104 protein-coding genes (2 of these 104 running past the window's edge) are annotated in these 113,376 nt (G+C 66.4%); 63 read left to right on the forward strand and 41 right to left on the reverse strand.

The genetic code is table 11. The features are described 5' to 3' along the window. The 3 genes in view from rfbB to rfbC are tightly spaced (at most 46 nt apart) and all read left to right on the forward strand, a layout consistent with a single transcriptional unit that may run on beyond the window. Positions 1–843 carry the 3' portion of a dTDP-glucose 4,6-dehydratase gene (gene rfbB, locus BM115_RS11750; protein WP_092293864.1) on the forward strand. Its footprint begins 222 nt before the window's first position, so the window shows 843 of its 1,065 coding nt (coding positions 223–1,065); the start codon falls outside the window, past its left edge; its stop codon occupies positions 841–843. After that, positions 833–1,768 carry a dTDP-4-dehydrorhamnose reductase gene (gene rfbD / locus BM115_RS11755; RefSeq protein WP_092293866.1) on the forward strand — a complete coding sequence of 312 codons (936 nt, stop codon included), beginning with the start codon at positions 833–835 and terminating at the stop codon, positions 1,766–1,768. The genes rfbB and rfbD overlap by 11 nt, the downstream gene beginning before the upstream one ends. A 46-nt stretch (positions 1,769–1,814) precedes the next feature. Next, positions 1,815–2,366 (forward strand): dTDP-4-dehydrorhamnose 3,5-epimerase, encoded by a 552-nt coding sequence (rfbC, locus tag BM115_RS11760; protein ID WP_092293868.1) that lies wholly within the window; start codon positions 1,815–1,817, stop codon positions 2,364–2,366. Positions 2,367–2,384: 18 nt separating this feature from the next. Here rfbC and BM115_RS11765 read toward each other — a convergent pair whose 3' ends face one another. After that, complete coding sequence (locus tag BM115_RS11765) at positions 2,385–2,864, reverse strand: MarR family winged helix-turn-helix transcriptional regulator (RefSeq protein WP_092293870.1); 480 nt, start codon at positions 2,862–2,864, stop codon at positions 2,385–2,387. A gap of 133 nt (positions 2,865–2,997) precedes the next feature. On the opposite strand from BM115_RS11765, the gene BM115_RS11770 reads away from it, so the two are divergent. From BM115_RS11770 to BM115_RS11805, 8 genes are all read left to right on the forward strand, one after another. Next, complete coding sequence (locus tag BM115_RS11770) at positions 2,998–4,050, forward strand: cupin domain-containing protein (RefSeq protein WP_092293872.1); 1,053 nt, start codon at positions 2,998–3,000, stop codon at positions 4,048–4,050. Positions 4,051–4,088: 38 nt separating this feature from the next. Then, entirely contained in the window at positions 4,089–4,946 is an 858-nt protein-coding gene (locus BM115_RS11775; RefSeq protein WP_092293874.1) for a fumarylacetoacetate hydrolase family protein, read from the forward strand. Between the two features lie 14 nt (positions 4,947–4,960). Beyond that, positions 4,961–6,133 (forward strand): FAD-dependent monooxygenase, encoded by a 1,173-nt coding sequence (locus tag BM115_RS11780; protein WP_092293876.1) that lies wholly within the window; start codon positions 4,961–4,963, stop codon positions 6,131–6,133. Positions 6,134–6,190: 57 nt separating this feature from the next. After that, positions 6,191–7,555, forward strand: a complete 1,365-nt coding sequence (locus BM115_RS11785) for an MFS transporter (protein WP_092293878.1) — start codon at positions 6,191–6,193, stop codon at positions 7,553–7,555. Between the two features lie 48 nt (positions 7,556–7,603). Further along, positions 7,604–8,695 carry a porin gene (locus BM115_RS11790; protein WP_092293880.1) on the forward strand — a complete coding sequence of 364 codons (1,092 nt, stop codon included), beginning with the start codon at positions 7,604–7,606 and terminating at the stop codon, positions 8,693–8,695. A gap of 78 nt (positions 8,696–8,773) precedes the next feature. Further along, positions 8,774–9,262, forward strand: a complete 489-nt coding sequence (locus tag BM115_RS11795; RefSeq protein ID WP_092293882.1) for a VOC family protein — start codon at positions 8,774–8,776, stop codon at positions 9,260–9,262. A 42-nt stretch (positions 9,263–9,304) separates the two neighbouring features. After that, complete coding sequence (locus BM115_RS11800) at positions 9,305–9,754, forward strand: helix-turn-helix transcriptional regulator (protein WP_092293884.1); 450 nt, start codon at positions 9,305–9,307, stop codon at positions 9,752–9,754. 36 nt (positions 9,755–9,790) lie between these two features. After that, positions 9,791–10,201 carry a VOC family protein gene (locus BM115_RS11805; protein ID WP_092293886.1) on the forward strand — a complete coding sequence of 137 codons (411 nt, stop codon included), beginning with the start codon at positions 9,791–9,793 and terminating at the stop codon, positions 10,199–10,201. A gap of 22 nt (positions 10,202–10,223) precedes the next feature. On the opposite strand, the gene BM115_RS11810 is transcribed toward BM115_RS11805, so the two are convergent. Together BM115_RS11810 and BM115_RS11815 are read right to left on the reverse strand one after the other, a co-directional pair. Beyond that, positions 10,224–10,676, reverse strand: a complete 453-nt coding sequence (locus tag BM115_RS11810) for a DUF2501 domain-containing protein (RefSeq protein WP_092293888.1) — start codon at positions 10,674–10,676, stop codon at positions 10,224–10,226. Between the two features lie 96 nt (positions 10,677–10,772). Further along, a complete protein-coding gene (locus tag BM115_RS11815; protein ID WP_092293890.1) occupies positions 10,773–11,702 on the reverse strand; it encodes a LysR family transcriptional regulator in 930 nt (309 codons plus the stop codon). A 141-nt stretch (positions 11,703–11,843) separates the two neighbouring features. Between BM115_RS11815 and BM115_RS11820 the strand changes: the two genes are divergently transcribed. After that, entirely contained in the window at positions 11,844–13,133 is a 1,290-nt protein-coding gene (locus tag BM115_RS11820) for an MFS transporter (RefSeq protein ID WP_092293893.1), read from the forward strand. Positions 13,134–13,153: 20 nt separating this feature from the next. Next, the gene (locus BM115_RS11825) at positions 13,154–13,903 is read left to right on the forward strand and encodes a creatininase family protein (protein WP_092293895.1); all 750 of its coding nucleotides are present in this window, start codon (positions 13,154–13,156) and stop codon (positions 13,901–13,903) included. 47 nt (positions 13,904–13,950) lie between these two features. Here BM115_RS11825 and BM115_RS11830 read toward each other — a convergent pair whose 3' ends face one another. From BM115_RS11830 to BM115_RS11855, 6 genes are all read right to left on the reverse strand, one after another. Next, positions 13,951–16,410, reverse strand: coding sequence for a penicillin acylase family protein (locus tag BM115_RS11830; protein ID WP_092293897.1), 2,460 nt, complete (start codon positions 16,408–16,410; stop codon positions 13,951–13,953). 111 nt (positions 16,411–16,521) lie between these two features. Then, positions 16,522–18,117, reverse strand: coding sequence for a flavodoxin domain-containing protein (locus BM115_RS11835; protein WP_092293900.1), 1,596 nt, complete (start codon positions 18,115–18,117; stop codon positions 16,522–16,524). After that, positions 18,114–19,136, reverse strand: coding sequence for an FAD:protein FMN transferase (locus tag BM115_RS11840; RefSeq protein ID WP_092293902.1), 1,023 nt, complete (start codon positions 19,134–19,136; stop codon positions 18,114–18,116). Before BM115_RS11840 ends, BM115_RS11835 begins: the two co-directional genes overlap by 4 nt. 9 nt (positions 19,137–19,145) lie before the next feature. Then, complete coding sequence (locus tag BM115_RS11845) at positions 19,146–19,979, reverse strand: DUF4198 domain-containing protein (protein WP_092293905.1); 834 nt, start codon at positions 19,977–19,979, stop codon at positions 19,146–19,148. 53 nt (positions 19,980–20,032) lie between these two features. Then, complete coding sequence (locus tag BM115_RS11850) at positions 20,033–20,554, reverse strand: DUF2271 domain-containing protein (RefSeq protein ID WP_092293907.1); 522 nt, start codon at positions 20,552–20,554, stop codon at positions 20,033–20,035. Positions 20,555–20,588: 34 nt separating this feature from the next. After that, positions 20,589–21,242 (reverse strand): PepSY-associated TM helix domain-containing protein, encoded by a 654-nt coding sequence (locus BM115_RS11855; RefSeq protein WP_092293909.1) that lies wholly within the window; start codon positions 21,240–21,242, stop codon positions 20,589–20,591. Between the two features lie 291 nt (positions 21,243–21,533). Between BM115_RS11855 and BM115_RS11860 the strand changes: the two genes are divergently transcribed. After that, positions 21,534–23,093: a methyl-accepting chemotaxis protein gene (locus tag BM115_RS11860; protein ID WP_092293911.1), complete on the forward strand. Its 1,560-nt coding sequence runs from the start codon at positions 21,534–21,536 to the stop codon at positions 23,091–23,093. A gap of 125 nt (positions 23,094–23,218) precedes the next feature. Beyond that, positions 23,219–24,031, forward strand: a complete 813-nt coding sequence (locus BM115_RS11865; protein ID WP_369823413.1) for a helix-turn-helix transcriptional regulator — start codon at positions 23,219–23,221, stop codon at positions 24,029–24,031. Positions 24,032–24,050: 19 nt separating this feature from the next. Here the strand turns inward: BM115_RS11865 and BM115_RS11870 are convergent, their stop codons facing one another. The 5 genes from BM115_RS11870 to BM115_RS11890 form a co-directional block, all read right to left on the reverse strand. Further along, entirely contained in the window at positions 24,051–24,536 is a 486-nt protein-coding gene (locus tag BM115_RS11870; protein WP_092293914.1) for a RidA family protein, read from the reverse strand. Then, positions 24,533–25,399: a PhzF family phenazine biosynthesis protein gene (locus BM115_RS11875; RefSeq protein WP_092293916.1), complete on the reverse strand. Its 867-nt coding sequence runs from the start codon at positions 25,397–25,399 to the stop codon at positions 24,533–24,535. The genes BM115_RS11870 and BM115_RS11875 overlap by 4 nt, the downstream gene beginning before the upstream one ends. Continuing rightward, positions 25,392–26,375, reverse strand: a complete 984-nt coding sequence (locus tag BM115_RS11880; RefSeq protein WP_092293918.1) for a Bug family tripartite tricarboxylate transporter substrate binding protein — start codon at positions 26,373–26,375, stop codon at positions 25,392–25,394. The genes BM115_RS11875 and BM115_RS11880 overlap by 8 nt, the downstream gene beginning before the upstream one ends. A gap of 125 nt (positions 26,376–26,500) precedes the next feature. Further along, the gene (locus tag BM115_RS11885; RefSeq protein WP_255370784.1) at positions 26,501–27,145 is read right to left on the reverse strand and encodes a response regulator transcription factor; all 645 of its coding nucleotides are present in this window, start codon (positions 27,143–27,145) and stop codon (positions 26,501–26,503) included. A 22-nt stretch (positions 27,146–27,167) separates the two neighbouring features. Beyond that, on the reverse strand, positions 27,168–30,515 hold the full coding sequence (locus BM115_RS11890; RefSeq protein ID WP_092293922.1) for a hybrid sensor histidine kinase/response regulator: 3,348 nt from the start codon (positions 30,513–30,515) through the stop codon (positions 27,168–27,170). A 168-nt stretch (positions 30,516–30,683) separates the two neighbouring features. Between BM115_RS11890 and urtA the strand changes: the two genes are divergently transcribed. Genes urtA through BM115_RS11925 form a run of 7 tightly spaced genes read left to right on the forward strand, consistent with a single transcriptional unit; the run spans position 30,684 to position 37,173 of the window. Next, positions 30,684–31,964, forward strand: coding sequence for an urea ABC transporter substrate-binding protein (urtA, locus tag BM115_RS11895; protein WP_092293924.1), 1,281 nt, complete (start codon positions 30,684–30,686; stop codon positions 31,962–31,964). Positions 31,965–31,998: 34 nt separating this feature from the next. Further along, positions 31,999–32,913 (forward strand): urea ABC transporter permease subunit UrtB, encoded by a 915-nt coding sequence (gene urtB, locus BM115_RS11900; RefSeq protein ID WP_092293926.1) that lies wholly within the window; start codon positions 31,999–32,001, stop codon positions 32,911–32,913. Between the two features lie 19 nt (positions 32,914–32,932). Beyond that, a complete protein-coding gene (gene urtC / locus BM115_RS11905; RefSeq protein ID WP_218158027.1) occupies positions 32,933–34,060 on the forward strand; it encodes an urea ABC transporter permease subunit UrtC in 1,128 nt (375 codons plus the stop codon). Positions 34,061–34,072: 12 nt separating this feature from the next. Then, a complete protein-coding gene (gene urtD, locus BM115_RS11910) occupies positions 34,073–34,816 on the forward strand; it encodes an urea ABC transporter ATP-binding protein UrtD (protein WP_092293928.1) in 744 nt (247 codons plus the stop codon). Positions 34,817–34,846: 30 nt separating this feature from the next. Then, positions 34,847–35,536: an urea ABC transporter ATP-binding subunit UrtE gene (gene urtE, locus BM115_RS11915; protein ID WP_092293930.1), complete on the forward strand. Its 690-nt coding sequence runs from the start codon at positions 34,847–34,849 to the stop codon at positions 35,534–35,536. A 52-nt stretch (positions 35,537–35,588) separates the two neighbouring features. Continuing rightward, positions 35,589–36,821: a formamidase gene (gene fmdA / locus BM115_RS11920; protein WP_092293932.1), complete on the forward strand. Its 1,233-nt coding sequence runs from the start codon at positions 35,589–35,591 to the stop codon at positions 36,819–36,821. Positions 36,822–36,858: 37 nt separating this feature from the next. Continuing rightward, entirely contained in the window at positions 36,859–37,173 is a 315-nt protein-coding gene (locus BM115_RS11925; protein ID WP_092293934.1) for a zinc ribbon domain-containing protein, read from the forward strand. 81 nt (positions 37,174–37,254) lie between these two features. On the opposite strand, the gene BM115_RS11930 is transcribed toward BM115_RS11925, so the two are convergent. Beyond that, positions 37,255–37,851, reverse strand: a complete 597-nt coding sequence (locus BM115_RS11930) for a helix-turn-helix domain-containing protein (RefSeq protein WP_092293936.1) — start codon at positions 37,849–37,851, stop codon at positions 37,255–37,257. Positions 37,852–37,997: 146 nt separating this feature from the next. Between BM115_RS11930 and BM115_RS11935 the strand changes: the two genes are divergently transcribed. The 4 genes from BM115_RS11935 (at position 37,998) to BM115_RS11950 (ending at position 40,997) form a co-directional block, all read left to right on the forward strand. Continuing rightward, entirely contained in the window at positions 37,998–38,996 is a 999-nt protein-coding gene (locus BM115_RS11935; protein ID WP_092293938.1) for a Bug family tripartite tricarboxylate transporter substrate binding protein, read from the forward strand. 52 nt (positions 38,997–39,048) lie between these two features. Next, positions 39,049–39,825, forward strand: a complete 777-nt coding sequence (locus tag BM115_RS11940; protein WP_092293940.1) for an aldolase — start codon at positions 39,049–39,051, stop codon at positions 39,823–39,825. A 216-nt stretch (positions 39,826–40,041) separates the two neighbouring features. Continuing rightward, on the forward strand, positions 40,042–40,383 hold the full coding sequence (locus tag BM115_RS11945; protein ID WP_092293942.1) for a YciI family protein: 342 nt from the start codon (positions 40,042–40,044) through the stop codon (positions 40,381–40,383). A 77-nt stretch (positions 40,384–40,460) separates the two neighbouring features. Further along, a complete protein-coding gene (locus BM115_RS11950; protein WP_092293944.1) occupies positions 40,461–40,997 on the forward strand; it encodes a dihydrofolate reductase family protein in 537 nt (178 codons plus the stop codon). A 21-nt stretch (positions 40,998–41,018) separates the two neighbouring features. Here BM115_RS11950 and BM115_RS11955 read toward each other — a convergent pair whose 3' ends face one another. From BM115_RS11955 to BM115_RS11970, 4 genes are all read right to left on the reverse strand, one after another. Further along, the gene (locus BM115_RS11955; protein ID WP_092293946.1) at positions 41,019–41,825 is read right to left on the reverse strand and encodes a fatty acid hydroxylase; all 807 of its coding nucleotides are present in this window, start codon (positions 41,823–41,825) and stop codon (positions 41,019–41,021) included. 129 nt (positions 41,826–41,954) lie between these two features. Beyond that, positions 41,955–43,334, reverse strand: a complete 1,380-nt coding sequence (locus BM115_RS11960; protein ID WP_092293948.1) for an MFS transporter — start codon at positions 43,332–43,334, stop codon at positions 41,955–41,957. 139 nt (positions 43,335–43,473) lie between these two features. Further along, positions 43,474–44,745 (reverse strand): iron-containing alcohol dehydrogenase, encoded by a 1,272-nt coding sequence (locus BM115_RS11965; protein ID WP_092293950.1) that lies wholly within the window; start codon positions 44,743–44,745, stop codon positions 43,474–43,476. Next, positions 44,742–45,458, reverse strand: coding sequence for an alpha/beta fold hydrolase (locus BM115_RS11970; RefSeq protein ID WP_255370785.1), 717 nt, complete (start codon positions 45,456–45,458; stop codon positions 44,742–44,744). The genes BM115_RS11965 and BM115_RS11970 overlap by 4 nt, the downstream gene beginning before the upstream one ends. 182 nt (positions 45,459–45,640) lie before the next feature. Here BM115_RS11970 and BM115_RS11975 point away from each other — a divergent pair, with 182 nt between their 5' ends. Continuing rightward, positions 45,641–46,354 (forward strand): GntR family transcriptional regulator, encoded by a 714-nt coding sequence (locus BM115_RS11975; RefSeq protein ID WP_092294381.1) that lies wholly within the window; start codon positions 45,641–45,643, stop codon positions 46,352–46,354. A gap of 24 nt (positions 46,355–46,378) precedes the next feature. On the opposite strand, the gene BM115_RS11980 is transcribed toward BM115_RS11975, so the two are convergent. Then, on the reverse strand, positions 46,379–47,938 hold the full coding sequence (locus tag BM115_RS11980) for a M20/M25/M40 family metallo-hydrolase (RefSeq protein ID WP_092293953.1): 1,560 nt from the start codon (positions 47,936–47,938) through the stop codon (positions 46,379–46,381). Positions 47,939–48,006: 68 nt separating this feature from the next. After that, on the reverse strand, positions 48,007–49,029 hold the full coding sequence (locus BM115_RS11985) for a DUF1338 domain-containing protein (RefSeq protein WP_092293955.1): 1,023 nt from the start codon (positions 49,027–49,029) through the stop codon (positions 48,007–48,009). Between the two features lie 150 nt (positions 49,030–49,179). Between BM115_RS11985 and BM115_RS11990 the strand changes: the two genes are divergently transcribed. After that, entirely contained in the window at positions 49,180–50,088 is a 909-nt protein-coding gene (locus tag BM115_RS11990; protein ID WP_092293957.1) for a LysR substrate-binding domain-containing protein, read from the forward strand. 30 nt (positions 50,089–50,118) lie between these two features. Here the strand turns inward: BM115_RS11990 and BM115_RS11995 are convergent, their stop codons facing one another. From BM115_RS11995 to BM115_RS12010, 4 genes are read right to left on the reverse strand one after another with little or no spacing between them, the layout of a single operon-like run. Next, the gene (locus BM115_RS11995; RefSeq protein WP_092293959.1) at positions 50,119–50,994 is read right to left on the reverse strand and encodes a YkgJ family cysteine cluster protein; all 876 of its coding nucleotides are present in this window, start codon (positions 50,992–50,994) and stop codon (positions 50,119–50,121) included. After that, a complete protein-coding gene (locus BM115_RS12000; protein WP_092293961.1) occupies positions 50,988–51,770 on the reverse strand; it encodes a MetQ/NlpA family ABC transporter substrate-binding protein in 783 nt (260 codons plus the stop codon). Before BM115_RS12000 ends, BM115_RS11995 begins: the two co-directional genes overlap by 7 nt. Beyond that, positions 51,763–52,788 carry a formylglycine-generating enzyme family protein gene (locus tag BM115_RS12005; protein ID WP_092293963.1) on the reverse strand — a complete coding sequence of 342 codons (1,026 nt, stop codon included), beginning with the start codon at positions 52,786–52,788 and terminating at the stop codon, positions 51,763–51,765. Before BM115_RS12005 ends, BM115_RS12000 begins: the two co-directional genes overlap by 8 nt. A 13-nt stretch (positions 52,789–52,801) precedes the next feature. Beyond that, positions 52,802–54,787 (reverse strand): arylsulfatase, encoded by a 1,986-nt coding sequence (locus BM115_RS12010; protein WP_092293965.1) that lies wholly within the window; start codon positions 54,785–54,787, stop codon positions 52,802–52,804. 363 nt (positions 54,788–55,150) lie between these two features. Between BM115_RS12010 and BM115_RS12015 the strand changes: the two genes are divergently transcribed. The 4 genes from BM115_RS12015 to BM115_RS12030 all read left to right on the forward strand — a co-directional run bounded on the left by BM115_RS12015 (position 55,151) and on the right by BM115_RS12030 (position 60,166). Next, positions 55,151–56,053 carry an amidohydrolase family protein gene (locus BM115_RS12015; RefSeq protein WP_092293967.1) on the forward strand — a complete coding sequence of 301 codons (903 nt, stop codon included), beginning with the start codon at positions 55,151–55,153 and terminating at the stop codon, positions 56,051–56,053. A 20-nt stretch (positions 56,054–56,073) separates the two neighbouring features. Further along, positions 56,074–56,988, forward strand: a complete 915-nt coding sequence (locus BM115_RS12020; protein WP_092293969.1) for an amidohydrolase family protein — start codon at positions 56,074–56,076, stop codon at positions 56,986–56,988. A 129-nt stretch (positions 56,989–57,117) separates the two neighbouring features. Then, complete coding sequence (locus BM115_RS12025; RefSeq protein ID WP_092293971.1) at positions 57,118–58,539, forward strand: UbiD family decarboxylase; 1,422 nt, start codon at positions 57,118–57,120, stop codon at positions 58,537–58,539. A gap of 235 nt (positions 58,540–58,774) precedes the next feature. Further along, positions 58,775–60,166, forward strand: coding sequence for a nucleobase:cation symporter-2 family protein (locus BM115_RS12030; RefSeq protein ID WP_092293972.1), 1,392 nt, complete (start codon positions 58,775–58,777; stop codon positions 60,164–60,166). Positions 60,167–60,181: 15 nt separating this feature from the next. On the opposite strand, the gene BM115_RS12035 is transcribed toward BM115_RS12030, so the two are convergent. Further along, the gene (locus BM115_RS12035; RefSeq protein ID WP_092293974.1) at positions 60,182–61,099 is read right to left on the reverse strand and encodes a LysR family transcriptional regulator; all 918 of its coding nucleotides are present in this window, start codon (positions 61,097–61,099) and stop codon (positions 60,182–60,184) included. Positions 61,100–61,243: 144 nt separating this feature from the next. Between BM115_RS12035 and BM115_RS12040 the strand changes: the two genes are divergently transcribed. The 6 genes from BM115_RS12040 to BM115_RS12065 all read left to right on the forward strand — a co-directional run bounded on the left by BM115_RS12040 (position 61,244) and on the right by BM115_RS12065 (position 68,149). Beyond that, positions 61,244–62,113, forward strand: coding sequence for an FAD binding domain-containing protein (locus tag BM115_RS12040; RefSeq protein ID WP_092293976.1), 870 nt, complete (start codon positions 61,244–61,246; stop codon positions 62,111–62,113). Next, positions 62,113–62,604, forward strand: a complete 492-nt coding sequence (locus tag BM115_RS12045) for a (2Fe-2S)-binding protein (protein ID WP_092293978.1) — start codon at positions 62,113–62,115, stop codon at positions 62,602–62,604. Before BM115_RS12040 ends, BM115_RS12045 begins: the two co-directional genes overlap by 1 nt. Beyond that, positions 62,601–64,883: a xanthine dehydrogenase family protein molybdopterin-binding subunit gene (locus BM115_RS12050; protein WP_092293980.1), complete on the forward strand. Its 2,283-nt coding sequence runs from the start codon at positions 62,601–62,603 to the stop codon at positions 64,881–64,883. Before BM115_RS12045 ends, BM115_RS12050 begins: the two co-directional genes overlap by 4 nt. Continuing rightward, positions 64,880–65,506: a UbiX family flavin prenyltransferase gene (locus BM115_RS12055; RefSeq protein WP_092293982.1), complete on the forward strand. Its 627-nt coding sequence runs from the start codon at positions 64,880–64,882 to the stop codon at positions 65,504–65,506. Before BM115_RS12050 ends, BM115_RS12055 begins: the two co-directional genes overlap by 4 nt. Further along, complete coding sequence (locus BM115_RS12060; protein ID WP_092293984.1) at positions 65,503–66,582, forward strand: CobW family GTP-binding protein; 1,080 nt, start codon at positions 65,503–65,505, stop codon at positions 66,580–66,582. The genes BM115_RS12055 and BM115_RS12060 overlap by 4 nt, the downstream gene beginning before the upstream one ends. 322 nt (positions 66,583–66,904) lie before the next feature. Next, the gene (locus BM115_RS12065) at positions 66,905–68,149 is read left to right on the forward strand and encodes a glucosidase family protein (RefSeq protein WP_143093878.1); all 1,245 of its coding nucleotides are present in this window, start codon (positions 66,905–66,907) and stop codon (positions 68,147–68,149) included. Between the two features lie 73 nt (positions 68,150–68,222). On the opposite strand, the gene BM115_RS12070 is transcribed toward BM115_RS12065, so the two are convergent. The 8 genes from BM115_RS12070 to wecB form a co-directional block, all read right to left on the reverse strand. Next, on the reverse strand, positions 68,223–69,023 hold the full coding sequence (locus BM115_RS12070) for a hypothetical protein (protein ID WP_092293988.1): 801 nt from the start codon (positions 69,021–69,023) through the stop codon (positions 68,223–68,225). A gap of 2 nt (positions 69,024–69,025) precedes the next feature. Continuing rightward, positions 69,026–69,865 carry a YaiO family outer membrane beta-barrel protein gene (locus BM115_RS12075; RefSeq protein WP_092293990.1) on the reverse strand — a complete coding sequence of 280 codons (840 nt, stop codon included), beginning with the start codon at positions 69,863–69,865 and terminating at the stop codon, positions 69,026–69,028. Between the two features lie 151 nt (positions 69,866–70,016). Then, a complete protein-coding gene (locus BM115_RS12080; RefSeq protein ID WP_255370786.1) occupies positions 70,017–71,021 on the reverse strand; it encodes a prenyltransferase/squalene oxidase repeat-containing protein in 1,005 nt (334 codons plus the stop codon). After that, on the reverse strand, positions 71,018–72,115 hold the full coding sequence (locus BM115_RS12085) for a bactofilin family protein (protein WP_092293992.1): 1,098 nt from the start codon (positions 72,113–72,115) through the stop codon (positions 71,018–71,020). The genes BM115_RS12080 and BM115_RS12085 overlap by 4 nt, the downstream gene beginning before the upstream one ends. A gap of 2 nt (positions 72,116–72,117) precedes the next feature. Next, positions 72,118–73,695 (reverse strand): glycosyltransferase family 2 protein, encoded by a 1,578-nt coding sequence (locus tag BM115_RS12090; RefSeq protein ID WP_092293994.1) that lies wholly within the window; start codon positions 73,693–73,695, stop codon positions 72,118–72,120. Between the two features lie 64 nt (positions 73,696–73,759). Continuing rightward, on the reverse strand, positions 73,760–75,538 hold the full coding sequence (locus BM115_RS12095; protein ID WP_177219900.1) for a polysaccharide deacetylase family protein: 1,779 nt from the start codon (positions 75,536–75,538) through the stop codon (positions 73,760–73,762). A gap of 145 nt (positions 75,539–75,683) precedes the next feature. Continuing rightward, complete coding sequence (locus tag BM115_RS12100) at positions 75,684–76,019, reverse strand: hypothetical protein (RefSeq protein ID WP_092293998.1); 336 nt, start codon at positions 76,017–76,019, stop codon at positions 75,684–75,686. A gap of 79 nt (positions 76,020–76,098) precedes the next feature. Continuing rightward, a complete protein-coding gene (gene wecB / locus BM115_RS12105; protein WP_092294000.1) occupies positions 76,099–77,283 on the reverse strand; it encodes a non-hydrolyzing UDP-N-acetylglucosamine 2-epimerase in 1,185 nt (394 codons plus the stop codon). A gap of 811 nt (positions 77,284–78,094) precedes the next feature. On the opposite strand from wecB, the gene BM115_RS12110 reads away from it, so the two are divergent. The 10 genes from BM115_RS12110 (at position 78,095) to metC (ending at position 87,101) form a co-directional block, all read left to right on the forward strand. Then, positions 78,095–79,084 carry a Bug family tripartite tricarboxylate transporter substrate binding protein gene (locus BM115_RS12110; RefSeq protein WP_092294002.1) on the forward strand — a complete coding sequence of 330 codons (990 nt, stop codon included), beginning with the start codon at positions 78,095–78,097 and terminating at the stop codon, positions 79,082–79,084. Between the two features lie 12 nt (positions 79,085–79,096). Next, complete coding sequence (locus tag BM115_RS12115; protein ID WP_092294004.1) at positions 79,097–80,377, forward strand: LLM class flavin-dependent oxidoreductase; 1,281 nt, start codon at positions 79,097–79,099, stop codon at positions 80,375–80,377. Between the two features lie 159 nt (positions 80,378–80,536). Further along, positions 80,537–81,532: a tripartite tricarboxylate transporter substrate binding protein gene (locus tag BM115_RS12120; RefSeq protein ID WP_092294006.1), complete on the forward strand. Its 996-nt coding sequence runs from the start codon at positions 80,537–80,539 to the stop codon at positions 81,530–81,532. Positions 81,533–81,633: 101 nt separating this feature from the next. Then, the gene (locus BM115_RS12125) at positions 81,634–82,458 is read left to right on the forward strand and encodes a transporter substrate-binding domain-containing protein (protein ID WP_092294008.1); all 825 of its coding nucleotides are present in this window, start codon (positions 81,634–81,636) and stop codon (positions 82,456–82,458) included. A gap of 11 nt (positions 82,459–82,469) precedes the next feature. Continuing rightward, on the forward strand, positions 82,470–83,348 hold the full coding sequence (locus BM115_RS12130) for a transporter substrate-binding domain-containing protein (protein WP_092294010.1): 879 nt from the start codon (positions 82,470–82,472) through the stop codon (positions 83,346–83,348). Continuing rightward, complete coding sequence (locus tag BM115_RS27275) at positions 83,345–83,503, forward strand: hypothetical protein (RefSeq protein ID WP_177219901.1); 159 nt, start codon at positions 83,345–83,347, stop codon at positions 83,501–83,503. Before BM115_RS12130 ends, BM115_RS27275 begins: the two co-directional genes overlap by 4 nt. Further along, the gene (locus tag BM115_RS12135) at positions 83,500–84,246 is read left to right on the forward strand and encodes an amino acid ABC transporter permease (RefSeq protein WP_092294012.1); all 747 of its coding nucleotides are present in this window, start codon (positions 83,500–83,502) and stop codon (positions 84,244–84,246) included. The genes BM115_RS27275 and BM115_RS12135 overlap by 4 nt, the downstream gene beginning before the upstream one ends. Further along, positions 84,236–85,048, forward strand: coding sequence for an amino acid ABC transporter permease (locus BM115_RS12140; RefSeq protein ID WP_092294014.1), 813 nt, complete (start codon positions 84,236–84,238; stop codon positions 85,046–85,048). The genes BM115_RS12135 and BM115_RS12140 overlap by 11 nt, the downstream gene beginning before the upstream one ends. Beyond that, the gene (locus BM115_RS12145; RefSeq protein WP_092294016.1) at positions 85,035–85,889 is read left to right on the forward strand and encodes an amino acid ABC transporter ATP-binding protein; all 855 of its coding nucleotides are present in this window, start codon (positions 85,035–85,037) and stop codon (positions 85,887–85,889) included. Before BM115_RS12140 ends, BM115_RS12145 begins: the two co-directional genes overlap by 14 nt. Positions 85,890–85,901: 12 nt before the next feature. Continuing rightward, positions 85,902–87,101 (forward strand): cystathionine beta-lyase, encoded by a 1,200-nt coding sequence (gene metC, locus BM115_RS12150; protein WP_092294018.1) that lies wholly within the window; start codon positions 85,902–85,904, stop codon positions 87,099–87,101. Positions 87,102–87,203: 102 nt separating this feature from the next. Here metC and BM115_RS12155 read toward each other — a convergent pair whose 3' ends face one another. Further along, positions 87,204–89,441: a rhodanese-like domain-containing protein gene (locus BM115_RS12155; RefSeq protein WP_092294020.1), complete on the reverse strand. Its 2,238-nt coding sequence runs from the start codon at positions 89,439–89,441 to the stop codon at positions 87,204–87,206. A gap of 324 nt (positions 89,442–89,765) precedes the next feature. On the opposite strand from BM115_RS12155, the gene BM115_RS12160 reads away from it, so the two are divergent. The 11 genes from BM115_RS12160 to BM115_RS12210 all read left to right on the forward strand — a co-directional run bounded on the left by BM115_RS12160 (position 89,766) and on the right by BM115_RS12210 (position 100,168). Next, a complete protein-coding gene (locus tag BM115_RS12160) occupies positions 89,766–90,491 on the forward strand; it encodes a GntR family transcriptional regulator (RefSeq protein WP_092294021.1) in 726 nt (241 codons plus the stop codon). Beyond that, a complete protein-coding gene (locus tag BM115_RS12165) occupies positions 90,488–91,228 on the forward strand; it encodes an ABC transporter ATP-binding protein (protein WP_092294023.1) in 741 nt (246 codons plus the stop codon). Before BM115_RS12160 ends, BM115_RS12165 begins: the two co-directional genes overlap by 4 nt. Positions 91,229–91,239: 11 nt before the next feature. Then, complete coding sequence (locus BM115_RS12170) at positions 91,240–92,049, forward strand: ABC transporter permease (protein ID WP_255370787.1); 810 nt, start codon at positions 91,240–91,242, stop codon at positions 92,047–92,049. A gap of 9 nt (positions 92,050–92,058) precedes the next feature. Beyond that, positions 92,059–93,084: an ABC transporter substrate-binding protein gene (locus BM115_RS12175; RefSeq protein WP_092294027.1), complete on the forward strand. Its 1,026-nt coding sequence runs from the start codon at positions 92,059–92,061 to the stop codon at positions 93,082–93,084. A 72-nt stretch (positions 93,085–93,156) separates the two neighbouring features. Further along, entirely contained in the window at positions 93,157–94,164 is a 1,008-nt protein-coding gene (locus BM115_RS12180; protein ID WP_177219907.1) for a zinc-binding dehydrogenase, read from the forward strand. Between the two features lie 56 nt (positions 94,165–94,220). Beyond that, a complete protein-coding gene (locus BM115_RS12185; protein WP_092294031.1) occupies positions 94,221–94,643 on the forward strand; it encodes a PaaI family thioesterase in 423 nt (140 codons plus the stop codon). Positions 94,644–94,649: 6 nt separating this feature from the next. Further along, the gene (locus BM115_RS12190) at positions 94,650–96,176 is read left to right on the forward strand and encodes a class I adenylate-forming enzyme family protein (RefSeq protein ID WP_092294033.1); all 1,527 of its coding nucleotides are present in this window, start codon (positions 94,650–94,652) and stop codon (positions 96,174–96,176) included. 30 nt (positions 96,177–96,206) lie between these two features. Beyond that, complete coding sequence (locus BM115_RS12195; protein WP_255370788.1) at positions 96,207–97,298, forward strand: ABC transporter substrate-binding protein; 1,092 nt, start codon at positions 96,207–96,209, stop codon at positions 97,296–97,298. Continuing rightward, positions 97,295–98,638, forward strand: coding sequence for an acyl-CoA thioester hydrolase/BAAT C-terminal domain-containing protein (locus tag BM115_RS12200; RefSeq protein WP_092294037.1), 1,344 nt, complete (start codon positions 97,295–97,297; stop codon positions 98,636–98,638). The genes BM115_RS12195 and BM115_RS12200 overlap by 4 nt, the downstream gene beginning before the upstream one ends. Further along, positions 98,635–99,393, forward strand: coding sequence for an ABC transporter ATP-binding protein (locus BM115_RS12205; RefSeq protein WP_092294039.1), 759 nt, complete (start codon positions 98,635–98,637; stop codon positions 99,391–99,393). Before BM115_RS12200 ends, BM115_RS12205 begins: the two co-directional genes overlap by 4 nt. Next, the gene (locus BM115_RS12210; RefSeq protein WP_092294041.1) at positions 99,383–100,168 is read left to right on the forward strand and encodes an ABC transporter permease; all 786 of its coding nucleotides are present in this window, start codon (positions 99,383–99,385) and stop codon (positions 100,166–100,168) included. The genes BM115_RS12205 and BM115_RS12210 overlap by 11 nt, the downstream gene beginning before the upstream one ends. 189 nt (positions 100,169–100,357) lie before the next feature. Here the strand turns inward: BM115_RS12210 and BM115_RS12215 are convergent, their stop codons facing one another. After that, on the reverse strand, positions 100,358–104,233 hold the full coding sequence (locus BM115_RS12215) for an autotransporter domain-containing protein (protein ID WP_143093879.1): 3,876 nt from the start codon (positions 104,231–104,233) through the stop codon (positions 100,358–100,360). 491 nt (positions 104,234–104,724) lie between these two features. Here BM115_RS12215 and BM115_RS12220 point away from each other — a divergent pair, with 491 nt between their 5' ends. After that, positions 104,725–105,384 carry a carbonic anhydrase gene (locus BM115_RS12220; protein WP_092294045.1) on the forward strand — a complete coding sequence of 220 codons (660 nt, stop codon included), beginning with the start codon at positions 104,725–104,727 and terminating at the stop codon, positions 105,382–105,384. 416 nt (positions 105,385–105,800) lie between these two features. Here the strand turns inward: BM115_RS12220 and BM115_RS12225 are convergent, their stop codons facing one another. After that, entirely contained in the window at positions 105,801–106,145 is a 345-nt protein-coding gene (locus BM115_RS12225) for a hypothetical protein (protein WP_143093880.1), read from the reverse strand. A 132-nt stretch (positions 106,146–106,277) separates the two neighbouring features. Further along, the gene (locus BM115_RS12230; RefSeq protein WP_092294049.1) at positions 106,278–106,844 is read right to left on the reverse strand and encodes a TetR/AcrR family transcriptional regulator; all 567 of its coding nucleotides are present in this window, start codon (positions 106,842–106,844) and stop codon (positions 106,278–106,280) included. Positions 106,845–106,962: 118 nt separating this feature from the next. Between BM115_RS12230 and BM115_RS12235 the strand changes: the two genes are divergently transcribed. Continuing rightward, a complete protein-coding gene (locus tag BM115_RS12235; protein WP_092294051.1) occupies positions 106,963–107,607 on the forward strand; it encodes a glutathione S-transferase in 645 nt (214 codons plus the stop codon). Between the two features lie 191 nt (positions 107,608–107,798). Here BM115_RS12235 and BM115_RS12240 read toward each other — a convergent pair whose 3' ends face one another. Continuing rightward, positions 107,799–108,743 carry a LysR family transcriptional regulator gene (locus tag BM115_RS12240; RefSeq protein WP_255370789.1) on the reverse strand — a complete coding sequence of 315 codons (945 nt, stop codon included), beginning with the start codon at positions 108,741–108,743 and terminating at the stop codon, positions 107,799–107,801. Positions 108,744–108,862: 119 nt separating this feature from the next. Between BM115_RS12240 and BM115_RS12245 the strand changes: the two genes are divergently transcribed. Then, positions 108,863–109,846 carry a tripartite tricarboxylate transporter substrate binding protein gene (locus tag BM115_RS12245; RefSeq protein ID WP_092294053.1) on the forward strand — a complete coding sequence of 328 codons (984 nt, stop codon included), beginning with the start codon at positions 108,863–108,865 and terminating at the stop codon, positions 109,844–109,846. Positions 109,847–109,848: 2 nt separating this feature from the next. Continuing rightward, positions 109,849–111,474, forward strand: coding sequence for a gamma-glutamyltransferase (gene ggt, locus BM115_RS12250; RefSeq protein ID WP_092294055.1), 1,626 nt, complete (start codon positions 109,849–109,851; stop codon positions 111,472–111,474). A gap of 15 nt (positions 111,475–111,489) precedes the next feature. On the opposite strand, the gene BM115_RS12255 is transcribed toward ggt, so the two are convergent. Next, positions 111,490–112,680, reverse strand: a complete 1,191-nt coding sequence (locus BM115_RS12255; RefSeq protein WP_092294057.1) for a M24 family metallopeptidase — start codon at positions 112,678–112,680, stop codon at positions 111,490–111,492. 8 nt (positions 112,681–112,688) lie between these two features. After that, positions 112,689–113,376, reverse strand: the 3' portion of a protein-coding gene (locus BM115_RS12260; protein WP_092294058.1) for a Bug family tripartite tricarboxylate transporter substrate binding protein. It continues 281 nt past the right edge of the window; 688 of the gene's 969 nt are visible here — the last part of the coding sequence; its start codon lies off the right edge, out of view; the stop codon is at positions 112,689–112,691.

The raw sequence follows: 113,376 nt of genomic DNA on the forward strand, positions 1-113,376 counted from the left end.
CGGCCCCAGGCCGTGGTGCACTTCGCGGCGGAGAGCCACGTGGACCGCTCCATCGCCGACCCGGGCGCCTTCATCCAGACCAATGTGGTCGGCACCTTCACGCTGCTGGAAGCCGCCCGGGCCTATTGGGGGCGCCTGAATGCGGCCGATGCCGACCACTTCCGCTTCCTGCACGTCTCCACCGACGAGGTGTTCGGCTCGCTCGGCGCCGAAGACCCGCCGTTCTCGGAGACCACGGCCTACCAGCCCAATAGCCCCTACTCGGCCTCCAAGGCGGCGTCGGACCACCTCGTCCGGTCCTACCACCACACCTACGGGCTGCCGGTGCTGACCACCAACTGCTCGAACAACTACGGCCCCTACCACTTCCCCGAGAAGCTGATCCCGCTGATGATCACCAACGCGCTGTCCGGCAAGGCGCTGCCGGTCTACGGCGACGGCCTCAACGTGCGCGACTGGCTCTACGTGGGTGACCACTGCACCGCCATCCGCACGGTACTGGCGCGCGGCAAGGTCGGCGAGACCTACAACATCGGCGGCTGGAACGAGAAGACCAACCTGGACGTGGTGCACACGCTCTGCGACCTGCTCGACGCGCTGCGCCCGAAGGCGAGCGGCTCCTACCGCCAGCAGATCACCTTTATCGGCGACCGCCCCGGCCACGACCGCCGCTACGCCATCGACGCCCGCAAGCTGGAGCGCGAACTGGGCTGGCGGCCCGCCGAGACCTTCGAGACCGGCCTGCGCAAGACCGTGCAGTGGTATCTGGACAACCCCGGCTGGGTCAAGGACGTGACCTCTGGCGAGTACCGCAACTGGGTGGCGAGGCAATATGCCGCCTGACGCCCCCAATGATCGGGAGATCCCCACCCTGCTGGTCACCGGCAGCAACGGCCAGGTCGGCTTCGAGCTGCGCCGCAGCCTGGCGCCGCTGGGCCGCGTGGTGGCGCTGGACCGCGCCGGCTGCGACCTGTCGGACCTCGACCAACTCCGGCGCGTGGTGCGCGAAGTCCGCCCCGACGTGATCGTCAACGCCGCCGCCTACACCGCCGTGGACCGGGCGGAGGCGGAGACCGAGCGCGACACCGCCTTCCTGATCAACGGCAAGGCCGTCGGCGTGCTGGCGGAAGCGGCCCGCGCGCACGGCAGCCTGCTGGTGCACTACTCGACCGACTATGTGTTCGATGGGGCAAAAGCCAGTGCTTACTATATAGAGAGCGACCCGACCGGCCCGCTGTCGGTCTACGGCCGGAGCAAGCTCGCCGGGGAGCAGGCCATCGCTGCCGTGGACGCGCCGGCGCTGATCCTGCGGACCTGCTGGGTGGCCGGTGCGCATGGCGCCAATTTCGCCCGCACCATGCTGCGGCTCGGCGCCGAGCGCGACAGCCTGCGCGTGGTGGCGGACCAGTTCGGCGCCCCGACCACCGCCGCGCTCGTCGCCGATGTCACCGCTCAGGTCGTGGCCCGCCACTGGCTGGCCGGCAACCGCGCGGCGTTCCCGGCCGGCATCTACCATCTGGCCGCCGCCGGGGAAACCAGCTGGCACGGCTACGCCACGGAAGTGATCCGCTACGCCGCCGCGCATGGCTTCCCGCTGAAGGCGGACCCGGCGCGCATCGCCCCCATTCCCGCCACCGACTATCCGCTGCCGGCGCCGCGCCCGGCAAATTCGCGCCTCGATACCAGCAAGCTGCGCCGCACGTTCGGCATCCACCTGCCCGACTGGCAGGACGGGCTGCACCTGCTGCTGGACCAACTGCGCCCGTAAGCCTTTCCGCCTGTGAGCCTTTCCGCCTGTCAGCCTGGAGCCCCCCATGACCATGAACGTGACCCGAACCGATATTCCCGACGTGCTGGTCATCGAACCAAAAGTGTTCGGCGACGATCGCGGTTTCTTCTACGAGAGCTTCAACGGCCCCGAGTTCGAGGCCCTGACCGGGGTGAAGACCAACTTCGTCCAGGACAACCATTCGCGCTCGGCACGCAACGTCCTGCGGGGGCTGCACTACCAGGTGCGCCATCCGCAGGGCAAGCTGGTACGCGTGGTGATGGGGGAGGTATTCGATGTGGCGGTGGACCTGCGCCGCAGCTCGCCCACCTTCGGCAAGTGGGTGGGCGTGACGCTCTCGGCCACCAACAAGCGCCAGCTCTGGGTGCCCGAAGGCTTCGCGCACGGCTTCGTGGTCACCTCGGACTATGCCGAGTTCCTCTACAAGACCACGGACACCTGGTACCCCGAGCACGAGCGCTCCCTGCTCTGGCGCGACAGCACGCTCCACATCGACTGGCCGCTCCAGGGCGAGCCATTGCTCGCGGCGAAGGACGCGGGCGGCAAGGCGCTGCGGGAGGCGGAGGTTTTTGCCTAGGGCTGCGCCCCGTGGCGGTCAGTCGCGTCGGCCCGGCGCCGAGACCGGCACGCGGCTGACTTCGTTGTTCGCATCGACCAGCCGCTTCAGCATCTTGATGAACGCCTGCTGTTCGGTCTTGTTCAGGCCGGTCAGCATGCGCTCCTGCGCGCGTTCCGTGGCCGGGTACATCTGGTCCAGCAGCGCCTCGCCCTCCGCCGTCAGGTAGAGCAGCTTGGTGCGGCGGTCCGTACCGGTCGAGCGCGATATCAGCCCCTTGATCTCCAGCCGTTCCACCACGCCTGAAATTGTGTTCCGGTCGAAGCCGATCGCCTGTGCCACGCGAAGCTGGTCGATGCCCGGATGGGCGCGGATAGCCGCCAGGGCACCGTACTGCACCGGGGTGGTGTCGTAATCCGCTGTTTCCTCGAGAAATACCGTGGTCGCGATCTGCTGCAGCCGCCGGATCAGATGCCCCGGCTTGTTGTACAGGATCGCTTCGAGGTCGTGGGCTGTCATGGCGTGCGCGGGCGGTTTGAATCGAGCCACATGGTACCTCAGGTTAACCCCAGTACTGATCGTCATAATTGTGACTATCATATCGGTGATTGATTGACGGGCGGTGACAGCCCCCAACACCGAGGATCTGGACATGCATGAGACAACGGCGCTTTCGGCCGCCCTTTCGGCCACTTATCGAAACCAGTTGGCCAGTGCGGGCCTGACGCCGCTCTGGGAGCATCTCTCCGGCGCGCTCCCGCACGGCCGGCCGGCGGGGCTGACCCGGGCCAACCACTGGCGTTACCGGGACATCCGCCCCTTGCTGCTGCAGGCTGGTGAGCAGGTGCCGGTGGAGAAGGCCGAACGGCGCGTGCTGGTGCTGAGCGATCCCGGCCGGGGGCCCACCGCCATGCAGGCGACCGGCGGCATCTATGCCGGCATCCAGTTGATCCTGCCCGGCGAGACGGCGCCGACCCACCGGCACTCACCTAGCGCCGCGCGCGTCGTGATCGAAGGCAACGGCGGCTTCACTGTCGTGAATGGCCAGCGTTGCGAGATGGAGCGCGGCGACGTCATCCTCACGCCATCCGGCCAGTGGCATGACCACGGTCATCACGGCACCGGACCCTTCACGTGGCTCGATGTGCTCGACCTGCCGGTTTTCACCGCCGTGGAAGCCTCCTACGCGGAGGCCGCCACGCCGGGCTGCAACGTCGGGGACGCCCTGGCGTCGCTCCAGAGCCGCCTGCTACGCGATGGCCTGGCCGTGCCCGCCGCGCTGCGCCGGCCGAATCCCTATCCGATGCTGCGCTTTCCTTGGCAACGCACGCGGGCCGCGCTGCTTGACCTCGCCCGCCATGCGCCGGCGGGCGCGCCCATCGAAGTCGCCTATGTCAATCCGGAAACGGGTGACAGTTGCCTGCCGATCATGGGCTTTACCGCGATGCAGCTGCCCGCCGGCCGCACGCTATCGCCGGTGCCGCGCTCGCCCGGCGCCGTGTTCCATGTGATCGAAGGCGACGGCGAAACCACCGTGGACGGCAAGTCGTTCTCGTGGAGCGCCGGCGACACCTTCACCGCGCCGGCGTTCGCTGACCTGGCCCATCGCGCCGGCATCCACAGCGGTCCGAGCTTCCTGCTGCGGATCGACGACGAACCCCTGCATCGCAAGCTCGGCTTCTTCCAGGAACGGAAGTTCGCCTGAGCCGTACCCATCCAAGTATTGGAATTATCGGAGTCACCATGCGCATCTGCCGCTTCAACCATGACAAGCTCGGCCTCGTCCAGGGCGACGAGATCCTCGACATCAGTGCCGCCCTCGAAGTGCTGCCCACCCACCGCTGGCCCGTACCGCAGGGCGATCCGCTGATCGCGGCGCTGCCCCAGGTCATGCAGGTGGCACGCGACCTGGCGCCCAGCGCGAAGCGCCTGCCGCTGGCCGCCGTCACACTGAACAGCCCGGTCAGCTACGCCAGCAAGTTGCCCGCCGCGCCGGTCAACTACCTCAAGCACATGGCGGAGGCGCAGGGCGACCCGGCCACCTTCCACGCCCATCACCTCAAGCGCATCGAGGAAGTCGGCCTCTTCCTCAAGGCCAGCAGCTCGCTGGTGGGCCCCGGCGACGGCGTGGCGCTGCGCCACCTGGACCGCCGCAACGACCATGAACTGGAACTGGCGGTCGTCATCGGCAAGACGGCGGATCGCGTGCCGGTGGCATCGGCGCTCGACTACGTGGCCGGCTACGCCATCGGCCTGGACATGACCGTGCGCGGCCCCGAGGAGCGCTCGCTGCGCAAGTCGATCGACACGTACTCGGTGCTCGGCCCATGGCTGACCACCGCCGACGAGGTACCCGACCCGGCCAGCCTCGATATCGAACTGCACGTGAATGGCGAACTCCGCCAGCGCGCCAATACGCGCGACCTCGTCATCGGCATTCCGCAGCTGATTTCCTGGGCCTCCAGCTACTACACGCTGCTGCCGGGCGACGTGCTCTTCACCGGCACCCCGGACGGCGTGGGCCCCGTGGTGCCGGGCGACGTGATTAGCGCGCGCATCGACAAGGTCGGCCAGATGGACGTGCGCGTGCGCGCCGGCTGAAGACAGGAATAGTGATGAGCGATATCAAGACAGTTTCCACATTGGTCGTGGGCGGTGGCATTGGCGGACTGGCCGCCGCGCTGGCCCTGGCCCGGCAGGGCCAGCAGGTCCACGTGATCGAGCGGGCCGATGCGTTCGCCGAAGTCGGCGCGGGGCTTCAGCTTGCGCCCAACGCCTCGCGCGCGCTGGACCGGCTGGGCGTGCTGGACAACGTGCGCAAGACAGCGGTCTTCCCGCAGCGGCTGGTCTGGATGGACGCCCTGAGCGGCACCCAGGTGACCGCCATGGATCTGGGCGAGCCGTTCCAGTCGCGCTACGGCTACCCGTACATCGTCATGCATCGCAGCGATCTGCTGGACGCGCTGCTCAACGCCTGCCGCGCGCATGCGCGAATCTCGCTGGAAACGAGCCGGCATGTGGTGGAAGTGGCCGACCATGGCGACATGGCGGAGGCACGCTGCACCGACGGCTCGGTCTACCGCTGCGGCCTGCTGATCGGCGCAGATGGCTTGCGCTCCGCCGTGCGCGGCATGCTGGCCGGCCCGGGGGAGCCGGTCTGCTCCCACTACGTGGCCTATCGCGGCACGATCCCGGTGGCGCGCATGTCCTCCCACGCCGGCAGCGACAACGTGATGATGTGGACCGGCCCGGACATGCATCTGGTCCAGTACCCGGTGCGACGCGGCGAGCTGTACAACCAGGTGGCCGTCTTCCGCAGCGACCGCTACAGCCCGGACCACGACGACTGGGGCACGCAGGACGAGATGTCCGCCCGCTTCGCGGACGCCTGCACCGAGGTGAAGGACGCGCTGACCATGATCGCTACCAATCGTCGCTGGCCGCTCTTTGACCGCGCGCCGACCCAGCAATGGACCCGTGGCCGCATCGCGCTGCTCGGGGACGCCGCCCATCCGATGCTGCAATACCTCGCCCAGGGCGCCGCGCAGGCGTTGGAAGATGCCTGCGCGCTGGCGGATGCGTTCGCCACGCATGCAGGCGACACCCCTGCCGCGCTCGACACCTATGCCGGCGTGCGCCGCGCCCGCACCGCGCGGGTCCAGCATACGGCGCGGATCTTCGGCGACATCATCCACATGGAACGCGTGGGCGCCGCCGTGCGCAATACGCTGCTGGCCGGCCGGCAGGCCGACGACTACACACCGGTGAACTGGCTCTACGCCGCCTAGGCGTGGCAACGAACGGCCTGCCCAGACAGGCCGACGCAATATAACGGGAGACAAACCATGCAAACCCATACCGCCCAAGGTGCGTCCAGACTGGATGCCTTGATTCTCGATCGCGACATGTCGTGGTTCCAGATCGCTGCCGTGGCGATCTGCGTGGCCATCAACATGCTCGATGGCTTCGACGTGCTGGCGCTGGCGCTGACCGCGCCGTCCATTGCCCGCGACTGGGGCCTCAAGCCGACCGAACTCGGCGTGCTGTTCAGCGCGAGCCTCGCCGGCATGGCCATCGGCTCGCTGACCATCGCGCCGGTGGCCGACCGGGCCGGACGACGTCCCACGGTGCTCGCCTGTCTGGTGCTGCTCAGCCTGGGCATGATCGCCTCGGCGTTCGCCCAAGACGTGACCCAGTTGGGCCTGCTGCGCTTCGTCACGGGGCTGGGCATCGGCGGGGTGCTCCCGAGCATCAACACGCTGGTTGCCGAGTACTCGTCGGCACGGCGGCGCGACCTCAACATCAGCATGATGACGGTGGGCTACTCGGTGGGGGCCACGCTGGGCGGCCTGGCCTCGGTGTACCTCGTCACCCATCACGGCTGGCGCTCGGTCTTCCTCGCGGGCGGCGTGCTGTCGATCGCCATGTTCCCGGTGGCGCTGGCCATGCTGCCCGAGTCGCTCGATTTCCTGGCGGCGCGCCGCCCGGCCGGGGCGCTGGACAGGATCAACCGCATCCTGGGCCGGCTCGGGCAGGCCGCGCTGGACGCCCTGCCGCCCCAGCGCGCGGCGGCAGCGCAGCGTGGCTTCGGCGAGTTGCTGCGCGGCACGCAACGCCGCAGCACGGTCATCGCCTCGGCCGCCTTCATGCTGGTGATGCTGACGTTCTACTTCCTGTTGAGCTGGACGCCCAAGATGCTGGTCGACATGGGGCTCACCGTGGAGAGCGGCATCTCGGGCTCGGTGGTGATGAACCTCTCGGGCGTGGTCGGCGGCGTGGCGCTGGGCTGGCTGACCGCCCGCTACGGCCTCAAACGCATGGCGATTGCCTATTTCAGCCTGTGCTTTGCCTGTGTGGTGGTCTTCACGCGGATCCCGCCCAGCACGGCCAACCTGATCGCCATGGCCGCGCTGATCGGCTTCTTCATGAACGGCGCCGTGGTCTGCCTCTATGCGCTGGCCCCACGCGTGTTCCCGCCCGAAGTCCGCGCCACCGGCACGGGCCTGGCACTGGGCTTCGGCCGGCTCGGCGGCACCCTCGGCCCGTATCTGGCGGGCCTGCTGATCGCTGCCGGCTGGTCGCGCACGGCGTACTCGGCCGCGCTGGCCGCGCCAATGCTGCTGGCGGGTGTGCTGTTCGCCGCGGCACTGGCTGGCGAGGCCCGCGCCGCGCGGCGCGCCACGCCTTCGATGCCCTCGTCGGCCCGCTGATCCGTAGCACCTCAGTCGTACCCCATAACAACAATCCGGGAGATATCCATGTTTCGTCATGCCGCCATGGCAGGCGCGCTCGCGCTCGCCTCGTCCGCAATCTGCGCGCAATCGGTCATGCTGTACGGCGTCGTCGATACCGGCGTCGAGTTCGTCAACCGCATCGGCAGTGCGCACGACAACGTCGTGCGGATGCCCAACCTGTCCGGCACGGTGCCGTCCCGCTGGGGCCTGCGCGGCACGGAGGACCTCGGCGGCGGGCTGAAGTCGCAGTTCGTGCTCGAGTCCGGCTTCGCGCCCGACAGTGGCGTCAGCAACCAGGGCGGCCGGCTGTTTGGCCGACAGGCATGGGTCGGGCTATCGGGGCAGTGGGGCCAGCTCTCGCTCGGCCGCCAGTACACGATGCTGTTCTGGTCGACCCTCGACTCCGACATCCTCGGCCCCAACACCTTTAGCTCGGGCTCGCTAGACAGCTACATCCCCAACGCCCGCACCGACAACGCTGTGGGTTACAAGGGCACGTTCGGCGGCTTCACGGTCGGCGGCACATACAGCGTTGGCCGCGACAGCGTCAACGCCGGCCCGAGCCCGTCCGGCACCAACTGCGCGGGCGAGAACCCGGCCGACAGCCGGCAGTGCCGCGAATGGTCGGCGATGCTGCGCTACGAAACTGCCCGGTGGAGCGCCAATGTGACTTACGATTCCCTGCGCGGCGGGCCCGGCGCGTTCGCCGGCCTGACCAGCAGCGCGCTGCATGACGACCGGCTGACGGTGAACGGCTACGCCATGATCGGCAAGGCGAAGGTCGGCGCCGGCTGGATCCGTCGCGACAACCGCGCTAGCATCACGCCGCGCAGCGACCTGTACTTCGGCGGCCTGTCCTATCCCGTCACGCCAGCCTTCAGCGTGGACGCCGAGGCGTTCCACCTGCGCTTTCACGACAGCAGCAACAAGGCCTGGCTGTTCGCGGCGCGCGCCAACTACGCCTTCTCCAAGCGCACCATGGTCTACGGCACGGTCGGCTATATCGATAACCGCGGCACACTGAACTACTCCGTCAGTTCAGCGGCGGTGGGCGCCAATCCCACCCCGGGAGGCAACCAGCTCGGCGCCATGCTGGGGATGAAGACGGTCTTTTGACGCATAGAATAGGACGTGGCCAACTTCGCCTGTCCTGCGGCGCGACCCGAAGTGTTGGTCCAACTTCAGGAGACCCGCATGAGCAGCAAGAACACCATTTGCCTGTGGTACAACCGCGACGCGCTCGATGCCGCCAATTTCTATGCCAAGACCTTCCCCGACAGCGCGGTGGGCGCCGTCCACCGCTCGCCGGGCGACTATCCGGACGGCAAGGAGGGCGATGTGCTCACCGTCGAGTTCACCGTCGCCGGCATTCCCTGCGTCGGCCTGAACGGCGGCCCGCACTTCCAGCACAACGAGTCCTTCTCCTTCCAGATCGCCACGGACGACCAGGCCGAAACCGACCGCCTGTGGAACGCCATCGTCGGCAATGGCGGGCAGGAGAGCGCCTGTGGCTGGTGCAAGGACAAATGGGGCCTGTCGTGGCAGATCTCGCCGCGCGTGCTGGTCGAGGCCGTCACCAGCCCGGACAAGGCGCTGGCCAAACGGGCGTTTAACGCGATGATGACGATGAAGAAGATCGACATCGCCAAGATCGAGGCGGCCATCCGCGGGGACGGCAAGTGATGCCGGGTTGAATCCCCCCGGCGGGCATGGCAGCATGGCCCGATGCCCGTCGCCGCCAATATTCCCTCCGATACCACTCTCCGGGACCTCGCCCGCCTGCGCCGCGTGCGTGATCGCATCGACCGCGAGTATGCCCAGCCGCTGGACGTCGAGGCGCTCGCGCAGGGTGTCCACATGTCGGCGGGCCACCTCAGCCGCCAGTTCCGGCTGGCCTATGGCGAATCCGTCTATGCCTACCTGATGACGCGGCGCATCGAACGCGCGATGGCGCTGCTGCGCCGGGGCGACCTCAGCGTCACCGAGGTCTGCTTCGAGGTGGGATGTTCATCGCTGGGCACCTTCAGCACCCGGTTCACCGAACTGGTCGGGGTCTCGCCGAGCCGCTACCGGCGCGAGGCCGCCGGCGAGACCGAGGGCATGCCGCCCTGCGTCGCCCGGCAGGTCACGCGACCGATCAGGAATCGAGAAGCGCCGAAAAAGCAGCCGGCCTAGACTGCCTGGACCCCAACACGGAAACGGAAACCCCTCATGGACCTCAGCATTCACTCGGCCTTCCTGCCCCACACCGACCCGGAAACCTCGCTGGCCTTCTACCGGGACGCGCTCGACTTCGAAATCCGCAAGGACGTCGCCTTCGGCGGCAACCGCTGGATCACGGTCGGCCCGAAGGGCAAACCCGAGACCTCGATCGTCCTGTTTCCGCCCAACGCCACGCCGGGCGTCACCGACGACGAAAAGCGCACCATCGCCGAAATGATGGCCAAGGGCACCTACGCCATGCTGCTGCTTGGCGCGACGGACCTCGACGCCGCCTTCCAGCGCCTGCAGGACTGGGACGCCGAGATCGTCCAGGAACCGACCGACCAGCCCTACGGCGTGCGCGACCTGGGCGTGCGCGACCCGGCCGGCAACATGATCCGCATCCAGCAGCTGAAGTAAGACCGGGCGGGCCCGCCCCGCCTCACAGCATCGACTTGCCCTGCGCGAGGATCTTGTCGCAGACCTGCTTCTTGACCTCGGCCTTCATGGCGGCCGTGTTGCTGAGGTCGAGTTGCCGGCCGTTGCTGGTGGAAAGCACGCCGCGCGAGCCGTCGCTGTAGCCGGCGTCCTTGGTGCCGCCCGGCACGGAGCCCAGCAGCTTGTCCTTCACCGCCGAAGTTGCCGAGTCGGCGTTGAGGTAGTTGTTCTTCATGCAATATTCGATCACCCCGGCGGCGTTGCCGGCGCTGCCGGCGGTGAGCGATGACATCGACATCCCGCTGATGTCGCCGATCGCCCCGGTGGGGGCCGACTTCATCATGTCGCCGAGCTGCGCGTGGGCCACGCCCGAGAGGGCGGAGAGCGCGACGCAGCACGCGGGAAGGGTCAGCCACGCGGCGCGGCGCAGCGTAGCGGGGACGGAAATTTTGGCCATGCGAGACTCCTTGTCCGGTCATGCCGGGAGTGGCCTCACCACTATATGCCGCCGTCCGCCGGATCCGATCTGAACGTTTTTGAGATCCCGTGTGGCTTATGCGTCATGCGACGCATGTCCCCGGAACATCGACATCCCATCCGTGATCTGCGCCAGTAGCGCCAGCGCCGCGCCCGGCAGCGGCCGGCCGGCCTTGACCAGCACCCGGGCCTGCGTGCCCCGGAACAGCGGATGGTCGATGGGCACCACGGCCAGTTGCCCGGCCGCGATCTCCCGGTAGGCCGCGAACTCGCCGATCAGCGTCATGAAGTTCTCGTACGCCACGATCTGCTTGAGCGCCGGCAGCGAGTTGGTGGTCAGCGTGGCGTGGATCGAGATGTTCTCGGCGAACTCCAGCATCTTGGCCGCATGGCCGATGCCGAACGACGGCGGCATCAGCGCCAGCGGGTAGGCCTGCATGTCGGCGATGCTCGCCGGGCCACCACGCAGCGCCAGCGGGTGATCGCGCCGCACCAGCAGCACCACCGGCTGGGCCACGCTGGCGCGGTATTCCACGCGCGGGTGCGGCGGTGGGTTGTAGGCCAGGCCGATATGGGCGCGGCTCTCGGCCACCTCGTTCAGCACGTCGTCCACGGGCAGGCTGACCATGTGGATCTCGAGCTTCGGATAGCGCGCGCAGAACGGCGCCAGCACCTCGTTGACCAGCGCATCGGCAAACCCCTCGCTGATGACCAGCCGCACCTCGCCCTGCTGGAGCCCCTGCAAGGCGTGGAGCTGATCCTCCAGCTTCTCCTGGTGCGAGCGATAGCCGCGCCAGAACTCGAGCAGATGCGCCGCCGCCTCCGTGGGCCGCAGCCCGCGCGGCTGGCGCTCGAACAGCGTCGACCCCAGTTCGTCCTCCAGCAGCCGGATCTGCCGGGTGATAACCGACGGTGACGTGTTGAGGTGCTCCGCCGCACCCCGGATCGTCCCGTGCGCCATCACCTCCCGGAAGTACCGCAACCGCTGCTGATTGATCTCGCGCATCTCGCCGTATCCCTTGCGTTGCCTGAGGGGCAACGATACGTGAACTTTGTTGCTGTTGGTAGGTGGGCGCGCCGCTGCCACTATCGAGAGACCCCACGCAGGGCACCCGTAGAGAGAACAGAGACAGACTGGAGACAAGCAATGCTAGCCATCCCCCAAGAAAGTGCAGTCGACGACACGTCCGCGCTGTACAGCAAGATCAACTGGCGATTGCTGCCCTTTCTGCTGATCTGCTACCTGTTCGCCTACCTGGACCGCGTCAATATCGGCTTCGCCAAGCTCCAGATGCAGAGCGACCTCGGCTTCTCGGACGCGGCCTACGGCGTGGGCGCGGGCATCTTCTTCATCGGCTACGTGCTGTTCGAGATCCCGAGCAACCTGATGCTGCCGCGCATTGGCGCGCGCAAGACCTTCAGCCGCATCCTGGTGCTGTGGGGCATTACCTCGGCCTGCATGCTGTTCGTGCGCGATGTGCCGATGTTCTACGCCATGCGCTTCCTGCTCGGCATCTTCGAAGCAGGCTTCGCACCGGGGATGATCTATTACCTGTCGTGCTGGTACGGGCCGCAGCGCATGGCGCGGGCCATCGCCATCGTCTTCCTGGCCGGGCCGATCGGCGGCATTCTCGGCGCGCCGGCCTCGGCGTGGCTGATGACCTCGCTCGCCGGCGCCGGCAACCTCGCCGGCTGGCAATGGATGTTCCTGGTGGAGGGCCTGCCCTGCGTGGTGCTGGGCCTGCTGGCGCTGAAGCTGGTGCCGAACAAGCCGTCCGAGGCCACCTGGCTGACCGATCAGGAGCGCCGCATGCTGGAGGCCGATCTCGGCCATGTCGGCGCCGCCCACAGCCACTCGTTCCGGGCCGTGGCGCGCGACAAGCGCATCTATGTGCTGGCCTTCGCCTACTTCTGCATCATCGCGGCGATCTACGCCATCAGCTTCTGGCTGCCCACCTTGATCAAGGCGCAGGGCGTGACGGATACCGTGCAGCTCGGCTGGTACGCGGCGGTGCCCTATATCGGCGCGGCCTTCGGGATGTATTACATGGGCCGGCGCTCGGACCGCAAGAACGAGCGGCGCTTCCACTGCGCGGTGCCCGCGCTGGCCGGCGGCGTGCTGCTGGCGGCCTCGACGCTGGCGGATGGCCACCTGTTCCTGACGCTGGCGCTGCTGACGCTGGGCACCACGGCGCTGTGGATGACCTACACGGTCTTCTGGGCGATTCCGCCCGCCTATCTCAAGGGGCCGGCGGCCGCGGGCGGCATCGCGCTGATCAACACCATCGGGCTGTCCGGCGGCTTCTGGGGTCCGGCCATCATCGGCTGGGCGAAGACCGCCACCGGCAACCTGCACCTCGGCGTGCTGGTCATGGCTTCGCTGCCTGTCCTTGCCGCCCTGATCGTCATCACCAACAAGCTGCCGGCCCACCGGTAGCCACCCATAAGAGGATTCCCATGCAACTGCACATGTCCACCTGGGCCGAAATCGAATCGTTCCTCCAGCGCAGCCGCACGATCGTCGTGCCGATCGGCTCCAACGAGCAGCACGGCCCGACCGGCCTGCTGGGCACCGACTGGCTGTGTCCCGAGATCATCGCGCGGGAGGCGGAGAAATCGGCCGACATCCTGATCGCCCCGACCTTCAATATCGGCATGGCCCAGCATCACCTGGCCTTCGCGGGCACGATCTCGCTGCGCCCGTCGACGTTCATCGCCGCGATTGGCGACTGGGTACGCTCCCTCGCCCTGCACGGTTTCGAGAAGATCCTGTTCCTGAACGGGCACGGCGGGAATGTGGCCTCGATCGAGGCGGCGTTCTCGGAGCTGTACGCGGAAGCCAGCTTCGCGCGGCGCCCGGCCGGCTTCGCGCTGAAACTCGCCAACTGGTGGGATCTGGAAGGCGTGGGCGAACTGGCGCGCGACCAGTTCCCGACCGGGCATGGCGCGCACGCCACGCCCTCCGAGATCGCCATCACGCAATGGGCCTTCCCGGAGTCGGTGAAGACGGCGGACTACGCGCCGCCCATCGCCCCGTCCGGCCCGATCCGCGATGCGCTGGACTTCCGCGCCCGCTTCCCTGACGGCCGGCTGGGCTCCAACCCGGGGCTGGCCACGCGCGAACGGGGCCGCGCGCTGGTCGAACTCGCAGCGCAGAGCCTGGCACGCGAGCTGGCGGCATTCAGCCAGGAACGGCCGCCGGCCTGAGGTTGTCGTCAGGTTGGCCCGAGGTTGCCCCTCGGGCAGCCCGCCGCTCAGCGCGGCACCAGTTCCACGCGCTCGGTGGTCGCCTTTTCCACCGCCTTGCGCGTGTAGACCAGCGGGAAGTATTCCCCCTTGGCCCACAGCGGCGCCAGATCGCGGTAGTGGGGGCTGGCCGGATTGCCCGACTGCCCCGGCGTGTTCACCGCGCGCGAGGCGTCCCAGTTGCCCACGTCCAGCACCATCCGGAACGAGGCCCCGGCGGTCAGCTGGAAGTCATTGTTGCGATAGCTGGTGTTCATCGGCGTGAACGACGATCCACCGATCGGCCCCGCGTTCACGTCGTACTGCTGGCGCTGGGCGGGGTCGAGAAGGGCGTTGAGCGGATGGTTGAACACGGCGGTGTGCAGCTTGCCCCACTGCCACGCCGCCGGGTCCGGCCCGAGCGCCTTCTCCACCTCGGCCATGGCCGATTTCAGTGTGGCGAACATGATCTCGTTGCGGCGCTCGACGGTCATCCAGGTGTCGGGCTGCTCCATCACCGCGATCACCCGGGTGGCATCGCCCGCGCCCACCAGCTTGGCCGCCTCCGGCGACAGCGCCCCGCGCACGATGGCCGTGCGCAGGTGCTTGCTGAACCAGACCTCGAACAGCGCCGCCGCCGCGCTGTTGGCGCGTTCGTTGCCGTCCCAGTTGCGCAGCAGGTCCAGCCCGCGCTGGACCTGCGCGTCCGGGCTGTTGAGCGGCTTGAGCAGCGCCACCACGCGCTGGGCCGGCAGGGACACCGTGTCGTTCTGCCACGCCATCGAGTCCGCCACCGAACTGCGCGACTTGGCCCCCACCACCGCCTTGAGCCGCTGGGCGCGCGAACTGTCGCTCCACTCATAGCCCACGCCGATCTTCGCGGCCGGATGGTTGGCCGGGATGTTGTTCTCGTTGGCGGTGACCACGTAGCCCGGCGTCGGGTTATACGCCCACGGCAGTTCGTCCATGTTGCGATAGCCGGCCCACTCGTAGCGGCCATCGCCGGGCACCGGCGTCAGGCCGTCCCAGTTGGGCCGGTTCACGGTCAACCCGCCCGGAATCCAGCCGATATTGCCCGAGGTGTCCGCGTAGACCTGATTCTCGCCCGGCGCACCCCAGCGGTTCATCGCCGCACGGAACTGGTCCCAGTTGCGCGCGCGCATGTAGTCCATCGACCCGAAATACGGCGCCATGCCGTAGTCCAGCCACGCGGCGCGCAGCACCCAGGCGCGCTGGGTCTTGGCGTCGGCGTAGAGCACCGGGCCGTGGCGCGTGTAGTCGATGGTCACCGTGCGCGGTGTGGCCTCCCCGCGCACCGCGATCTGCTCGGTGACGGTTTCCATCGGCTCCCAGCGGCCCTTGTAGCGATACTCGCGCGCCTGGCCCGGGTTGGTCTCGTAGACGTAGAGGTCTTCCTGGTCCATGTAGAACCGGGTCAGGCCGAAGGCGATGGTGCCGTTATGGCCGATCGAGATGCCCGGCAGGAACGGCTCGCCGGCGCCGATCACGGACAGGCCCGGCGCGTTCAGGTGGCTGATGTAGCGCAGGCTCGGGGCGCCGTGCGCGCGGTGCGGGTCATTGGCGAGGATCGGCCGGCCCGTGGTGGTGCGGCTGCCGGCGATGACCCAGTTGTTCGAGCCCAGGCTGCGCCCGGTGTCACTCGACGCATCGACCATCGCATAGAGCTGGTCGACCGGCACGTTCCCGGCCCCTGCGGCCGCAGCCTTGCTGGCGCCCGGTGTCCACCACTCCTTCGGAAAGCGCGGCGCGGCCGTGGCCAGCGCGTAGGCCTGTTTCAGCTCGGCCACCGGCAGCGCGCAGGGGTCCAGCCCCTCGGGCAGCTTCGGCTCGACCGGCGGATCGAGTTCGCGGCGCACCCAGTCGGCGCGCACCCCGTTGGCCTTGCCCTCGCAGAACACCGCCGCGCGGTCGATCTCGCCCGTGAAATTGAGCGTCAGGCCGTGGTGGCGAATCCGCACGATGTCTTCGGCACGCCACAGCGCCGGCTTGTAGTTCAGCACGCGGAACTCGGGCGGCAGCAGTGCCGGGTTGGCTTCCGTCTGCGCCACGTAGGCGTTCACGCCGGCCACGAAAGCCTCGGCCACGCGCTTGGCGTCGGAGCCGTAGGCCAGCCACTCCCGGTACATATCGCCCCGGAACAGCACCGCGCGCGCCATGCGGTCGCCTTCGACATAGGCCGGCCCGAAGTCCTTGGCCATCTCGCCCAGCCCGCGTTTGCGCCAGAGGTCGATCTGCCAGAGGCGGTCGCGCGCGGCCATGAAGCCCTGCGCGTAGAAGGCGTCGTAGAGCGTGCCGGCGTAGATGTGGGGCACGCCCCATTTATCGATCAGGATGCTGGCCGGCTTCTCCAGCCCGGGCACCGCGAAGCGGTCGGGGCCGGCGGCGAGGGCGGCGGTGGTCGTGGAGAGCGTGGCAAGACAAGCGAGCGCGACGGCAGCGCGCCGCAGCGGACGGGAATGGTGAAGCATTGTGTCTCCTCTTCGGGGCCTGTTAAATCAGGACCCATGAGGATAGACGAATGTGGCGCCGATGTGGCCGATACGGCGATCGTGCGCTGCCGCAATACAGGCGTTTCAGGTTCAGTAAACGTCCCGACGGTAGCGCCCGTCCTCGGTCATCGCCTGCAGCGCGTCTTCGCCGACGATCTCGACGAGCGCCGCGTGCACGCCACCCGCCATGCCCTGCAGGCTGCCGCAGACATAGATCGCCGCGCCTTCGGCCAGCCACGCGCGGAGGGCGTCGGCCTGCGCCGTCACGGCGTCCTGCACGTAGTGCGGCACGCCGCCATCGCGCGACCACGCGCGGTCGATGCGCTGCAACACACCTTGTTCCTGCCACGCGCGCAGTTCTGCCCCGTGGAAGTCGTCATGGGCGGCGGAGCGCTCGCCAAACAGCAGCCAGTTCCGCCGATGCCCGGCCGCCGCGCGGGCCTTCAGCAGCGCGCGCAGGCCGGCGAGGCCCGTGCCGTTGCCGATCAGGATCAGCGGGCGGTCATCGGCAGGCGGATGGAACGTGCGATTGGCGCGCACGCGCAGCGCGATATGCGCGCCCTCGGGGGCATGGACGGTCAGCCAGCCGGACGCCAGCCCCAACCGGCCATCGTCATGACGGGTCTCGCGTACGAGCAGTTCGAGCCGGCCATCGGCGGGCAGCGAGGCAATCGAGTATTCGCGGTGCGGCAGGGCCGGCAGGGCGTCGATCAGCGCCTGCGGGGCCAGGCCGGCCATGGTGTCGAGATGGGCGTCGGGCAGCGGCAGGCGCGTGGCCAGCGCCTCGGTCAGCGTCATCGGGCGGCTGTCGCAGCGCACCGGGGTGGCGCCATCGAGGGCGAGACGGACCAGCAGCTTCGCCACGATGTCCGGTGGCTGGCAGGGGCCGACTTCGGCGATATCGCCGGCCGTCCACGCCAGGTCGCTCGGATCTTCCGGCACCAGCGCGAGGTGCCAGGCCGGCGCACCGTGACTGCCGGGGTTGAGCAGGCGGCGCTCCACCAGTTGCCAGCGGCCATAGCGCGGGCGCTCCCAGTCGGCAATCTCCGCGCCGCCGCCGAGCGCCGACAGATGGTTCTGCCAGTGGCGCAGCGCGCCGGGGTCACCGTTGTCGACCTCGACCATGTCGAATAGCGGCTGGGCGTGATGGCGCTGCAACCAGCCGGACAGCGTGTGCCCGAAGGCGCAGAAGCGCGCGTAGCTGCTATCGCCCAGCGCGAGAATGCCGTAGCGCAACTGCCGCAGCGACTCCGGCGCGGCGCCGGACACCAGCTTGCGCGTGAAGCCGGAGGCGGTATCGGGCGCATCGCCCTCGCCCGTCGTGCTGACCAGGAACAGCGCCTGCCCGCACGCGGCCAGCCGCGCACCGTCCAGTTCGGCGAAGGACAGCAGTTGCACCGGCACGCCGGCGCCTCGCAGCGCGCGGGCGGTCTGCGTCGCCAGTTGCTCGGCGAAGCCGGTCTGGCTGGCGTAGGCGATCAGCGTGGGGCGCCCGGCGCCGTTGTCATCCGGCACAAGCGCTGCCCGCGCGGCGCGGCGGCGGCGATGCTGGGCGAGGATGGCGGCGCAGAAGCCCGCATAGGCCACCACCACGCCGGCCGCCATCGTCATCCGGCTGGGAGACAGCAAGGCCAGCGCAACGCCGGCGAGGCAAACAACCCAGGGCCACAGGCGAGCGACGGTCATGACAGCATGGCGGCGAATGCCGGCGAGGTGAGTTCATCGAAGCCGCGCGGCGTGCGAACGAGGAAGCGCGCCGCCAGCGCATGGCGCTGCGCGAAGTCCATGCCCGCCTGGGGCCCAAGCACGGTCAGCGCCGTGGACAAGGCATCGGCCAGCATGCAGTCCCGGTGGATCACCGTCACCGAAGCCAGCGCGTGCGCCGCCGGGTAGCCGGTGCGCGGGTCGATGGTGTGGGCAAAGCGTCGGCCGTCCTGCTCGAAGTAGCGGCGATAGTCGCCGGACGTGGCGATGGACAGCCCGAGCAGCGCCACCAGCGTGCGGGCGGCGCCGTGGGCGTTCGCCTCGGGCGATTCCAGTTCCACCCACCACGGCATGCCGTCGGGCTTGAGGCCCTGACCGCGCAGTTCGCCGCCGATCTCGACCAGATGATCGGTGACGCCGCGGGCGTCCAGATGGCGGGAGACTGCATCGACAGCAAACCCCTTGGCGATGGCGCAAAAGTCCAGCGCGAGCCCGCCCGGCTGGCGCGCCCGGCGGTTCGGCACATCAACCTCGATGCGCTGCCAGCCGCAGGGCTGGCGCACGCGCGCCACGTCGTCCGGTGTGGGCGCGGTCTGGCGCGCATGCGCCAGACCTGCGGGGCCGAAGCCCCACAGGTCCACCAGCGGACCGGCGCTCGGATCGTAGGCGCCGCCGCTGTCGCGCGCCACCTGCAGCGCGGCCTGGAGCACCGCGAAGCAATCCTCGGGCAGCGTGACCCAGGCATCGGCGGCAGCGCGGTTGAAGCGGCTCAGGTCCGAGGTCTCGGACCAGTTGCTCATCTGGGCGATGACGTTGGCCAGGACCGCCTCGATCGCCGCCTCGATGCCATCCCCGATGCTTGCATCCTCCCCGCCCGCCTGCACCGCCGACACCGACCACGTGGTACCCATGGTCTGGCCGGCCCACTGCCGCACGCGCCCGCCCGCCGCCGGGGTGGGCGGCGGCGCGGAGAGCGAGGTGGGAATCAGCACGCGCGGCATCGATCGGTCTTACTGGGGCAGCACTTCCACGGTCACCGCGTAGGCCGCGCGGCGGGCCTTGGCCTGCTTGACCGAGGTCTTGTCGTCGCGGACATCGGCTTCCATCCAGTACATGCCCGGGGCCGGCCACTTGATGCTGAACTTGCCGTCCGCGTCGGTGGTGACGCTCAGGTCGTTGAGCTTGTCGCGATAGCGGATGCCGCCCGGCACGATCTCCACCTTCAGGTTGCTGGCGGGCTTGCCGTCCAGCAGCAGGCGGAAGCTGGCCGTATCGCCCGCCACGAGGTCATTCGGGTGGGTGATCGGGGCCAGCTCCAGGCCGCGGCCCGTGGTCGACAGCGCCTGCTTGGACGGCTTGCCGGCGGTCACGAAGGCTTCCACGCGGCCGGCGTTCTCGGTCACCTGCAGGTCCTGCGCGTTGGCCGGCACGTTGCTGGCCAGCGCCTCGGCGGTGCCGCGCCAGCGCTTGGTCTGGCCGCCTTCCTTCCACGAGGCGAACACACCCTGGTTGATCACGGCCACGCGGTAGGTGCCCGGCTGCGTCAGGTGCAGGTCGAAGGTGCTGCGGTACTTGCCGGTGGAGGCGTTCTCGGCCTTCACGGCGGCGCCATCCGGGCCGGTGACGACGAGGTTATCGAGCCGCATCGGCACGTGTTCGAAGTAGAACAGGTCGTTGGAGACGGCGGCGTCCACAGTCACCCAGGCGTCGTTGCCAGACAGCACGGTGGCCGACGGCAGCAGCCACTGGCGGTGGGCGTGGGCGGCCAGCGGGGCCAGGGCGGCTAGCGCCAGCACGGCGGCGCGCATGGCAAGGCGTTGCGGGAAGCGGGCAGGCTTGTTCATCGTCAGGCTCCAGTCAATCCAGTGATTCGGGGTGAGAACGGATGGGGTGCGGGTCAGGGCTTCAGTTCGACGGTGACGCCGCCGAGTTCGTGTTCGCCCTTGGCACGGGCCGTCTGCGCGGATTGCGGCGGCCACGTGAACGGCACGCGCACCAGTTCGCGGCCCCCGACTTCGCGCGCGGCCTCCACCACCAGTTGGTAGTCGCCGGCGGGCAGCTTGCCGAGCGGCGACTTGCCGGCGGAGAACGACACCGCCTGCTCGCCCGGCGCACGCGTGGCGCCGGAGATGCCATCGGCCGGCATCTGCATGTCCCGGCCCGCCTTGCGCCACCACTGGCGCATGTCCTTGAGCCACTTGGTGCCTTCGCCGTCCTTGTTCTTGCCGTCGTACCAGACCGCCAGCGTGGAAACGGGGCTCTGATCGGCGCGCTCCACCCACATCGCCACGTAGGGGCGGTGGTACTCGGCCACGGTGAGGCGGGGAATATCCACCTTGACGTTCAGGTCGGCGGCCATGGCGGGCGCAAGCGGGGCGGCGGCCAGGCCGGTCATGGTCACGGTAAGGAGTCGGCGCATCGGAACTACCTTTTCTGGTTGGATGGAATGCAAATCAGTGAATGAACACGATGGCGAGCAGCAGCGGCACCACCAGCCCCGCCCCCACCAGCGGCCAGGTGGCCATGCGGCCACCGGCGTGCAGCTTCAGCAGGAACAGCCCGGTGAGGCTGAAGACGAGGCACGCGAAGGCGAACACATCGAGGAACAGGCTCCACGCATGGCCCGTGTTGCGGCCCTTGTGCAGATCGTTGAAATAGGAGATCCAGCCGCGCGAGGTGGCTTCGAACTGCACCTCGCCGCTGTCCAGCGCCACGCTGACCCAGGCGTCGCCGCCGGGGCGTGGCAGGGCCACGTAGAGTTCATCGGCGGACCATTCGGCCTCGCGGCCTTCGGCATCCACATGGAGGGATTCCGACAGCCATTGGGCCAGCACGGGCGGCACGGGCGCTTTTTCGTTCTTCTGGGCGGCGCCGGCCGGGGCCGCGCGTCGGAGGGCGGCCAGCACGTCACGCGGTGCGGTTTCGCTGCGGGTGACCACGCTGGGCCGGGCCTCGATCTGGCCGGCATGGTTCAGCGTGAAGCCGGTGATGGCGAACAGCATCATCCCGATCAGGCAGATCGCGGAACTGATCCAGTGCCATTGATGAAGATGCTTGAGCCAAAAGGCGCGGCGCTGCTGGCCGGAGGCCGGCGGGTTGTCTGTCATGCGGGTGAGAAAGGGGGCGCGCGGGGCGCGCGCGGGGGGCGCGGCGGCATGTCGATTAGCCGCAACACCTAGATGGTAATGGTTCTCATTTGTTGAGGCAATCTGACATGACGTAGTCGACACGCTGTCATGGTTACGGTGCGTTACACCCCGTGCGCCTCTTGCATCACCTTACCCTATCAGTGTTTCCCCCCGATCAAGATCCTTGATGACCGCGCCGTTATGGCACCCATAGAGGGCGACAAATCGATCGCCCCGAGCGGGTTCAGACAAGGAAAAGGAGGAAAACGAATGCTGCAAAATCTCAGCCTGAGAAAAAAGCTCATGCTGCCGCTGGTGCTGAGCTGGATCTGCCTGCTGGCCATCACCCTCTGGAATGCCTGGGAAATGCGCGCGCTGCGTTTCGAGGACCGCAAGCTGTCACTCGAACATGTCACCGATGTCGCCAACTCCATCGTCACCGAATACGAAGCGATGGCGCGGGCCGGCAAGCTGCCGGTGGAAGAAGCCCAGAAGCAGGCGCTGGACCGCGTGCGCGCGCTGCGCTTTGGCGCGGACGGCTATTTCACCGTGATGCGTTCGGATCACGTGGTGCTCATGCATGCCATCAAGAAGGAGCTGGATGGCAAGAACATGGGCGACATGAAGGACCCCAACGGGGTCTACCTGTTCCGCGAGATCGCCGCGCTGGGCAAGAACCCGGGCCACGGCTTCGTCGAATACCTCTGGCCCAAGCCGGGCGCCGAGGCCCCCCAGCCCAAGCTGAGCTACGTGCTGAACTTCAAGCCGTGGGACTGGGACTTCATCGCCGGGCTGTACCTCGATGACATCCACGCCGAATTCCGCCGGTCGCTCTGGGAAGCGCTGGGCTGGCTGCTGGGCGTGGGCGCGCTGATGAGCGTGGTGATGGTGCGGGTCTCCATCAGCCTGCAGAAGCAGCTGGGCGGTGAGCCCGCGCTGACGTCGCAGATCGCGGCGCGCATCGCTGAGGGCGACCTCGCCTCGCATGTGCAAACCAAGCCCAACGACCGCGAAAGCGTGCTCTACAACATGCAGCAGATGCAGGCGCGCCTGACCGGGGCCATCGGACAAATCCGAGGCTCGGCCGATTCGATCGCCGGCGCGGCACGCCAGATCGCGGCGGGCAACGTGGATCTGTCGCGCCGCAGCGAGGAGCAGGCCGCCTCGCTCGAGGAAACCGCCGCAAGCATGGAGGAGCTGACGAGCACGGTCCGCCAGAGCGCCGACAACGCCCGGCAGGCGTCGCGGCTGGCCGAAGGCGCCTCGGACATCGCCGTGCGCGGGGGCCAGATCGTGCACCAGGTGGTGGGCACGATGGGCGAGATCAAGGCGGCGTCCGGCAAAGTGGTGGACATCATCGGCGTGATCGAGGGCATCGCCTTCCAGACCAACATCCTGGCGCTGAACGCGGCAGTGGAAGCCGCCCGCGCGGGCGAACAGGGCCGCGGCTTCGCCGTGGTGGCCGGCGAGGTGCGCAGCCTGGCCCAGCGCTCGGCCACGGCGGCGAAGGAGATCAAGGCCCTGATCGACAACTCGGCCCAGCGCGTGGAAGACGGCTCGGTGCTGGTGGAAGGCGCCGGCCGCGCCATGGAAGAGATCGTCGAAGCGGTGAAGCGCGTGACCGACCTGATGGGCGAAATGCGCGCCGCCACCGAAGAACAGACGGGCGGCATCGAGCAGGTGAACCAGGCGGTGTCGCAAATGGACCAGATGGCGCAGCAGAACGCGGCGCTGGTGGAGGAAGCCACGGCCGCAGCGGCGTCGCTGGAAGATCAGGCAGACGCCCTGCACCGGGCCGTGGGGCAGTTCAGGTTGGCAGGGGCAATCTGAAACAGGTGTTTCGACAAGGGTGTTGAAGCCCGCAGGCCGGTCTGGCTGCGGGCTTTTTTTGTGGGTTGTCGTGGAATCGCCGGAACGCCCGGTTCTGGTGAACTGGGAGAGACCGGGAACAGCGTATGATCGACGGCATGCTGCCGATGGCTGCCGAAGCGCCCCCGATGACCAACGATCCTCACCTGTCTCCCAAGCTGCATCTGACTGCGAAGCATGGATTCGCGCTGCATGACAGCCGCCAGCCCGTTTTTCACCGGGGATGGCATATCCACGACTGCGGCATGCTGCTGTGGCCGCGCATGGGGAGACTCAAGACGACATGGAACGATGTGTCCGGCGAGCCGGACTCGCCGCATGCCGTTTCGCTGGTGCGCGGCACCGCAGTGCTGCTGCCGGCGTCGATCTCGCATCTGACGGCATCCGAGCGCGGGCGCCAACAGCATGGGGAGCTATACCTGCCGCCCGACCGCCTGCCCGCCGGTCGACCGTTTGGCGCCATGCATCTGGACGCCGCGACCATCGCAATGCTCGAGGCGCTGCTGGCGCCGGGGATCTCGGCGACGAGCGCTTCCTGGCTGGTGCGCGCCATCGTGGAGCAACTGATGAGCAGCCGGCCGCTGGCGATACCCGAAGAGCCGGCATCCGTGGCACTGCGCATGGTCCGGCGCTTCCATCAGGCGCTCGAACGCGACCTGCCCTTGCCTTCGATCGATACCGTGGCCAGCGAGCTGGGCGTCTCGATCCGGCATTTGCAGCGCGCTTGCCAGATCGAGTTCGGCGTGACGCCCGTGGCACTCAGGCGTCGCATCCTGGCTACGCATGCACGCGCCCTGATCGCGCAAGGTCAATCCGTCGCCAGCGTCAGCCTGGACCTCGGCTTTTCATCCAGCGGACATCTGCACCGCTTGCTGCGCGAGGCCGCCGATCCGTCATAGGCGCGGCGGACTGGCGACCTCATCCCGCCATCACGACAGCATCGATCTCGATCTCCGTCCACGCCCCATCCGGCAGGCTCGACACACCCAGCGCGCTGCGAGCGGGCAGGGGCTGATCGGGGAATGCCGTACGCAGGACGGCCGAGGCCGCATCGAGCACGGCCGGATGATGGGTGAAGTCTGACGCCGCGCGGATGAAGCCGCGCAGGCGGACGATCTGGATGACGCGTGACAACTCGCCGTCGCAAGCCACCCGAAGCGCCGCCAGCGCGTTCAGCATCGATACTTCGGCAGCACGGCGGGCGGGTTCCACATCGGCTTCGCTCTGGCATTGGCCTGCCATGGCCACGCCTTGCTGCCGGCATACCTGCCCGGCGATCGACACCCAACGCGATGGCCCCACCTCCACCGCGCGATACGGCGCATAGCTACCACGCGGACTGGACACCGCGGGCATGGCAAATCCTGCGGCAGCAAGCAAGGCTTCGGGAGAACTGACCGTCATGCGTCGCTCCATGCCACGCCGCCACTGAGCCAGCAGCCGTCGGGCTCGCCTGAGTCCCCATGGCGTGGAGCCACGAGGATTTCCGAAGGGCTGCCCATGGCATCGCCCTGCCGGACTGCGATGGACGACACCGTTCGACCCTGACCACGCAGTGGGTCCGCCTGGTTCAGATACCCCCACAACGCCGCGGCAGCGATGCCGGTGGCGGCGTCTTCGGGATAGCCCGACGACTTCGGAAACTGCCGCGCATGGACGACGGGCTGCCCGTCCGCTTTAGGCGCCCCGAACGCATAGGGATAGAGGCCAGTCGAGCCGATCGACGCGCATAGCGGCTCCATGGTCGAGAAATCCGGCTGCAAGCCGTCGAGCATCGCCACGGATGGCAGGCAGACAAGCGTCTTCACGCGGCTGGTCGCGGCATTGATGGCCGCATAGCTGCCGGCAGGCAGGCCGAGCTGCATGGCCACGCGGTCCGACGCCCCGGCATCCAGCACCTCGGTACGCACTGCCGGCTGCGAAATCCAGACGCGCTGCGATGCGTCGTCCCAATACGCCAGCACGATGCCACTCAGCGTTTCGATGCGCGCCGTCGGCGTGGTCCAACGCCCCCACTGGCGCAGCGCCCACAGCGTGCCCACCGTGGCATGACCACACATCTCCATCTCGTGCTGCGGCACGAAGAAGCGAAAGCGCCAGTCGCAGCCGATCTCGCTCGGCAATACGAACGCCGACTCGTGTCCATGCGTTGCGGCAACGCTTTGCATTGCCGGCGCGCTCATGCCACGCGCGTCGGCGACCAACGGCACCGGATTGCCGCCTTGCCCATCGCGCACGAACACCCGGATCAGATTGACGTCACTCACCTATGGCTCCCACGGACTTGGCAATCTTGCCCCAGTATGGGATGTCCTGCTGGACGGCAGCCTGCAGCGCGGACGGCGTCCCGGGGCGCGCGGTCACGCCCTTGCCGGCAAGATCCTCAGCGACCGCCTTGTCGGCGAGCACCTTGTTCAACGCGGCATTGAAGCGATCGACGATCGCAGCGGGCGTCCCCTTCGGAAAGGCGATGCCGTACCACAGCTGCTGCTCGAAGCCGGGCACACCCTGGCTGGCGAACGTCGGAACTTCCGGCAACAACGGCGTGGAGGCCGTCACAGCAATGGCGGCAACCTTCCCAGCCTTGATGTAGGGCGCCAATCCGACCGGGTTGTCGAACATGATCTGCACCTGACCGCCAATCAGATCGGTGTAGGCCGGTGCCGCGCCACGATACGGGACGTGGACCATCGGCACACCAACGAACTTCTGGAACTGTTCGCCCATCAGGTGCGACACGGTGCCAACGCCTACCGACGCAAAGCTGTGCTGCGACTTGTCCGCCTTCAACCGGGCGACGAGCGTCCGGGCATCGGCCACGCGCATGGCGTTGTGGACGGCCAGCACATAAGGCGATGTGCCGATGAAGCCCGCATAGGCGAAGTCCTTCGCCGGGTTGTAGGCCAGCTTCGGATAGAGCGCGACGCTTACCGCATGCGTGCTCGTCGTGACCACGCCCACCGTGTAGCCATCGGCGGCGGCCCGCGCCACGAACCCCGAACCGATCGTGCCGCCAGCCCCGCTGCGATTGTCGATCACGACAGGCTGCCCGAGTTCGCGCTGCAGCAGCGGCTGGATCGAGCGAACCACGAGGTCGGTACCGCCACCAGCCGGGAATGGCACCACCATGGTGATGGGCTTCGCCGGCCAGGTTTCCGCATGGGCGGCGACGGAACACGCTGCGACAGCGCCCGCCAGCAGGGCGCACCGGGCCCTGCGCGTTGATATGGACAGGATGGACATGTGCACTCCCCTCGTTGGAATGCATGCAGTCTAGAAACGCGTCGACCCGCCCTCAAACCGGAATGCGACGTTCAGCGATCCGAAATGCGCTCGCGGCAGATCCAGCGTCCAAAGCGCCCGACAGATCAATCGGCCGGTGCCGGTGCATGCCCCCTGGCGCGTGCTGCGCTGGCTGCCACGGCGGCAGTGCGCGTTTCCACGCCGAGCTTCTCGAAGATGTGCTCCAGGTGCTTGTTGACGGTTCGCGGGCTCATGCCGAGGATGTCGGCGATATCGCGGTTGGTCTTGCCACGGGCTACCCACGACATGACTTCGGCCTCACGCCGCGTGAGTGCCGCCGTGGACGCGAGCATGTCGGCGCTGCCTTCCGCTTCGCCATGGCCGCGCAGGATGGCCTCGCGCAGCGCGCGCGCCTGCCGCGCCTTGCCGACGTGGGACCGCACGCGGGCCACCACCTCGGCGATGGCCACCGGCTTGGTGACGTAGTCGCACGCGCCTACCTCGAAGCCCCGTACGATGTGCACCGTATCGCCCAGGCCGGTCATGAAGATGACGGGGAGGTCTGCGTGGCGGTCCATCAACGCGGCACAGGTGGAAAAACCGTCCATCCCGGGCATATCCACGTCCAGCAGCACGGCATCCGGGGAAAAGTGGGCCAGCGCGCCGAGCGCAGCGTTGCCGCTGGCGGCGGTATGCACCAGCATGGCTTCGCCGCCCAGCGCGCGGGTCAGGAAGCTGCGCGCGTCGGCGTTGTCGTCCACCACGAGCACACGTGTTTCGGATGCAGAAGATTCAGGTTCGGGATGCACGGAGCGCCTCGCCAAGTCGATCATTCAATGCAGCGCCATCGGTACGCGCCAGCGTCAGCATCTTGCGCGCCCACGCACCGATGCCGCCGCCGCTGGCGGCAAGTTCCGCCAGTTGCGCCTCCAGCGCGCGCAGCCGGCCGGTGGCGCCCAGTTGCAGCATCTCGCGCAGCAGCTCGGCGTGGGGCGGCGCCTCGGGCTCGGCGGGCTGGGCGGGCAGCGTCAGCGCGTGCCGGACCATGTCGATCAGCTCCGATTCGCGCACCGGCTTGCTGACGAAGCCGAGGTAGCCATGCTGAAGCCTGGCCTCCTCGGTGTTCTCGTGAGCGTTGGCGGAGACGATGACCACTTGCGGCGCGCCCGGCTCCGCGCGGATCTCACGGCACAGGTCCCAACCCGATGCATCCGGCAGGTTCAGGTCCAGCAGCACCAGGTGCGGATGCCACGCCCGCAGTTGCGGGAGCACAGCGGCGCCCTCCCCGACTTCCTGCACCGCCAGCCCCAACGGTGACAGGAAGCCGCGCAGCACCGCCCGGTGCGACTGCCGGTCATCGACGATCAACACCCTTGCATTCGCCGGCAGCGGCGCCTCCGGGACCCTCCGTGGCCGTGTTACCGGTACGGACAGTGCGGGTAGATAGAGCCGCACCGAGAACTCGCTGCCCATGCCCGGTGCACTGCGCACCCTGACCTCGCCGCCCATCAGGTCCACCAGCAGCCGCACGATGGCGAGTCCCAGTCCGATGCCCTCTCGGTCGTCATGGGCCGTGGCGCGCTCGAACGGATCGAAGATGCGCACCTGGTCTTCCGGCGCGATGCCGGGCCCCGTGTCGCTGACCGTGATCGTCGCCAGTTCACGCTGATGGCGTACCGCCAGCGTGACCGCGCCGTGCTCCGTGAATTTGATGGCATTGCTGACCAGGTTGATGACAATCTGCCGCAATCGCTTGGAATCGCCATGCACATGGGCCGGCAAGGCGCCGGATACGCGATAGTGAAACGTCAGCCCGCGTGCCGCGGCCAACGGGCGGAACATGCGTACCAGGTCGTCGAACACGCCCTCCAGCGCCACGGCGTCGTGCTCGAGCCGCAGTTTGCCGGCCTCGATCCGTGACAGCTCCAGCAGGCCATCGACCAGGCTGGACAGGTGTTCGCCGGCGCGGCCGATGGTCTGCACATCCTCGCGGCATGCCGCCGGCAACGCCGGTGCCCGCAGCAGCAGCTGCGAGTATCCCAGGATGGAGTTGAGCCCCGCGCGCATCTCATGGCTCATGCCGGTGATGAACCGGCTCTTGGCGGCATTGGCCTGCTCCGCGACTTCCTTGGCATGCTGAAGCGCCGCATCGGTACGGCGGTGCGCATCGATCTCCTTTTGCAGCAGCCCGTTCTGGCGTTCCGATTCTTCCTGGGCGACGGTCCGGCTTTCGTTGGCCAGCACCAGCCACCAGGAAGCGACCGCGGCAAACAGCACCAGCCCGGCACCAATCTTGAGAAACAGGTCGGTGCGCGGCGCGGCGCTGTGCACCAATGGGCCCGATAGCTGCTCCTGCGTATAGAGCAGCCACAGCAACGTGCCGAACGCGAACACCATCCCAGCCAACACAAGACTGAACTGACCGATGCGGCGTGCCATCACCAGCGGCGTGCCGGCGGGCAGCACGCGCGTGAGCGCGAAGGCGATCTGCTCCTGCGCGCTGGCCCCCGGCTTGCACCGGTCGCCGCAGCGCGCATCCAGCGTGCAGCACAGCGAGCAAATCGGGCCGCGATAGGCCGGGCACGCGGCCACGTCCTCCTGCTCGAACGGGTTACGGCAGATCGCGCAACGGATGACCGCGTGCCGCGCGCCGAAGTGGACCGGTGCCCGCGCGATGAAATAGCGGCTCTGCGTGAGGTAGGCAATCGCCGGCGGCAACAGGACCGCCAGCGCGAGACCCACCCCTACCGAGGCGGGACGCAGCGTGTCGCCGAACACGCCGAGATGCACCAGCATCGACAACGCCGAGGCCAGCACCATGGCGCCGAAGCCTGCCGGATTGATGTCGAACAGGTAGGCGCGGCGGAATTCGATATCGCGCGGCGACAGTCGAAGCGGCTTGCTGATGACAAGGTCGCCAAAGATGGCGCCGACCCACGCCACCGCCAGGTGGGCGTAGAGCGCCAGCACTTGCTCCAATGCCTCGAACACGCCCATCGCCATCAGCATGACCGCGATCAGCACGTTGAACGCGAGCCATACCACGCGGCCCGGATGGCTGTGCGTGAGCCGTGCGAACACGTTCGACCACGCCAGCGAGCCCGCGTAGGCATTGGTAATGTTGATCTTGGTCTGGGAGACCAGCACCAGCAGTCCTGTCAGGAGCACGGCCACCCAGCCGGGCCAACCGTTGCCGAGCCCGAGTGCGAAGCCTGCCAGGTACATCTGCGTCGGTTCCAGCGCGTGGGCGATCGGCAATTCCGCCTGCAGTACGACGAAGGCGAGAAACGCTCCGCCAACCATCTTGGCCGCACCAAGGATGATCCAGCCCGGTCCGGCCGCAATCAACGCCCCCCACCATCGCACGCGGTTGTCCCGCGTGAGCGGCGGCATGAAGCGCAGGAAGTCCACTTGTTCGCCGATCTGCGCGATCAGTGCGGCGGCCACCGTGGCGGCGGCGCCGAACGCTTCCCATGAGAAACCGTCGCCATCGGCCAGGCGCCCGTTGAGCGAGAGAAACTCGGTATAGCGCTGCGGCTCGCGCCACAGGATCAGCCCATAGGGCAGGATCAGCAGCACAAGCCACAGCGGCTGGGTCCAGAGCTGGATACGCGACAGCAGCGTCACGCCATGGGTGACCAGCGGGATGACCACGATGGCGGACAGCAGGTAGCCGATGGACCTCGGCAGACCGAACAGCAGCTCGAATGCCTGCGCCATGATGGCCGCCTCGAGCGCGAAAAAGATAAAGGTGAAGCTGGCGTAGATCAGCGAGGTGACGGTGGAGCCAAGGTAGCCGAACCCCGCACCCCGTGCCAGCAGGTCCATGTCCACGCCATGACGCGCGGCGTAGTAGGAGATCGGCAGGCCGGTCAGGAAGATGACAAGGCTGACCACGCCGATGGCCCACATCGCGTTGGTGAAGCCATAGCTGAGCGTGATGGCGGCACCGATGGCTTCCAGCGCGAGGAACGCGACTGCACCAAAAGCGGTATTTCCGACCCGAAACGCGCTCCATTTTCGGAACGACCTTGGTGCAAACCGCAGCGCGTAGTCCTCAAGGGTCTCGTCGGCCACCCAGCGGTTGTAGTCGCGCCGGATCTTGCTGATGCGCTGGACGGGCTGGGGGACGCTCGACATGGAGAGGGGTGCATGGTCGCACTGGCAATGGGTCGTGCGCTGCGGATGCAAGAGATGTGCCGTGCGCCAGTGGCCGGCCCGACTACGTTGAATGACGTATGGCTGGGCGTCCCCCACCCGCAGCATGATCGCTCCGCAGCATTCCTCTTCCCCAACGGAGCGTCGATCATGCGTGACAACGAAAGCGATAACGAACAGAACGGGTCCCCGCCTTCCCAATCCCGCCGCCGGCTGATGCAGGGCCTTGCCGCCCTGCCCGCGCTGCCGCTGGCCGGCATGGCCGCGCAGGCCCACGGTGCCAATCTGCCTACCGGCACCGTGAATACCACCCGGCTCGCCGTCACCGATACCGAGGTCACCGTCGGCCAGCTGCATTCGGCCACCGGCACCATGGCGATCTCGGAAACCGGGTCGATCCAGGCCGAACAGCTCGCCATCGACCAGATCAACGCCGCTGGCGGCATCCTCGGCCGCAAGATCAAGGTCATCAAGGAAGACGGTGCCTCGGACTGGCCGACCTTCGCCGAGAAGTCCCGCAAGCTGCTGGTCAACGACCGTGTGGCGGCCGTGTTCGGCTGCTGGACCTCCGCCTCGCGGAAGGCCGTGCTGCCCGTCTTCGAGAAAGAGAATGGCCTGCTCTACTACCCGACGTTCTACGAGGGCCTCGAGCAGTCCAAGAACGTGATCTATACCGGACAGGAAGCGACCCAGCAGATCATCTGGGGCCTCGACTGGGCCGCCAAGCAGAAGAACGCCAAGAGCTTCTTCCTGATTGGCTCCGACTACATCTGGCCGCGGACATCCAACAAGATCGCGCGCAAACACATCGAAAACTTCCTCAAGCTCAAGGTCGTGGGCGAGGAGTACTACCCGCTCGGCCACACCAATTTCAACTCGCTGATCAACAAGATCAAGGTCGCCAAGCCCGACTGCATCTACGCGATCGTCGTGGGCGGCTCGAACGTTGCCTTCTACAAGCAGCTCAAGGCGGCCGGAATTACCGCCGACAAGCAGTTCCTGCTGACCATCTCGGTCACCGAGGACGAAGTGCTCGGCATCGGCGGCGAGAACATCGCAGGCTACTACGCGGCCATGAAGTACTTCCAGTCGCTCGACAACCCCAACAACAAGCAGTTTGTCGATGCATTCAAGAGCAAGTTCGGCAGCAAGTCCGTGATCGGCGATGTCACGCAGGCCGCCTACTTGGGCCCCTGGCTGTGGAAGGCCGCGGTGGAGAAGGCCGGCAGCTTCGATATCGACAAGGTCGTCGCGGCCTCGCCGGGCATCGAATTGAAGTCCGCCCCCGAGGGTTACGTCAAGGTGGATACGAATCATCACCTGTGGAGCAAGACGCGCGTCGGGCTGGCGCAGCTCGATGGCCAGTTCAAGGTGGTGGCCGAGTCGCCGCAACTGATTCCGCCCAATCCGTTCCCGAAGGGCTATCAGTAAGCCCGCCGCCCCATCGATCCACGGAGTAAGAGTCATGAACGTGTCGGACATGCTGAACATCGGCCTGATGCAGGGCTTTGCAGGGCTGAGCCTGTTCTCGGTGCTGCTCCTGATGGCGCTCGGGCTGGCCATCATCTTCGGCCAGATGGGCGTCATCAACATGGCGCACGGCGAGTTCATGACCATCGGCGCCTATGTCATCTTCCTGGCCTCCACCACGGTGGAGCGCCTGGCGCCGACGTGGATGCCCTACTACTTTCCCATCGCCATCTGCGCCGCGTTCGCCATCGCGTTCGGCGCGGGTTGGCTGGCCGAATGGGCGCTGATCCGGCATCTCTACAAGCGGCCCCTCGATACGCTGCTCGCCACCTGGGGCCTGTCGCTCGGCATGCAGCAGGCGTTCCGCTCCACCTTCGGCCCCAAGGAAGTCAGCCCCACGCTGCCCGACTGGCTGATGGGTTCATGGTCACCCGCACCCGGGCTCGACATCCCCATCAACGGTCTGTTCGTGATGGCGCTCACGCTCTGTGTAGCGGGGCTTGTCTGGCTCGCGCTGTACCGCTCGCGCTGGGGGCTGCGCGTACGCGCCACCACGCTGAACCGGCCGATGGCGAATGCAGCCGGCATCAATACCCGGCGCACCGACCGCCTGACGTTTGCCATCGGCTGCGGCATCGCGGGCGTGGCCGGCGCGGCATTCACGACGATCGGCTCCACGGGCCCCACCAGCGGCGCGCTGTACATCGTCGATTCGTTCCTTGTGGTCACGTTCGGCGGGGCAGCGAGCCTCGCCGGCACGGTGGCGTCGGCGTTCGGCATCGCGCAGATGCAGTCCATCACCGAGTTCTTCATGACCGGGTCGATGGCACGGGTGCTGACCCTGCTGCTGATCGTGACCATCCTGATGATTCGTCCGCAGGGCCTGTTCGCCCCGGCGGTACGGCGCTGACATGCCAGGAGCACAAACGATGTCCAACTCTTCCCGACTGCAACGGCTGCGCGGCATAGGCGGCGCATGGGCCGGCTACGCGCTGCTGGCGCTCGTGCTGGTGGTGATCATGCCGCTTGCGCTGGATGTGTTCCGCCTGAACCTGATCGGCAAGTACCTGAGCTACGCCTTCGTGGCCGTGGGGCTGGTGATGCTGTGGGGCTACGGCGGCGTCCTGAGCCTGGGCCAGGGCGTGTTTTTCGGCCTCGGCGGCTATGCCATGGCGATGTTCCTCAAGCTGGAGGCATCGGATGCCAAAAGTACCGCCATCCAGTCCACGCCGGGCATTCCCGACTTCATGGACTGGAACCAGCTCACGGCGCTGCCATGGTGGTGGGAGCCGTTCCGCCATCTGCCGGTCGCGCTGATCGGGGTGGTGGTGGTGCCGGCCCTGCTGGCACTCCTCATCAGCGTGGCGATGTTCCGGCGGCGCGTGGGTGGCGTCTACTTCGCCATCATCACGCAGGCGGTGGCGCTCATTCTGTCAGTGCTGATCATCGGGCAACAGGGCTATACCGGCGGCGTGAACGGCATCACCGACCTCAAGACGCTGCTCGGCTGGGATATCCGCACCGACAGCGCTCGGCTGATTCTCTACTTCGTCACCGTGGCGCTGCTGTTCGGGGCCATCGCACTGTGCCGTTGGATCCAGCGCAGCAAGCTCGGCGTGCTGCTGCTGGCGATGCGCGACAAGGAAGACCGCGTGCGGTTCTCGGGCTACGACGTGTCGATGTTCAAGGTGTTCGTGTTTTGCCTGGCGGCCGCGCTGGCGGCCATCGGCGGCGCCATGTTCACCTTGCAAGTCGGGTTCATGTCGCCGTCGTTCGTCGGCATCGTACCGTCCATCGAGATGGTGATCTTCGCCGCGGTGGGCGGCCGCATGAGCCTGGTGGGTGCGGTGTGGGGCACGCTGCTGGTGAATGCCGGCAAGACCTACTTCTCGGAGAGCTTTCCGGATCTGTGGCTGTTCCTGATGGCGGCGCTGTTCATCGGCGTGGTGGTGGCGTTTCCCGACGGGCTGGCAGGGCTCTACGCCAAGTACATCGGCCGTCGCCGCCGCACCACCGAGCCGCCCAAGCCGGAAACCCTGCCGGCCAAGACGGCCTGACCGGGAGACATCATGAGCAATACCGACTTCATGCTGGCGGTTGAGGACTTGACCGTGTCGTTCGACGGCTTCAAGGCCATCGACAACCTCACGCTATACGTGGACCGCGACGAGCTCCGCGTGATCATCGGCCCGAACGGCGCCGGCAAGACCACGCTGCTCGACTTGATCTGCGGCAAGACGCGCGCCGGCGGCGGCAGCGTCAAGTTTCGCAATCGCGAGATGACGGGCCTGCCCGAATACCAGATCGTACGCGCCGGGGTCGGGCGCAAGTTTCAGACGCCCTCGATCTACGAGAACCTCACGGTGTTCCAGAACCTGGCCGTCTCGTTCCCCCGCGGCCGCAGCGTGCTGGGCGCACTGACCTTTCGCACCACCGAGGCGGAACGCCAGCGCGTGGCCGAGGTGGCTGCGGAGATCGCGCTCGACGATGTCCTGGAGCGCGAGGCGGCGCAGCTCTCGCACGGCCAGAAGCAATGGCTGGAGATCGGCATGTTGCTGATGCAGGACCCGAAACTGCTGATGCTGGATGAGCCGATCGCAGGCATGAGTGTACGCGAGCGCGAATTGACCGCCGACCTGCTCAAGCGCATCAGCAAGGGCCGCGCGGTGATCGTGATCGAGCACGACATGGACTTCGTGCAGCGTATTGCCGACAAGGTCACCGTGATGCACCAGGGCCGCATCCTGGCCGAAGGCTCGATGGCCCAGGTGCAGAACGACCCCCGCGTGATCGACGTCTACCTCGGCCACTGACGCGGCCAACTCGCCAAAGGAGAATCCCGCATGCTTTCCGTGGACAACGTGGTGGTGAACTATGGCCAGAGCGAGGCGCTGCATGGTGTGTCTTTCTCCGCAGCGCAAGGCGAAACCGTGGCCATCATGGGCCGCAACGGCATGGGCAAGACCACGCTGTTCAAGGCGATGATCGGCATGCTCCCGGTACGCTCGGGCCAGGTTACCGTGGATGGCCGCGACGTGGCGCACGACGAAAGCTATCGTCGCGTGCGCGCCGGCCTCGGGTATGTGCCGCAGGGCCGCATGATCTTCTCGCACCTGACCGTGGAGGAGAACATCCTCACCGGCATGGAGCAAAGCCGCGTGCGGCGGATTCCGGACGAGATCTTCGCGATGTTCCCGGTGCTGTTCGACATGCGGCGCCGCAAGGGCGGCAACCTGTCCGGTGGCCAGCAACAGCAGCTTGCCATCGCCCGCGCGCTGGTGAGCAACCCGAAGGTGCTGCTGCTGGATGAGCCCACCGAGGGCATTCAGCCTTCGATCATCAAGGACATCGCGCGCGCGCTGAACGAGATTCGGCGCACGCGCGACATCACTATCGTGTTCTCCGAACAGGTGCTGAGCTTCGCGATGGACGTGGCCGATCGGCTGCTGGTCATCGAAGGCGGCCGCTTCGTGCACGAGACCCAGCGCCACAGCACGGATGTGGCGCACATCCGGCAACTGCTGTCGGTCTGAACGCAATCCCGCATCTTCACCGCATCTTCCCCGCTACCAGGAGGCAAACGTCATGACGGATACCCTGATCAAGGTCGATCTGGCCGAATCGCCGTACGAGAACCCCAACGTCCACAACCGCTGGCATCCGGATATCCCGATGGCCTGCTGGGTCAAGCCCGGCGAGGATTTCATCCTGGAGACCTACGACTGGACCGGCGGCTTCATCAAGAACAACGACTCGGCCGACGATGTGCGTGACATCGATCTCTCCATCGTCCATTTCCTGACCGGCCCGGTGGGCGTGGAAGGCGCGGAGCCGGGCGACCTCCTCGTGGTGGATCTGCTCGACATCGGCGCGAAGCCTGACAGCCAGTGGGGCTTCAACGGATTCTTCTCGAAGCAGAACGGCGGCGGCTTCCTGACCGATCATTTCCCGCAGGCGCAGAAGTCGATCTGGGATTTCCACGGCCTGTACACCTCGTCGCGGCATATCCCCGGTGTGAACTTCGCCGGGCTGATCCATCCGGGGCTGATTGGCTGCCTGCCGGACCCGGCCATGCTCGAGACATGGAACAAGCGGGAGATGGACTTTATCGCCACGCAACCGGACCGCGTGCCACCGCTGGCGAATCCGCCCTTCGCGGCGACGGCGCACATGGGCAAGCTGCAGGGCGATGCGCGCGACCAGGCCGCCGCCACGGGGGCACGCACGGTGCCACCGCGTGAGCATGGCGGCAACTGCGACATCAAGGACCTCTCACGCGGCGCCAAGGTGTACTTCCCGGTCTATGTGGATGGTGCCGGGCTTTCCGTGGGCGACCTGCATTTCTCGCAGGGCGACGGCGAGATCACGTTCTGCGGCGCGATCGAGATGGCGGGCTGGGTGCATATGCGCGTGTCGCTGATCAAGGGCGGCATGGCCAAGTACGGCATCCGCAATCCGATCTTCAAGCCGAGCCCCATCACGCCGAACTACAACGACTACCTGATCTTTGAAGGGATCTCTGTCGACGAAGCGGGCAAGCAGCACTATCTGGACGTACAGGTCGCCTACCGGCAGGCGTGCCTGAATGCGATCGAGTACATGACCAAGTTCGGATACTCGCGGGCGCAGGCGTACTCCATCCTCGGAACCGCCCCGGTGCAGGGGCATATCAGTGGCGTGGTGGACATTCCCAATGCCTGCGCCACACTGTGGTTGCCCACCCAGATCTTCGACTTCGACATCCGTCCCAGCGCCAGCGGGCCGACGCGGATGATCGCGGGGGACGTGGATCTGCCACTGTCGCCAGACGTGGTCTAAGCCGGCACCATGTTGCAACCCACCCAGCGGAGCGGCGATGCCTACCTATGACTACCGGTGTAAGGACTGCGGCGAGTTTGCATTGATCCGGCCGATGGCCCGGCGCGATGCGCCTGCCATGTGCCCCGCCTGCGGCATGGGTGCGGAACGGGCACTCGTGGCCGCGCCGGCGCTCGCCAGCATGGCGGCGTCGGCGCGGGCCGCCCATGCGGTCAACGAACGCAGCGCGGCTGCGCCGAAGGAATCATCGCGGCATGGATCCGGTTGCGGGTGCTGCGCGCAGCCGAAGCTCGCCGGCCGGCCCGACGTGGCCAAGAGCACCAGCGGCAGGCCGTGGATGATCTCGCACTGAGCAGCACAGGGACTGACCCCAGCGCGGCCAACGTGCTGGGGCGTCCAGCGCCGTTGAGGCACGGTCTCCCCGTGCCCAATATCAAATCTTCCTGCGATCGCTGACCACGACTAGCGCTTGCGCCTGGACTTTGCCCACCGAGCGCGATCTGTGAGGAATCGAGGCATTGAAGTAGAGCGAGTCACCGGCACTCATGCGCACGGTGCGGCCATCGAACAACACCTCCATTTGCCCTGATACCACGAAGATCAGCTCCTCTCCAGCGTGGCTGGCCATCGGTTGATCCTCAGCCAATGTGAAGGGCGGCAGCATGATAAACGGCTGCATGGCCTTGTCCGGGCGTTCCGCCGCAATCGCTTCATAGGTGTAGCCATGTCGCTCGGTAGACGGACTGAACGGAATGCGGTCGCCGGCCTTTACGTGAAGGATCTCGTTGGCGCGCGATGACCTGGAGATGAGCTGATCGACGGTCACTGACAACGCTTCAGCCAGCTTGAGCACGGTGCCGATGGTCGGCGACGACAACCCCCGTTCCAGCTTGGACAGGTAGCTCTTCGTCAGCGATGCGCGCTGCGCCAGTTCTTCAAGCGTCAAGCTATTCAGCTTGCGTAGCTCAGCCAGGCGCTCAGCAATGCCCGGCGTCGCGGGCTCTGCGCTCACTTCTTGCTTTTTCGTCATCCCGGGGATCGAAGTTCCAAAGCGCCTGCACAGGCGCTTCCACAGACCGCAATTGTAAGGGTCGAACGTTTTCACGACAACGCAGTTGCACACATGACACTTTAGTGTCATTCTAGACACGCTTGTTTCCGACATCCCCAAGGAGAATGCAAGTGAGTCCCAGCCGCCCCCGCTGTCGTGACCTGACGTTCGTGGTCACCCTTTCCGCTGCCGTACTGTTGAGTGCACCCCTTGCCGGTCACGCGGCAGAGTTTCCCGACAAGCCCATTACCCTGGTCGTCCCGTTTGGCGCGGGAGGCATTACAGACCTCGTGGCCCGCGCCACGGGTAAGGCCCTTTCCGAGCAACTCGGTCAATCCATCGTTGTGGAAAACCGTCCGGGCGCGGGCGGGAACATTGCGGCGGACTTTGTCCGGCGCGCACGGCCGGACGGCTACACCTTGATGTTCACCACGGTCGGCATCCTGGCCGTCAATCCTCACACGGACATCAAGGTCAACTTCGACAGCGCGAAGGACTTCACCTACATCTCCCTGGTGGGCTCAACACCGCATCTGGTCGTGGTGGGTGCCGATGTCCCGGCAAATACGCTCGCCGATCTCATCAAGCTTGCCCAGCGCAAACCAGATTCCGTGAGCGTTGGAACCGCTGGCGTCGGTAGCTCGCCTTATCAAGGGATGCGCGTGCTTCAGGACGCGGCAAGAATCGAGTTTCTCCATGTGCCATTCAAGAGCGGCGCCGAGTCCGTCACCAATGTCGTATCGGGACAGGTGAACATGACTTTTGAGGCGACACCTCAAGTCATGCCGTTCGTCACCTCGGGCAAGCTTCGCGCGCTCGCCGTAGCGAATCCGCGCCGGCTGTCCACTGCACCCCAGGTTCCTTCGACTACCGAACTGGGGTTCCCGACGCTGGTGTCAGGCTCGGTGGCTGGGCTGATCGGACCAGCGGGACTCGACCCCGCCATCGTGAAGAAGCTCAATGCGGCGGTAGGCACCGTCACGGCAAATCCGAAGTTCAAGGCCACGCTGGTCGCTCAAGGGACCGAGCCAATGGCCTCGACGCCTGAACAATTCCGAAAGCTGATCGAAGAAGAGAATCAGCGATGGTCGGCGCTGCTCGGCGCGGCCGACAAGACAAAGTAAAAGCCGCTTCTTACTCACCATACTCTCCAGCACATCCCAGAAAGGACACACCATGGCTGACACAATGCAAATGAGCAAAAGCGAGATCGTCGCCGCTTCGCTCAAGACGATGCAGACGGAACTCCGGGCTGACAAGATGCCCCTGCGCGAGGCCGTCGCGGAAACCTGCCGAGTCCTGTTCGCGTTCGGTCACGATTCCGGGCTCGCGGGCCAGATCACCGCGCGGGCCGAGGCGCCCGGCACGTACTACACGCAGCGCCTGGGTCTTGGCTTCGATGAAATCACCGCGGACAACCTGTTGCTCGTCAATGAGGATCTCGAAGTGCTTTCCGGAAACGGCATGCCGAACCCTGCCAACCGCTTCCATTCCTGGCTGTATCGCGCGCGTCCGGACCTGAACTGCATCGTTCATTCCCACGCGCCGCATGCCTCTGCGCTTGCCATGCTCGAGGTTCCCCTGACCATCTCCCATATGGACACCTGCGTCCTCTACGACCAGACGGCATTCCTCGGGAAATGGCCCGGCATCCCGGTTGGCAATGAAGAAGGCGAGATCATCTCCAGGGCACTCGGCGACAAGAAGGCGATCCTGTTGTCACACCACGGCCTTCTGGTTGCTGGTGCGTCGGTGGAAGAAGCTTGCGTGCTGGGTGTGATGTTTGAACGCGCCGCGCGCCTGCAGCTCCTGGCAATGGCGGCAGGCGAGATTCAGCCGATTCCGCCAGAACTGGGTCGTGAAGCGCAACGCTGGGTGAGTACCCAGAAGCGGTTCGAAGCGACGTTCGCCTACTATTCCCGCCGCGCCCGTCGCGAACTGCCGGCGGATTGAAGCGGAGGCGCGGCCGTTCAACGTTTCGTCGGATCGTCGGCGGTTTCCGGGGCGGCTGGAGAAACGCCACCGTCACGCCATCCGGACCCCGTGCGCAAACGGTGGCTGTGCTTTTGCATTCCATCGTTCAAGGGCAAAGACAGTCGTATATCGTGAGTAACGGCGCAGGCAAGAGGTGCATACTCTGCCGTACATCGTCAAACGAGGGACCGAACAATGGCGAAATACCTGATCTCCTTTCCTGCAAGGGCGATGGCAGTCCCCGCCGAGGATTTGGCCGCCGTGGGCGAAGCTGCGCGCGAGGTCATACGCGAGGCGAAGGCCGCAGGCGTGTACGTGTTCGGTGGTGGTATCAACGATAATGTCGCACCACTCATGGTCGCTTCAGACGGCGCGGTCACAAACGAGACCTATCCCCAGACAGAGGAGTTCGACGGCGGCTTCTGTGTCCTGGAGCTTCCATCGCGCGAAGCCGCCATCCAGTGGGCCGCTAAGATCGCCAAAGCTTGCCGCTGCTCGCAGGAACTCCGCGAGTTTGGGTATGACCCGGAGAGCTGACGGGCAAGGCCCGTACCCACGGGGTTCGCCAGGGCAGTCAACCTCCATCGATTCTTGATAGAACAGTAGAGTGATTGATGATTACAGGACACGTCTTTATTGCCACCAGCCTTGATGGCTTTATCGCCCGTCCCGATGGCGATATCGGTTGGCTTCTGGAGCGGGACGACCCCTCGGAAGACCATGGCTACGCGAGCTTCATCGCCGACAAGGATGCGATCGTGATGGGCCGGGGGAGCTATGAAAAGGTCCTCACCATGGGGGAATGGGCTTACGACAGACCGGTGCTGGTGCTATCCCGTCAGTTGGCCGGCACGCCGGTGCCGGAAGCGTTGCAGGGGAAGGTGCGCTTCTCGAACTGCACGCCCTCGGACGCGATGGCGCAACTCGCGAGCGAAGGCGTGCGCCGCGTCTATGTCGACGGCGGCCAGGTGGTCCAGTCGTTCCTGCGCGACAGTTTGATCGCTGACATGGTGGTGACTACGGTCCCGGTGCTGATCGGGACCGGCATACCGTTGTTCGGCGCCCTGCCGCAAGACGTAAGTCTGGCGCTCGAGTCAAGCCGGCACTTTCCATCCGGCCTGGTGCAGTCGACCTATCGCGTATTGCGCTGATTACCGGGAGCGGCCCGGCAGTCAAGCCGCCATCGCGCGGCGCTCCTCGTCGTCCAGCAGCGGGCCGTCGAGCGTCACCCGCGAATGGTCTGTGCGGAATTTCTGGATGACCGGCTTCAGTTCTTCCTTGACGTGCGCCTCGCTGTAGCCGTTGAACAGGTGCCCGATCAGGCCGCGGCGCAGGTCCGAGGTGCCCATGATGTAGTCCGCGATCGGGAACGTCAGGTTCATGTTGTACTTCATCATGATGCCCATGTTGTGATGGGCGGTATGGTGGCGCCGGATGGTGTTGACGAACGGCATGTTGCGCACGAACCAGTTGTCATGCACATGGCAGCAGTAGTGGAACGTCTCGTAGATCAGGTACTGCGCCACCATCGTGATGAAGACGAAGTAGCCGGCGTTGGCGTTGAAGATCAGGGACGCCAGATAGCCCAGCCCGCCGCCACCCACGCCGAGCGTCGCCAGTACGCGCCACGGGAAGAACACGATGCGGAACTCGCGCGTGGTATCGATCGTGGCTTCCTGGTCGGTGAAGTACTGGTGATGCTGACGCGTGTGGCGCTCGTAGATGGCGCGCAGCGCGAACACGTCGATCCGGCGGTGCATGACGTAGCGGTGCATGAACCATTCGACGAAATTCCCGGCCAGGAACACCGGCAGGATCAAAGTCCATTCCCATGTGACGCCGTGCAGGTGCTGGATGGCCCAGTACAGCGCGGCGATGCCCACGCCGTAGATCACGGTGATGTGCAGCACCCCGTTGTAAAGCGGGCTGATGTCGGCCTTGTACTGCTCCCTGAACTGGCGTTGGCGTTCAGTCATCATGATTGCATCTCCGGTAAAGTCCGCCGCACTAACATATCAGTTGGATATAAAAAGACGGCGATCCAAAAAATGCCCCTGTCGCACAGGGGCGCTGTCAGGGCGCGGCTCGCGGGCCGCGCGGCGAAATCGTTATTGAGAGACTTCCTCCAGTGCCCTGCCGCGTGTTTCGACGCCCAGCATCAGCACCATCGCGGCTGCCACGGCGAAGGACAGCGCTCCCAGCGTGAACACCCCGCCCTGCCCGGTCACCGGCAGCAGCACGCCAACCAGGTAGGGGCCCGCCAGCGAACCGATTCGGCCGATCGACGAGGCGAAGCCCGAGCCGGTGGCGCGAGAGCGCGTGGGATAGAGTTCCGGGGTGTAGGCGTAGAGCACTGACCACATGCCGAACAGGAAGAACTGCATGCACAGCCCGGCGGCAATGAGCTGCTCCACCGGCACCTTGTGCACCGCCGCCTGGCCATAGGCATACGCGGCGACGGCGCTGCCGAGCAGCATCAGCGCGCAGGTTGGCTTGCGGCCCCATTTCTCGAGCAGCCATGCCGAGAACATGAACCCGGGAATGCCCGCCAGCGAGATGTAGACCGTGTAGAGCACGGACTTCGTCACCGCATAGCCGGCCTGCTGGAGCAGCGCCCCGAGCCAGGTGGTCAGCCCGTAATAGCCGAGCAGCGCGAAGAACCAGACCGACCAGAGCATGATCGTGCGGCGCGCGTAGGGGCCTGACCAGAGTTCCATGAAGCGCGCCTTCCGGTTTGTCGGCTGCGGGCTCCGGTAGGTCGCCGCGACCGGCGGCAGGGCGCGGCCCCAGGCACGTTCCACACGCTGTTCGATGCCTGCCATCACGGCGTCGGCTTCGCGCTTGCGGCCCACATCTTCGAGCCAGCGCGGCGATTCGGGCACCATCCGACGCACCACGAATACAAATACGGCCGGCACGGCCAGTGCGATGAAGATCCCGCGCCAGCCGATCATCGGCAGCAGGAAGTACGTCATCGCGCCGGCGGCGATGAAGCCGATCGGCCAGAACCCTTCCAGGATGGCAACGTACTTGCCCCGGCTCTTGGCCGGCACGATTTCGGACACCATCGACAGGCCGATCGGGAACTCCATGCCCATGCCGAAGCCAAGCAGGACGCGGTAGAGCATCAACGTCGTCACGTTGTCCGCCAGCCCGCACATCAGGCTGCCCACGCCCCAGAAGATCATGCTGACCTGGAACACGGGCTTGCGGCCGAAGCGATCCGCCAGCAGGCCGGCGATGGCCGCGCCCAGGAACATGCCCAGGAAGCTTGAGCTGGCGAGCATGCCGGCCTGCGCGGCGGTCAGGCCGAACTCGGCCTTGATCGAACCGAGCACGAACGTCATGAGGCCGAGGTCCATCGAATCGAAAAACCACGCGGTGGCGATGATGCCGAACAACGAGCGCTGGTAGCCCGTCATTGGCAATCGTTCCAGCCGCGCCGCTACGCCGGCCTCCAGCCTGAGGGCGCCTGCTGACATATCCATGGTTGTCTCCTGTGTAGGTGAATCGCGCTCTTTGCCGGCGCGCTTTCGTAATATATTAGTTGGACATCGCTGATGTTCAAGTTATGGTTTACGGCATGCCGTGCGAAGCGGCAACGTTCGGTCCATCGGAAATGTCGTGCTATGCCGCGCGGCGCGGGGCCATGTGCGGGGCTTCGGCAGAGAGATCGCCGTGCCAGGCATGCTGGACGATGGCGGCATAGCGCGCCGGCACGTCCGGCACGGGAAACGCCTTGGCGAGGCGCGTCACGCCAAGGGCGTCCTTCACCAGCGCCGCCAGGTCGTCTTGCGCGATGCCGCACTGCTGCAGGGTTGTGGGGATGCCCAGATCACGGACCAGATCGCGCACCAGGACGGGGAGGCGCGCCACGGCCGAATCGGGGTCGGTGTCTTCGATCCCAAACAGCCGGGCCACGGCAAGCATCTCGTCACTGCGCACGTCGCGCAGGGCGTCGAGCACGTAAGGCAGCATCACTGCATTGGTCGTGCCGTGCGAGCGATGCGTCAGCCCGGCGACGGCATAGGCAATGCCATGCACCGCGTTCAGGCCGGCACTGCCATATGACAACGCGGCATAGAGGCTCGCTTGGCTCATGCCGATGCGCGCTTCGGTGTCGTCGCCGCGCTGGTAGCTGCGCAACAGATACCGGCTGCACAGCCGGATCGATTCATGCGCGAACAACATCGTCAGGGCATTGCGGCCGCTGTAGCCGGGGTCAGCGTCCCCGCCCCGGTCGAAACTGGCGGAGTCGAGCGTCAAGTATGACTCGACCGCGTGCGTCAGCGCATCGATGCCCGCATCGGCCGTGACGCGCGGCGGGCAGGTGTAGGTGAACTCGGGATCGATCAATGCCACGGCGGGCCTCAGCCGGTTGTCCATGACGGCAACTTTGGTGGCGTTCTCCGGATCGACGAGGATCGCCCCGGGCGTGGCCTCGGAGCCCGTGCCGGCGGTGGTGGGCAGCGCAATCATCGGCAGGATGGGGGTGGCGCTGTCGATCATGCCAATGAAATCCCGCACCGGGTTGCCGGCGGGGAGCGTCAGGCACAGCGCCTTGGCCAGATCGATATTGCTGCCGCCGCCGATGGCGATGACGTGATCGACAGGCACGCCGTCGAGCTGCGCGCGGAGGGCTGCCGTAGCGGTGTCGCAGAGCGTGGTCGTGGGATCCGGCAGCCCGCCGTCATAGATCAGCAGTTCCACGCCGTGCGCGCGTGCGGCAGCGACGAGTTCATCGACCCATGGCGTGGCAGAGGTGAAGAACGTATCCGTGACCAGCAGGCCACGGCGATAGCCGAGCCGCTGCAGCAGCGCCGGCAACTGCGCACGGCTGCCGGCGCCCATGATCAGGCGCGCTGGTGCGCAGAAATAGATCAGGTCCTCCACTCTCATGCTGTCTCCTGTGGGTATGTTCTGTGTCCCTGCGCTGCCGGCGGCATGGGCCATTGCTGGCGCAGATACGCGGCGATGGCGTCGGTCCGCTCGGTCAGCACGCTGTGGCCGGCGCCCTGCAGGACGAGCAACTCGGCGCGTGGGATCCCGTCGGCCAGCATCGCGCCGTGACTGAGCGGGCAGTCGGCGTCCTCGCTGCCATGGATGACAAGCGCCGGGCACGCGATGTGGGCCAACTCGCCACGCTGATCCGTCCGCCGGATGGCGTTCCAGGTCCACGCCACGGTGCGATGGTCGGCTGCCTCGCGCAGCCCGAGCCGTTGCTCGCGTGCCGCGATGGCTGCCAGCAGCGCATCCGGTGACGATGGGGTGAACCACGCCACTGCGTCGAGGTGCGGCGTGCCCGAGACCAGCAGCAGTTCGGTGGGCAACGGCCAGGCGGTCATCGTGCGCGCCTGTGCCAGATACGCCAGCGCCACCGAGACCCCCATGCTCCATCCAGCCAGCACGAACGGCCCGTCGACATGGGTGTCAATCGCCCGGCTCAACACGCGGGCGTAGGCGTCCAGCGAGCAGTCGCGCTCGCTGATGGGCGAACTTGCCCGCCCTCGCCCGGGCAGGTTCGGCAGGATGAACGTGCACTGATCGGCCAACTGGTGTGCCAGCGACAGCCAGGCGCCCCGCGTGCCCTGAATACCATGTACGGCGACCACGGTAATCGGCCCCTTCCCCACGACAACGACATCCTCGTTCGCCATGCCGCCTCCGGTACACATCTAATATATTAGGAGGATAGTAGCAGAAAGCCGACGGGAAGCAAGGGCGAAATCCACCGTGTACAGAAGATGCGTACGACTCATATACAATGGGTTTTCCGTGCATCCTGACCTCGGCCATGACCTCAAAACCCGCCACGCGCGCCCGTTCCGCGCCAGTACAAGAGCCTGAAGAGACCCCAGGCCAGCGCGGCAAGCTGACCGACATGGCGTACGAGCAGGTGGAAGAAGCGATCGTGACGATGAAGCTGGCGCCGGGCAGCTCGGTGTCGGAGTTGCAGCTCAGCGAGATGACGGGAATCGGCCGCACGCCGATCCGGGAGGCGATCCAGCGCCTGGCGCGCGAACACCTGATCATGGTGCTGCCGCAGCGCGGCCTGCTGATCGCGCCAATGGACGTGGCCAAGCAGCTTCGCCTGTTGGAGGCGCGCCGCGAAGTGGAACGACTGATCTGCCGCTGCGCCGCACGCCGCGCCACGGCCGAGCAGCGCGATCACTTCAAGCGCCTGGCGAAAGAATTCGAGCAGTCAACCCGTAGCGGCGACGACGTCGCCTTTGTGCGCGCGGACCGGGAGTTCAACGAACTATGTCTGGTTGCCGCCCGTAACGAGTTTGCCGAAGGGTCGATGCGGCTGATGCACGGTTTGTCGCGCCGCTTCTGGTATCTCCACTACAAGGAGGCGGCGGACCTGCCAACGATGTCGAAGCTGCACGCCACCGTGGCCTCGGCGATTGCGCGCGGCGATGTCGATGGCGCCGGCGAGGCGCTCGATGCGCTGCTGGACAACATCGAGGAATTTACGCGCGCGACGGTGCTGGGGGACCATCGATAGCGCCCCCCGTAGCGAAAGCCTGACTCAGAACGGTGCCGTCATCAGCCCGTAGAGCGTCCGCACGCCGTTGACATAATTCCCGAGACGAAGATTCTCGTTCGCGGCATGCTGGTTGTTATCGGCGTTGACGAGCGGGACGATCACGAACGGCACTTTCAGTACATTCACGATTTCCGCCGTCGGCACGGTGCCACCCATCATGCGGATGCGGACGGGCTCCGGGCTCGTGCCGAAGGTGCCGGTGATGCCCTGGTACGCCCATTTCGCGACCGGAGAGTCCATCGGCGAGCCCGCCGCATCCGCCCCTTCGCTCTGGTAGGAGAAGCTCGCCAGCTTGTCGTAGCGCGCGCGTTCCTCGTCGGTCGGCGAGCCCTTCACAAGGTGGTAGCCCTGCTTGACGATGTACTGCTCGATCAGCTTGCCGAGGTACGCGGCATCGGAGTCCGGCGTGGTACGCAGATCCAGTTCGGCCTCGGCCTTGTCCGGCACGATATTGGCGACCTTGTCACCGACCGCGGCGGCGGCCATGCCGCGCACGTTCAGCGACGGGTATTGCAGCGCCTCCTGATAATTGGCACCGACTTTCTCCGCTTGGGCGATGCCAATACGGGTCTTCAGCGCCTTCTCGTCGTCAGGCACGGCAGCCATGATCTTGCGCTCGGCATCGCCGAGACGGACCTTGGCGTAATAGCCCGGAATGGTGACGCGACCGCTCTCGTCCTTCATCGAACCCAGCAGGCTCGCGAGCCGAAGCGCCGGGTTCGGCGCGTAGTTGCCGTAGTGACCGCTGTGCAATGGCGCCTTCGGACCGAACACGGTGATCTTCGCCTTCGCTGCCCCGCGGTTGCCGAAGATCAGTGTGGGGCGATTGGTAGCGTGCATGGGCCCGTCGTGGATGATCATGCCGTCGCAGGCCAGCAGGTCGCGATGGGCCTGCATCACCTTGCCGATGGAGGGCGAACCCTTCTCCTCTTCGCTGTCCAGGATCACCTTGATATTGACAGCGGGCTGCGTGCCGGCCGCCTTCATCGCATCGATGGCCGCCAGCAGCATCATGATCGGCCCCTTGTCGTCGGACGAGGAACGGCCGAAGACGCGCCACTCCGGGTCCACCGCCCCCGAGAACAGGTTGGCGACGTCGATCTCCTCCCAATCGCCATTGGCGCCCTTCTTCTTCAGCACAGGATTCCACGGACTCTTCTGGGCCCATTGGGAAGGGATGACCGGCTGGCCGTCCAGGTGCATATAGAACAGGACGGTCTTGCGCGACGCCTGCTTGCCCGGATACTCCGCGAACAACATCGGCTTGCCGTCATTGTCCAGCGGCTGGGTCGTGAAGCCACGCTTGCGGAATGCCTGCTCGAGCCACGCCACGTTGCGCCGGATATCTTCGGGCGCCACCGAATCATTCGGGATGCTCAGCAGGTCCAGATATTCGCGGTAGCTCGCCTGCGCCTGCTGCTGCGCGGCTTCGGGTGCCAGGGTGGCCGCGTGTGCTGTGAGATTGGACAGGCTGGACAGGCTGATGGCAGCCGCGCAGAGAGTGAGGCGGAGGGTCAGGCAGGGGGCGAAGGCGTTTCTCATCTTGTCCTTTTGGATTTTTTTGAGGAGGGGTACCGTACTGCTTGGCTTGGATTCTACGCCGTAGCCCCCTAGGCCGCCGCCGTCATCTTGAAGATGCCCTGCGCGTTCCCGGCGTCAAACCCGAGGTCCACCTTGCGGCGGGCCTCGGCTTCGTCCTCGAAGCTGTCCCGCGTGATGAACTCATAGAACGAGCCCGGCACCTGGCGCGTCACCGTCTCGCCGTCAGCGCCCACGAACTCGCGCGTCACCGGGTCGGCGCGGAAGGCGGTTTGCTTGACGCGGCCGCTGCCGGAGACCTCGACCTTTTCCTTCATCGGACGGCCCAGGGCCTTCTGGGCGTCCGCCAGGGCGAAGACGTCGGCCACGCGGTCGGTGGCGTGGTTGAAGGCGTTGCCTTCGGTGGAGATCCACGCCATTTCGGCCGATTCCTGGAGCAGGGTCTCGTAGTCTTCCAGACGCGGCGCCGGGTGCTGGCGGGCGAAGCAGCGGGCTAGCAGGCCGACCAGTTCGGCACCATCCGCCACGGCCAGCAGGCCGTCGCGTTCGAGTTGCCATAGCAGCGTCTGGGCGCGCGGGGTCAGCGGATCGATGGAGGCTTCGGTCACGCGGGTCACGGCGGCGCGGAAGGCGTCGCCGTAGCGCTCGCGCTCCGGGTGGAACTCGCTCAGGAAGAACTGGGCGATCTGCTCGGGGGCGTCGGCATGGGCGTACGAGCGGCCGGTCATGCCGATGCGGTCCAGCGGATAGGTACCGTTCAGCACGTAGCCGAGCGGGCGCAGGATGCGCGTGAAGGCAGCCTCGCCCTCGGGCAGCGCGCCGCTCGCCCACTTCACCGTGCGCAGCGCGCCGTGGTCGAAGGTGACCTTGCCGCCGGCCCGGGCCACGTCGTCCGTGTAGGCGCGGCCGGTGGGCACGCGGTCCAGGATGTCGCCGAACAGCACGACGTTGAGCGCCTGGGCGATCTCGGCGCGCGTGGCGCGGCCCTCGATATCGGCCGGCAGCCCTTCGGGCATGGTGACCAGGGTCAGCAGGTGGGCGGCGCGGGCCGCGCCCAGGTTGGCATTGAGCAGCTTGGCAATGTTCGAATTCATGGGGACGTGGTCACGGTGGGGTTGCGCCGCAGCATAGCGGCAGCGCCGGGCGGGTCACAAGCGACGAATGCTCACAACGTTGTGCGCCGCGCGCACGATGTCCGCGTCGCTATACTCTCCCCCTGCCGCCCCACCCTGCCCCCGCCCGCCATGAGAAAGGACATCCCCAACCTGAACGCGCTGCTCGCGTTCGAGGCCGCCGCCCGGCTGGGCAGCTTCACCCGTGCCGCCGACGAACTCGCGCTCACCCAGAGCGCCGTCGGCCGGCAGGTAGCGCTGCTCGAGCAGCGGCTCGGCGTGGCGCTGTTCACCCGGGTGCGGCGCCGGCTGGAGTTGACCGAAACCGGGCGAGAGTACGCGGCGCGCGTGCGGCGCCATCTGGACCATATCGAACGGGACACCCAGGAGATCAGCGCCGGCCGCACCCAGGGCTACACGCTGGAGTTGGCCGTGGTGCCGACCTTCGCCACGCAATGGCTGATTCCCCGCCTGCCGGATTTCGCCCGGCTGCACCCCGAGATCACGGTCAACCTGAGCGCCCGCTCCCAGCCCTTCTCGTTCCAGGATTGCGCCTACGACGCGGCGATCTACTTCGGCGACCAGTTCTGGCCGGGCACGCGCGGCGGGGTGATTTTCCGGGAAGGCGGCATGGTGCCGGTGTGCAGCCCCGCCTTTCGGGCGGCCCATGCGCTGGCCGATGCCGAGGGCTTCGCCCACTGCCGCCATCTGCACCTGAGCACGCGCCCGCAGGCGTGGCGCGACTGGTACGCGGTGCAGGGCTGGGACTACAGCGTGGCGGCGGCGCGCGGGCCGCGCTATGAGCTGTTTACGATGATGACGGCCGCCGCGGCGGCCGGGCTGGGCATCGGGCTGGCGCCGCGCCTGCTGATCGAGCGCGAACTGGAGACCGGCCAGCTGGTGATTCCGGTGGAACGGGTGCTCGACGTGAGCCAGGGCTACTACTTCGCCTATCCGGAGGACGGCCCCCACGCGCCCGCGCTGGATGCCTTCCGCGACTGGGTGCTGGGCCTCTCGCCGGACGCGGCGCGCGAGCCCTGAACCGTCCTGACCGCCCGGACCCGGCTGCGGCTAACCCAGCCGGCTGGCCAGCGCTGCCAGTGCGGTGTCGAAGCCGCGCAGCAGGGCCGTGGTCGGCTTGTCGGCAGGCTGGCGCCGGGCAAGGGCCCGGGCCACGCTGGCGGCGATGCCGGCGCGCTGGGCCCCTATATATATTAGGCAGCGCGCCCGGGCATCCGCCCCATTGGCGGCCAGCACGGCCAGTACGGGGGCCAGCGACAGCGTGCGCTGGCCGTCCGGCGGGATCGCGGCGAGGTCGCCGCGCGGACCCAGCAATTCCGGCAGCAACAGGCGAAACACCGCGTCGCCCCAGTCGCGCTTGTCCTCGGCCTCGGCGTCACGGCGGCGGGCCAGCGCGGCGCGATAGCCGGCATCCACCACCTCACGCGCCTGCACCAGCGGGCGGGACGCCCCCACAGTGATGCAATCAGCACCCAGATACTGCGCGCCACCGGGCTGCTTGGCGGCCAGTGCCACCTGTTGCAGGCCGTCGGGCACCCAGGCGTCGAGCGGGACCATCGCGCAGGTGGCGGGCCGGTCGGCGTGGATCGCGCAGCGGTTGTCGTCGGCCAGCGCCGGGCAGCGGCCAGCCGAGGGATAGTCGATGGCCTGCGTCATCAGGACCAGATATTCCCCGCCGGGCAGCGCATGGCCCTGCCGGCGGGCGATGGCGTGGAACTGCGCGACGTCTTCCTCCCCCACCTCCACCACCCGTCCCGCCACGGCATGGCGCGTGCCGGCCACCGGCGGGCGGATGCGCCGCAGCGCCAGCGCGCCGATAAAGCGGTCGGCATGGCGGAACAGCTCCGGCAGGCTCATCAGCGGTGGCGAGTTGCAACATTTGCCGCAGGCCGTGCAGTCGAACGACAGCGTGGCGCCCTCTACCATGGCCGGCGCACGGAATCGTTGAATCGGGCCAGGATGAAGGTCTTGACAGCCGGGGCGTGGAGCGCGGCCACCGTGGCCCCGGCCCACCCCGCCCCACAGTCCGCAGCGCGCACGGCCAGCACATTGGCCCAGGGCACGCGGGCGTCTTCCATGCCGATGGCGTCGCGCGCCGGGGCGAGGTTGGCGCTGGCCGCCGTCGCATAGGGCATGGCCACCAGCGCGCTCGTGCGCAGCGCGCCGGGCAGCCGCGCGGCCGGCAGCGTGTGCCAGCGCAGCTTGCGCGGGTTATCGACGATGTCTTTCGGGCGCGGCGTGAGCCCCGCCGCCGAATCGAGCCGCACCAGCCCATAGCGTTGCAGCAGCAGCAAGGCCCGCCCCTGCCCGGCGCGGTCCGCCGGCAGCGCCACCACGCCGCCCACCGGCACCTCGCGCAGCGCGGCGAGTTGCTGCGCGTACAGGCCCATCGGATAAGTCACCGTGTAGCCGGCGGCGCAGACCTGCGGGTTGGCGGCCACCACCTGGGCGTCCTGCGCCACGGAGCCGTCGATCTGGCCGGCGGCCAGCGCGGCGGCGGCCTTGCCGGCATCGGCAAACGCCACGGCTTCGAGCCGCACGCCTTGAGCGAGGCCGGCGGGCGCCGCTGCCTCGATCAGCGCGCGGTCGGTGTCCGTCGCCACGCCAAGGCGGACCACGCGCGGGGCATCGTCCGCCCGGGCGGTGACGGCGATCATCGCCAGCAATATGGAGAGGGCGAATCGCCCCAAGCGGTCAGCCATCGCGCAGCACCGTACGGAACCCGATGTGCGAGGTCGGCAGGTCACGCTCGGCGGGTTCCCGGGCCGAGGCGCGGTAGCGGACGCAGAAATCCGGCGCGCACAGGAACGAGCCGCCCTTGATCACGGCGGTGCGGGCGTCGCGCCGCTGGCGCGAGGTGGCCGCCGCCACCGCCGCCGTGTCGCCGTTGGCGTGCGACTGGCGCGGGCCGGTGTACGGGTCGGCGGTCCATTCCCAGGCATTGGCGATCATGTCGTGCAGCCCCCACGCGTTGGCCGCGTAGCAGCCGACCGGCGCCAGCCCGTCGAAACCATCCTGCGAGGTGTTGAGCACCGGGAACACGCCTTGCCAGTAGTTGGCGGTGGGCGTGCCGTCCGGGGTCTTCGGCGCGGTTTCCAGGCCGGCGCCGTCCTGCCCGGCCTTGGCGGCGAACTCCCATTCGTCCTCGGTGGGCAGGTCGCGGCCGAGCCATTGCGCGTAGGCGCGCGCATCGGCCTGCGTGACCAGCGTCACCGGCTGGTTGTCCTTGCCGGCGACGTCGGTGGCCGGCCCGCCCGGATGCCGCCAGTCCGCGCCGCGCACCATCGACCACCACGCGTACGGGCGCTGCTGGAGTTCGGCATCGCTCGGCTTGTGGAAGACCACGGCCTCGCCGGCACGCTCGGCGTCCGTGACGTAGCCGGTGGCCTGCACGAAGGCGGCGAACTGGGCGTTGGTGACTTCGGTGCGATCGATCCAGTAGGCGCCCACGCGCGCCGTGCCGGCGGGACGCTCGTCCGGGTAGCCGAGCGTGGTGCCGGGTACGAAGCTGCCGCCGCGCACGTGGACCATGCCGGCGGTGCGCTCCCGGCGCCAGCCGTCCGGCAGGCCGGCGTAGGTCTGGCACTGGCGCGCGCTGCCGAGCGGCGAGGCGGTAGTCCCGGTGATGGCCGGCACCGCGCGCACGCCGACCGTGACGGCCAGCCCCGCAGCGAAGGCCAAGCCGGCGACCGCCGCCAGCGGCCGGGATGCAATACGCATGGTCGCCGCCGCCTCAGTAGATCATGCCCGGCACCTTCGGCAATACCGCGCCGACCGCCTTTGCATAATCGTTCCACTTGGCCTTGAGGTCCGCCAGCACGTCCGGACGCTGGGCGGCGAGGTCGTTGGTCTCGCCACGGTCCGCGCGGATGTCGTAGAGCGTCCACTCGCCATGGGCCGGGCCGAACGGCGGCTCGATCCACGTGGCCTTCCAGTTGTCGCTATAGACATAGGTGCGGCCGTACAGCTCCTCGGCGAAGGTGGTACGTGCCGGTGCCGTGGCCTTGCCCTGCAGCGTGGCCACCAGCGACAGCCCGCTGATCGGGTAGACATTGCGCCCGTCGTACACGACCTTGCCGGCGTTGCGGTTCACGCCCTTGGCGTCGTACAGCGGCGCGGCCGGCGTGCTGGGCGCGGCGATGCCGGCGAGCTCCAGGAAGGTGGGCGCCAGGTCCACCACGTGGGTGAAGGCGTTGAGTTGCGGCGACTGCGCCGCAGGCACCGCGCCCGGCAGCTTGACGATGGTCGGCACCGAATGCCCGCCCTCGGCCGGGAACGACTTCCAGAGCCGGAACGGCGTGGCGCTGACTTCCGCCCAGCGCTGGCCGTAGTCGAGATTGCTGCTGCCCGTGTAGGCGGTGGTGCCCAGCGTCGGGTAGACCGCCGCCGCCGCGTTCTTGGCGTCGTAGTTCTGGTCGTAGTTGCCGCTGAACTCGTAGTAGCTGGCTTCCGGGCCGTTGTCGGACTGGAACACGATCAGCGTGTTCTCGTACTCGCCGATGTCCTTGAGGTGGGCCACCAGCCGGCCGACGTTGTCGTCGAGGTTCTCGACCATCGCCGCGAAGATCTCCATGTAGCGGGCCTGGGCGCGCTTCTCGTCGGCGGTGAGGCTATCCCACTTCTTGTTGGCGTTCATCACGCGGGTATCCACCCCGCCCTGCGCCGCGCTGTTCGTCGAACTGACGTAGTTGGCCTGCGCCGTGCCCCAGTTGGCGGTGCGCGGGGTGACGGCCACCGTCTCGTCCCGGCCCGGGTTCGGCGTGAAGTCCGCCGGAATCAGCCCGAGCGCCTTCTGGCGCGCCAGCCGCGCCGCACGGATCGGCTCGTAGCCAGCGTCGTAGACGCCCTTGTACCGGTCGATATAGGCCGCCGGGGCCTGCAGCGGCGAGTGCGGCGCCTGGTAGGTCAGGTAGGCGAAGAACGGCTTGCCGTCCGCGTTCTTGCCGGTGCTGGAATCGATGTACTTGATGATCGTGGACGTGTAGAAGTCCGAAGAGAAGAAGTTGGTGGTGTTCGGCGTGACGTAGTGGTCGTCCTCCACATAGGCCGTGCTGCCGTTGCGGCCGTAGTGGTCGCCGCCGCCGCCCAGCAGCGCGTAGCTCTTCTCGAAGCCCCACGAGACCGGCGTCTGCCCCGGCGAGCTGGCGCCCACCGCCGCGCCCTGGTTGGTGGCGTTGGGCAGACCGCTGCCCAGGTGCCACTTGCCGGCCATATAGGTGTGGTAGCCGCCGTCCTTGAGCAGCTGGGCGATGGAGAGCGCGCGGTCGTTCAGGTAGCCCTCGTAGCCGGGCACCGGCTTGCCGTTTTCGTCGATGTAGTTGACATCGCTGGTGGCCATGGTGCCCTCGCCCACCAGGTGGTGGTCGGTGCCGGAGATGATCATCGAGCGCGTGACCGCGCAGACCGCCGCCGTGTGGTGGTTGGCCAGGATGCGGCCCTGCTTCACCAGCGCGTCGAGGTTGGGCGTGCGGATCTCGCTGCCGAAGGCGCCGAGGTCCGAATAGCCGAGGTCATCGGCCATGATGAAAATGATGTTCGGCTTCTTCTGGACCGTGGGCGGCGGCGTGGTGGCCACCGGGGTCTGGGCGGCGCTGTCGCCGTCGCTGCCGCAGCCAGCCGCCAGGGTGGCCAGGGCCAGCGCGGCCAGGCAGGCGGCCGATCGGCGGAACTGCGGGAACCGGCTGACGGGGGTTCGGGGAGCTGCTGTTCTTGTTGTCATGCGCGTCGCTCGTTTTTGACGGGAAGGAGCGCCATCCTAAGAAAGCGTTCCCCGCGCCCGAACGAATTGTTTCGCATAAGCTTCATCGGCCCGGCCGATATATGGATCTGCGTTCCAGATCAATGCCGCCGCGGCGCCGGCTATCCTGTATAACGAACGCGTGGGTATAAGCGGTCGATTGGACACCAGCGGCGCAACGCCGCCCCGTTCAACTGGAGATTGCTCACTGACGGAGTCGTTCGTCAGTGGCGCCATGCATCCAGCCGCACCCGCCCCCTGACACGACTCCCGCAAGCGGCATGACCAGCGTCCCCGAACGCCGGCATGCACGTCTTCCACCTGAGTCATCGTTAGGGGATCTCAATGATCATCGACACCAGTTGCTATCCGACGAACCTGGTCGACCTGGCCTGGCGGCATGACGGCGACCCGTTCACGGGCGAACGCCTGATCCGCATGATGGACGGTCCGTTCACCATCAACGGCAAGCCGCGCCGCATCGACAAGGCCTTCATCCAGCCGCCCCAGGGCAACACCATCTACACGTACACCGACGGCGAGCGCAGCGGCGCGGAGTCCATCGACATGTACATGGGCTACACGCGCGAGATGGTGGAGAAGTACCCGGAGCGCTTCATCGGCTGCTACGTCTACAACCCGCGCTGCGGCGTGGAGAACGGCGTGAACGCGATGGAGCACTACGTGAAGCGGCTCGGCTTCAAGATGGTCCAGTTCCAGGCCAACATGCACGCCTACCGGCCCGACCGCGCGCTGGACTGGCTGCGCCCGGCGCTGCAGAAGTGCGCCGAGCTGGGCGTGCTGGTCAAGCTGCACACCGGCGACGGCCCGTACAGCATTCCCACCGAGTGGGTGCCGATGATGAAGGAGTTCCCGACCGTGAACTTCATCATGGCCCACTTTGGCGTGCAGACCGGCGGGGTGTACTGCTTCGAGCCGTTCCAGATGGCCATGGACATGCCGAACGTGTATTGCGAGTCCGGCTGGTGCCTGCAGTCGCGCATCGTCGAGTTCGCCAAGGTGCTGCCGAAGCACAAGATCCTGTTCGGCTCCGATACCCCGCCCAACGAGCCCGGCATGTGGCTGCGCCTGCTGGAGGTGCTCTGCTTCGAGCCGCCGCAGGGCCTGAACCTGGACGAGGACACGCTCGAGGACTACCTCGGCAACAACGTCGCCCGCATGATCGGCCTGGAACCCACGCCCGTGCCGCGCACGCTCGAGGAAGCCCGCGCCCGCCTGGCCGCCTGATTCCGCACCCGGAGCCACACATGATTATCGATACCCACCTGCACCCGACCAACCTCGTCGACGAAGCCTGGCGCCACACCGGCGAGCCCTTCACCGGCGAGCGCCTGCTCAAGATGATGGACGGCCCCTACATGATCAACGGCAAGCCGCGCCGCATCGACATGGGCTTTATCCAGCCGCCGCCGGGCAACACCGGCTACCGCGACGGCAACCGCCGCGGCCGCGAAGGCATCCGCGACTACATGGCCTACGTGGCCAGCCTGTGCCAGAAGTACCCGGACCGCTTCATCGGCAACTTCACCTTCAACCCGCGCTGGGGCCCGGAGGAAGGCGCGCAGGAGCTGGAGTTCCACATCAAGGAATACGGCTTCAAGATGCTGAAGCTGCACGCCAACATGCACGGCTACCGGCCGGACCGCGCGCTGGACTGGCTGCGCCCGGCGATGAAGGTCTGCGCCAAGTACAACATCGTGGTGCTGATCCATACCGGCGATGGCCCGTACACGATTCCGACGATGTTCTACCCGGTGATCCGCGAGTTCCCCATGGTCAATTTCATCATCGGGCACTTCGGCATCCAGACCGGCGGCAACTACTCGTTCGAGGCGTTCTGGATGGCGATGGACACGCCGAACGTGTATTGCGAGTCCGGCTGGTGCTTCCAGTCGCGCATTGTCGAGTTCGCCCGGCAGCTGCCGCGCAACAAGATCGTGTTCGGCACGGATACGCCGCCCAACGAGCCCGGCATGTGGCTGCGCGAGCTGGAAATGCTGTGCGGGCCCGCCCCGCAGGGCATGGACCTGGACGAGGACGGGCTGGAGGGCTACATGGGCAACAACATCGCCCGGCTGGTCGGCATCGAGCCGACCGCGCCGCCCAAGACCCAGGAGGAAGCGCAGGCGCGGCTCAAGGACACTTACGCCAGCACGCGCTGACGTCGCCCTGACCCTCGCTCGATCCTGACATCCGTCTGGTCACGCGCGGGCCGCCCTCCCCGGCCCCGCCCGCGCGCGGCAACGGACTCCCGATGGTTGTACCAGGCTGTACCCAAGCGGAGCCATGCCATGACTGCCTCAACGACATCATCCTCGCCATCTTCGGCGGGGTTCGATGACACCTCGCAGGACTTCCACACCTTCCTGGCCGCGTACCGCGCGGCGTATCCCGACGACGTCCTGACCGTGCGCGAGCCCGTGGCCGCCGACCAGGACCCGACCGCGCTGGTCTGGGCACTGGCCGCGCAGAACCGCCATCCGGCCATCGTGTTCGAGAACGTGGCGGGCCTCGCCACGCCGCTGGTCACCAACCTGTTCGCCTCGCGCGAGCGCGTGGGGCGCATGCTCGGCGGGGTCTCGCCGGCCGGCATCCATGCCGAGTACCAAGCGCGCAGCCGCCGCATGCAGCCGCCGCGCGTGCTGCCGAGCGGCGCGGTGACGGACATCGTGCAGGAGCAGGTCGATCTGTCGACGATTCCCGCGATCCGGCACTTCGCCACGGACCGGGGTCCGTACATCACCAATGCCATCCTGATTGCCGAAGACCCCGAGACCGGCATCGGCAACGCCAGCTATCACCGGTCGATGCTGCACTCGCCCACGGAGATCGCCACCAGCCTGCATTCGCGCGGGCACCTGTGGCGCATGCTCCAGCGCGCCACGGAGGCTGGCAGGCCGCTGCCGGTGGCGATGGTGGTCGGCGCCCATCCGCTGTTCATGCTGGCCGGTGCGGCGCGCCTGCCCTATGGCGTGGACGAGCGCCACGTGGCCGGCGGGCTGTTCGGTGCGCCGCTTGAGGTGGTACGGACGCCGCGTTATGGCATCGCCGTGCCCGCGCATGCCGAGATCGTGCTGGAGGGGGTGATCGACCCGTCGGCGCGCGTCGAGGAAGGGCCGTTCGGCGAGTTCACCGGCTATTCGTCCGATCGCTCCACCAACAACCTGCTGCACGTGGAGACGGTGATGCGCCGCCGCGATGCCTGGCTGGTCGATGTGGTCGGCGGCAATTCGGCCGAGCACCTGAACCTCGGACGCATTCCGCGCGAGTCGGAGATGGTGGAGAAGCTGCGCGAGCGCTTTCCCGGTATCACGGCGGTGCACTACCCGAGTTCCGGCACGCACTTCCACGCCTACGTGGCGCTGCGCCAGTCGCGCCCCGGCGAGGCGCGGCAGGTCATGCTCGGCCTGCTCGGCTGGGACCCGTACCTGAAGACCGTGGTCGCCGTGGACGAGGATGTGGACATCACGCGCGACGAGGAGGTGCTGTGGGCCATCGCCACGCACCTGCAGCCGCATCTGGATGTAGTGGTGGTGGACGGCCTGCCCGGCAGCGCGCTCGACCCCTCGGCGTCCGGCGTGGGCACCACCTCGCGCATGGGGCTGGACGCCACGCGCGGCCCGGCCTTCGACGGCATCCGTGCCCGCATCGACCCCGCCGCCATGGCTCGCGCCACGGCACTGCTGGCGCGGCTCGATACGGGAAAACACTGACCCGCCGCCGTACCCCCCACCAGCCCCTAGATAGCGCGCCGTAGGGGCAGATTGATCGGCTTTGCCGATCGATTCATCCGTGGCGCCTGTTTACCCACTGACCGGTGGCTGGCATGCTGCCCCGATAACGACAACGCAGGTGGCGGAAGACGTGGCACAGACCACGGGGGGCGGCTACAGCGACTCCCTTCCGACCCATCATGCGGCGACCGGCCTGGAAGACCAAGGAGACAGCATGACCCCCCACCACGCCCCCCACGGGAAACCGCCCGTGCATCCGGTCGATGAAGTCCTGCCCCCGCTGCGCCTGGCCGCGCTCGGGCTGCAACACGTGCTCGTGATGTACGCGGGCGCCATTGCCGTGCCGCTGATCATCGGCGGCGCGCTGAAGCTGCCCAAGGACCAGATTGCCTTCCTGATTGCCGCCGACCTGTTCTGCTGCGGGCTGGTGACGATGATCCAGAGCATCGGCATCTGGAAGATCGGCATCCGCCTGCCGGTGATGATGGGCGTCACTTTCACCGCCATCGCGCCGATCATCGCCACCGGCTCCAACCCCGCGCTCGGCCTGCCCGCCGTATTCGGCGCGGTGATGGTGGCCGGCGTGTTCACCTACGTGGCAGCGCCCTACGTCAGCCGGCTGATCCGCTGGTTCCCGCCCGTGGTCACCGGCACCGTGGTGCTTATCATCGGCATCTCGCTGATGCGGGTGGGCATCAACTGGGCAGCGGGCGGCAACCCGACGATTGCCAGCCCGACCGGCCCGGTGCCGAATCCGGCCTACGGCCTGCCCGCCAACCTCGGCATCGCGGCGGCGGTGCTGCTGACCGTACTGGTCATGATCGCCTTCTTCAAGGGCTTCCTGTGCAATATCGCGGTGCTGATTGGCATCACGGTGGGCTTTGTCATCGCGCTGTCGATGGGCAAGGTCAGCTTCGCGGGCGTGCACACGGCGCACTGGGTGGAGCTGATCACGCCGTTCCACTTCGGCTGGCCGACTTTCGACGCCATGACCTCGGTCACGCTGTGCGTGGTGATGGTGGTGATCATGATCGAGGGCGTGGGGCAGTTCCTGGCGCTCGGGGAGATCGTGGAGCGGCCCGTCACGCCGGACGACCTGGCACGGGGGCTGCGCGCCGATGGCGTGGGCGCGCTGGTCGGGGCGGTGTTCAACACCTTCACCTATACCTCCTACGCCCAGAACGTGGGGCTGGTGCAGGTGACCGGCGTGCGTAGCCGCTGGGTGTGCGCCACGGCGGGCGGCATGCTGATCGTGCTGGGCTGCCTGCCGAAGCTGGCGTTCTTCGCGGCGTCGATCCCGCAGTACGTGCTGGGCGGGGCGGCGCTGGTGATGTTCGGCATGGTGGCGGCCACCGGCGTGCGCATCCTCGGCCATGTGGATTTTGTCGAGAACAAGAAGAACGCCTATATCGTGGCGGTCAGCATCGCCATGGGGATGATCCCGCTGGTGGCGGACAAGTTCTTCGTGCAGCTGCCGGAACTGGTGGCCAAGTTCTGCCAGAACGGCATCCTGCTCGGCACGCTCTGCGCGGTGCTGCTGAACCTGCTGTTCAACGCCCGGGGGATCGCCGGGGCGCCGGAGATGATGGCGAAGAAGATCGCCTGATCGGACTTACGCGCCCTACTCGCCCAGTTCCTTCTTGTGCTTCATCAGCAGGTCGCGGAAGGACTGGGCGGGCGGCGAAAGCGAGCGGTCCGCATGCACCAGCAGGGAGATGTCACGGTGGATGGCCGGGTCGCGCGGCGCCACCGTGACCAGCCCCAGCGCTGACGTCAGGCGCGTCACCGCCGTGCTCATCACGGCGATGCCGAGCCCCGCATCGACCATGCCGACCATCGTCAGCGGCAGGAAGACCTCGTGCACGCGGGACAGCGTGATCCCGCGCGCCGCCAGTGCCGCATCGAGGCAATCGCGGATCGGGTTGCCTCGGTGCGGGCCGATCACCGGGAGCTTCGCCACATCCTCCCAGGTCAGTTCCCGGCGCCGCGCCAGCGGGTGATGCGGCGGCATCACGATCACGAAGGCATCCGACGAGAGACGGTGCGCGGTCAGGTCCGGCTGGCCCTCCGGAATCGTGCCGATACCGAAATCGACCTCGCCCGAGCTGACCATGCGCGGCACCTCGTGCTCGGACACATCGTGCAACTCCACCTTCACGCCCGGATGCCCAACGCAGAACTCGCGGATAAAGCGCGGCAGCATCAGCGCCGCCTGGATCGACGACGCCGCAATCGACACCCGCCCCCGGCCCAGCGAGCGCAGTTCGTTGGAGTTTTCCAGCACGCTGTCGATGTCGGCCACGGCCTTCTTGACCATCGGCAGCAATTCGGCGCCGGCCTGGGTGATCTGCATGAGCCGCGTGTGGCGGTCGAACAGCTTGAGGCCGAGGTTGCCTTCCAGTTCGTGGATCAGGGCGCTGACTGACGACTGCGAGAGGTTGAGCTTCTCCGCCGCGCGCGTGAAATGCAGTTCCTCGGCAACGGCGATAAAGGCGCGCAGTTGCCGCAGCGAAACGTTCATGTTGCTGAGGTTGGCCATGTCTCCCCCGTGCTTTCTGTTGAAGCGTGGTGTGGTGGTCGATTCAGAGCGTAACACGATCAATAAATCCGGTTATGGGTATTTACCGATGATCGTGCGCCAACCATCATGGTTTCACCGACACGCCGCCCCACAGGAGCCACGATGAGAGCGTTTGAATATCTCGAACCTGCCACGCTTGCCGAAGCGTCCGCGCTGCTGCACCGCTGCGGCGGGCGCGCCAGCGTGCTGGCGGGCGGCACCGACCTGCTCGTGCAGATCAAGGAGTCGCACCGCCAGCCCGCGCAGGTCATCAACATCAAGAAGATCCCGGGGATGGACGTGCTGACGTTCGATGCCGTGGAGGGCCTGCGCATCGGTGCGCTGGTCACCACGCGGGAGGTCGAGACCTCGGACATCGCCCGGCGCCACTACGCCAGCCTGGCCCGCGCCGTGACCGACTTCGCCTCGATCCAGGTGCGCAACCGCGCCACGGTGGTGGGCAATGTCTGCCGCGCGTCGCCATCGGCCGACACGCTCGCGCCGCTGATTGCCGACCGTGCGCAGGTGCACCTCTACGGCCTGTCCGGCTCGCGCTCGATGCCGGTGGAATCCTTTGTCACCGGCGCCGGCAAGACCGCGCTGGCCGCCGACGAACTGGTCTCGCGCCTGACCGTGCCGGCGCCCCGGCCCCACACCGGCAAGGCCTACCTCAAGCATGGTCGGCGCGTGCAGATGGAGCTGGCCACGGTGGGCGTGGCGGTGTCGATCACGGTGGAGCGCGGGCAGTGCCTCGACGTCGGCATCGTGCTGGCGGCGGTGGGCCCCACGCCGATCCGCGCCGTCCACGCCGAAGCCATGCTGCGCGGCCGCCCCGTCTCGGCCGGGCTGGTCCTCCAGGCCGCGCACGCGGCCATGGAAGACGCCCGCCCGATCAGCGACGTGCGCGCCAGCGCCGATTACCGCCGCGAGATGGTGGGCGTACTGACGCGCCGTGCCATCGAACTGGCCCTGCAGGAAACGGAGACCCACTGATGCGCCAACTCATCGCACTCACCATCAACGGCGAGCCCCGCGAACTCGCGGTGGAGCCGCACAGCACGCTGCTCGACGCCCTGCGTTATGACGCCGGTCTCACCGGCACCAAGAAGGGCTGCGACGTGGGCGAATGCGGCTCCTGCACGGTCCTGATGGACGGCAAGCCGACCAACGCCTGCCTGGTGCTGGCGCCCGAGGCGCACGGCTGCACGCTGGTCACGATCGAGGGCATCCAGCCCGACCCCGACACCGTGCACCCGGTGCAGGACCAGTTCATGCGCTGCGGCGCGGCCCAGTGCGGCTTCTGCACGCCGGGCTTCGTGGTCATGGCCAAGGCGCTGCTGGAGGAGAACCCCCAGCCCACGCGCGAGGAAATCCGCTTCGCCATCGCCGGCAACATCTGCCGCTGCACCGGCTACACCAAGATCATCGAGGCCATCGAGCAGACCGCCGAAGCCCTGCGCCATGCACCGGAGGCCACGCGATGACCCACGCCGTGATCGGACACAGCGTCAAGCGCACGGACCTGCTCGACAAGGTCACCGGCAACGCGAAGTACGTCGCCGATATGCCGCTCGCCGGCCTGCTCCACGCCAAGATGAAGCGCAGCAACATCGCCCATGCGCGCATCCGCCGCATCGACGCCTCGGCCGCGCTGGCGCTGCCCGGCGTGAAGGCCGTGCTGACGCACGAGAACGTGCCGCGCGTGCTGCATGCCGGCTCGCCGCACCCGCGCTCGGCCTCGGTCACCTGCGACCAGTACATCCTCGACGACAAGGTGCGCTACTGGGGCGAAGGCGTGGCCGTCGTGGCCGCCATCAGCGAGGAGATTGCTGCGCGCGCCGTCGAGCTGATCGAGGTCGAGTACGAGCCGCTGCCCGCCGTGTTCACCGTGGACGATGCCGCCGCGCCCGGCGCACCGCTGATCCACGACCGCGAGCCTGGCGGCAACCTCGTGCTGCCACCGGTGCGGATCGAGCGTGGCGATGTGGACAAGGGTTTCGCCACGGCCGACTTCATCCTCGAAGGCGTCTACGAGGGCGGCCGCCCCACCCCGGCCTACATGGAACCGAACGTGCTGACCTGCAAATGGGACGGCAACGGCAACCTGACCGTGTGGATCTCCACGCAGACCGCCTTCATGGTGCGCGGGATCATGGCCGAGGTGCTGGGCCTGCCGCTGCACAAGGTGCGCGTGCTGGTGGATCACATGGGCGGCGGCTTCGGCGCCAAGCAGGACCTGTTCCAGAGCGAGTTCCTGTGCGCGCTGCTGGCCCGCGAGACGCGCCGCCCGGTGCGCATGGAATACACACGCGAGGAGACCTTCCTCGGCGGCCGGACGCGCCACCCGGCGCGGGTCTGGCTGCGCCAGGGCTTCCGCAACGACGGCACGATCACCGCGCGCGAGGCCAAGGTGGTGTTCAACTCGGGCGCCTATGGCTCGCACGGGCCCGGCGTGACCAACGTCGGCACCGCGGCGATGGTCTCGCTCTACCGCTGCGAGAACGTGCGACTGGAGGGGCGGTGCGTCTACACCAACAGCCCCATCGCCGGCGCGTTCCGGGGCTACGGCGTGGTGCAGACCTACTACGCGCTCGATATCCAGATGGATGAGGCCGCCGCCCACCTCGGCCTGGACCCTGCGGAACTGAAGCTGCGCAACGCGGTGCGCGAGGGCGATATCGCACCGTCCAACCATCCGCTGATCGGCCACGGGCTGGAAGCCTGCATCCGCAAGGGCATCGAGGCCACCGGCTGGGCGCAGCGGCGCGCGGAGACGCGCCAGCAGCAGGGCGTGATCCGACGCGGCTGGGGCGTGGGCTGCGAGATGCACGGCAGCAGCGCCTACCCCGGCATCAAGGAGCAGGGCAACGCCATCATCAAGATGAACGAGGATGGCACCGTGGTGCTGCTGACCGGCGCCGCCGGGCTCGGCACCGGCGCGCACACTGCGCTGGCGCAGATCGTGGCGGAGGAGTTGTGCATCCCCTTCGATTGCGTGAGCGTGGTCCATGGCGATACGGACGTGGTGCCGTGGGACATCGGCGCCTTCGCCAGCCACACCACCTATATGGTCGGGCGCGCGGCGCAGATGGCCGCTGGCGAGATCAAGACGCAGTTGTTGGCCCGTGCTGCCGCACAGATGGAGACCACGCCGGAGCAGCTCGACATCGCCAACGGCGTGATTGCCGTACGCGACCGCCCCGGCCCCACGCTGACCGTGCGCGAGGCGGTCATGCCGCGCAAGGGCCTGCCCGCTGCGCAGTTCGTCGGCACCGCTACCTATCACCCGACGAAGTCGTACTCGTTCGCCGCGCATTTCGTGGAAGTGGAGGTCGATACCGAGACCGGCTTCATCACCGTGGCGCAGGTGGTGCCCGTTCACGACATCGGCAAGGTCATCCACCCAGTGGCGGCGGCGGGCCAGATCGAGGGCGGCATCCAGCAGGGCATCGGCCATACGCTGTACGAGGACTACCAGATCGACATGCAGACCGGGCGCTCGCTCAATGCCAACTTCGTGGACTACAAGATGCCGCTGGCGATGGACATGCCGCCGATCCACACGATCCTGCTGGAAGCCGCGCCGGACCCGGGCGGGCCGTTCGGTGCCAAGGGAGTGGGCGAGGACCCGATCGTCGCCATCGGCCCGGCCATCGCCAACGCGGTGTACGACGCCATCGGGGTGCGCTTCCGCCACTACCCGATCCGGCCCGAGCAGGTGCTGCAAGCCCTGGCTGCCAAAGCTGGGGAGGCCCGGCCATGAGCGCCCCGCGCCGGCTCGTCGTGGCCATCACCGGGGCCAGCGGCGCGGCCTACGGCGTGCGGCTGCTCCAGGCGCTTGGCACGGCGGAGGGCTGGGAGACGCATCTGGTCTGCTCGCCGTCCGGGCTGCTGACGATCCATCACGAACTCGGCATGCAGCGGCCCGAGGTGGAGCGGCTGGCGGATGTGGTGCACAACGTGCGCGATATCGGCGCGACCGTGGCGAGCGGCTCATTCCGCTGCGACGGCATGGTGGTGGCGCCCTGCTCGATGCGCACGCTGGCCGCCATCGCCACCGGTGTGGCGGACAACCTCGTCACCCGCGCGGCGGACGTGATGCTCAAGGAGCGCCGCCGGCTGGTGCTGCTGGCGCGCGAGACGCCGCTGCACCTCGTCCACCTGCGCAACATGACCACGGTGACCGAGATGGGCGCCATCGTCATGCCGCCCGTGCCGGCGTTCTACGCCCATCCGCAGAGCGTGGACGACATCGTCGGCCATACCGTGGGCCGTGTGCTGGACCTGTTCGGCGTGGAGCACGCGGGGCTGGTCTCGCGCTGGCGCGGCATGCGCGCCACGCTCGCCGCCGTGCATTCCGACTTTCCCACCCAGGAGACATCATGACCTTCCCGCAAGCCACGCCCGTGCCCGTGACCATCCTTACCGGCTTTCTCGGCGCCGGCAAGACCACGCTGCTCAACCACATCCTCACGCAGAAGCACGGCCACCGCATCGCGGTGATCGAGAACGAGTTCGGGGAGGTGGATGTCGATTCGGACCTGGTGATGACCTCCGACGAGGAGATCTACCAGATGACCAACGGCTGCATCTGCTGCGTGGTGGACGTGCGGACCGACCTCGTGCGGATTCTCCAGAAGCTGCTGGCCCAGCCGGAGCGCTTCGACCATATCCTCGTGGAAACCAGCGGGCTGGCCGACCCCACGCCGGTGGCGGCAACCTTCTTCATGGACAACGACGTGGCGAAGCAGGTGACGCTCGACGGCATCCTGACGCTGGTGGACGCGGTGCACATCGAGTCGCACCTGGATGACCCACAGCTGTCCGGCTTCGACAACCAGGCGGTCGACCAGATCGTGGCGGCGGACCGCCTCATCCTGAACAAGTCCGATCTGGTTAGCGCCGAACGGCTCGACGCACTGGCGGCGCGACTCCATCACCTGAACGAGGGCGCACAGATCCTGCGCTCGAACCACGCCCAGGTGGATCTGTCGCGCATCCTCGGCATCGGCGGCTTCACGCCCGGCGTGGCCACGCTGCCGGCGGACGACCTGCACGCGGGGCACGACCATGACCACGATCACGATCATGTGTGCGACGAGACCTGCGAGCACGGCCACGCTGACGACGACGCCCACGCCCATCGCCATGATCCGTCGGTGACGTCCGTCTCGCTGCTGTTCGACACCCCGTTCGACCGCCAGCGCCTGGAACACGCGCTCAAGGCCCTGCTGGCCGCGCAGGGCGACGATGTCTTCCGCATGAAGGGCATCGTCGCCGTGCAGGACGACGACCGCCGCCACGTGCTGCAAGCCGTGCACCGGCTGATGGACTTCCATCCGGCCGACCCGTGGGACGCGCGCCCACGCGAGAGCAAGTTCGTCTTCATCGGCCGCAACCTCGACCGCGCACGGCTCCAGACGCTGCTGCGCGTCTGTCAGCCCGCGCAGCTGGCGGCCTGATTGGTAGTTTGATATCGCTCTGGGACCCGTCTGCCGGACAGTCGGGTGTTTGCCGGTGCAGCGCGGCTTACGCCGCCTGCACCGTTTTTTTGGGGGCATCAGGCGCCATCGTCGATGGGTGCCCTGCGGTAATATCCTGCGCTGCCTTTTCAGCCTGGCGACGAGCAATGCACGCGTGGTAAGCGTCGCTTTGCGCGCTCGATCCAAGGTGTTTTCTTAGGCAAGTGATCAACCATTCTCCTGTGCTGTTTAGCGCAGGGTGACCTCGACTGCCCCCGCGCTTTTCTCCGCTTGTAACAGTTGGCAACAGCGAAGCGCTCCCTTGGCGTTTGACGCCTTGGGGCAACGTCCCTATGCACGCACACCCATCGTGCGCTCGGCGAACCCCGATTTACATCAATCAAGCAATCCAAGTATGGAAGTGAAATCTCTACACCCTTTGCATGACCTTCCCGCCAAGGGAACGGTTCTGTTGACCGCTCTTGTGCTGACCGTAGCCGGTTGTGGCGGCGATGGTGACCCTGCAGAATCGACTGCCGCGGCCCCCACCCGTCAGGTCGCGCAGGTGAATTCGGGCTTCGATATCCTCGCCAATCTGGATGCCTTGAAAATTACCACGGGCCCCTTTGCCGGCGCCTATCAGGTTGGCGTTGGCAGCAACTGGCTCAATTGGTATTTTGCGAATATCGGCCTGTTCGCCTTCATCAAGGACCGTCCCAATGAAGTTCGGACTTACATGGACTTGTATATCCGGAACGTCAGCCCTGCGAACTACACCATCAACGACGTCAAGTTTGGTGGCGATCTGAATTCCCCGATCCAGTGTCCCGCCGACTCCAACGATTCGTATGCGTCGACATTCCTGTCGCTGGCATCCGAGTACATGAGAGTCACTGGCGACATCGAATGGTTTCGGCGCAACCTGCCAGCTCTCAAGTCCATCGCGTATGCGAATCTGGCTGCCCCGCAAAAGCCGAACGGCCTGATCTCGGTCTTCCGGCAAGACTACGCGCCGCCGACCCATCCGACCTATTGCGCCAGCTTTACGCCGTCAAGCATCGCCTACACGGAAGACAATACGGAAAATTATCGGGGGCTGGTCGATTTTTCCAACGCACTCAAAGCGCTGGGCGATGCGGATGCAAGTTACTACAACCGGGTTGCCGCATCGGTTGCCGCGGGAATTCAGGGCCGATCCGATGGCTCGATCTTTTATGTCGCGGATGCCGAGAACACGCCCAATCCAAATTTCTATCCCGGTACGGTCACGCAGGTGTTTCCGCAGCTCTATGAAGTCCCCTTGTCCGCCGATGCGGTGTCCACACAGCGCCGATATGACAATGGCTACGCCTACCTGAGTGCGCACGCGCCGACCTGGTCCACCCAGATCGATCCGAGCGCAGGCTATCCGTGGATGCTCTTGGGCTACGTCGCGGCGAAACGAGGCGACACGGCGCGCGCGCAGCAGCAGATGGCACTGCTGCGAGCCAATAGCGGAAAGGCGATCATCAACGAGATTGGCTTCTACAAGCGCATTCTCGATGCGGGCGTCAAAGAGACAGGCTAACTTCCTGCGCCGTCGAGGGCCGACGCAGCGCTAAAGGGGCGGGCTGATGCCCGCTTCCACAACGCACTACGCGCTACCGTTCGACCCTCTCCCAACTCATCGCCCACCCATACAACGCAATACATCCGAACACCAGCATCGTGGGACCGAACACAAACGACAGCAGCGGCATCAACAACAATGAACAGGACACCATCAGGTAAACGTGCAACGTCAGCTGCATCGGCACCGCGATGATAATGAACACCAGCGTGAGCAACGTCAGGAATATCTTCTTCGGCCAGGAGAAGTCGAAGATGTAATAGACAAGCGCATGTCCCCATGGCAACAGGAACAGCAAGCTGGCGCAGGTCTTCAGGCCGTTGTCCACATAGCGGCTGGCCGTATACGGAAAGCTATGCGGCGCCACCGCGAAGAACAGGAGCGCCGTGCCCTGGATGAACACCGCGAACAGCAGGAAGTATCGCAACGGCAAATACAGGTCCCGTATCCGAAAGGCCATCAGGCAGACCGCGAGCGTCGCGATCAGCGTCATGCCCCATGTCACCGTGTCCGGCGCCGGTGCAACGACAGTGGTGTAAGGCAGGTTGAAGTCGAACCATGCCACCCGGGTCAACTGTTCGAGGACGACACCATCGATGCCGAGCTTGTCGATCCAGAAGCGCAGCACGCCCGCCCACAGCCAGCTGATATCGTCGCGCAGCATCCACTCGGCCAGGTTGAATCCCGCCGGTACGAGCATGATTCCCGCGATGGTGGGAAGGGATAACGTCAGGTGGTCCAGAGAGCGATGCCTGGCCAGGCACAGGGTGGTCAGGCCAAGCGCGTCGCTCTGGTCGCGGGTGGCGGCAGTATGTCCGTGAGGGTGCGTCATGGCTAGAACTCCGCGAAGACCCCGATTTCCGCCTGCTTGCGCGTATAGGACGGGTTGTCGTAGTAGATGGCGCGCAGGTTGATGCCATAGCGCTTGGTAATCCATTTACGCCAGGTCAGCGAGACCTCATGGCTCTTGAAGTCGCTCAGCAGGGCCTGCTCGCCGGTCAGTTGGTAGGCTTCGCTGCCGCCGTCGTACTTCAATGTGATGAACTGATCCTTGTCGCGGCCGTAGGCAATGGCGACAATGCCGCGATTGGAGCGGACATTGCCCGGGTCGCTGCGGTTCAGCCGTGCGCCCAACTGGAGGATCCAGGGCGCGTCGAAGTAATAGGTCAGGCCAAGCAGCAGGGTCTTGTCGGTATAGACATCCTTGGCGCGGTAGTAGGTAAAGCCAACGCTCGCCACCAGGTTCTTCTTCTCGAGCAGTTTGCGGAACAGCAACCCATCGGCCCGGAACTCGGGCAGGAAGAAGCCGCCCGCGCTGGTGCCGGCGCTGATGAAGCCATACCAGTTCTCGTCGAAGGTGCGCGTGTAGCCCAGGCCGAAGAACGTGCCCTGATCGCCAAAATGGCTCTGGTGGCTGATTTCGCCAGTGACGTAGTCCTTCGGGGTGAAATTGACCCCGCCTCGCACGTACTGGTCGTTCCAGTTGGCATTGTCGCCGGAGAGGTTGGCGTGGCCGAGGCCGCCTTCGATGAAACCGGTGAGCAGCGGCGCGAATGTTCTTGGCGGCGTGGCTTCCGCCTGGGCGCGGACATCGGTGGCGGCGAGCAGTGCCAGCATGCCCAGCAGGGGCAAGGCACGGGTGCCGTTGGTTCTGGTATCGGAGTGCTTTGCCATGCGTATCCTCTCGATCGTGAATCGATGTCGCACGGAAGGCCCTGCCAGGAGCCTCCGGCCCGCAAGCTGCCGATGCACCATACACCGCTTCGCCATGGGCGGTCGATGCGAACTGGCCCGAAGGGCAGGTTATGGTCGCGGGTGATGCAAATCAGCGACACCGCATGCCAGCCGGAGGCGGTGCCACCACCTGTTCCGCAGTGAGGCGTGACGCGAATGCCAGGTACAGCGCCTCCTCCAGGACATTCCAGTGCGTGCCATGCCGGAACTGGATGGAGCGCATGCGCCAGCACGCAATCGCTTCCTTGTCTCCCATCTTGTCGGCCACCAGGGCCACCAGTCCCCACGGAAAGTCGGCCTCGGACATCTGCAGCCAGACCATGCGGTTCTCCTTCATCCACAACGCGTAGGCCGCCGCATGGGGCCGGCTGGCGGGCCGGATATCGGCCAGGATGGGGAAGATCTGCGCCACGGCGTCCGGGTAGAACTCCGACTCGGTGCGTGGCTGGGTGCTGACGAGGTAGCCCAGGTTGGGGCGCCAGAACACCCGCAGGATGTCCTTGTCGAGCTGTTCGGCCTTGCGCATCCAGCCGGCGGCGCCTGCGGCATCGCCGCGGCGCCGGTGATAGTCGCCGACAGCCTTGAAGGCACTCGACACTTCCACGTTGTCCATCAGCAGGGCCACCGGAAGCTTGGCCGAGATCAGGTAGACGCCGGAAGCCGGGGCGCGCAGGGTGTCCAGGTGCCGGCTCGCCTTGTCGAAACTGGCCTGCCACGCCGGCGGCATGCCCTTGGGCGGCGCCGCGCGTACCAGCAATTCCATCCAGACCGCCATCAACGCGTCGTCGGCGTCAGCCTCCTGGCACGAGACGAAGCGCTGGCCTTTCACGCAGTAACGGTCGAAGCGTCCGTCCGCGTGCTGGCGCGGAAGCAGCCAGCCGATCCAGCGGATGGCCGCGGTTCGCGTGGTCATGCCGGCGTCCTGCGCCGCCAGCAGTGCCTTCGACGCAAAGTACGGATCGATCGAGTCCCCGTTGAAATAGGTCGTGATCGCCCCGTCGGGCCGCTGGTAGTCGGCCATCACCAGCTCGGCGGCGCGCGCCGGCGCGGTGAGGCTGGTGGCAATCAGGAGGAGCAGCGTGAGCAATGTCTTCATGGTGTGCCGGGGCATGGTGGAGTGGCCGCATGGCCATCCGACAAGACCCTTCCTCCCTCCGGGGCGCATGCCGCGCCATAAACCACTGTTCCGGCGCACACGCGAAGCACCGGCGCCACCAGGGTGGTGCATTTGTCCGCTGTGCCGATCGTACAGCGCGCGCCGACATCGATCTCGCGCTCGGCGGCCACGGGTCCGGCGATGACGCATTCGCGCGCCACCGAGATGGCGCCCGCGGCAATCAGGGCCCCGTCGATGCGCACCCGCGTACCCAGCCAGATGCCACCGCTTGCCTTGACGCTGCCAATGATGCGCGCCCCGGTGCCGATCCACAAGTCGCCATGCACGACAAGGTCGCCGCGATACAAGGTGCTGGCGGGAAATGTCAGATCATGCGTGACCAGCCAGCGGCCGTCCCTGGCTTCGGGCGGCACGATGACGGCATGGGCCCAGTCTCCCCCGGCCGGTGCGGCGGCATCCATGTCGAATGGCACGCCAGCGTGGCGTGGGCCGAACCAGATCACCGCGGCGCTGACCGAGGTGAACTCGCATTCGTCTTCCAGGCGGATGCCGTACAGCGCCGAAGCTGGCCCGAGCAAGCGCCCCTTCGCCTCCACGTGGATACTGCGCGCATGCGCCCAGCGCTGCAGCTCGCTGCCGCTGCGCATCAGGATCTCGCCTTCGGACAGCAGTACCTGCGTGCGATTGCGCCGGCCCGTGGAAATACTGCGGCGGCCGTAGATAGGCCGGGAAAACGTGTGGAGATCCGGAAGCACCAGCGATCCGCCGGTGACGATGGCGCGCTCGCACACGCCATCGAATGCCTCCGCCGCCTTCGGCATGAACTTGCCAGTGACATGGACTACGGGGCCCAGGTCGTCGAGTGGGTGTGCCACGGCGTGCAGGCCGTTGCCATCGCCATGCCGCGCGGCGAGCGCGCGGAATCCCGCCGCCACCGCCGCGACGTCCAGCGTATGTTCGCCATCGATGGCCAGCGGGTGGGTATCGCGGCGGCGCCGCCACTCGATCACGGACGGCAACAGCGGCAGCGCAAAGACCAGCATGGTGAGCGTGCCGAGCAGCAGGGGCCACATGGTCAGCTCCTCTGCCGGTAGCGCGCCGTCTTGTCCCACCGCATTTCGCGGCGCAGCAGGTAGTCGAAGACCACCTGGCTGAAGATGGCGCGCGACACGGCCAGCATGCTGACCAGGAAGCCGAAGTAGTTCAGTGGCAGCAGGCGGATGCGTTCACGTGTGCCGTCCAGGTAGACGGCAGCCGCGATCTCGAAGAACGCCGCAAAATTCCCGAGCGTCCCATACGACATCAGCGCGAACAGGATCACGGCTTCACCGAACAGCGAAAGACCGCCGGCATAGAACAGCAGGATGGCCATCAGCCAGCCGAGCAGCATCAGCGGCGCCATCATGTAGATGCCGAGCAACGCCACGCCGTCGATCTTTTCGAACAGACCGTGGTGCCGGCAGGTGGCCATCTTCAGCCCGTGTCGAAACAACGCCTGATTGTGGCCCTTGGTCCAGCGCATGATCTGTCGTATGCGCACCGGCCAGGTCTCTGGCACCTCCTCATAGCATTCCGACCAGTTCTGGTAGACCGTCTTCCAGTTGGCCAGCAGCAGCCGGTAGGTCACGTCCGTGTCTTCGGCCAGCACATCGTCGTGCCAGCCGCCCACGCTGCGCAGTGCCCGCATCCTGACGCCGCCGACGGTACCGCCATACTGCGGCACCAGGCTCAGGTTCATGCGCGCCTGCTGGTCCACCTGGTAGCCGCCAGAGCGTTCCAGGTCCAGCAACCGCGTCAGCAGGTTGCTGCCCAGGTTCAGCGGCACCACGCGGCCCATGGTTGCGCCAACCTCGGGATCGAAGAACGGGGCCACCAGTTGCTTGAGCAAATTTACAGGCGGCAGGTAGTCCGCATCGAACACGATGATGATGTCGCTGGCGACGGCCTCGCTGGCATCCTTCAGGGCGGCGGCCTTGCCGGGCTTGCCACTCGTGCGGTGGAACGGCGTGACACGGCCCGGGTATTGCCGGACGAAGTCGTCGATGATCTCGCGCGTGCGGTCGCTGGAGCGGTCATTGACGGGCATGATGGTGAGCCGATCGACGGGATAGTCCGCGTGCAGCAGGCACTTCAGCGACCCGGCGATCACCGCCTCCTCGTTATGTGCCGCGACCAGCACGGTCAGGGTGGGCCAGTCCGCGATGTCGATGTCCAGGTACGGGTGGCGCTGCTCCCCGAACAGCCGGTTCAGCGTGAACAGGTAGTGACGAACGGCATAGAAGAGCACCAACCCCACGATCAGCATCAGCACGACCGTCATGGGCCGCGCGATCGCCCGGGTTTCCTCGCGCAGGGGCGGCTTCAGCGCCGCGACGTTGGAGCGGGGGCGGGGGCGCAGCGCTGGCTCAGGCGCGCCATCGCTTTCCAGCGTGTCCAGCATCGGCATCGCAACTTCCATCGCGCCGGCACCGGGTCCGGCAGCGGCGAGCGTCACGGTTCCTGGCGACGGCCTGGTGGCGGTTTTCGGAGGGACGGACCCGCGGGCGAACGATTCGCCCCTCACAGGTGCTTCCGTGGCCTTCGTCTCGGGCGCGGACATGCTGAAGACCAGCAGTGCGTTCATCGAGAGAAACAGGCGATACACCAGGCGCATGCTCAATGCCCTCCCGTGTCGTTTTCCGTGGGGCTTGCCATGCTGCCGCAGCCAACCCCGCGCATCAGTGCTTGCCGGCGACGAATGCCAGCGAGTTGCCCCCCGTAGCGGTGACGATCCAGTTGGCGGCATCCCACGTCACCGTGGCGAGTCCCTGCGTCACCACCGGCTGGCTATAGCCGGAGCGCGGCAGGACCCAGGCCATGTCGGTCAGGTCGGTCGGGTGGCTGGCCTGGAACGACCATGCGTTGCCGGTATCGGTGGCCTGCCAGGTGGTCTGCTCGCGACGCTGGCCGAACTGCGCCAGGGTATCCATCGTGTACCAGTTGAACTGCCCGCTGGCCTTCAGGTTGGCGGCTTTGTTGAACAGGGCATTGAGCACCGTCGGGTAGTCGGCGGCGCCCCGCGGATGCATGTAGATCAGCCGGCCGGTGCGATTCTTCACCACGAAGTCGATCAGTTGCCGGTACCAGGTGGTGATGGTGGCAGCCGGAACGTTGAACTCATCGAACTCTTCGAACGTGGCATAGGGCCCGAACGGCATCACCGGGAAGGCACGGATGGTGTTGTTCGACAGCACGCCATTGCGATAACTCCGCGTCGGTGCCATGCCCGTATGGCCGAGGAAGTAATAACTGCTGTTGCCGTTGGCCTCCAGCCAATTGACGGACCACTGCGGTGTATTGCCTTCCGGCGCGGCGTATTCGACGGCCGGTATCGCGGTGGCACTCTCCACGCTTTGCTTGTTCATCACCAGGTACTGCTCGAAGGTGGCCTGGTTGGTCTCGCTGGCGTTGGCGCCCCAGAAATCATGAATCCAGCCCCCATGACTGCCAATCCGGTGCCCCTTGGACAGCAGGTACGCCACCAGCTGTTGGGCCGTGATGTTGCCGGACAGGTTGACGCCTTTGGCGTCACCGCCGGTGATCTGGTCCGGACCCGCCGTGATGGAAATGGAGAAGGGGCCGTTGTTGAAGGTACCCCGGCTCTTGAGAACGTTCGCGGGTGCAACCTGGTCACCCGCGCAGAAGTGCCAGTTCAGCACCAGGCCGCCACGTGCCTGAGGCTGGGCCGAGAGGCGCGCCATCTTCATCAGGTTGCTGCCGAAGTAGCGCAGGAAGCCGTGCATCAGCATGCCGTCCGTCTGGCCCTTCAGGTACGAAAGTGGCAAGTTGACGAACAGCACCCGCCCCGATCCGACATTGCGCAACCCCGCCACGAGACCGAAGTTCGGCGAGGTCACCAGGGCGGTGCCCGTATAGGTGCCTTGGGTGACGAAACTCGGATAGATCAGGAAGCCGTAGACATAGCCCGAGATGCCTTCCACGGGATCGGTGCCCGCCGCATCCCACACCATGGATTTTCCCGGCGGCACCTGCAGGGTCCTGAGCGTGGTCCCCAATGCGGTGATCGGTCCCACGCCAATCATGTTACCGAGCAGCTGGTCGTAGAGCACGTAGTCAACGCCGGCCAGGCTGCTGAGCCGGCTTTTGGGCGATGCATAGAACCCCGTGGTGGTCAGCGCGCCGAAGTCGTACACCAGCATCAGTTGCCCGCCCTGGTTCGCATACGTATCGAGCGCCGCGATCAGCGCATCGCTCGCATTCACATGGACCTGGTCTGGCAGGATCACGCCGGAGAACTGGGCGGGGGTAATCCCCTGCTGGAATTGCGTGTCGTTGATGACGGTGATCTTCAGTCCCTCTTCCTGTGCGGCGTCCAGCCACGCCGAGACGCGCGGATCGGGAAGGCTGAGGCCATCGGGCACCAGCAGTGCGATCTGGTTGGTGGCGGCATGCGTCATGGCCGGCAAGACAGCGGCCAACGCGAGCGCAAGGAGCATCAACGCGCTCGTGCGCCGCAGGAAAGATTGGAGTTGGTTGAACACGGTCATCTCCCAACGCGATGAATATCGGTTTGCCTCCCGGTACAAGCCAGGCGGCCGCGACGCGTACATACGCGTATGCGTGCGTGTGCCTGAACGGCCGTCAGTCCGGCTCGGCCGCCGGCGCCGGTGCAAGCGTGTACTGGCCCGAACGCACTTTTGGCCCGGCTTTGACCTTCTTCGGCTGTTTAGCCTTGATCTTGTCTTTTTGCGCCTTGTCCTTGCCCTTGCCTTCGGATTCGTAGGCGAAGTCGAGCTGGACGCCATGGTCGTAGCCTGCCAGCCCTCCGGGGTCCGCCGGACTCGCGGGCAGGTAGAGCGGCGCGCCAGCCGTCGCCGTCGTCGCTTCGCCGGTCAATGCGGCAAAGGTGGTGGCGGGTGCCGTGGCACCCGCGACAGCCACAGCTGTTGCTGCTGCTGCAATACGTGAGAGGTTCATTGCTTCGCTCCTCTTGACCAACTACCAGCCCGGCGGGCGGTTGCGCTGAACCGCCGATGTCGCCAGGACAGGTCCTGTACTACAGGCTGACGGCGTCGGCATCGGCCGACTCGTCGCCGCATTCCCCATATGCACCGGGGTGCTCGCCCTCCAGCGCCTGCACGATGCGTTCGCTGGCGCGGCCGTCGCCGAACGGGTTGTGGGCACGCGCCATGCGCGCGTAGGCCTCCGCATCGTTCAGTAACTGTTCTGCCGCCACGATGAGCCTTGCCGGATCGGTACCCACCAGCCGCGCTGTGCCGGCGGCCACGGCTTCCGGCCGCTCGGTGGTTTCCCGCGTGACCAGTACCGGCTTGCCCAGCGCCGGCGCTTCCTCCTGGATGCCGCCCGAATCGGTGATGATCAGGTGGGCGCGCGACATCAGGAACACGAAGGGCAGGTAGTCCTGGGGCTCGATCAGGTGGATGTCCGGATGCCCGCTCAGGATCGCCTGCACCGGTTCTCGCACGCGCGGGTTGAGATGCACCGGGTAGACGATCTGGATATCCGGATTGCGGTCCGCCAACGCGCGCAGCGCGGTGAACAGGCGCTCGAATGGCGTACCGAAGTTCTCGCGACGATGCCCCGTTACCAGCACGAGCCTGCGCGACGCATCCAGGAAGGGATAGCGCGCGCTAAGTTGGCAACGCATCTGCACATCGGCATCCAGTCGGGCCTTGACCCGCAGCAGGGCGTCAATGCCGGTGTTGCCAGTCAGGCTGATGCCGCAGGGATCGACACCTTCGCGCAACAACGCTTCCCGGGCCTGCCGCGTCGGCGCGAAATGCCAGGACGCCATCACGTCGGTCACGCGCCGGTTCATCTCTTCAGGCCAGGGGGCGCCGAGATTGCCGGTGCGCAGTCCCGCTTCGACGTGTCCGACGGCCACGTTGCGATAGAACGCCGCGAGCGTTGCGGCCAGGGTGGTCGTGGTGTCGCCATGCACAAGCATGGCATCCGGCAGGAACCGGTCCAGCACGGAGTGCACGCCGGAAAGCACACGCGTGGTGATGTCCGACAGGCTCTGACCATGGCTGATGACGTTCAGGTCGAAGTCCGGAACGATGTCGAAGAGCCGCAGTACCTGGTCGAGCATTTGCCGGTGCTGGCCCGTTACGCATACCCGGAGGTCGAAATTCGCGGATTCCCTGAGCCGATGGATGAGCGGTGCCATCTTGATGGCCTCGGGGCGGGTACCGAATACAGCCAGCACTGTCTTGGGCATGTCGGTCTCTCCTGCAAAAGGGGGTCATGCCGCCGGGGCGTTGGCGATGCTGCCGATCGCCTTTGTCCCCACACTTCCCGCGCGCAGGGCGCTGCGGATTATTACCAGCCAAACATAACCATGGCGCACTTATGTCCCGTGAAGCTACATCACGACAGAGGGGAGCGATGCCTGTGCCACCCTCTCGTAGCACGTTGAATCCATAGAGAATTCGGACAAGTCAGCGAACGCATACATCGCCTCGGGTGTGGAAACGGTTGCAGGAGCGATACGGGGGGCGAACCGTGCATCGGGATCTCGATGCCGACGCGGTATCCGATGCTGCACCGGCACCCCCCACAACGCCTGAGAAGTCTGTTGCACGGGGCGTGAATTCCATGGGGTGGTGAGATGTCGGCTTTCGGCGTCGTCCGGCAGATGTGTTGCGGGCTCCTCGACCGGAGGGTCGCAACACAATGTGGGCGGTGGAAAGCCGGGGGCACACGTGGAGCGAAATGGGCCTTGTGGACTACAGCAAAGGGATGACGAATGTCGAGCTGCCCTCACCCGGGAGCGCTGAGATCCCTCTTACGACTTAGCCCCCGGGAGTACCGACCGGGAGGGGGCATTGGTTACAAGAATGAACATCGTGCAGATCAGAGTTACCTATTTCCTGAAGTGGTCGCATCACCCGTGGCCCCGGGTGCAAGCCGCTTATCACCTGAGCGGCTAACGACATGACGAATCGGCAGTTCCGGCGCCACGCGTATCGACCTACGATGGTCGGTCTGCTTCATGCGCCCAAGCCCATCTTTTTCCGTTCCCGATCGTCATGCACTTTCCCGCTCTACCTGCGCCCCTGCGCGCCGCGCTTGCGGTACTCGCCGTGCTCCACGCCGCCACCGTGACCGCATCTGCACAACAGCCCTTCCCGTCGAAGCCGATCAACTACGTGGTGCCCTATACACCCGGAGGCACCAATGACAACGTCGCACGGATCATTGCCAGGCGGCTGGCCGAGAAGGCTGGACAACCGGTGGTGATCGAATACAAGGCCGGCGCAGGCGGCACGCTCGGGGCCGGCTTCGTGGCGGCGTCTCCGGCGGACGGATACACACTGCTCAATACGTCGATCGGCAACCTGGCCATCGCTCCGCAGTTAATGACCGTAAAGTTCGACCCGTTTTACGACCTCGTGCCCGTTGCCTATATCGGCAACTCGCTGGCGACGGTGGCTATCAACCCAGCGCTGCCGATCCGAACACTGCCGGAGTTGATTGCCTACGCGCGCGCGAATCCCGGCAAGCTCACGTTCGCCAGTTCGGGCAATGGCACCCCGGGGCACCTGGCTGGCGAACTGCTCAAGCGGCTCGCCAACATCGATATCCGGCACGTGCCCTACAAGGGCAGTGCGCCGGCCGTGGCCGATGTGGTGGCGGGCCACGTGGACCTGGTTTTCGATCCGCTCAGCACGCAGTTCATCAAGCAGGGTAAGCTGCGCGCGCTCGCCTACTTCGGTGGTGCGCGTTCGCCAGACCTGCCCAACGTGCCCAGCATCCGCGATGCGGGTATCAAGGGCTGGGAAGACTCGCTGGCCGGTGCATTCTTCATCACCGCGCCGCGCAACGTGTCGCCCGAGGTGCTGGCCAGGCTGCGTCAGTGGATCGGCGAGATCCTGGCAGAGCCCGACACCGTTGCCGCGCTGGGCCGCGTCCAGGTGGATGTGCAGACGCTGACGGCGGAGCAGACGTCGCAGCGCATCCGCCAGGTACACGAGATTGCCGCGCGTGTGGTCAAGGACAGCACAGTGCAGGGAAACTGAGCAGAGACAATCATGAAACTTGGATTGTTCCTGCTCGCGGCCGGGCATCATGCGGCCGGTTGGCGATACCCAGGCGCCGAGTCTGGTACCGAGAACATCGACCTGGTCGTGCGTATGACACAGGCGGCCGAGCGCGCGAAGTTCGACATGGTGTTCTTCGGCGACCGGCTGCTGACTTCCGCCGACGCCCATCCTTCGATGATCACGCGCCCCGATCCGCTGGCCATGCTCGCTGCGCTGTCGATGGTGACCACACATGTCGGGCTGGCTGCCACCGCGTCGACGACATACAGCGAACCGTTCAACCTGGCGCGAACGCTGGCGACCATAGACAAGTTGTCGCGCGGCCGCGCCGCGTGGAACATCGTGACCACATTCGCGGACGGCTCGGTGAACTTCAGCCGCAGCCGTCACCCCGATCACGCCGAACGCTATGCCATTGCCGAAGAGTTCGTCTCGGTGATAAAGGGGCTTTGGCGCTCGTGGGATCCGGACCCGTACGTTCAGGACAAGGCTGGTGGCATCTATATCGACGTGGACAAGATGCACCCGCTGAACCACGAAGGCCGTCACTTCTCGGTCGCCGGCCCACTCAACGTCACGAACAGTGAACAGGGACAGCCCGTGCTGATCCAGGCAGGTTCGTCGGGCCCGGGCCAGGCATTGGCCGCGCGTCATGCGGAAGTTGTTTTCACCGCGCAACAGGACCTCGAATCGGCGACCGAGTTTGCAAACGGCCTGCGCCGGCAGGTGGCTGAAGCGGGACGCGATCCGCGTCATTGCCTGATCATGCCCGGCCTGATGCCGATCATCGGCGCGACCGAGGCAGAGGCACACGACAAGCTCGCGCAACTGCAGTCCTTCACCGACCAGTCGAATGCGTTGGCCATCCTGGCCGAGCAACTCGCCGTCGACGTGTCTGGCTTCGCGCTCGACGCGCCGCTGCCGCCATTGCCCGCGCAGGTCGTCGTGCATAGCCGCAGCGCGTTGCTCATCAGGCTGGCGCGTGACCGCGGGCTAACGCTGCGCCAGCTCTATCATCTGGTGGCCAGTGCGCGCGGCCACCAGATCGTGGTTGGCACCGCCGCACAGGTGGCCGACCACATGATCGAATGGGTGCGTGCCGGCGCCGCCGATGGCTTCAACATCATGCCCGCCTATTTCCCCGGTGGATTTGAAGACTTCACGCGCGAGGTGGTGCCGCTCCTGCAAGCTCGCGGAGCGTTCCGACGCGACTATGAGGGCCGCACGTTGCGGGACCATCTTCAATTGCCACTTCCGCAGGGTCGTTGACGCCACGTTGAGCGTGCAAGTCGGGCGCGCATATCCAAGTGCGAAAAGATTTGTTCGTATTGGATGCATCCCTCCATAAGCTGATTGGTCCGTGACATTGCTTGACTGCATGCCGACATCGTGTCGGCAGGCGTGTCCGGACTCATACTGGCTTTCATCATGCTGCGCCGCAGACTGCTCGACACATTGAAATCCGCACTGGTGGCCTTTGCCTGCTCCGCCTGCGCAACCGCCGCCATCGCCGACACGCCGGCCGACAGCTTTCCGGCCAGGACCGTCCGCATCATCGTACCGGTGTCGGCTGGCGGCAGCGCCGACAAGCTGGCCCGTACATTGGCGCAGAAGCTCAGCGAGCGGTGGCACCAGAGCGTGGTGGTCGAAAACGTGTCCGGCGCCAGCGGCACAATTGGCGCGGCCCAGGTGGCCCGCGCCACGCCGGACGGCTACACGTTGCTGCTGGGCGGCGAAGGCGTAACGCTAAATGCTTCGCTGTTCAAGCGGCTGCCCTACGACACGCGGCACGCATTCCGTGGCGTGACCAAGGCTGTCGTCAGCCCGCAGATCCTGGTCGTCCGTCCCGACCTGGGCGTGAGAACCTTCGGCGAGTACCTGGCGCTGACGCGGCGCAAGCCCGGCGAACTCGCGCTGGGATTGCCCGGCAATGGTGGGATCGCCCACGTCGCGCATGAAATGCTGTCGCGCCAGCTCGGCATCGAGGTCAACTACATCCCATACCCCGGCGGCGGCCCTGCCACGCTTGATCTGCTCGGTGGCCATATCGACGCCACACTGATCACGCTGGCCGCCGTCACCGACTACGTGCGCAACGGACGCCTGACCGCGCTCGCCGTCACCACGCCCTACCGTTCGAAGGCGCTCCCGCAAGTGCCCACGATGGCCGAATCCGGTGCACCGGGCTTCGCGGTGGAAAGCTGGCAGGGCCTGCTCGCCCCGGCCGGCACGCCAACCGAGGTTGTCGAGCGCATCAACCGCGATGCCACGGCCGTGCTGACCCAGCCGTCCACCAGGCAGCAGCTTGAAGAGGCCGGCTTTGTTGTGGTGGCCTCTTCGGCGCGGGCGCTCGACGACACGCTATCGAAGGATTTGCCCCGATACGCGGCGGTCATCGTGTCTGCCGGGATCACGCTGAACTAGCTGCTGCGCACCGCCGCCGCACCCCTTCATGGGAATCTCCCTTGCTGTGCAGCGATGCCTTTTCCAGGCGCCGGCTGACCAGCTTCCACTACCCAAGCCTCATGACAACCGACCACACCCTGCGCGCCATCGCCGCACTCGCGTTCACCCTCCTCGCCACCCAGCCGGCGCACGCTGATGCCACGCTCGACAAGATCAAGCAACGCGGCAAAGTTGCCATCGGCGTGCTGGTCAACGGGGGCCCTTTCGGATCGATCGATCCTGCGACCCAGCAACTGATCGGCTGGAATCCCGAACTTGCCCGCGACCTCGCCCGGCGGCTAGGCGTGGAAGCTGAACTCGTACAGGTCAATCCGTCGAACCGCGTGCAGTTCCTGCAGGCAGGCAAGGTAGACCTGCTGATCGCCTCGATGGAGTACAACGCCGATCGCGGTGAGCTGCTGTCCTATGCGCCCACGCCGTTCTATCGCGTGGGCGGCACCGCCGCGGCGCTCAAAACCAGCGGCATCCATCAATGGGATGACCTTCGCGGCAAGACCGTCTGCGCATCGCAGGGCAGCAGCTTCGTGAAGCCGCTGCAGGAGCAATACGGCGCCCAGGTACGCGGTTTCAAAACCGCATCCGAATCGCTGCTGGCCTTGCGTGGCGGCCAATGCGTGGCGGCGGTCCATGACGCCACGCTGATCCATCCGCTGCTGCGTACCAATGCCGAGTGGGCCGGCTACGCAGCGCCGATTCCGACCGAGATCCTGCCCGCGCCATCGGTGGTCTGGGCGCGCAAGGGGGAGGCGGATACCGTCGCCGCAGTAGACAAGGTCGTGCAGGAATGGCACCGCACGGGCTGGCTGATCGGCACGGAGAAGCGGCTTGGCATTACGCCGCCGCAGCCACTGCTGCCCGAGTTGCAAGCCAGGTACAAGGGTTGAGGGGGCGCCCGATGGACAAGCGTCTCGTATCGAGCGCCCTGCTCCTGGCTGGGGTCGCGCTGGCGCATACCGCATGGGCTGACGCCACGCTCGACAGGATTCGGCAGCGCGGCAAGCTGTCGGTGGGCATCGATGGCGCCAGCCCGCCATTCGGCCTCCTCGACACTGCGACCGGCAAGACCGGCGGCTACCAGACGGAACTGGCGGCAGACCTGGCCCGGCGCCTTGGCGTGCAACTTGAGACCGTACCGGTAACCGCATCCACGCGCGTGCAGTTCCTGCAGGCCGGCAAGGTCGACCTGCTCGTGGCCAACATCCAGTGGACGCAGGAACGCAGCGAGATTCTGAGCTTCGCGCCCACGCCCTACGACCTGGTCGGCGGCGGCGCGATGGTGTCCAGGCAAAGCGGCATCAAACGCTGGGAGGATCTGCGCGGGAAAGTGGCCTGCGTATCTCAGGGCAGCAACTTCGCGAAGCCGCTGGCCGAACAGTACGGCGCCATCGTCAAGGGCCTGCGCGGCATTCCGGAATCCCTGCTGGCGCTCAAGGGGGGCACGTGCGCGGCGTCAGTGCATATCCAGCCAGCGCTGTACCAGACGCTGACCGGCCCCAACAAGGCCGAGTGGACCGCCTTCGCGCTGGCCACCGAAGATCAGTTGATCCCGTCCCCAACCGTCGTGTGGACGCGGCGCGGCGAACAGGACACCGTGGCGTTTGTCGACACGGCCATCCGCGACTGGCATCGCACCGGCTTCCTGCTCAGCCAGGCCCGCAAGTTCGGCGTGCCGGACGGTGCCTATATCAGGGCCGCCCACGACCATGCCCGCCAGGGCAAGTTCGACGTGGCGCCGCAGGATTTCACGGTCTTCACGGAAAGCCGGAAACCATGACCACGCCGTCGATTCCGTCGTCCCAGCGTGCCCGTCGCGTCCGGCTGTCGCCGATTGCGGCCGCCGGGCCGCGCCATGTGCTGGAAGCGGCATTGCGGCGCATCGCGCAGGCCGTGGGCACGCTGCGCCCCGCGCCAGCGGAGGCGCGCCCATGATTGACGCCTGGATCGTCTCCGTCATCGCCGCCCTCAAACCGTTGGGCCTGAACTATGCGTTCGTGCTGGACACCACGGAGCGCACCGCGTTTCTCCACGGATTGGTCGTCACGCTGCAACTCTGCGCACTGACGATTCCGTGCAGCCTGGTAGCTGGCGCGGTCCTGGCCGCGCTACTCACGTCCGGCAAGGCGGCCCTGGCCACGCCAGCGCGTGCGTTCGTCGAACTGACGCGTAACACGCCCACGCTGGTACAGCTCTATTGCGGCTTCCTCGTGCTGAACATGCTGATTACCCAGCATCTGCACAACTTGGGCAGCAGCAATCCGCTGACGCCGTTCTTCTGGGTCGTCGCCGTCGTCTCGCTGCACAAGGCCGTGTTTCACGCCGAGGCGCTCCGCGCCGGCATCGAAGCCGTGCCGGGGGCCACACTGGAAGCCGCGCGCTCGCTGGGGTTCTCCCGCCGGCAACTGCTGCTGCAGGTCGAATTGCCGCTGGCCGTCCGATTCGCGCTGCCCGCGCTGGTCAACAACCTCGTCGACCTGGTCAAGATGACTGCCGTCGCGTCGGCCATCGCCGTCGGCGACGTCACGTACGAGTCCATCATGATCTGGACCCAGCGCGACAATGTGCTGGAGCTGCTGCTGTTGATCCTGGCATGCTTCGGATTGCTGACCTGGCTGGTCAGCCGAACAGGACGCTGGCTGGAACTACGCTTGAGGATGCCCGGCTATGGCCAGTAATCCGCTCGCCCTGCGCTGGCGCGTGGCGCCCAACCCCGTCAGGAGCGCCCTCCTCAGCCCCTGGGCGCTCGCCGCCGTGTGCGTGCTGGCCGTGGTCGGATTCTGGACCGCGACCGGTAGCACCTCGGCTGTATTCCGCAATCTCTGGACCTGGTCACCCGCGCTGCTGCGCGGCATGGGGGCCAATATCGAGATCAGCATCCTTGCGATGGCGCTCGGCACACTGGCCGGCCTGGTCATCGGGGCGCTGTCCCTGTCCACCTATCCTTGGGTACGCCACATGGCGCGTCTGTGGGTACAGGCGTTCCGCAACGCGCCCATCCTGGTGCTCGTGTACTTCACCACCTACGTGTTCCCGTTCGAGCTTCACATCGCCCATTGGACCGTGCCGTTCCCGGACTGGATCAAGGTCGTGCTGGGTCTCGCACTCCCCGCCAGTGCCAATGTGGCCGAGATTTTCCGCGGCGCGATCCAGTCGATTCCAAGTGCTCAGTGGGAGGCCGCCCAGTCGCTGGCGTTCCGTCGCAGCCAGATTTTCCGGCTCATCGTACTGCCGCAGTGCCTGCGACGCATGCTACCGCCGTGGATGAACCTGTACGCGAGCATCACCATGAGCACGTCGTTGGCCTCCCTGGTTGGCGTGCACGACGTGGTCGATACCGCCCAAGTGGCCAGCAATACCGTGGCCCGCACCGATTTCACGGTGCTGGTCTACTTCACGCTGCTGGGCCTTTTCTTTGCTTACTGCTATCCGATCGCGCGCGCCACGCGTGCGCTGGAGCGTCGTCATGACCGCCACTGATTCCTTCCTGCGCAGCCGGCAGTCGCCAGCGCCCGCCGCACCACTTGTCGCGCTGCACGATGTCCACCTGACCTTCGGCGACAACAGCGTGCTCAAGGGTATCGACGTCGAGGTACGACGCGGCGAGGCCGTGACCATCATCGGGCCGTCCGGTTCGGGAAAGAGCACGATCCTGCGCTGCATCACTGGCCTGCTGCGGCCGCAGCAGGGGCAGATTCGCGTTGGCGATACCGCGGTGGAGACCCTGTGCACCGAAGACGAGCTGATTGCGCTGCGCAAGCGCGTGGGCTTTGTCTTCCAGCAGTACAACCTGTTTCCGCACCTGACCGTGCTGGAGAATCTGGTGATCGCGCCCACTCGCGTGAATGGCCGCACCCGCCGCGAGGCCGAGCAGGAAGCCCATGCGCTGCTGGGCAAGGTGCGGCTGTCGGACAAGGCACACGCCTATCCGGGCGAGCTGTCGGGCGGTCAGCAGCAACGGGTGGCGATTGCCCGGGCGCTAGCCATGCGCCCGGAGCTGATGCTCTTCGACGAGGTGACGTCTGCGCTCGATCCCGAAACCGTTGGCGAAGTGCTGACCGTTATCCGTGAACTGGTGGAAGACGGCATGACCTGCGTGCTGGTGACGCACGAAATGCGTTTCGCGGCCGAAATCAGCGACCACATCTATTTCACCGAGGCTGGTCGCATCGTCGAGCACGGTCCGCCCGAGCAGATCTTCGGCGCTCCCCGCCACGAACGCACGCGCGCATTCCTGCGCCGGGCGCTGGGCGCCATCCCGCGCCTGCCCGCCGGATTCAATGCCGCGTTCGCCCCGGCATCCGCAACCATCCAAGGCTGACAAGGACGATCGATGAGCCAGAATTCCGCAGACGGCATCCACACGCGGCTACTGCATGCCGGCGCACCGCGCCTGCGCAACGGCGTCGGCCCCGTCAACGTCCCTGTGGTGCGTACCAGCACGGTGCGCTTCGAGGATATCGAGACGCTGGCCGACCGTCAGCACCGCCGCTCACACGGCGAGCGCATTGCCACCTACGGTCGCCACGGACTCGACACGCATGAGGCGCTGGAAGACGCGCTGTGCACGCTCGAAGGCGGGCATCGTGCATTCCTCACGCCGTCCGGATTGTCGGCGATTACGCTGGTGCTGCTGGCGCTGCTCGGTCCGGGCGATCATGCGCTGGTTTCCGACACGGTCTACGCACCACTGCGTCGGGTTGACCAGACACTGCTGCAGCGGCTGGGCGTGCAGATTCAGTACTTCTCGCCCGCACACGACAACCTTGATGCATTGATCCGCACCAATACGCGGCTCGTGTACGTGGAGTCGCCGGGTTCCTTGCTGTTCGATGTCCTGGATCTGCCTGCCCTGACCGCCATTGCCCGCGCGAGGGGCGTTCCCGTGGCCATCGACAACACGTGGAGCGGCGGCTGGTTCCTGCAGCCGCTGCGGCTGGGGGCCAATATCTCGATCCAGGCTGCAACCAAGTACATCGCTGGCCATTCCGACGTGATGCAAGGGGCAGTCGTGGTCGACGGCCAGGCAGTGGCGGACCGCATCGCCAACGCGCACGAAGCGCTGGGCCTGACGATTGGTGCCGATGACGCCTACCTGGCATTGCGCGGACTGCGCACGCTGCCCGTACGGCTCGCGCAGCACCAGCGTAACGCCACCGAGGTAGCGCAATGGCTACAGCGGCAGCCGCAGGTCGCCCGGACCTTCTATCCTGCGCTGCCCGAAGACCCCGGCCACGCGCTCTGGAGGCGCGATTTCACCGGCGCCAGTGGGCTGGTGTCGTTCGCTCTGCTGGGGACAGACCATGCCGCCGCCGGCCGTCTGGTCAATGCCTTCCGGCTGTTTTCGATCGGCGCTTCGTGGGGCGGCTACGAGAGCCTGGCAATGGTGGCGCCGGCCGAACGGCTCAACGCATCCCGAACTTGGCAGGAACATGGCAACAACGCCCCGGTCATCCGTCTGCATGTCGGCCTGGAAGATCCGCGCGACCTGATCGCGGATCTTCAGCAAGCTTTCCAACGCACCATCGCCTGAGGAAAGCATGCGCGACATCGACCCATTCGCCCGAGACACGCGGCGGCGGCCACGGCGGCTCTGCCAGGTGTATGCGCACGCCGTCTGGCGTGGCAGTTCGATTCAACTCGCCGTCTCGGCCGCCGCGATCAGGCGGATGCCGATGTCGCCCTCGCGCCCCAGTTGTTCCACGAGATTGACCTCCCAGTCGAGATACGCCTGGAAGCCGGCATTCCGTTGCGCGACATCGGAATGCTGATACGGGCTGAACCAGTAGTCGTCGTCGCCGGTCAGCACCCGCTCGCCACCCGTTCCCACGGGTAGCCCTGCAGCCACCCACGCCTGCGTACCGCCGCTTAGGTAGCGGGTATCACGGCCAGTACGCGCCACCAGTTCCGCGGCTACCGCGCGCGCGAGCACACCATCCGACGAAGTGATCAGGATGACGTGATCTGCCGGAATGTCGGCAATCAGCGCTTCCAGCCGGTCTGGCACAGCGAAATACGCGCCCTCTGCATGGCGCTTCTCGTAGGCGGATCGTCGCTCCACATCGAACAACCTTGCCGTGCCGGACGCCAGCCGTTGCGACGCCTGCTGCGCCGACACCGGCGCGGCAGGCGGTTGCGATATCAGCACGCGCACCGGCTCCGGGCCGGTCACGAGACCCGCATGGGCCTGAGGAGCGTAGACGAAGACCTCGTAGCCGCCTAGCTGCGCCAGCCACGCGGCCGTTGTCAGCGCGCGCACGCCGTCGAAGTCCGCCAGAACAATGCGCGCACGGCGCGTGGCCAGGTACTCGTCGGTCGCCTGCACCAGTTGCCCGCCTGGGGCCCAGCGCCAGCCGGGCAGATGGCCCCCCTCATACTCGCTGCGCGTTCGCACATCGAATCGGTACAGCGTACGCGTCTGCGACACTGCCTCCAGTCGTTCCAGGCCGGCGGCGTCGATCCTCTGTACACCCGCGCGCGCGGCCACATGCTCGGCGCGAGCACGGGCGCCATCGAGCGTTGTGGCGGATGGCTCCGGCAGCGGCGTCACGCGCCCCTTCGCCAGCATCCGGCCAGACAGCAACCAGGCCATCGTACCGTCCTTGAGCGACGCCACCGGGTTGGGAATGCCCGCATCGATCAGCGTTTGCGCGCCCACAATGCTGCGCGTGCGGCCCGCGCAATTGACCACCACAAGCGTGTCGGGGTTCGGCGCAAGTTCGCCAATTCGGTAGACCAGCTCCGCACCAGGCAGGCTATGCGCGAACGGGAGGCTGAAATCGGCAAACTCCTCGGTGGTGCGGCTGTCGACCACGACGATGTCGTCGCCTTCTTCGATACGGCTGTGCAGCTCGTCGACGTCGATCCAGGGCGTATGCTTCTCGTGCTCGATGACCTCGCCGAACGCCTTGCTGGGAACGTTGCTGCCCGTGAACAGCTCATTCCCGGTCGCAGCCCAGGCGGCGACGCCACCTTCGAGCACGGACACATTGCCCCAGCCCAGGCGTACCAGCTTTGCGGCCGCCTGGTGTGCGAGCGCGTCGGCATTGCCGCCGCCGTCGAGCAGTACGATGCGCGTGTCGCGTCTTGGCACCAGGCGATCGATCAGCAGTTCCAGGCGCCACAATGGTGCGGACGCCGCCAGCAGCGGATGGCCCTTCGTATGGACGCCAGTCTCGCGAACATCGAGCAGCGCGATCTCCTGCCCATCGGCCAGCGCCTCCTTCAGCGCTGCGGCCCCGATCACGGGCGCGGCCAGCCGGCGCGGCGGGCCAAAGTGGCGGTACGTGCCGCCGGCCTTGCTTTCGAACACCACGCGGCCTGCCAGACGATCCAGCGCCAGCCCGTAGAAGTGCAAATGCAGCCCTTTCTCCTCACCGATCAGTTCGATTGTGTGTACGTCGTCCGGCAGCAACGTCACGGAGGTGCCAACCACGACATCGAATTCGTCGATCTCGTGGAGTGTGTCGCGCGCCGGGTCATCGGTCCCCTCACGCGCGTAGAAGTTGTTCCGTTCGCGGCCACTGATGCCGGCAATGATCGCCCATGTGGTGTGATCGTGCGGCGGTTGCGCCTTGCCTGGCAGCCCGGCTGACACATACAGCGCGAACCTGCCGTCGATATCCTCGGCCAGGCGGTAGACCTGTGCCGGGTTGCTGGCGGACACCGGAAAATGCTCACCTGGAAACAGTTCGCGTTCCTGGCCGAGTGCCTCCAACGCCCGCGCAACCGGTTCGAGCCCAGCCTTGTCGGTCACAGCAGTGCTTCCGAGCAGGCGGCGCGCTTCGGCGATGAATCCGGCTACGGCCCGGTGACGGCGGCTGGCGATGTCGGTTCCTGCTGCAGCAGGGAAAGATGTCTGAGATGCGGTCATGTCGAAGGGCCAAAGGGTCGGATGGGGACAAGCTACCGACTCTAGGGCCTGCCGCGTGCGCAAGGAACGAACAAACACGCACAAGGTTATGCGTGATTGGCAATAGGCCGCGGCGTGATGAGCATCGGCCAGAAGACCCATGTGGCCCGTGCCACGATGTCAGCCTGAGCATCCCACAAGCCTGAACTGCCCAGTCATAGCGGCCCCTTCATATGCTTCTGTAAATCTGTTCGTTTGCTTCCCCACAGCCCGGCCCTAAGCTACGCCCATGTATTGCAAGGCGGACATGAATGCCGCCAGACGACCGCCAAGGAGCAACGAACAATGAGCGTGCAGGCTGGAATTGCAGAGGAGACGCAGGACGCCAGCCTGGGCCTGGCCGCCTACGCGGCACTGCGCCGCGACATCCTGTCCTGCAAGCTGGTGCCAGGCACGCTGGTCACCGAAGGCGAGCTGATGACGAGCTACGGCTTCGGCAAGAACAGTTGTCGCATTGCGCTCACGCGGCTAGCCCACGACCGCCTGATCTTTGCCCGGCCACGTCGCGGCTACCAGGTGGCGCCCATCACGCTCAAGGATGTGGAGGAAGTCTTCGCCCTACGTGTACAGCTGGAACCGATGGCGGCCCGGCTCGCCATCGGCCGCGTCGATACGGGGCTGCTGCATGGGCTCGAGGCGGCTTGCCGCGATGAGTACGCGATTCCGGCACCACGCCGCATCGACAAGTTCATGGACGCGAACAAGCAATTCCACCTTGCCATCGTCCAGGCTACTGGCAACGAGCGGCTGACGCGCACGCTGTCGTCGCTGATGGACGAGATGTCGCGGCTCGTCGCGCTCGGCTTCAATGTCCAGCGCGTGCGTCCGGAGATCCGCCATGACCACAGTTCGCTGATCAAGGCGTTCGAGGATCACGACGAGAAGGCCGCCGAAACGATTGCGCGCCGTCACATCGAGGCATTCCGCACTCAGACCATGGAAAAGGTCTACGCCAGCTTGTCGCAGGCCGGCACATCCCTGCCCCTGCGTGTTGTGGGAAATTTCGCATGAATCCGCCCATTCTGTCTGCGCTGGGGATCGTTAAGCGCTTTGGCGCCATCACGATTCTGGACCGTATCGACGTGGCCGTGCGCCGCGGGGAGGTACTTGCACTGGTGGGTCCGTCTGGCTGTGGCAAGAGCACGCTGCTGAACATCCTGTCTGGGCTTTTGACCCCAGACGCCGGCCAGCTCGCGGTGGACGGCGTGCCCGCGACGCAGGTTTCTGACTGGCGCCGTATCGGCTACATGTTCCAGGAAGATCGGCTGCTGCCGTGGCGCAGCGTGCGCGACAACGTCGCGTTCGGCCTCGAAGCCAGCAGCCTCTCGCGGGCCGGCCGTCGCCGTCGGGCAGACGAGATGCTCGAACTCGTCGGCCTGCACGCCCGGGGCGATGCCTGGCCGCACGAGCTGTCGGGTGGCATGCGCAGCCGCGTAGCGCTGGCCCGCAGCCTGGCCGTGCAGCCCGAAGTCCTGCTGATGGATGAGCCGTTCTCCAAGCTCGATCCTCAGACCCGCAGCCAAATGCATGAGGAACTGCTGCGCATCCAGGCGTGCAACCGCATGACCGTCGTCTTCGTCACGCACGATATGGAAGAAGCCGTGGTGCTGGCCGATCGCGTGATCCGGCTGGCAGCGCGGCCCGGCCGCGTAGCCGACGTGGTCAACCTGGAAGAACTGCTCCGGCCACGTGTCCCCACCGAGCCGGTCGTGGCAGAACAGGTGCGCGTACTGCGCGCCGCTGCATGAGGAAAGGCATCGTGACAGCGGCCGCTTCCCGTCATCTCGCCACGCTGGTGCTGCAACGCCTGCTACTGGTGGCCCTGCTGCTGGGGCTGTGGTGGTGGGGCGCTACGCGCGTGCCGTCGTTCGTGCTGCCCGGCCCGGAGAAAGTCGGCTTGGCCCTGATTTCGCTGTGGCACAGCGACACCTTCGCCGCCGACGTGGCCGCCACGTGCCGACGCGTACTGTCCGGTTTCGTGCTGGCCACCTTCGTTGGCAGCGGCCTGGGACTGACGCTGGGCGCAAGCCGCGTCCTGGCCCGCTTCTTTGAACCGGTACTGACGGTCTTCAACACCGTGTCGTCGGCCATCTGGGCCATCTTCGCCATCATCTGGTTCGGCATTTCCGATGCTACGACGGTTTTTGTCGTGTTCATGACCGCCATGCCACTGATCCTGACCAATGTCTGGGAAGGCACCAAGACCGTCGATCTCCACTATGTCGACCTGGCACGCAGCTTCCGCATGTCTCGGCTCCAGGTGCTGCGCAAGATCTACGTGCCGACAATCCTGCCGCATTTCTTCGCCGGCGCGCGACTGGCGTTCGGGTTCGGCTGGCGCGTATCGCTTGTGGCCGAGACGATCGGGTCGTCCAGCGGCATCGGCTATCGGCTGCGGCAAGCCGCCGACCTCGTGCAGACGGACCAGGTATTCGCGTGGACCGTCCTGCTCGTCGGCCTGATGCTGCTGCTCGAAGGCGGCTTGCTGAAGCCCGCGGAACGCTGGTTGTTCCGCTGGAAGGCAGCGGCGCGGCAATCGTCTATCCCCTCCGTTTCCTTCCAAGCCTGAGACTTCATCGTGCGCAAACTACTGTCAGCGGCCGCCGCCGCGTTCTCCGCCTATTCCGCATTCATCGCGCTCTCCTACGCCGCGATCACCCCTGCGACGGCCAGTGCCGCCGAGCCGGCGCACACCGTCAAGATCGGCTATTGGACCAGCGGCGTCAGCCTCGGCTATGGGTCGGTTCTCGAAACCAAGGATTTCCTGGCCAAGCGTGGCGTGCGCGCCGAGTTCGTTCACTTTCCCGACGTCAACGCGCCGCTGCGGGCGCTGGCTTCCGGATCGATCGACCTTGCGTTCGGCGCACCCGTAGCCGGGGTGTTCGGTACCGCCGCATCGGGCGTGCCCATCCGCATCTTTGCCGCGACACAGCCAGCCGATGTGCAGTTCGTCGTGCCAAAGGATTCACCGATTCAGTCGATCCGTGAGCTAAAGGGAAAGAAGGTGGGCATGTCGCCCGCCGGCTCCTCGGTCGCGGTGATTGCCGGGGCCGTGCTCGCCGGGAACTATCAGATCAGGAGCGGCGACTTCGCGCTGGTCGGTGGCAACGAATCGCGCCTTGCGCAGTTCCTGGTCCAGAAGCAGGTGGATGCGGCGGCGCTGCGCTCGGTCACCGTGGAGCAACTCGGCGACGAACTGCCGGTACGCAAGCTGGGCACGTTCGCCACCGAATGGAAGACGCTGACACAGTCCGATGCCGTGCCCTACATCGGCGTGGGCGCTGCGCGCGCCGATCTGGTCGACAACCATCCGGAAGTGGTGGCACGCGTGATTGCTGCCTTGCGCGACACGCTGGCCTGGGGCAACGCAAATCGCGACGAAGTCGTTCAGATCCTGCAGAGGAAGGCCAACCTTCCGGCGGACGATGCCAAGGTCTATGTCAGCCACTGGAACGATATGAACCGCGTGACCTTCGAGCCCGCGGACATCGCCACGCTGCGCCGCCAGCACGCCGTGTTCGTCGAATCCGGCCTCGTCAAGGGCGAACTGAAGGACGATCTGTTTGCCCTCAAGCCCTATGCGCAGGCCAAGGCGCTCAAGTAAGCCCGCCTGACTGATTCCACCTTTTCCATTCCGCCTTCCCATCCCCCAAAGGAATCCATCGTGACTCAATCCATGCAAGCGCTGGTGCTCGACGCACACGGCACCGTCGAAGAACGGCTGCGCGTCGTCGCCGACAAATCCGTACCCAAGGCCGACGAAGGCCACGTCGTGATCAGCGTAGGGGCGTCGTCCTTCAACTATCACGACGTCTTCACCGTCCACGGCATGCCCGGCATCAAGGTGCCGTTTCCTGTGGTGATCGGCCTGGATCTTGCCGGCACGATCACCGAACTGGGCGCCGGCGTGACCGGGTGGAAAGTCGGCGACCGCGTACTGGTGAACCCGCTCAAGCCTGGCGTGGGCCTGATGGGCGAGATGACCGATGGCGGCATGGCACAGTTCGCGCGCGTGGATGCACGTCAGTTGATCGCCCTTCCGGACAACGTCACGTTCGCGCAGGCCGCCGCACTGCCGGTGGCCTACGGCACGGCACATCGGATGCTTGTTACCCACCAGACCGTCAAGGCCGGCGACAAGGTGCTGGTACTAGGCGCCAGCGGAGGCGTGGGAACGGCCACGGTACTGCTGGCAAAGATGCTGGGCGCTGAAGTCATCGCTGCGGCGGGATCCGACGACAAGGGTGCGCGACTCAAGGCACTGGGCGCTGACCACATCATCAACTATCGCGAGGTCGATTTCGGCAAGTGGGTCATCGAGCGCTACGGCAAGCCGCAGCGGCGTACCTTCGATGGCGGTGTCGACGTCATCGTCAATTTCACCGGAGGCGATACGTGGCTGCCCTCGATCAAGAGCCTCAAGCGCGGCGGCACGCTGCTCGTCTGCGGGGCCACAGCCGGCCATGACCCGAAGGAAGACCTGCGCTACGTCTGGAGCTTCGAGCTGAACATCAAGGGGTCGAACAGCTTCTACGACGACAACCTCAAGGCCCTGCTGGCACTGGTTGCCGACGGCAAGCTCGATCCGGTGATCGACAGCGTGCTCCCGCTGGACCAGGCCGCCAAAGGGCTGGCACTGATCCGCGACCGCGCCGTGCTGGGCAAGGTCGTGGTGACGCCTTAAGGCATCGACGCAAGCCGCTTTCGCACACGCCTCCTCACCGACATCGATACGAGAACATGACACAGACCACCACCCTCCCCTCCGCCGCAGAGGTACAGGCACGATTGCTCCGCGGCCCTTATCACCAATGGCTCGGCCTGCAGGTCGAATCCGTCTCCGAAGGCGAGATCACGTTGACCGCGAAGTTTCGCGACGAATGGATCGTCAACCCTGACGGCGGCTACATTCATGGCGGCATCCTGGCCGCGCTGGTCGACCTTGGCGCTGACTGGGCGCTGGTTTCGCACACCGGCAAGGGGGTGCCGACGGTGGACCTGCGCGTGGACTACCATCGCCCGGCGCGCGGCGATCTGAAGGTCGTGGGCACGGTCATCAAGACCGGGCGCCTGGTGAGCGCAGCCGAGGCCAATGTCTACGACGCCGAAGGCCGTCTGGTGGCCAGCGGCCGGGGCGTTTACGCCACGCCTGCGCAGGCTTGACGCATCATGGCAGCTGAAGCGCACGCGGCACAGGGCCGCAATCTCGGGAGCGTGATTGCCCGCGACGCCGATCCCGCCACGCTGGCCATCGTCGGCGTCGGCGCGAACGGGGAGGCAACCCAACATACGTACGGCGCCATCGATGCCGCCGCGGACGCCATTGCGCGCGGCCTGCTCCGGCGGGGCCTGGTGCAGGGCGACCGCGTCGCGCTGCTTGGCGTGAATTCAGTCGACTACGTCGTGTCACTACTCGGCATCATGCGCGCCGGATTGATCGCGGTGCCGGTGAATTTCAAGCTGCCACAGGCACTGGTCGACTATATCGTCGACGACAGTGGCGCAAAGCTTGTGCTGTGCGACAAGGCGAAACACGCGCAGGTGCCCGCCGGCGCGCCCGTCATCGCGTTCGGCTCATCCGAATACGCGGCCCTGAGTGCGCCGAGCGGCGATACATCGCCTTTCACGCCGTACGCGCCCGCCGATGAAGACCTGGCGCTGCTGCTCTATACCTCCGGCTCCACGGGGCGGCCCAAGGGTGTGCGCCTGAGCCACGCCAGCCACCTCTGGGTGGTGCGGGCACGCCAGGCCAGCACACCGCTGACCAACGAGCGCGTGCTGATTGCCGCGCCGCTGTACCACATGAATGCGCTGGCGCTGATCCTGCTGGCGTTGGCCTGCCACGCGCCATTGGTGCTGCTGGACCAGTTCCAGGCCGCTGCCTATATCGATGCGATCGGACGCCACCAATGCACCTGGCTGACCGCTGTGCCGCCGATGATCGCGATGATGCTGCGCGAGCATGAATTGCTGGCCCGCACCGATCTGAGCAGCGTGCGGGCAGTACGCATGGGATCTGCGCCGGTCAGTCCCGCGCTGAAGGCACAGATTCATCAGTTGCTGCCCAATGCGCGCGTCATCAACGCCTATGGCACCACCGAGGGCGGCCCCGTGGTCTTCGGCCCACATCCCGATGGGCTGCCTACGCCAGCGCAATCAGTCGGCTATCCGCATCCCGCCGTGGCGATGCGGCTCATCGACGAGCGGGGTCAGGCGGCCGATGAAGGCGTGCTGGAGTTGCGTAGCCCCGGGCTGATGCTTGGCTACCACCAGCGTGCGGAATTGCGGCCCTTCACCGATGACGGCTATTACATCACCGGCGACGTGTTCCGCCGCGATGCCGATGGCTTCTACACCTTCGTGGGCCGGCGCGACGACATGTTCGTCAGCGGCGGCGAGAACCTTTACCCAGGCGAGATCGAGAAGGCGCTGGAGAGGCACGAAGCTGTGCAGCAGGCCAGCGTAGTCCCGGTTCCCGATGAGATCAAGGGCACCAAGCCGGTGGCATTCGTGGTGCTGCGTCCAGGCATCGCGCCGCCCACCGAGCACGCGCTGCGCCAATGGTCGCTGACACAGCTGGCCGCCTATCAGCACCCGCGGCAGATCTGGTATGTCGATGCGCTGCCGCTGGCCGCCACGCAGAAGATCGACCGGCGCGCACTGGCCGACGAAGCCGTGCGCCTACTGGTTCCATAACACCCCCCCGATTGCAATCCGCAGGAGTCCATGATGTTGTTCTGCAAGCCGGCGCGCGCCGGCGCCATCCTCGCCGCGCTCGGCACCACCGCTCTCTTCGCCACCTCGGCCCAGGCGCTCGATGAAGTCACGGTGGCGCTGGCCATTCCCCCGGCGGTCCACGACGGTGCGCCGTATGCCGCCGCCGAAGCGCTGGGCCTGTTCAAGGAGGCCAACCTTAGCGTCAAGACGATCGTCTTCCAGGGTGCTGGCGCCCTGCTGCCCCAGGTGGCGGGCAAGCGCGTGACGTTCGGCTATCCAACATCGGAACCGGTCATCGCGAGCTATTTCTCGGGCAAGGACCCGCTGCCACTGCGCTATTTCTATAACGGGGTCCCAGGCAATACGATGGAGTTTGCCGTGCTGGCCGATTCGCCGATCCGCACCCTGGCCGACCTCAAGGGCAAGCAGATCGGCGTGGGCGCGCTGACATGGGGCACGATTCCGGGCGGCCGCGCGGCGCTGCGCATCGCAGGCCTGGAGCCGGGCAAGAACGTCGAGTACGTGGCAGTGGGCGCGCTCGGAGCGGGGTTCCAGGCGCTGCGCACCCATCGCGTTGATGCGCTGAACTTCAACAGCAGCTGGGACGACATGCTCGAGTTCTCCGGCACAAGGATCCGGCGCATCGCGTATCCGGCGGTGTTCCAGGAGACGGCCGGGAACGGCTTCATCGCGCACGTCGATACCCTGCGCGACCAGCCCGACCTGGTGCGCCGCTTCGGCCGCGCCTACACCCAGGCCCAGATCGTTTGCGAGGCGAATCCCGCATTCTGCGTCAAAGCGTTCTGGCAGCAGCATCCGGAGACCAGACCGGCCGGCGACGAAGCCAGGCAGCTCGCCGAGGCGTCCGAACTGCTGACGCGCCGGCTGAAACGCGTGCTTTACACGCCGTCGGGTACGCTTCGCGTGCCGGGCCAGTACGATCTGCCGGCCATCCAGCGCGGCATCGATGCCATGGCCAAGGCCGGCGAATATCCCAGCGCCGACGTGCCGGTACAGAAGATCTTCTCGAACGAGTTTGTCCAGGCGTTCAGCGACTTCGATCGCGCCGCGCTGGTACGTCGCGCAAAGGCAGCCCAATGACCCGGCATCTGCACGCGCGAATCGATATCGCGCCGGCTGACGCGCTGGTGGATGTGCCGCGCGAGATCACGCTGCGAGGTTTCAACGGCGACGAATGCGTGGCCCTGGCCGCCACCTTGAACCATCCTGACGGCAGCCAGTGGGAAAGCCAGGCCGTGCTGACTGCCGATGCCGACGGCACGGTCTCGGTCAGCGCCACGGCTCCAGTCAGCGGCGACTGGATCGTTGCCGACGCCACCGCGCCGGTCTGGGCGATGCGGCGGCTGCGCGCCCCCACGCGCCCGGCATGGAGCGAAGGCACCGCACCGCTAGAGATCGCGCTGACAGCCACGGGCCAATATGGCGCACAGGCGCGCGCGCAATACACCTTGCGGTTCCTGGCGCCCGGCGTCACGCATCGGCCGGTACGCGAAGCGGGGCTTAGTGGCACGCTCTACACCCCGGCGAGCCCCGGCCCGCATCCGGCGGTACTGGTGCTTGCCGGTTCGGGCGGCGGGATGCACGAACAACGCGCCGCGCTGTACGCCTCGCACGGCTACGCGGCGCTGGCGCTCGGCTATTTCAAGGCACCGGGCAGGCCAGATCATATCGACGACACACCGCTCGAATACTTCGAAACCGCGCTACGCTGGATGCACGATCGCCTGGCGCCCCGGCACGGATTCGTTGCGATTTCAGGCGTGTCGCGCGGCGGTGAACTCGCGCTGCTGCTGGCGTCCTGCTTCCCTGCGCTGGTCTCGGCCGTCGTCGCGTACGTACCCAGCGCTGTGGTGCATGGCACGCTGCGCGCGGGCCATCCTGACAAGCCACGCGATGCCACCGCGTGGACATGGCGCGGCGCGCCGCTGCCCAATGTCTGGCGCGACAACCCCGACGCCGACTGGCACGCGTTCGATCATCCGCCCGCACCCGGCCAACCGGTACGTCAGGCAGCCGCTTTCCATACACCGCTGCGCAACGCCGGGGCCATGGCACGCGCCCGCATCCCCGTGGAAAACATCCTGGGACCCGTTCTGCTGATATCGGGCACCGATGACGGTTTCTGGCCATCCACGCTCTACAGTGACCAGGTGGCCGACGTACTGGGCCAGCGCAAGAACGGGGCGCCCGTAGAGCACGTGCGCGGCGAAGGCGCCGGACACGCAATCGGGCTACCGCAGTTGCCCGCAACGCTGATCGCAAAGCCGCACCCGGTGGCCGGCCTGCTGCTCGATGGCGGTGGCACCGCGATGGCTAACGCCAGGGCGAGCGCCGTCTCTTGGGCACGGGTGGTCAATTTCCTCGCCGACGCCGAGCAGCGGTCGGCAAGCGGTCATGCTGTGGGAGCGCCCGCGTCATGAGCGCCGCACTCTCGATATGCGGCGTGGGTCTGACCTATCCGACGCGTTCCGGCCAGACCGAGGCCCTGTCCGACGTCGATGTGGAGATCGGTGAAGGCGAGTTCGTCGCCTTGCTCGGCCCCTCGGGATGCGGAAAATCCACGCTGCTGCGCCTTGCCGCCGGCCTGCTTTCACCGACGCGCGGACACATCGCACTGAATGGGCGGCCCGTCGAGGGGCCCAGCCGCAGCACCGGCGTGGTATTTCAGAAGCCGAGCCTTCTGCCCTGGAAGAGCGTACGCGAAAACGTGCTGCTGTCAGCACGCACGCAGGGACTGGACCCTGCCCGCGCAAAGGCCCGTGCGGATCAACTGCTCGACCTTGTCGGCCTGACCGCCTTCTCCGAAAACTATCCGTTCGAGCTGTCGGGCGGCATGCAGCAACGCGTCGGCATCGCGCGCATGCTGCTACCTGACCCCGCACTGCTATTGATGGACGAGCCTTTTGCCGCGCTGGACGCGCTGTCCCGGGAGACCCTGACCTTCGCGCTGCAGGACATCTGGAGCGTCCAGCGCAAGTCGGTGTTATTCATCACCCACAGCATTCCCGAGGCCGTGTTCCTGGCCGACAGAATCCTGGTCATGTCGCCCCGCCCTGGCCGCATCGTGGAGTCACTGCCAAATCCGCTGGCGCGCCCGCGCAGTCTCGACACGTTCGACAATCCGGAGTTCACCACGCTCACCCAGCATCTGCGGAGACATTTCAATGCCCACTGACACCGTGGCCCGGCGGCTGCCCGCACTGGTCTATCCCGCCATCAGCATCGGCCTGCTGCTGCTCGCCTGGGATCAGGCCGTACGATGGCTTCGGATTCCCGACTACCTGCTGCCACCGCCAGAGGCGGTGTTTCGTTCGCTCGCAGATGGCTTTTTCACGGGCACGCTGTGGCCGCATATCGGCGCCACGCTGCTCAATACGGTGGCCGGCTTTGCGGTGGGCAGCGTGCTGGCCGTGGTACTCGGCGCGTTGCTGGCGGAATCCGAGACTTTCGAACGCTTTGTCTACCCTCTGCTGGTGGGCCTGCAAGCCACCCCGAAGGTAGCGCTGGGACCCATCCTGCTGGTCTGGTTCGGTTTTGGCGCAGCATCGAAGATTGTGCTGGTGGCCCTGGTCTGCTTCTTTCCGCTGTTCGTCAACACGGTCAACGGCATCCGGCGCACCGATCCCGAACTGCTCGAAGCGTGCCGCGCCTTCAGCGCTTCGCGCGGTTTCCTGCTCTGGCACGTAAAGCTGCCGGCAACGCTGGGCGACATCTTCTCCGGCTTGCAGATCGGCGTATCGCTGGCATTGATCGGCGCCGTGGTGGGCGAATTCCTCTCCGCGCAGCGGGGGCTGGGTTTCCTGATTGCGTCATCGTCGGTCAGCATGAACTCGGCCACGATGTTCGCGGGCGTATTGCTGCTTGCGCTGACAGGGCTCATTGGCGTGGAGGGGGTTCGGGCCGTCCACCGGCGTGCCGTCTTCTGGCATCCGACGGTACGGGGCCGATAGCAGCGGCGAGAAATCTAGACCAACAGACCGCGTGCGTCCGAGATCGGCCGTGGATTCAACCGGTCGACGGATCGTTGTCTCACTCCAGCCGACACCTGCGCCAGAGTGCAATGCGCCGCGCAAGGGAAATACAATCGGTGCTCTAAGGGATTTTAGGCAATCAGCTGGTGATCCACCGAAGCACGATGTTTAAAACCTCCACCGCAATCCCACCGTCCCGGTATGGTCCTGGTTGCCGCCGCCAAACTGCCCGGTATAGCGCAGGCCGAGCGTGGCCATGGGCGAGATGGCGAAATCGGCGCGCAGTTCGGCCAGGGCCGCGTTCTGGGCGATCGGGGCGCCCGTCACCGTGAACGGCTGGCTGCCGTCGAACGCCAGCGTTGTGGCCGGGCGTACGTCGCCGAACGCGTGGCGCCAGCCCGCCCCGACGTAGAACGCCGCGTCGGTGCCGCCAAACTGGACGCGCGCGCTGGTGCGCAGGCCGAGCGTGGTGGTGGTCAGCGTGTTGCTGTCGCCCGGGCTGTGCAGGGCCGTCGAGCCGCCCGTCTCCGCGAAGCTGCGCGTGCGTGTGTCGCTCCAGGCCACGCCGGCATACGGCTCGAGCTGGGTTGCCGCCGATAGCGGCATGGCGAAGCCGGCTTCCGTGAAGACCTGCGCCGTGCTGGCGTGATAGCTGGCCGTCAGGGACTGGACCGTGCTGCCCCCGAGGCTGGCCTGCCGGTCGGTGTCGGCGTCGTGCCAGCTATAGGCGGTGCCGAACAGCCATTTGAGCTTGCCGCCGCCGAGCGCGAAGGCGCGGCCGCCATATAGCGTGGCGCTGAAGGAATCGGTGATGGCGCGCGAGGACCGTTCGCTCACGCGCAGCGTGCTGTTGGCGTAGCCGAACGCCCCGCCGATGCGCCAGTCTTGCCCCACCGCCCCGTCGCCGCCGAGATAGAAGCCGCCAGTCTGCTGGCGCGCGCGCGCCGCATCGGCACTCCCATGGAAATTCTGCCAGTTGCCAAGCACCTCCACCCAGAGCGGCTGGGCGGCGGAAATGGGCAGCGCTGCGGCCGGCAGGGGGCCGCCTAGCTGGGCGATGGGCGCGCCGGGCAGCATGCCGGCGGACAGGCTGTCGTTCAAATGCGCCAGCGGCAGCGCCCGTGCGCCACCGGCCAGGGTCATCAGACCCGTGGCCACGCTGGCGTGGGCCTCCCCGGAGAGACTGTCGAAGACAGCCGGCGGCGCGCCCTCGGGCAACGTCACCACGGCTTCGTGCACCGGGTTGCTGTCCGACAGGGTCTCCAGTGCGTTGGCCACGGCACGCTGGTTGCCGGTGACCGCGGCGTCGGCAAAGCGCATCGGGCGCGGGGCGGCTCCGCCAATCCCGCCACCTGCGCCGCCACCCGTGCCCGGATCGACTGGCGAGACGGGCGATACAGGGTCCGTCACGTCCTTGCGCGCGAGTGCCAGGGTGACCTCGTTGGGGCCATATGTCAGCGTCGGGTCAAGGAACGCGTAGTTCGAACTTACCGACGCAAAGCGGCCCTGCACCGTCCCGGCCGTCAGGATGCTGTAGCGGCGCGTGGACGCGAAGTTGCCGTCGGGGCCGACATGGACCACCGCACCGCCGAGTGTGGCCGTACCGCTCACCGCCACGCGGTCGCTGGCCGACGAGGCCGGGTCGGCTTCCACGCGATAGGTCGAACCGGCGGCCAGCGTCAGGTCGCCGATGACGGTCAGCGTGCCGATGGAATTGCCCGGTGCCAGCGTGCCGCCCGATGCAATCACGGTACTGCCCACGCTGCCGGCGCCGCCCAGCGTGGCGCCGTTGTTGACCGTGACCGCACCCGCCACGCTGCCGTTCACGGCCAGCGTGCCCGCGTTCACCTTCGTCGCACCGGTGTAGGTATTCGTGCCGCTCAGCGTCAGCGTGCCGGTGCCGATCTTGATCAGACCGCCGCCGGTGCCGCCACCGGCCCCGCCATCCTCGATCGTGCCGCTCACGGTGGTGGAGGTGTTGTTGCTGCCCACGGTCAAGACGTTCTGGCCGAGCTGGAAGCGCCCCGCCCCCGCGATGGCGCCGGCGGTGATCCGGTGGTCGAAGGCCGGACCGGATGTGCCCGAGAAATCGACCCAGCCGCCCGCATCCGCCACCAGCGAGGCGTTGCCGGCGGTACTCCAGCCCCAGAACTCGGTATAGCTGCCACTGCGAGTGGTGACCTGGCTGTTTCCGCCGGTGCTGCCCTCCTGGAAGGACATCACGCCCCCGTTGTTGACGATTGTGGCATTGGCCGCCGTGCTGCTGCCGAGCAGGTACGTGAACCCGCCGAGGTTCGTCACCTGGGCATCGCCAAGCGTGCCGGCGCCGTACAGGTTGATGTAGCCGGATCGATTGACCACCTGCCGGCCGCCCAGGTCGAAGCCGCCGTTCAGGCGCAGCGTTGCGCCGCCAGCGACACTGACTGCACCACTGCCCAGCGCGCCGTTGACGTTGGCGATCAGCGTGCCGGCGCTGACCTGCGTGCCGCCGGCATAGGCGTTCACGGCGTTCAGTTCCAGCGTGGCGTTGCCGGTCTTGGTCAGGCCGCCGGGGCCGTCGATGACACCGTTGTGCGTCAGCGTGCCATTCGTGACCTCGAAGGTGCCGCCGCCGGCACCGAGCGTGGTGGCGCGCGCGGTGGTCATGGCTGCGGTGGTGCGCAGCGTGCCGCCGTTCAGCCCGAGCGTGCCAGCTGCCGCCCCAAGGTTGGCGTCGGACGAAATCGCCAGCGTGCCGCCCAGGATTTGCCAGCTCGTGATATCCGTGTTGCTACCGGCGAGGGTCCAGACCGACGCGCCGATTTTCTCGAAATGCTCGAAGCCACGATAAAGGCCGGCGTTGCCGATGCCGCCGGTCAGCGTGGCAGCGCCCGTGTCGCCAGCCAGCGCCAACGTGTCGTCAGTGCCGTAGGCCTCGATGCTCCCCACGAAGCTGTTGGTCCAGAACTCGAAACGGTTCGTGCCGCCCGTGAACTGGACCGCCGCCGCGCCGGAGCCGCTTGCTACGATGGTCCCCTTGTTGACGATGGTCAGGTTGCTGCCGCGCACGCCCACGCCGGACGCACCCGTAGTGCCGTTCGCGGCCGGCGAACCATCGAAGTTCATGCCACCCTGGCCACCCGCGCCCCCCGCGCCCCCCCTGATCGTGCCCTCGTTCAGCAGCGTGGAGCCGCTGGCCAGTTCCATGCCGCTGCCGCCCATGCCGCCCTTGCCGCCCACGCTGCCGTAGAAATCGTAGACGCCGTCGCCGCCGTTGCCCCCGGTCCCGCCATTGCCACCCGCCACCACGGCATTTGCTTCGATATGTACCGTGGCTGCGCTGGTCAGCAACATGCCGACACCGCCGTCGCCGCCGTTGCCCGCGCCTTGGAGGCCCGCGATCGGCTTCGACCCACCGCCGTTCCCGCCATTGCCGCCCCGGCCGCCGGACACCCCGCCGCCCGCCTTCACCACGATCTCGGTACCGCCCGCGTGGATCAGGCCGTACCCACCTTCGCCACCGCCGCCGCCGCCCCCCTGATACGCTACCGGCAAATAGCCGTCATCGCCACCGTTGCCACCCTTGCCACCACTGCCGCCGAACACGCCGGTGGAGATGGTGGTCGGCACGGCACCCATCACCATGCCATCCGCGCCACCCCCGCCGCCACCGCCGCCGCCACCTGCGTACGAGGCATTGTCGAAGTTACCGTTGCCACCGTCGCCACCACCCTGGCCCGGCGCGGTACCCGCTGCGCCCGCCAGCCCCCGCGGCATCGCCTGGGACGCGTTGATGCCGCCCGCCCCACCGGCCGCGTTGCGCGCGCCGCCCCCGCCGCCGGTGCCGTCGCCATCGGGCACGGTCAGCCCACTCTGGCCAGCCTGGCCCGAAGCGACGCCGCCCAACCCGCCCGGCAGGTTAAAGCTGTAGCCCCCGGCGCCACCATTGCCGCCAGCGGCCTGCGCCGGCGACCCGGAAAGGGACATCATGAGGATGGCAACAGCGCCGGCAATGGCGCGCAGGCACGGCTGTTCACCAGCGGTGAGGCTCGAATCTCTTGTCATGCGAATTTGCGGCCGGCCAGGCCGGCGACCCTTTTCCCTGCGCGGCGACCAGCGGCTTGCCGCCTATGCGTGCGCTTTCATTGTTTTAATGTGCAGGCGGGCGCCCGTGCGAACATCAGTGGCATCGGCAAAAAGCCGAAACGGTGCACGAGATGGCCCCCTCGGGGCGGGATTTTCGCAATTTTGCGAATAGAAAGATACGCCTGAGTACCGCAGATATGCCTCAAAACAACAGCCCATATGTTTTAAGCCGCGCTTCGAGGTTAACGTTCATGCGTCCCGCACGCCCGATGCGCATTCACGGCTAGATGCGCAAAGGTGCCTCCCGCGTGGATCGCCAGGCGGACAGCGAGGCTGGCCGCGACACTTCTTTCGAGTCCCCGGTCCGTCGCCCTTCGGCTAGTCCCCAATCCCAGTTCATAATAACGACCGCGGCGCGACGAATGGAACGGCGTGTGCCTGCATCTCTTATTTCGACGTGGAGAACGCAAATGCGTGACATCATCGACGGCTTCCTGCGTTTTCAGCGAGAGGTCTATCCGCAACGCGTTGAGCTCTTCAAGCAACTCGCGACGACGCAACATCCAAAGGCGCTGTTCGTCACCTGCTCGGACAGCCGCGTCGTGCCTGAACTCCTTACGCAACGTGAACCGGGCGAATTGTTCGTGATTCGCAATGCCGGCAACATCGTGCCTTCGTACGGTCCAGAACCCGGCGGGGTCTCGGCCACCGTCGAGTATGCGGTCGCGGTGCTGGGCGTAAAAGACATCGTGATATGCGGCCACTCCGACTGCGGCGCGATGGGCGCCATTTCGCGGTGCACGTGTCTTGACCATCTCCCGGCGGTTGCGAGCTGGCTGCGCCATGCGGATGCCGCCAAAGCCATCAACGCGGTGCACCATTTCGACACGCCCCGCGCCAAGCTCGACGGGCTCGTGCGCGAAAACGTGATCGCGCAACTTGCGAATCTGCGCACGCATCCCTCTGTGGCACTAGCCCTCGAGCAAGGACGACTGAATCTGCACGGCTGGGTGTACGACATCGAGGCAGGTAGCATCGACGCACTGGACGGCACGACCCGACGCTTCGTGCCGTTGGCCGAGTCGCCGACGACAGTTGCGGTGACTTCCCATCACCACAGAAGCGTATGACTGCGCCCTCCCTTCGCGCCAGTAGGAAGGTGCCAGGAATATCGTAGCGCAGGCGTGTACGGTGGCGGCCGAGTGTTAGCCATTCGACACGAAACTCCAGGATGTCCTCGACATTCGGTTCACACCGGCGAGACGCGTGAGCGTCCGCCGGCGTGTGCCGTCAGTCGGCGTTGACGGTGATGCGGCGCGACTTGGCCAGGAGGGTATTTCCCATACCGTCAACGCCAATCGAAAATTGCGCAGCGATGGAGGGGAGAATTGTAGATATTGCCGGCGGCCCATAGGTCGCGGCACGCTCGTTCTTCGTTCACCATCCAGCGTGTGTGTGCCTCCGCCGCTGCCAAGCTGCCCAAGCCATTCCCACTAGAAACGCCAGTGCCGGGGCGAAGATAGGCACAGCCGCACGAAGGACCACTCTACTTACCGTCATGGCCTGCTCTCTCGGTCGATTCATTGATCACGGTTGGGCGATGCTTCCAAAGCAGGGCCTCCACGCCTTCCAACTGCAACAGGTCCACGCCGGTGACGATCAATCTCGCGCAATCGCCACCTGAGTCCTCGTGGGCCTCCGGGCTCTGAGCGCCTACGATTTCCACAATCAGGCTGCGAAGTGCGGGTAAAACTCCCTGCTCGCCCTCCTCGCCCACCGATTTCTGTGAAAGCTGGACGCTAACGGCGAGGCCGGGATAAGTGTCTCGCAAAGCCTGACAGGCACTGGCTGCTGAAGATTGATTAGAAAAGCTCGCCGTGATCGTGGACATTTCATCCTCCGTGTCCTGCGCATCGAAATTAGCGATTCCTGCAACCACCATGCCAAGTCGCGCGCCTTCATCGTGTTCGCCTCCGACCGTGGATGGTCAAGCCTAACCCGCGCCGGCGGGCGGTTCAGGCGACTAGGGAATGAGGCCGGCCTGGCGGCAGCCCATAACCGCGTTATCGAACAGGCCGATGTCCCGGCGCCCACGCGCCACCAGTTGCGCGCCTTCGATGGCGGCAAACATCGCCAATGCGCGTTGGCGGCGCTTCTGCACGCCCGCAAGTGGATCGTCCATTTCCACCACTCGCATGAGCCACGCGATATTGACATCGGTAAAACGGCCCACTTCCGAGCGCACGGCCTCAGGCAGGGCTTCCTGTTCCGCTGCCATGATTCCACAGAGGCACATACGGTTGCCGTTCAGCAGCGCGGCCCGAAAGATCGCCACATACGCGTCGAGCAGTGCCGTCGGATCCTCGGAGGTCTTGAGCAACTGTTCCAGCATCTCCGCGCCTGAATCCGTGTACTCGCGCGCCAAGGCTGCGCCGAGATCTCCCTTGGTGGGGTAATGGTGATGGACGGCGGGTCCTTTTATGCCCAGCCGAGCCGCAATGTCGCGGAAGCTGAGCGCGTTATAGCCCTGCGCTTGGACCATTCCTCGGGCTATTTCTAAGATGCGTTGTTTGGTGTTTGTCGAAGCCATGCCGCATTGTACTAAATGACTTAGCGCTAAGTAAGCTTGACGCGGTGCGAATGAGCCTTTAGGATCTGCCTACTTATCAATAGGTAAGCAACCCAAGAACGCGCGCTACAGGCACAAAATGAAAATCTTCGACATCCCAGGCTTTCCTAATCCGCTGCGCATCCGCATCGTTCTCGCTGAAAAATCGCTGGCCGACCGCGTGACTTTCGTGAAGATCGATCTTCCCGCCGCCGAGCACAAGCAGCCAGCCTTCCTGGCCATCAATCCCACAGGCACCGTTCCGGTGCTGCAGTTGGACGATGGCACGTACATTGCAGAATGCACGGCCATCACGGAATACCTCGACAATCTCGATGGCAAGCCGGTGCTGACCGGCCGCACGCCAAAGGAGAAGGGCGTCATCCATATGATGCAGAAGCGCGCTGAGTCTGAACTGATCGATGCGGTAGGCATCTATTTCCATCACGCGACGCCCGGGCTAGGCGCCGGGTTGCAGCCCTACAAGAGTCCGGACTGGACCGGACGGGTGGAATGGGGCAATCGCCAGCGCGAGAAGGCCGAGGCCGGTATGCGCTACTTCAACGCGGTGCTGTCCAAGCAAGCGTATGTGGCGGGTGACGCGTTCTCGATGGCCGATATCACTGTGTGGGCGGGGCTTCTGTTCGCGGGCTTTGCCGAGATTCCGGTGCCGGCCGAATGCGTTCATCTGATGGCATGGCGGGCCAGGATGGATGCGCGACCATCGGTCAGCCATCCGGCCTGACCGCGTCTCCCTCCGGTCAAGTCGCGCCGGCGTTACTTCGGCGCGCCCAGCTGCGGGGGTCCACCCGGCGCCGTTGTGTCGTCGCTCTTAAAGGTGTATTGAAATTGGTCACCGGGACGTGAACCATGAATTCGCCGATGCGCTGACTGCCGCCCCGATTCGGCAGACGGGCTGATCGTCCACACGCTTTCCTACTCCCCCTGCATCGTCCTCTTCGCTTCGCGCCGCAGGATCGAGACGAATTTCACCAGCGTTTCATCCTGGCCGCCACGTCGCCACACCACGCCGACTGGGCCGAACGAGCCCACGTCGGTCAGGGGCAGGCGGCGTACCAGCGAGCGGGCCACGAGGTGCCGGGCCATGGCGCCCGAGCAGACGCCCAGATAATCGCTGGCATGGAGAATGGATTCGAGAACCATGACCGATCCTGTCTCCAATGCCGGCACGATTCCCGCACCGCCCCGCTCCAGCAGCGTGTTTTCCAGCCGCACGCGCATCAGCGTATCGCGCGGCGGCATGGCCCATGGATAGGCGTACAGGTCCGTCCAGTCGATCTGGGTGGCGTCCGAGAGCGGATGGTCGGGTCCGACCACGATCGCAATATCGTCTTCGAACAGCACTTCGTGCTCAAGCGTCGGCCCATAGGCGCGTGCATCTATCGAGCCCACGATCAGGTCGAATTCGCGCTCTTCGAGCTGGCTCAGCAGCCTGTTAAAGACACCCTCCGACACCTGGAAGGCCACGTTGCCTTCGTCTTTCTGGAACGCGAGGATGGCACGCGGCAGCAGATGGGCGATCCCCGCCGTCACACTCCCAATGTGCAGCCGCGACACCTCGCCTCGTTCGAGCGAAACGAGTTCGTCATTCGTCCGGCTGACTTCGCCGAGCACGCGCAGCGCCAGCTTGCGCACGGCTTCGCCCGCTGGCGTCAGCCGCATCTGCTTGCCCCGTAGCACGAGCCGGGCGCCGACCAGTTCCTCCATCTCGCTGAGCCAGTGCGAGACGGCCGACTGGGTCATGTGGAGCCGGTCGGCAGCCAGCGTCAGCGTCCCCGCCTCGATCAGTACCAGGAACGACTCCAGATGGCGCATGCGCAACCGCCGGGCCCACGCTACGGCGTCTTGCGGTGACTGCATGAGCATTTCCTCATAGTAGGTTCGTAAGTTTTCATTGGCGACGACCGGGAAGTCGCGGCAATAATGCGATAGCAGCGGCCGCACTGCAACCACGACACGACTGAAGATAAGGATACGACATGAGGAAAATCTCCACTCGGGGGACGATGCTGGCTGCCGCGCTGGCGCTGGGCGCCACGGGGCCGGCCTGGGCCTGCGGGGAGGCCGGTAACACCAGCCCGATCCGCCTGGTGGTCTCGCAGCAGGCCGGTGGTGGCACCGACACGCTGGCACGCATGTGGGCCGAAACCGCGCGGCGGGAACTGGGCACGACGGTCGTCGTCGAGAACAAGGCTGGCGCTGGCGGCGTCATCGCGGCGAAGTACGTGCTCGGCCAACCTGCCGACGGCTGCACGCTCTTCCTGGCCGGCGTGTCCCAGATGGTGCTCAATAAGTTCGCCTACGCGCCGCTTGCCTACAAGCCTGAAGTCGACTTCGCGCCGGTGGCAGTGCTGACGACCACGCCTTTCGTGCTGGTCGCCAATCCGCAATCCGGTATCCGCACCCTGCAGGACCTTGAGGCGATGGCGAAGGCCAAGCCCGACGCGATCAACTTCGCATCGTCGGGCAAGGGCAATTCCACGCACGTCATCGTGGAGTTGTTCCAGAAGAACCAGAAGCTCCGCATGACCCATGTGCCCTACAAGGGCGAGCCCGATGCCATCGTCGGGACGGTCAGCGGACAGACCCAGGTCATGGCGCCCACCGTCGCCACCGCCACGCCGCAGATTCAGGCCGGCAAGCTGGTTCCCTTGGTGCTGTTCTCGCCGAAACGCGTCCCCGAACTGCCTAACGTGCCCACCGCATCCGAGCTGGGCCTGACGGGGTTCGACGACCTCGGCTGGATGGGGATTGCTGCCAAGGCTGGCACACCGCCTGAAACGATCCGCCGCCTGCACGCCGCCTCGCAAAAATTCCTGACCGACAGCGCCGTGCTTCAGAAGATGAAGACGATGCAGGTGATCCCGATGCCGGGACCGTCGAACCTGCTGATGCAACTGACCGAACGCGACACCGCCCGGCTGCAGAGCGCGATGTCCGACGTCGATTTCAAGGCGAACTGACCATGAGCACGCGTGGAATGGTGGTGTGCCCGCAGCCGGAAGCTGCGGAATCGGGCGCGGAGATCCTGAAAGCCGGCGGTAACGCCATCGACGCCGCAGTGGCGTGCGCGCTCGCCCAGACCGTGGTCGATCCGCTGATGTGCGGTATCGCCGGATTCGGCACCGCAGCGGTCTACCTGCCCGGCAGCAACGTGCATGAGTATTTCGACTTCCACGCGACCGCGCCGGGCAATGCCCGACCGGACATGTGGGCCGACCTGCTCGAAGGCGAAGCCCGCGACGGCTTCGGCTTCTTCATCAAGGACCGCCTCAACGACATCGGCTATCAGTCCGTCGCCACCCCGGGCACGCTGCGCGGACTCGAGGCGATGCACGCCGCGCACGGCCGCCTGCCGTGGGCCGAAGTGGTCGCCCCGGCCGTCGACTGGGCGCGGCACGGCTACTTCGTCCGCCCCGGCATGTATGCCTTCTGGAACGACGACGCCACCTTGGGCCGCGCCAGCAACCGGGAGCGGCTGGCCTTCAGCGCATCGGGCCGTACGCTCTACTGCAAGGCGGATGGCAGTCCCAAATCCGTTGGCACGCCCATCGTCAATCCCGACATGGCCAACGTGCTGGAGCGGATCGGTCGCGTCGGTGCCGACGATTTCTATCGTGGTGAAATTGCTGCTGCGATCGTCGAAGACATGCAGCGCCATGACGGCCTGATTTCGAAAGCGGATCTCGATGACTATCAGGTGGTCCGACAAAAGCCGCTGTTCGGTCGATACCGCGACCGCGTCGTGGCGACGAACCAGCCCCCCGGCGGTGGCGCCATGTTGCTGGAGATGCTGCACGCGCTCGAACAGTTCGACCTGGCGGCCATTCCGCACAACTCGCCCGAGTACCTCACGATTCTGTGCGAGATCATGAAGCAGGCCACCGTCGACAAGGACCGCCATATCGGCGACCCCGCCTATGTCGACGTCCCGCTCGACTATCTTCTGTCGGCCGAGCGGGCGGCGGCAACGGCCGACGCGGTGCGTAGCGGGCAGCGTGTCGAAGTGACGCGCGTCAATCCGGGCCATGCGGTGCCGCGCGACACCACGCATCTCTCGGTGGTCGATGGCGATGGCAACTGCGTGTCGCTGACGCATTCGCTCGCCATGCCGGCCGGGGCGATCACACCCGGACTGGGGTTCATGTACAACGGCTGCATGGGCGTGTTCGATCCCCGGCCCGGTCGGGCTGGGAGCATCGCGCCGGGCAAGCGCCGCTTCACGTCGTCCTGCCCGACCATCGTGTTCCGGGATGGCAAGCCGGAGATCGTGCTCGGCGCGCCCGGGGGCACCCAGATCGCCATGGGCGTGCTGCAAGCCATCCTGAACGTGGTGGATCGCGGCATGACGATGCAGGAGGCCGTGTCGGCGCCCCGGTTCTCGTCGACCAGCAACGCCATCGACATCTGCAATCGGGTACCGCGGGCAGTGGCTCGGCAACTTGAGCAACGCGGCTACGAAGTCATCCGAAATCCCTACAACTACACCATCGGCTGGGTGCACGCTGTGCGACTCAGCGACGGCCGCCTGCAAGGCGGCGCCGACCCCGGACGCGATGGCGTCGCCTACTCGGTGGAATCGTTGATGTAGGGCAGATGCGGCGCGCTACCCAACCGTGGCGTACGCCAACGTCTTCGGCGTCTGGACGATCACCTCAGGCGCATCGCCAACAATGACGGTGTCGTCCAGACGAAAGCCGCCGAGACCGTAGACGTACAGGCCCGGCTCGGCCGAATAGACCTCCCCGGCCAGCAGTGCCCGCGTGTTGAATGCCATGTCTTCGGGGTACTCATGCAGCATGAGGCCCACCGCGTGGCCGGTCCTGTGGAAGACGAATTCCCCGCATCCCGCGGCTTCGATCACGGCCTGCGCGGCGGCATCCATATCGCAGACGCGCCGGCCGACCACGGCGGCGGCCACCGCAGCGTCCGTCGCCTGCGCGGCTACACGATAGAACTTCGCCTGCTCGTCGCTCAGCTGGCCGCAGAACCACGTACGTTCATTCTCGACGTAGAGCCCGTTCAGCCTCGGGAGTACGAGGTTGACGATGGTGTCGCCCTTCGCAATGCGCGCGCCGCAAAAGGCGCCATCGCCGTGCGGGGAAGCGGATGCAGCGCCGGTGAGGGTCCAGCACTTCAGGATCTCGAAGTCCTCGCCGGGGAACCGCCTCGCCGCTTCTTCCACCATCAGCGCCGCCATGGCGTGGTCCAGCTCCTGAACCAGACGGCCGGGGCGAATGTTCTCCCGGTACCGATCCTGGACCCAGTCGGTCAGGCCGGCCAACGCCCGCATGTTCTGGAGTTCCTCTTCATGCTTGACCCACCGGAGGCTGCGCATCTCGGCAAGCGCCGGTCGCAACGTCATCTCGGGAAGGTGGCGCTGCGCCCCGGCCAGAATGGGATGCGGCACGTCCACAGCAATGCGCGACATCGCCAACCCCTTCTGGCTCAACAAGCCTGCTACCACCTCCGGCAGTTGCGACGGCAAGGCAAGACGGTTGGCCACACGCGGGTGCTCGGCATAGTAGGTCACGTCCGACAGCCAGACCGTGCCCTTCTCCGTGGCGAAGCGCATGTGGTTGGTGGAGAGCTCGTTCATCACCGCGAACGTATCTCCGTTACGCGGCACGACAACGAACACCGGTCGCTCCCAAGGCCACACATCGAGCTGGAAGTTCGTTGCGTACTGGAAGAAGTCGGGCGTGCCGAACACCAGGGCATCCACGCGCAAGCGGTCCATCAGGCGTCGCATGGCCGACAGCCGGTATTCGTGTACAGCGTTGGTCAGATGAGGCATGTCGTGGCCTAGAGAGAGATGTTGAGACGGCGAATGGTGGGGCCCCACGCGTCGGCATCGCGCTTCATATAGCGCTCGACTTCCGAAGGCGGGCCCTTGATGGCATCCAGAAACTGGAATCCCAGCTTTTCCTTGAACTGCGGATCGTCAAGAACATGGTTGATATCCGCGTTGATCTGCTGGACCACCCCCGGCGGCGTGCCGGCCCGCGCCACGATCGCGTACCAGCCTGGCACCTCGACGTCGTAGCCCAGCTCCTTGAACGTAGGCACCGTCGGCAGCGCAGTCAGGCGCCGCTCACCGGTGACCGCCAAGGGCAGCAGTTTCTTGCCCACGATGAACGGCTGCACACCCGCCACGACGTTCATCATCACGGGCGTTTGTCCATTCATCAGGCTGGTCGATCCCCCCGTCCCGTTGAAGGGCACGTGCTGCATCTTGATGCCGGTGCGCTCCGCCACCAGTTCCATGGCGAGGTGCGTGGAGTTGCCGATGCCCCCGGACGCAAAGCTGATCTCGCCGGGCCGTGCCTTGGCCATGCGCACGAAATCCTGGAACGTTTGCACGTGCAGGGATGGAGCCGCGACGAAGACGAACGGCGAGTTGGCGAGCATGGCCACGCCAGTCAGGTCCTTGGTCGGCGAGTACGGCAGCTTCGGATAGAGGAAGGGATTGAAGGCCAGGTTGGACACGCCG

It is taken from the genome of Cupriavidus sp. OV096 (genome assembly GCF_900115455.1).
Lineage (GTDB): Bacteria > Pseudomonadota > Gammaproteobacteria > Burkholderiales > Burkholderiaceae > Cupriavidus.

What these genes read in the sequence shown, in the direction of transcription:
- BM115_RS12245 (WP_092294053.1), top strand. Translation starts at nt 108,863, where the DNA reads ATGAGGAAAATCTCCACTCGGGGGACGATGCTGGCTGCCGCGCTGGCG.
- BM115_RS11980 (WP_092293953.1), bottom strand. Translation starts at nt 47,938, where the DNA reads ATGAGAAACGCCTTCGCCCCCTGCCTGACCCTCCGCCTCACTCTCTGC.
- BM115_RS12045 (WP_092293978.1), top strand. Translation starts at nt 62,113, where the DNA reads ATGCGCCAACTCATCGCACTCACCATCAACGGCGAGCCCCGCGAACTC.
- BM115_RS11860 (WP_092293911.1), top strand. Translation starts at nt 21,534, where the DNA reads ATGCTGCAAAATCTCAGCCTGAGAAAAAAGCTCATGCTGCCGCTGGTG.
- BM115_RS12200 (WP_092294037.1), top strand. Translation starts at nt 97,295, where the DNA reads ATGACCCGGCATCTGCACGCGCGAATCGATATCGCGCCGGCTGACGCG.
- BM115_RS11765 (WP_092293870.1), bottom strand. Translation starts at nt 2,864, where the DNA reads ATGACAGCCCACGACCTCGAAGCGATCCTGTACAACAAGCCGGGGCAT.
- BM115_RS12210 (WP_092294041.1), top strand. Translation starts at nt 99,383, where the DNA reads ATGCCCACTGACACCGTGGCCCGGCGGCTGCCCGCACTGGTCTATCCC.
- BM115_RS11930 (WP_092293936.1), bottom strand. Translation starts at nt 37,851, where the DNA reads ATGACGAAAAAGCAAGAAGTGAGCGCAGAGCCCGCGACGCCGGGCATT.
- BM115_RS12215 (WP_143093879.1), bottom strand. Translation starts at nt 104,233, where the DNA reads ATGACAAGAGATTCGAGCCTCACCGCTGGTGAACAGCCGTGCCTGCGC.
- BM115_RS11835 (WP_092293900.1), bottom strand. Translation starts at nt 18,117, where the DNA reads ATGACCGTCGCTCGCCTGTGGCCCTGGGTTGTTTGCCTCGCCGGCGTT.
- BM115_RS11830 (WP_092293897.1), bottom strand. Translation starts at nt 16,410, where the DNA reads ATGCTTCACCATTCCCGTCCGCTGCGGCGCGCTGCCGTCGCGCTCGCT.
- metC (WP_092294018.1), top strand. Translation starts at nt 85,902, where the DNA reads ATGAGCCAGAATTCCGCAGACGGCATCCACACGCGGCTACTGCATGCC.
- urtA (WP_092293924.1), top strand. Translation starts at nt 30,684, where the DNA reads ATGCGTGACAACGAAAGCGATAACGAACAGAACGGGTCCCCGCCTTCC.
- BM115_RS12190 (WP_092294033.1), top strand. Translation starts at nt 94,650, where the DNA reads ATGGCAGCTGAAGCGCACGCGGCACAGGGCCGCAATCTCGGGAGCGTG.
- BM115_RS12020 (WP_092293969.1), top strand. Translation starts at nt 56,074, where the DNA reads ATGATTATCGATACCCACCTGCACCCGACCAACCTCGTCGACGAAGCC.
- BM115_RS12015 (WP_092293967.1), top strand. Translation starts at nt 55,151, where the DNA reads ATGATCATCGACACCAGTTGCTATCCGACGAACCTGGTCGACCTGGCC.
- BM115_RS11795 (WP_092293882.1), top strand. Translation starts at nt 8,774, where the DNA reads ATGAGCAGCAAGAACACCATTTGCCTGTGGTACAACCGCGACGCGCTC.
- BM115_RS12120 (WP_092294006.1), top strand. Translation starts at nt 80,537, where the DNA reads ATGCTGCGCCGCAGACTGCTCGACACATTGAAATCCGCACTGGTGGCC.
- BM115_RS12090 (WP_092293994.1), bottom strand. Translation starts at nt 73,695, where the DNA reads ATGCGCCTGGTGTATCGCCTGTTTCTCTCGATGAACGCACTGCTGGTC.
- BM115_RS12030 (WP_092293972.1), top strand. Translation starts at nt 58,775, where the DNA reads ATGACCCCCCACCACGCCCCCCACGGGAAACCGCCCGTGCATCCGGTC.
- BM115_RS11880 (WP_092293918.1), bottom strand. Translation starts at nt 26,375, where the DNA reads ATGTCCATCCTGTCCATATCAACGCGCAGGGCCCGGTGCGCCCTGCTG.
- BM115_RS11780 (WP_092293876.1), top strand. Translation starts at nt 4,961, where the DNA reads ATGAGCGATATCAAGACAGTTTCCACATTGGTCGTGGGCGGTGGCATT.
- BM115_RS11820 (WP_092293893.1), top strand. Translation starts at nt 11,844, where the DNA reads ATGCTAGCCATCCCCCAAGAAAGTGCAGTCGACGACACGTCCGCGCTG.
- BM115_RS11950 (WP_092293944.1), top strand. Translation starts at nt 40,461, where the DNA reads ATGATTACAGGACACGTCTTTATTGCCACCAGCCTTGATGGCTTTATC.
- BM115_RS12225 (WP_143093880.1), bottom strand. Translation starts at nt 106,145, where the DNA reads ATGTCCACGATCACGGCGAGCTTTTCTAATCAATCTTCAGCAGCCAGT.
- BM115_RS11800 (WP_092293884.1), top strand. Translation starts at nt 9,305, where the DNA reads ATGCCCGTCGCCGCCAATATTCCCTCCGATACCACTCTCCGGGACCTC.
- BM115_RS12110 (WP_092294002.1), top strand. Translation starts at nt 78,095, where the DNA reads ATGCACTTTCCCGCTCTACCTGCGCCCCTGCGCGCCGCGCTTGCGGTA.
- BM115_RS27275 (WP_177219901.1), top strand. Translation starts at nt 83,345, where the DNA reads ATGACCACGCCGTCGATTCCGTCGTCCCAGCGTGCCCGTCGCGTCCGG.
- BM115_RS12055 (WP_092293982.1), top strand. Translation starts at nt 64,880, where the DNA reads ATGAGCGCCCCGCGCCGGCTCGTCGTGGCCATCACCGGGGCCAGCGGC.
- BM115_RS12235 (WP_092294051.1), top strand. Translation starts at nt 106,963, where the DNA reads ATGAAAATCTTCGACATCCCAGGCTTTCCTAATCCGCTGCGCATCCGC.
- BM115_RS11775 (WP_092293874.1), top strand. Translation starts at nt 4,089, where the DNA reads ATGCGCATCTGCCGCTTCAACCATGACAAGCTCGGCCTCGTCCAGGGC.
- BM115_RS12025 (WP_092293971.1), top strand. Translation starts at nt 57,118, where the DNA reads ATGACTGCCTCAACGACATCATCCTCGCCATCTTCGGCGGGGTTCGAT.
- BM115_RS12230 (WP_092294049.1), bottom strand. Translation starts at nt 106,844, where the DNA reads ATGGCTTCGACAAACACCAAACAACGCATCTTAGAAATAGCCCGAGGA.
- BM115_RS11850 (WP_092293907.1), bottom strand. Translation starts at nt 20,554, where the DNA reads ATGCGCCGACTCCTTACCGTGACCATGACCGGCCTGGCCGCCGCCCCG.
- BM115_RS12220 (WP_092294045.1), top strand. Translation starts at nt 104,725, where the DNA reads ATGCGTGACATCATCGACGGCTTCCTGCGTTTTCAGCGAGAGGTCTAT.
- BM115_RS11940 (WP_092293940.1), top strand. Translation starts at nt 39,049, where the DNA reads ATGGCTGACACAATGCAAATGAGCAAAAGCGAGATCGTCGCCGCTTCG.
- BM115_RS12130 (WP_092294010.1), top strand. Translation starts at nt 82,470, where the DNA reads ATGGACAAGCGTCTCGTATCGAGCGCCCTGCTCCTGGCTGGGGTCGCG.
- BM115_RS11845 (WP_092293905.1), bottom strand. Translation starts at nt 19,979, where the DNA reads ATGAACAAGCCTGCCCGCTTCCCGCAACGCCTTGCCATGCGCGCCGCC.
- BM115_RS12135 (WP_092294012.1), top strand. Translation starts at nt 83,500, where the DNA reads ATGATTGACGCCTGGATCGTCTCCGTCATCGCCGCCCTCAAACCGTTG.
- BM115_RS12000 (WP_092293961.1), bottom strand. Translation starts at nt 51,770, where the DNA reads ATGGCTGACCGCTTGGGGCGATTCGCCCTCTCCATATTGCTGGCGATG.
- BM115_RS12195 (WP_255370788.1), top strand. Translation starts at nt 96,207, where the DNA reads ATGATGTTGTTCTGCAAGCCGGCGCGCGCCGGCGCCATCCTCGCCGCG.
- BM115_RS11975 (WP_092294381.1), top strand. Translation starts at nt 45,641, where the DNA reads ATGACCTCAAAACCCGCCACGCGCGCCCGTTCCGCGCCAGTACAAGAG.
- BM115_RS11985 (WP_092293955.1), bottom strand. Translation starts at nt 49,029, where the DNA reads ATGAATTCGAACATTGCCAAGCTGCTCAATGCCAACCTGGGCGCGGCC.
- BM115_RS12205 (WP_092294039.1), top strand. Translation starts at nt 98,635, where the DNA reads ATGAGCGCCGCACTCTCGATATGCGGCGTGGGTCTGACCTATCCGACG.
- BM115_RS12255 (WP_092294057.1), bottom strand. Translation starts at nt 112,680, where the DNA reads ATGCCTCATCTGACCAACGCTGTACACGAATACCGGCTGTCGGCCATG.
- BM115_RS11865 (WP_369823413.1), top strand. Translation starts at nt 23,219, where the DNA reads ATGATCGACGGCATGCTGCCGATGGCTGCCGAAGCGCCCCCGATGACC.
- BM115_RS12160 (WP_092294021.1), top strand. Translation starts at nt 89,766, where the DNA reads ATGAGCGTGCAGGCTGGAATTGCAGAGGAGACGCAGGACGCCAGCCTG.
- BM115_RS11890 (WP_092293922.1), bottom strand. Translation starts at nt 30,515, where the DNA reads ATGTCGAGCGTCCCCCAGCCCGTCCAGCGCATCAGCAAGATCCGGCGC.
- BM115_RS12040 (WP_092293976.1), top strand. Translation starts at nt 61,244, where the DNA reads ATGAGAGCGTTTGAATATCTCGAACCTGCCACGCTTGCCGAAGCGTCC.
- BM115_RS12240 (WP_255370789.1), bottom strand. Translation starts at nt 108,743, where the DNA reads ATGCAGTCACCGCAAGACGCCGTAGCGTGGGCCCGGCGGTTGCGCATG.
- BM115_RS12070 (WP_092293988.1), bottom strand. Translation starts at nt 69,023, where the DNA reads ATGACGCACCCTCACGGACATACTGCCGCCACCCGCGACCAGAGCGAC.
- BM115_RS12080 (WP_255370786.1), bottom strand. Translation starts at nt 71,021, where the DNA reads ATGAAGACATTGCTCACGCTGCTCCTCCTGATTGCCACCAGCCTCACC.
- BM115_RS12085 (WP_092293992.1), bottom strand. Translation starts at nt 72,115, where the DNA reads ATGTGGCCCCTGCTGCTCGGCACGCTCACCATGCTGGTCTTTGCGCTG.
- BM115_RS11955 (WP_092293946.1), bottom strand. Translation starts at nt 41,825, where the DNA reads ATGATGACTGAACGCCAACGCCAGTTCAGGGAGCAGTACAAGGCCGAC.
- urtE (WP_092293930.1), top strand. Translation starts at nt 34,847, where the DNA reads ATGCTTTCCGTGGACAACGTGGTGGTGAACTATGGCCAGAGCGAGGCG.
- BM115_RS12100 (WP_092293998.1), bottom strand. Translation starts at nt 76,019, where the DNA reads ATGAACCTCTCACGTATTGCAGCAGCAGCAACAGCTGTGGCTGTCGCG.
- BM115_RS12035 (WP_092293974.1), bottom strand. Translation starts at nt 61,099, where the DNA reads ATGGCCAACCTCAGCAACATGAACGTTTCGCTGCGGCAACTGCGCGCC.
- BM115_RS11810 (WP_092293888.1), bottom strand. Translation starts at nt 10,676, where the DNA reads ATGGCCAAAATTTCCGTCCCCGCTACGCTGCGCCGCGCCGCGTGGCTG.
- BM115_RS11855 (WP_092293909.1), bottom strand. Translation starts at nt 21,242, where the DNA reads ATGACAGACAACCCGCCGGCCTCCGGCCAGCAGCGCCGCGCCTTTTGG.
- BM115_RS12155 (WP_092294020.1), bottom strand. Translation starts at nt 89,441, where the DNA reads ATGACCGCATCTCAGACATCTTTCCCTGCTGCAGCAGGAACCGACATC.
- BM115_RS11935 (WP_092293938.1), top strand. Translation starts at nt 37,998, where the DNA reads ATGCAAGTGAGTCCCAGCCGCCCCCGCTGTCGTGACCTGACGTTCGTG.
- urtB (WP_092293926.1), top strand. Translation starts at nt 31,999, where the DNA reads ATGAACGTGTCGGACATGCTGAACATCGGCCTGATGCAGGGCTTTGCA.
- fmdA (WP_092293932.1), top strand. Translation starts at nt 35,589, where the DNA reads ATGACGGATACCCTGATCAAGGTCGATCTGGCCGAATCGCCGTACGAG.
- BM115_RS12010 (WP_092293965.1), bottom strand. Translation starts at nt 54,787, where the DNA reads ATGACAACAAGAACAGCAGCTCCCCGAACCCCCGTCAGCCGGTTCCCG.
- urtD (WP_092293928.1), top strand. Translation starts at nt 34,073, where the DNA reads ATGAGCAATACCGACTTCATGCTGGCGGTTGAGGACTTGACCGTGTCG.
- BM115_RS11805 (WP_092293886.1), top strand. Translation starts at nt 9,791, where the DNA reads ATGGACCTCAGCATTCACTCGGCCTTCCTGCCCCACACCGACCCGGAA.
- BM115_RS12060 (WP_092293984.1), top strand. Translation starts at nt 65,503, where the DNA reads ATGACCTTCCCGCAAGCCACGCCCGTGCCCGTGACCATCCTTACCGGC.
- BM115_RS11960 (WP_092293948.1), bottom strand. Translation starts at nt 43,334, where the DNA reads ATGGATATGTCAGCAGGCGCCCTCAGGCTGGAGGCCGGCGTAGCGGCG.
- BM115_RS12185 (WP_092294031.1), top strand. Translation starts at nt 94,221, where the DNA reads ATGACACAGACCACCACCCTCCCCTCCGCCGCAGAGGTACAGGCACGA.
- BM115_RS11790 (WP_092293880.1), top strand. Translation starts at nt 7,604, where the DNA reads ATGTTTCGTCATGCCGCCATGGCAGGCGCGCTCGCGCTCGCCTCGTCC.
- BM115_RS11990 (WP_092293957.1), top strand. Translation starts at nt 49,180, where the DNA reads ATGAGAAAGGACATCCCCAACCTGAACGCGCTGCTCGCGTTCGAGGCC.
- BM115_RS12095 (WP_177219900.1), bottom strand. Translation starts at nt 75,538, where the DNA reads ATGCTCCTTGCGCTCGCGTTGGCCGCTGTCTTGCCGGCCATGACGCAT.
- BM115_RS11825 (WP_092293895.1), top strand. Translation starts at nt 13,154, where the DNA reads ATGCAACTGCACATGTCCACCTGGGCCGAAATCGAATCGTTCCTCCAG.
- BM115_RS11925 (WP_092293934.1), top strand. Translation starts at nt 36,859, where the DNA reads ATGCCTACCTATGACTACCGGTGTAAGGACTGCGGCGAGTTTGCATTG.
- wecB (WP_092294000.1), bottom strand. Translation starts at nt 77,283, where the DNA reads ATGCCCAAGACAGTGCTGGCTGTATTCGGTACCCGCCCCGAGGCCATC.
- BM115_RS12165 (WP_092294023.1), top strand. Translation starts at nt 90,488, where the DNA reads ATGAATCCGCCCATTCTGTCTGCGCTGGGGATCGTTAAGCGCTTTGGC.
- BM115_RS11785 (WP_092293878.1), top strand. Translation starts at nt 6,191, where the DNA reads ATGCAAACCCATACCGCCCAAGGTGCGTCCAGACTGGATGCCTTGATT.
- BM115_RS11995 (WP_092293959.1), bottom strand. Translation starts at nt 50,994, where the DNA reads ATGGTAGAGGGCGCCACGCTGTCGTTCGACTGCACGGCCTGCGGCAAA.
- rfbD (WP_092293866.1), top strand. Translation starts at nt 833, where the DNA reads ATGCCGCCTGACGCCCCCAATGATCGGGAGATCCCCACCCTGCTGGTC.
- BM115_RS11840 (WP_092293902.1), bottom strand. Translation starts at nt 19,136, where the DNA reads ATGCCGCGCGTGCTGATTCCCACCTCGCTCTCCGCGCCGCCGCCCACC.
- BM115_RS12180 (WP_177219907.1), top strand. Translation starts at nt 93,157, where the DNA reads ATGCAAGCGCTGGTGCTCGACGCACACGGCACCGTCGAAGAACGGCTG.
- ggt (WP_092294055.1), top strand. Translation starts at nt 109,849, where the DNA reads ATGAGCACGCGTGGAATGGTGGTGTGCCCGCAGCCGGAAGCTGCGGAA.
- BM115_RS12125 (WP_092294008.1), top strand. Translation starts at nt 81,634, where the DNA reads ATGACAACCGACCACACCCTGCGCGCCATCGCCGCACTCGCGTTCACC.
- BM115_RS11945 (WP_092293942.1), top strand. Translation starts at nt 40,042, where the DNA reads ATGGCGAAATACCTGATCTCCTTTCCTGCAAGGGCGATGGCAGTCCCC.
- urtC (WP_218158027.1), top strand. Translation starts at nt 32,933, where the DNA reads ATGTCCAACTCTTCCCGACTGCAACGGCTGCGCGGCATAGGCGGCGCA.
- BM115_RS11870 (WP_092293914.1), bottom strand. Translation starts at nt 24,536, where the DNA reads ATGACGGTCAGTTCTCCCGAAGCCTTGCTTGCTGCCGCAGGATTTGCC.
- BM115_RS12140 (WP_092294014.1), top strand. Translation starts at nt 84,236, where the DNA reads ATGGCCAGTAATCCGCTCGCCCTGCGCTGGCGCGTGGCGCCCAACCCC.
- BM115_RS11965 (WP_092293950.1), bottom strand. Translation starts at nt 44,745, where the DNA reads ATGAGAGTGGAGGACCTGATCTATTTCTGCGCACCAGCGCGCCTGATC.
- BM115_RS12005 (WP_092293963.1), bottom strand. Translation starts at nt 52,788, where the DNA reads ATGCGTATTGCATCCCGGCCGCTGGCGGCGGTCGCCGGCTTGGCCTTC.
- rfbC (WP_092293868.1), top strand. Translation starts at nt 1,815, where the DNA reads ATGACCATGAACGTGACCCGAACCGATATTCCCGACGTGCTGGTCATC.
- BM115_RS12050 (WP_092293980.1), top strand. Translation starts at nt 62,601, where the DNA reads ATGACCCACGCCGTGATCGGACACAGCGTCAAGCGCACGGACCTGCTC.
- BM115_RS11815 (WP_092293890.1), bottom strand. Translation starts at nt 11,702, where the DNA reads ATGCGCGAGATCAATCAGCAGCGGTTGCGGTACTTCCGGGAGGTGATG.
- BM115_RS11770 (WP_092293872.1), top strand. Translation starts at nt 2,998, where the DNA reads ATGCATGAGACAACGGCGCTTTCGGCCGCCCTTTCGGCCACTTATCGA.
- BM115_RS12115 (WP_092294004.1), top strand. Translation starts at nt 79,097, where the DNA reads ATGAAACTTGGATTGTTCCTGCTCGCGGCCGGGCATCATGCGGCCGGT.
- BM115_RS12145 (WP_092294016.1), top strand. Translation starts at nt 85,035, where the DNA reads ATGACCGCCACTGATTCCTTCCTGCGCAGCCGGCAGTCGCCAGCGCCC.
- BM115_RS12075 (WP_092293990.1), bottom strand. Translation starts at nt 69,865, where the DNA reads ATGGCAAAGCACTCCGATACCAGAACCAACGGCACCCGTGCCTTGCCC.